The sequence below is a fragment of the Alphaproteobacteria bacterium genome (assembly GCA_016699305.1).
In the GTDB taxonomy this organism is placed as follows: Bacteria; Pseudomonadota; Alphaproteobacteria.
Window position 1 is genome coordinate 575,149 of sequence record CP064970.1, and the last position, 115,343, is coordinate 690,491.

General features: G+C 57.1%; 108 protein-coding genes, 6 tRNA genes and 1 pseudogene (2 of these 115 only partly in view). 62 read left to right on the forward strand and 53 right to left on the reverse strand.

Going from position 1 to position 115,343, the window contains the following annotated elements; all coding sequences use genetic code 11:
* The 7 genes from IPI58_02635 to tadA all read right to left on the reverse strand — a co-directional run.
* Positions 1-571, reverse strand: the 5' portion of a protein-coding gene (locus IPI58_02635) for a flagellar basal body L-ring protein FlgH (GenBank protein QQR69577.1). 179 nt of this gene lie to the left of the window's left edge; the window shows 571 of its 750 coding nt (coding positions 1-571); the start codon lies at positions 569-571; the stop codon falls past the left edge of the window.
* Positions 568-1,305 carry a flagellar basal body P-ring formation protein FlgA gene (gene flgA / locus IPI58_02640; protein QQR69578.1) on the reverse strand — a complete coding sequence of 246 codons (738 nt, stop codon included), beginning with the start codon at positions 1,303-1,305 and terminating at the stop codon, positions 568-570. The genes IPI58_02635 and flgA overlap by 4 nt, the downstream gene beginning before the upstream one ends.
* Before the next feature lie 69 nt (positions 1,306-1,374).
* Positions 1,375-2,160, reverse strand: a complete 786-nt coding sequence (flgG, locus tag IPI58_02645; protein QQR69579.1) for a flagellar basal-body rod protein FlgG — start codon at positions 2,158-2,160, stop codon at positions 1,375-1,377.
* 46 nt (positions 2,161-2,206) lie between these two features.
* Positions 2,207-2,929, reverse strand: a complete 723-nt coding sequence (locus tag IPI58_02650) for a flagellar hook-basal body complex protein (GenBank protein ID QQR69580.1) — start codon at positions 2,927-2,929, stop codon at positions 2,207-2,209.
* An 86-nt stretch (positions 2,930-3,015) separates the two neighbouring features.
* Positions 3,016-3,525 carry an NADH-quinone oxidoreductase subunit NuoI gene (nuoI, locus tag IPI58_02655; GenBank protein QQR69581.1) on the reverse strand — a complete coding sequence of 170 codons (510 nt, stop codon included), beginning with the start codon at positions 3,523-3,525 and terminating at the stop codon, positions 3,016-3,018.
* A 17-nt stretch (positions 3,526-3,542) separates the two neighbouring features.
* A complete protein-coding gene (locus IPI58_02660) occupies positions 3,543-4,637 on the reverse strand; it encodes a type II secretion system F family protein (protein QQR69582.1) in 1,095 nt (364 codons plus the stop codon).
* The gene (tadA, locus tag IPI58_02665) at positions 4,625-6,634 is read right to left on the reverse strand and encodes a Flp pilus assembly complex ATPase component TadA (GenBank protein QQR69583.1); all 2,010 of its coding nucleotides are present in this window, start codon (positions 6,632-6,634) and stop codon (positions 4,625-4,627) included. The genes IPI58_02660 and tadA overlap by 13 nt, the downstream gene beginning before the upstream one ends.
* Before the next feature lie 732 nt (positions 6,635-7,366).
* Between tadA and dnaJ the strand changes: the two genes are divergently transcribed.
* The gene (dnaJ, locus tag IPI58_02670) at positions 7,367-8,494 is read left to right on the forward strand and encodes a molecular chaperone DnaJ (GenBank protein QQR69584.1); all 1,128 of its coding nucleotides are present in this window, start codon (positions 7,367-7,369) and stop codon (positions 8,492-8,494) included.
* Between the two features lie 60 nt (positions 8,495-8,554).
* Positions 8,555-9,358, forward strand: a complete 804-nt coding sequence (gene otsB / locus IPI58_02675; protein QQR69585.1) for a trehalose-phosphatase — start codon at positions 8,555-8,557, stop codon at positions 9,356-9,358.
* A 26-nt stretch (positions 9,359-9,384) separates the two neighbouring features.
* Here the strand turns inward: otsB and IPI58_02680 are convergent, their stop codons facing one another.
* The 5 genes from IPI58_02680 to IPI58_02700 form a co-directional block, all read right to left on the reverse strand.
* Positions 9,385-10,776, reverse strand: coding sequence for a pilus assembly protein (locus tag IPI58_02680; GenBank protein ID QQR69586.1), 1,392 nt, complete (start codon positions 10,774-10,776; stop codon positions 9,385-9,387).
* 26 nt (positions 10,777-10,802) lie between these two features.
* Positions 10,803-11,387 carry a pilus assembly protein gene (locus IPI58_02685; GenBank protein ID QQR69587.1) on the reverse strand — a complete coding sequence of 195 codons (585 nt, stop codon included), beginning with the start codon at positions 11,385-11,387 and terminating at the stop codon, positions 10,803-10,805.
* Positions 11,371-11,922, reverse strand: coding sequence for a pilus assembly protein (locus tag IPI58_02690; protein ID QQR69588.1), 552 nt, complete (start codon positions 11,920-11,922; stop codon positions 11,371-11,373). Before IPI58_02690 ends, IPI58_02685 begins: the two co-directional genes overlap by 17 nt.
* 223 nt (positions 11,923-12,145) lie before the next feature.
* A tRNA-Gln gene (locus tag IPI58_02695) sits at positions 12,146-12,220 on the reverse strand.
* 85 nt (positions 12,221-12,305) lie between these two features.
* Positions 12,306-13,217 carry a DUF1849 family protein gene (locus tag IPI58_02700; GenBank protein QQR69589.1) on the reverse strand — a complete coding sequence of 304 codons (912 nt, stop codon included), beginning with the start codon at positions 13,215-13,217 and terminating at the stop codon, positions 12,306-12,308.
* Positions 13,218-13,399: 182 nt separating this feature from the next.
* Between IPI58_02700 and mazG the strand changes: the two genes are divergently transcribed.
* Positions 13,400-14,761, forward strand: a complete 1,362-nt coding sequence (gene mazG / locus IPI58_02705) for a nucleoside triphosphate pyrophosphohydrolase (protein ID QQR69590.1) — start codon at positions 13,400-13,402, stop codon at positions 14,759-14,761.
* Between the two features lie 77 nt (positions 14,762-14,838).
* Here the strand turns inward: mazG and IPI58_02710 are convergent, their stop codons facing one another.
* Both IPI58_02710 and IPI58_02715 read right to left on the reverse strand, forming a co-directional pair.
* The gene (locus IPI58_02710; GenBank protein ID QQR69591.1) at positions 14,839-15,738 is read right to left on the reverse strand and encodes a proline iminopeptidase-family hydrolase; all 900 of its coding nucleotides are present in this window, start codon (positions 15,736-15,738) and stop codon (positions 14,839-14,841) included.
* Between the two features lie 43 nt (positions 15,739-15,781).
* Positions 15,782-18,349, reverse strand: coding sequence for an Hsp70 family protein (locus IPI58_02715; GenBank protein QQR69592.1), 2,568 nt, complete (start codon positions 18,347-18,349; stop codon positions 15,782-15,784).
* A 226-nt stretch (positions 18,350-18,575) separates the two neighbouring features.
* Between IPI58_02715 and IPI58_02720 the strand changes: the two genes are divergently transcribed.
* On the forward strand, positions 18,576-19,160 hold the full coding sequence (locus tag IPI58_02720) for an adenylate cyclase (protein QQR69593.1): 585 nt from the start codon (positions 18,576-18,578) through the stop codon (positions 19,158-19,160).
* Positions 19,161-19,192: 32 nt separating this feature from the next.
* On the opposite strand, the gene greA is transcribed toward IPI58_02720, so the two are convergent.
* A complete protein-coding gene (greA, locus tag IPI58_02725) occupies positions 19,193-19,696 on the reverse strand; it encodes a transcription elongation factor GreA (protein ID QQR69594.1) in 504 nt (167 codons plus the stop codon).
* A gap of 271 nt (positions 19,697-19,967) precedes the next feature.
* Here greA and IPI58_02730 point away from each other — a divergent pair, with 271 nt between their 5' ends.
* Both IPI58_02730 and IPI58_02735 read left to right on the forward strand, forming a co-directional pair.
* Complete coding sequence (locus tag IPI58_02730; protein QQR69595.1) at positions 19,968-21,344, forward strand: hypothetical protein; 1,377 nt, start codon at positions 19,968-19,970, stop codon at positions 21,342-21,344.
* A 58-nt stretch (positions 21,345-21,402) separates the two neighbouring features.
* Positions 21,403-21,477: transfer RNA gene (locus IPI58_02735), tRNA-Thr, on the forward strand.
* A gap of 9 nt (positions 21,478-21,486) precedes the next feature.
* Here IPI58_02735 and pyrF read toward each other — a convergent pair.
* Positions 21,487-22,383, reverse strand: coding sequence for an orotidine-5'-phosphate decarboxylase (gene pyrF / locus IPI58_02740; protein ID QQR69596.1), 897 nt, complete (start codon positions 22,381-22,383; stop codon positions 21,487-21,489).
* 244 nt (positions 22,384-22,627) lie between these two features.
* Between pyrF and secB the strand changes: the two genes are divergently transcribed.
* From secB to IPI58_02765, 5 genes are all read left to right on the forward strand, one after another.
* A complete protein-coding gene (gene secB, locus IPI58_02745; protein QQR69597.1) occupies positions 22,628-23,140 on the forward strand; it encodes a protein-export chaperone SecB in 513 nt (170 codons plus the stop codon).
* 5 nt (positions 23,141-23,145) lie between these two features.
* Positions 23,146-24,180, forward strand: coding sequence for an NAD(P)/FAD-dependent oxidoreductase (locus tag IPI58_02750; GenBank protein QQR69598.1), 1,035 nt, complete (start codon positions 23,146-23,148; stop codon positions 24,178-24,180).
* Positions 24,177-24,491, forward strand: a complete 315-nt coding sequence (locus tag IPI58_02755) for a 2Fe-2S iron-sulfur cluster binding domain-containing protein (protein ID QQR69599.1) — start codon at positions 24,177-24,179, stop codon at positions 24,489-24,491. Before IPI58_02750 ends, IPI58_02755 begins: the two co-directional genes overlap by 4 nt.
* Positions 24,492-24,867: 376 nt before the next feature.
* Positions 24,868-25,863: a DUF2125 domain-containing protein gene (locus tag IPI58_02760; GenBank protein QQR69600.1), complete on the forward strand. Its 996-nt coding sequence runs from the start codon at positions 24,868-24,870 to the stop codon at positions 25,861-25,863.
* Between the two features lie 162 nt (positions 25,864-26,025).
* Positions 26,026-27,711 (forward strand): cache domain-containing protein, encoded by a 1,686-nt coding sequence (locus IPI58_02765; GenBank protein ID QQR69601.1) that lies wholly within the window; start codon positions 26,026-26,028, stop codon positions 27,709-27,711.
* 5 nt (positions 27,712-27,716) lie between these two features.
* Here the strand turns inward: IPI58_02765 and trxA are convergent, their stop codons facing one another.
* The 4 genes from trxA to aspS all read right to left on the reverse strand — a co-directional run bounded on the left by trxA (position 27,717) and on the right by aspS (position 32,581).
* On the reverse strand, positions 27,717-28,046 hold the full coding sequence (gene trxA / locus IPI58_02770) for a thioredoxin (GenBank protein ID QQR69602.1): 330 nt from the start codon (positions 28,044-28,046) through the stop codon (positions 27,717-27,719).
* Positions 28,047-28,128: 82 nt separating this feature from the next.
* A complete protein-coding gene (locus IPI58_02775; GenBank protein QQR69603.1) occupies positions 28,129-28,899 on the reverse strand; it encodes an NTP transferase domain-containing protein in 771 nt (256 codons plus the stop codon).
* Between the two features lie 72 nt (positions 28,900-28,971).
* Positions 28,972-30,786, reverse strand: coding sequence for an aminopeptidase P family protein (locus IPI58_02780; protein QQR69604.1), 1,815 nt, complete (start codon positions 30,784-30,786; stop codon positions 28,972-28,974).
* Positions 30,770-32,581, reverse strand: coding sequence for an aspartate--tRNA ligase (gene aspS / locus IPI58_02785; protein QQR69605.1), 1,812 nt, complete (start codon positions 32,579-32,581; stop codon positions 30,770-30,772). Before aspS ends, IPI58_02780 begins: the two co-directional genes overlap by 17 nt.
* Positions 32,582-32,719: 138 nt before the next feature.
* Here aspS and IPI58_02790 point away from each other — a divergent pair, with 138 nt between their 5' ends.
* Positions 32,720-33,457, forward strand: a complete 738-nt coding sequence (locus tag IPI58_02790; GenBank protein ID QQR69606.1) for a coenzyme F420-0:L-glutamate ligase — start codon at positions 32,720-32,722, stop codon at positions 33,455-33,457.
* Entirely contained in the window at positions 33,454-34,014 is a 561-nt protein-coding gene (locus IPI58_02795; GenBank protein QQR69607.1) for a dihydrofolate reductase, read from the forward strand. Before IPI58_02790 ends, IPI58_02795 begins: the two co-directional genes overlap by 4 nt.
* On the opposite strand, the gene IPI58_02800 is transcribed toward IPI58_02795, so the two are convergent.
* The 5 genes from IPI58_02800 to IPI58_02820 form a co-directional block, all read right to left on the reverse strand.
* A complete protein-coding gene (locus IPI58_02800; protein ID QQR69608.1) occupies positions 34,015-35,103 on the reverse strand; it encodes an ATP-grasp domain-containing protein in 1,089 nt (362 codons plus the stop codon).
* A gap of 39 nt (positions 35,104-35,142) precedes the next feature.
* The gene (locus IPI58_02805) at positions 35,143-35,529 is read right to left on the reverse strand and encodes a 2-C-methyl-D-erythritol 2,4-cyclodiphosphate synthase (GenBank protein QQR69609.1); all 387 of its coding nucleotides are present in this window, start codon (positions 35,527-35,529) and stop codon (positions 35,143-35,145) included.
* A 149-nt stretch (positions 35,530-35,678) separates the two neighbouring features.
* Positions 35,679-36,140 carry a hypothetical protein gene (locus IPI58_02810; protein ID QQR69610.1) on the reverse strand — a complete coding sequence of 154 codons (462 nt, stop codon included), beginning with the start codon at positions 36,138-36,140 and terminating at the stop codon, positions 35,679-35,681.
* Positions 36,141-36,230: 90 nt separating this feature from the next.
* A complete protein-coding gene (ispF, locus tag IPI58_02815) occupies positions 36,231-36,770 on the reverse strand; it encodes a 2-C-methyl-D-erythritol 2,4-cyclodiphosphate synthase (protein QQR69611.1) in 540 nt (179 codons plus the stop codon).
* A 29-nt stretch (positions 36,771-36,799) separates the two neighbouring features.
* Positions 36,800-37,318, reverse strand: coding sequence for a hypothetical protein (locus IPI58_02820; GenBank protein QQR69612.1), 519 nt, complete (start codon positions 37,316-37,318; stop codon positions 36,800-36,802).
* An 87-nt stretch (positions 37,319-37,405) separates the two neighbouring features.
* Here IPI58_02820 and eno point away from each other — a divergent pair, with 87 nt between their 5' ends.
* Positions 37,406-38,683: a phosphopyruvate hydratase gene (gene eno, locus IPI58_02825; GenBank protein QQR69613.1), complete on the forward strand. Its 1,278-nt coding sequence runs from the start codon at positions 37,406-37,408 to the stop codon at positions 38,681-38,683.
* Between the two features lie 60 nt (positions 38,684-38,743).
* Here eno and IPI58_02830 read toward each other — a convergent pair whose 3' ends face one another.
* From IPI58_02830 to IPI58_02850, 5 genes are all read right to left on the reverse strand, one after another.
* Entirely contained in the window at positions 38,744-40,174 is a 1,431-nt protein-coding gene (locus IPI58_02830) for a hypothetical protein (GenBank protein ID QQR69614.1), read from the reverse strand.
* Between the two features lie 210 nt (positions 40,175-40,384).
* The gene (locus IPI58_02835; GenBank protein ID QQR69615.1) at positions 40,385-40,954 is read right to left on the reverse strand and encodes an AAA family ATPase; all 570 of its coding nucleotides are present in this window, start codon (positions 40,952-40,954) and stop codon (positions 40,385-40,387) included.
* A 329-nt stretch (positions 40,955-41,283) separates the two neighbouring features.
* Positions 41,284-41,748, reverse strand: coding sequence for a hypothetical protein (locus tag IPI58_02840; GenBank protein ID QQR69616.1), 465 nt, complete (start codon positions 41,746-41,748; stop codon positions 41,284-41,286).
* A gap of 64 nt (positions 41,749-41,812) precedes the next feature.
* A complete protein-coding gene (locus IPI58_02845) occupies positions 41,813-43,288 on the reverse strand; it encodes a deoxyribodipyrimidine photo-lyase (GenBank protein ID QQR69617.1) in 1,476 nt (491 codons plus the stop codon).
* Positions 43,289-43,346: 58 nt separating this feature from the next.
* Positions 43,347-43,715, reverse strand: coding sequence for a hypothetical protein (locus IPI58_02850; protein QQR69618.1), 369 nt, complete (start codon positions 43,713-43,715; stop codon positions 43,347-43,349).
* A gap of 264 nt (positions 43,716-43,979) precedes the next feature.
* Here IPI58_02850 and dnaN point away from each other — a divergent pair, with 264 nt between their 5' ends.
* Entirely contained in the window at positions 43,980-45,104 is a 1,125-nt protein-coding gene (gene dnaN / locus IPI58_02855; GenBank protein QQR69619.1) for a DNA polymerase III subunit beta, read from the forward strand.
* A 44-nt stretch (positions 45,105-45,148) separates the two neighbouring features.
* Positions 45,149-46,237, forward strand: a complete 1,089-nt coding sequence (recF, locus tag IPI58_02860; GenBank protein ID QQR70018.1) for a DNA replication/repair protein RecF — start codon at positions 45,149-45,151, stop codon at positions 46,235-46,237.
* A gap of 10 nt (positions 46,238-46,247) precedes the next feature.
* Here recF and IPI58_02865 read toward each other — a convergent pair whose 3' ends face one another.
* The 3 genes from IPI58_02865 to IPI58_02875 are packed head-to-tail and all read right to left on the reverse strand — an operon-like array spanning position 46,248 to position 48,405.
* Positions 46,248-47,186 (reverse strand): sensor domain-containing diguanylate cyclase, encoded by a 939-nt coding sequence (locus tag IPI58_02865; protein ID QQR69620.1) that lies wholly within the window; start codon positions 47,184-47,186, stop codon positions 46,248-46,250.
* Positions 47,183-47,446, reverse strand: coding sequence for a hypothetical protein (locus tag IPI58_02870; protein QQR69621.1), 264 nt, complete (start codon positions 47,444-47,446; stop codon positions 47,183-47,185). The genes IPI58_02865 and IPI58_02870 overlap by 4 nt, the downstream gene beginning before the upstream one ends.
* The gene (locus tag IPI58_02875) at positions 47,446-48,405 is read right to left on the reverse strand and encodes a ribose-phosphate pyrophosphokinase (protein ID QQR69622.1); all 960 of its coding nucleotides are present in this window, start codon (positions 48,403-48,405) and stop codon (positions 47,446-47,448) included. The genes IPI58_02870 and IPI58_02875 overlap by 1 nt, the downstream gene beginning before the upstream one ends.
* Before the next feature lie 88 nt (positions 48,406-48,493).
* On the opposite strand from IPI58_02875, the gene grxC reads away from it, so the two are divergent.
* Positions 48,494-48,748: a glutaredoxin 3 gene (gene grxC / locus IPI58_02880; protein ID QQR69623.1), complete on the forward strand. Its 255-nt coding sequence runs from the start codon at positions 48,494-48,496 to the stop codon at positions 48,746-48,748.
* 12 nt (positions 48,749-48,760) lie between these two features.
* On the forward strand, positions 48,761-49,510 hold the full coding sequence (gene truA, locus IPI58_02885) for a tRNA pseudouridine(38-40) synthase TruA (protein QQR69624.1): 750 nt from the start codon (positions 48,761-48,763) through the stop codon (positions 49,508-49,510).
* Here truA and murD read toward each other — a convergent pair.
* Both murD and IPI58_02895 read right to left on the reverse strand, forming a co-directional pair.
* The gene (gene murD / locus IPI58_02890; GenBank protein ID QQR69625.1) at positions 49,495-50,793 is read right to left on the reverse strand and encodes a UDP-N-acetylmuramoyl-L-alanine--D-glutamate ligase; all 1,299 of its coding nucleotides are present in this window, start codon (positions 50,791-50,793) and stop codon (positions 49,495-49,497) included. The two genes, truA and murD, sit on opposite strands and share 16 nt — an antisense overlap.
* Entirely contained in the window at positions 50,780-52,123 is a 1,344-nt protein-coding gene (locus IPI58_02895) for an endonuclease domain-containing protein (protein QQR69626.1), read from the reverse strand. Before IPI58_02895 ends, murD begins: the two co-directional genes overlap by 14 nt.
* A 115-nt stretch (positions 52,124-52,238) precedes the next feature.
* Here IPI58_02895 and IPI58_02900 point away from each other — a divergent pair, with 115 nt between their 5' ends.
* The 10 genes from IPI58_02900 to rlmB all read left to right on the forward strand — a co-directional run bounded on the left by IPI58_02900 (position 52,239) and on the right by rlmB (position 62,568).
* Positions 52,239-53,969, forward strand: a complete 1,731-nt coding sequence (locus tag IPI58_02900; protein ID QQR69627.1) for a type II and III secretion system protein — start codon at positions 52,239-52,241, stop codon at positions 53,967-53,969.
* A 74-nt stretch (positions 53,970-54,043) separates the two neighbouring features.
* Complete coding sequence (locus IPI58_02905) at positions 54,044-54,823, forward strand: RNA methyltransferase (protein QQR69628.1); 780 nt, start codon at positions 54,044-54,046, stop codon at positions 54,821-54,823.
* A gap of 164 nt (positions 54,824-54,987) precedes the next feature.
* On the forward strand, positions 54,988-56,109 hold the full coding sequence (locus IPI58_02910; protein ID QQR69629.1) for a DUF2336 domain-containing protein: 1,122 nt from the start codon (positions 54,988-54,990) through the stop codon (positions 56,107-56,109).
* 275 nt (positions 56,110-56,384) lie between these two features.
* Positions 56,385-57,254: a UTP--glucose-1-phosphate uridylyltransferase GalU gene (galU, locus tag IPI58_02915; GenBank protein ID QQR70019.1), complete on the forward strand. Its 870-nt coding sequence runs from the start codon at positions 56,385-56,387 to the stop codon at positions 57,252-57,254.
* 25 nt (positions 57,255-57,279) lie between these two features.
* Entirely contained in the window at positions 57,280-58,236 is a 957-nt protein-coding gene (miaA, locus tag IPI58_02920; protein QQR69630.1) for a tRNA (adenosine(37)-N6)-dimethylallyltransferase MiaA, read from the forward strand.
* Between the two features lie 115 nt (positions 58,237-58,351).
* Positions 58,352-59,041 carry a hypothetical protein gene (locus IPI58_02925; protein QQR69631.1) on the forward strand — a complete coding sequence of 230 codons (690 nt, stop codon included), beginning with the start codon at positions 58,352-58,354 and terminating at the stop codon, positions 59,039-59,041.
* 379 nt (positions 59,042-59,420) lie between these two features.
* Entirely contained in the window at positions 59,421-60,842 is a 1,422-nt protein-coding gene (gene glnA, locus IPI58_02930) for a type I glutamate--ammonia ligase (GenBank protein ID QQR69632.1), read from the forward strand.
* Between the two features lie 34 nt (positions 60,843-60,876).
* The gene (gene ssb, locus IPI58_02935; GenBank protein ID QQR69633.1) at positions 60,877-61,341 is read left to right on the forward strand and encodes a single-stranded DNA-binding protein; all 465 of its coding nucleotides are present in this window, start codon (positions 60,877-60,879) and stop codon (positions 61,339-61,341) included.
* A gap of 149 nt (positions 61,342-61,490) precedes the next feature.
* Positions 61,491-61,778: a hypothetical protein gene (locus tag IPI58_02940; protein QQR70020.1), complete on the forward strand. Its 288-nt coding sequence runs from the start codon at positions 61,491-61,493 to the stop codon at positions 61,776-61,778.
* On the forward strand, positions 61,723-62,568 hold the full coding sequence (gene rlmB / locus IPI58_02945) for a 23S rRNA (guanosine(2251)-2'-O)-methyltransferase RlmB (protein QQR69634.1): 846 nt from the start codon (positions 61,723-61,725) through the stop codon (positions 62,566-62,568). Before IPI58_02940 ends, rlmB begins: the two co-directional genes overlap by 56 nt.
* 311 nt (positions 62,569-62,879) lie before the next feature.
* Here the strand turns inward: rlmB and IPI58_02950 are convergent, their stop codons facing one another.
* Positions 62,880-63,563 carry a GNAT family N-acetyltransferase gene (locus IPI58_02950; protein ID QQR69635.1) on the reverse strand — a complete coding sequence of 228 codons (684 nt, stop codon included), beginning with the start codon at positions 63,561-63,563 and terminating at the stop codon, positions 62,880-62,882.
* Positions 63,564-63,923: 360 nt separating this feature from the next.
* Here IPI58_02950 and IPI58_02955 point away from each other — a divergent pair, with 360 nt between their 5' ends.
* Positions 63,924-64,679, forward strand: a complete 756-nt coding sequence (locus tag IPI58_02955) for a substrate-binding domain-containing protein (protein QQR69636.1) — start codon at positions 63,924-63,926, stop codon at positions 64,677-64,679.
* 69 nt (positions 64,680-64,748) lie between these two features.
* A complete protein-coding gene (locus IPI58_02960; protein ID QQR69637.1) occupies positions 64,749-66,437 on the forward strand; it encodes an MCP four helix bundle domain-containing protein in 1,689 nt (562 codons plus the stop codon).
* A gap of 77 nt (positions 66,438-66,514) precedes the next feature.
* Here the strand turns inward: IPI58_02960 and rpsA are convergent, their stop codons facing one another.
* From rpsA to tsaB, 6 genes are all read right to left on the reverse strand, one after another.
* Entirely contained in the window at positions 66,515-68,302 is a 1,788-nt protein-coding gene (gene rpsA / locus IPI58_02965; protein QQR69638.1) for a 30S ribosomal protein S1, read from the reverse strand.
* A gap of 167 nt (positions 68,303-68,469) precedes the next feature.
* Complete coding sequence (locus IPI58_02970; GenBank protein ID QQR70021.1) at positions 68,470-69,135, reverse strand: (d)CMP kinase; 666 nt, start codon at positions 69,133-69,135, stop codon at positions 68,470-68,472.
* 22 nt (positions 69,136-69,157) lie between these two features.
* A complete protein-coding gene (locus IPI58_02975; protein QQR69639.1) occupies positions 69,158-70,069 on the reverse strand; it encodes a DUF1189 family protein in 912 nt (303 codons plus the stop codon).
* A gap of 19 nt (positions 70,070-70,088) precedes the next feature.
* Complete coding sequence (fabF, locus tag IPI58_02980) at positions 70,089-71,357, reverse strand: beta-ketoacyl-ACP synthase II (protein ID QQR70022.1); 1,269 nt, start codon at positions 71,355-71,357, stop codon at positions 70,089-70,091.
* A gap of 219 nt (positions 71,358-71,576) precedes the next feature.
* Positions 71,577-71,819, reverse strand: a complete 243-nt coding sequence (locus IPI58_02985; protein ID QQR69640.1) for an acyl carrier protein — start codon at positions 71,817-71,819, stop codon at positions 71,577-71,579.
* Between the two features lie 145 nt (positions 71,820-71,964).
* Complete coding sequence (tsaB, locus tag IPI58_02990; protein QQR69641.1) at positions 71,965-72,648, reverse strand: tRNA (adenosine(37)-N6)-threonylcarbamoyltransferase complex dimerization subunit type 1 TsaB; 684 nt, start codon at positions 72,646-72,648, stop codon at positions 71,965-71,967.
* A 131-nt stretch (positions 72,649-72,779) separates the two neighbouring features.
* Between tsaB and IPI58_02995 the strand changes: the two genes are divergently transcribed.
* The 3 genes from IPI58_02995 (at position 72,780) to IPI58_03005 (ending at position 75,222) form a co-directional block, all read left to right on the forward strand.
* On the forward strand, positions 72,780-73,343 hold the full coding sequence (locus IPI58_02995) for a LemA family protein (protein QQR69642.1): 564 nt from the start codon (positions 72,780-72,782) through the stop codon (positions 73,341-73,343).
* A 12-nt stretch (positions 73,344-73,355) separates the two neighbouring features.
* A complete protein-coding gene (locus IPI58_03000; GenBank protein QQR69643.1) occupies positions 73,356-74,498 on the forward strand; it encodes a M48 family metallopeptidase in 1,143 nt (380 codons plus the stop codon).
* Between the two features lie 187 nt (positions 74,499-74,685).
* Positions 74,686-75,222, forward strand: a complete 537-nt coding sequence (locus tag IPI58_03005; GenBank protein QQR69644.1) for a phasin family protein — start codon at positions 74,686-74,688, stop codon at positions 75,220-75,222.
* Between the two features lie 84 nt (positions 75,223-75,306).
* On the opposite strand, the gene typA is transcribed toward IPI58_03005, so the two are convergent.
* Positions 75,307-77,130: a translational GTPase TypA gene (gene typA / locus IPI58_03010; protein QQR69645.1), complete on the reverse strand. Its 1,824-nt coding sequence runs from the start codon at positions 77,128-77,130 to the stop codon at positions 75,307-75,309.
* Positions 77,131-77,318: 188 nt separating this feature from the next.
* Between typA and IPI58_03015 the strand changes: the two are divergent.
* Both IPI58_03015 and rsfS read left to right on the forward strand, forming a co-directional pair.
* Positions 77,319-77,720: pseudogene (locus IPI58_03015) on the forward strand (DUF4167 domain-containing protein).
* 690 nt (positions 77,721-78,410) lie between these two features.
* Positions 78,411-78,845 carry a ribosome silencing factor gene (gene rsfS, locus IPI58_03020; GenBank protein ID QQR70023.1) on the forward strand — a complete coding sequence of 145 codons (435 nt, stop codon included), beginning with the start codon at positions 78,411-78,413 and terminating at the stop codon, positions 78,843-78,845.
* A 568-nt stretch (positions 78,846-79,413) separates the two neighbouring features.
* Here rsfS and nuoH read toward each other — a convergent pair.
* Genes nuoH through IPI58_03045 form a run of 5 tightly spaced genes read right to left on the reverse strand, consistent with a single transcriptional unit; the run spans position 79,414 to position 82,149 of the window.
* Positions 79,414-80,451 (reverse strand): NADH-quinone oxidoreductase subunit NuoH, encoded by a 1,038-nt coding sequence (gene nuoH, locus IPI58_03025; GenBank protein QQR69646.1) that lies wholly within the window; start codon positions 80,449-80,451, stop codon positions 79,414-79,416.
* A 38-nt stretch (positions 80,452-80,489) separates the two neighbouring features.
* Positions 80,490-81,245 carry a flagellar type III secretion system pore protein FliP gene (fliP, locus tag IPI58_03030; protein ID QQR69647.1) on the reverse strand — a complete coding sequence of 252 codons (756 nt, stop codon included), beginning with the start codon at positions 81,243-81,245 and terminating at the stop codon, positions 80,490-80,492.
* Complete coding sequence (locus tag IPI58_03035; protein ID QQR69648.1) at positions 81,242-81,538, reverse strand: flagellar biosynthetic protein FliO; 297 nt, start codon at positions 81,536-81,538, stop codon at positions 81,242-81,244. The genes fliP and IPI58_03035 overlap by 4 nt, the downstream gene beginning before the upstream one ends.
* A complete protein-coding gene (locus IPI58_03040; protein ID QQR69649.1) occupies positions 81,538-81,819 on the reverse strand; it encodes a hypothetical protein in 282 nt (93 codons plus the stop codon). Before IPI58_03040 ends, IPI58_03035 begins: the two co-directional genes overlap by 1 nt.
* A gap of 12 nt (positions 81,820-81,831) precedes the next feature.
* Positions 81,832-82,149, reverse strand: coding sequence for an EscU/YscU/HrcU family type III secretion system export apparatus switch protein (locus tag IPI58_03045; protein ID QQR69650.1), 318 nt, complete (start codon positions 82,147-82,149; stop codon positions 81,832-81,834).
* A gap of 198 nt (positions 82,150-82,347) precedes the next feature.
* Between IPI58_03045 and IPI58_03050 the strand changes: the two genes are divergently transcribed.
* From IPI58_03050 to IPI58_03105, 12 genes are all read left to right on the forward strand, one after another.
* A complete protein-coding gene (locus IPI58_03050; GenBank protein QQR69651.1) occupies positions 82,348-82,899 on the forward strand; it encodes a DNA-3-methyladenine glycosylase I in 552 nt (183 codons plus the stop codon).
* 170 nt (positions 82,900-83,069) lie between these two features.
* Positions 83,070-83,144 (forward strand) — tRNA-Thr (locus IPI58_03055).
* 825 nt (positions 83,145-83,969) lie between these two features.
* The gene (locus tag IPI58_03060) at positions 83,970-87,743 is read left to right on the forward strand and encodes an RHS repeat protein (GenBank protein QQR69652.1); all 3,774 of its coding nucleotides are present in this window, start codon (positions 83,970-83,972) and stop codon (positions 87,741-87,743) included.
* Positions 87,744-88,040: 297 nt separating this feature from the next.
* Entirely contained in the window at positions 88,041-89,522 is a 1,482-nt protein-coding gene (locus tag IPI58_03065; GenBank protein ID QQR69653.1) for an RHS repeat-associated core domain-containing protein, read from the forward strand.
* 316 nt (positions 89,523-89,838) lie between these two features.
* Positions 89,839-90,804 carry a hypothetical protein gene (locus tag IPI58_03070; protein QQR69654.1) on the forward strand — a complete coding sequence of 322 codons (966 nt, stop codon included), beginning with the start codon at positions 89,839-89,841 and terminating at the stop codon, positions 90,802-90,804.
* A gap of 53 nt (positions 90,805-90,857) precedes the next feature.
* On the forward strand, positions 90,858-91,154 hold the full coding sequence (locus IPI58_03075) for a hypothetical protein (protein QQR69655.1): 297 nt from the start codon (positions 90,858-90,860) through the stop codon (positions 91,152-91,154).
* Between the two features lie 304 nt (positions 91,155-91,458).
* Positions 91,459-91,534 (forward strand) — tRNA-Glu (locus IPI58_03080).
* Positions 91,535-91,849: 315 nt separating this feature from the next.
* Positions 91,850-93,223, forward strand: a complete 1,374-nt coding sequence (locus tag IPI58_03085; protein QQR69656.1) for a pentapeptide repeat-containing protein — start codon at positions 91,850-91,852, stop codon at positions 93,221-93,223.
* Between the two features lie 261 nt (positions 93,224-93,484).
* A complete protein-coding gene (locus IPI58_03090; GenBank protein ID QQR69657.1) occupies positions 93,485-94,348 on the forward strand; it encodes a nuclear transport factor 2 family protein in 864 nt (287 codons plus the stop codon).
* A gap of 72 nt (positions 94,349-94,420) precedes the next feature.
* On the forward strand, positions 94,421-95,011 hold the full coding sequence (locus tag IPI58_03095; GenBank protein QQR69658.1) for a disulfide bond formation protein B: 591 nt from the start codon (positions 94,421-94,423) through the stop codon (positions 95,009-95,011).
* Positions 95,008-95,574 (forward strand): demethoxyubiquinone hydroxylase family protein, encoded by a 567-nt coding sequence (locus tag IPI58_03100; protein ID QQR69659.1) that lies wholly within the window; start codon positions 95,008-95,010, stop codon positions 95,572-95,574. Before IPI58_03095 ends, IPI58_03100 begins: the two co-directional genes overlap by 4 nt.
* Before the next feature lie 65 nt (positions 95,575-95,639).
* A complete protein-coding gene (locus IPI58_03105) occupies positions 95,640-96,326 on the forward strand; it encodes a phosphatidylserine decarboxylase (GenBank protein ID QQR69660.1) in 687 nt (228 codons plus the stop codon).
* A 627-nt stretch (positions 96,327-96,953) separates the two neighbouring features.
* Here IPI58_03105 and IPI58_03110 read toward each other — a convergent pair.
* Together IPI58_03110 and IPI58_03115 are read right to left on the reverse strand one after the other, a co-directional pair.
* A tRNA-Gly gene (locus IPI58_03110) sits at positions 96,954-97,027 on the reverse strand.
* 41 nt (positions 97,028-97,068) lie between these two features.
* Positions 97,069-97,143: transfer RNA gene (locus IPI58_03115), tRNA-Val, on the reverse strand.
* 151 nt (positions 97,144-97,294) lie between these two features.
* On the opposite strand from IPI58_03115, the gene IPI58_03120 reads away from it, so the two are divergent.
* Both IPI58_03120 and IPI58_03125 read left to right on the forward strand, forming a co-directional pair.
* A complete protein-coding gene (locus tag IPI58_03120; GenBank protein ID QQR69661.1) occupies positions 97,295-97,570 on the forward strand; it encodes a hypothetical protein in 276 nt (91 codons plus the stop codon).
* A gap of 74 nt (positions 97,571-97,644) precedes the next feature.
* On the forward strand, positions 97,645-98,385 hold the full coding sequence (locus IPI58_03125; protein ID QQR69662.1) for a YdcF family protein: 741 nt from the start codon (positions 97,645-97,647) through the stop codon (positions 98,383-98,385).
* A gap of 98 nt (positions 98,386-98,483) precedes the next feature.
* Here the strand turns inward: IPI58_03125 and IPI58_03130 are convergent, their stop codons facing one another.
* Positions 98,484-98,966, reverse strand: a complete 483-nt coding sequence (locus IPI58_03130) for a hypothetical protein (GenBank protein ID QQR69663.1) — start codon at positions 98,964-98,966, stop codon at positions 98,484-98,486.
* A gap of 457 nt (positions 98,967-99,423) precedes the next feature.
* Between IPI58_03130 and IPI58_03135 the strand changes: the two genes are divergently transcribed.
* The 5 genes from IPI58_03135 to IPI58_03155 all read left to right on the forward strand — a co-directional run bounded on the left by IPI58_03135 (position 99,424) and on the right by IPI58_03155 (position 104,038).
* Complete coding sequence (locus IPI58_03135; protein QQR69664.1) at positions 99,424-100,092, forward strand: hypothetical protein; 669 nt, start codon at positions 99,424-99,426, stop codon at positions 100,090-100,092.
* A 281-nt stretch (positions 100,093-100,373) separates the two neighbouring features.
* A complete protein-coding gene (locus tag IPI58_03140; protein ID QQR69665.1) occupies positions 100,374-100,727 on the forward strand; it encodes a hypothetical protein in 354 nt (117 codons plus the stop codon).
* Positions 100,728-100,764: 37 nt separating this feature from the next.
* On the forward strand, positions 100,765-100,986 hold the full coding sequence (locus tag IPI58_03145) for a hypothetical protein (GenBank protein ID QQR69666.1): 222 nt from the start codon (positions 100,765-100,767) through the stop codon (positions 100,984-100,986).
* A gap of 468 nt (positions 100,987-101,454) precedes the next feature.
* Entirely contained in the window at positions 101,455-102,195 is a 741-nt protein-coding gene (recO, locus tag IPI58_03150) for a DNA repair protein RecO (GenBank protein QQR69667.1), read from the forward strand.
* A complete protein-coding gene (locus tag IPI58_03155) occupies positions 102,116-104,038 on the forward strand; it encodes an ATP-binding cassette domain-containing protein (protein ID QQR69668.1) in 1,923 nt (640 codons plus the stop codon). The genes recO and IPI58_03155 overlap by 80 nt, the downstream gene beginning before the upstream one ends.
* 57 nt (positions 104,039-104,095) lie before the next feature.
* Here IPI58_03155 and IPI58_03160 read toward each other — a convergent pair whose 3' ends face one another.
* Positions 104,096-104,722: a GGDEF domain-containing protein gene (locus IPI58_03160; GenBank protein QQR70024.1), complete on the reverse strand. Its 627-nt coding sequence runs from the start codon at positions 104,720-104,722 to the stop codon at positions 104,096-104,098.
* 242 nt (positions 104,723-104,964) lie between these two features.
* Here IPI58_03160 and IPI58_03165 point away from each other — a divergent pair, with 242 nt between their 5' ends.
* The 5 genes from IPI58_03165 (at position 104,965) to IPI58_03185 (ending at position 109,784) form a co-directional block, all read left to right on the forward strand.
* A complete protein-coding gene (locus IPI58_03165) occupies positions 104,965-105,555 on the forward strand; it encodes a riboflavin synthase (GenBank protein ID QQR69669.1) in 591 nt (196 codons plus the stop codon).
* A gap of 44 nt (positions 105,556-105,599) precedes the next feature.
* On the forward strand, positions 105,600-106,103 hold the full coding sequence (gene ribH / locus IPI58_03170; protein ID QQR70025.1) for a 6,7-dimethyl-8-ribityllumazine synthase: 504 nt from the start codon (positions 105,600-105,602) through the stop codon (positions 106,101-106,103).
* Positions 106,104-106,112: 9 nt separating this feature from the next.
* Positions 106,113-106,616 (forward strand): transcription antitermination factor NusB, encoded by a 504-nt coding sequence (gene nusB / locus IPI58_03175; GenBank protein ID QQR69670.1) that lies wholly within the window; start codon positions 106,113-106,115, stop codon positions 106,614-106,616.
* A gap of 314 nt (positions 106,617-106,930) precedes the next feature.
* Entirely contained in the window at positions 106,931-108,196 is a 1,266-nt protein-coding gene (gene clpX, locus IPI58_03180) for an ATP-dependent Clp protease ATP-binding subunit ClpX (GenBank protein ID QQR69671.1), read from the forward strand.
* 130 nt (positions 108,197-108,326) lie between these two features.
* On the forward strand, positions 108,327-109,784 hold the full coding sequence (locus tag IPI58_03185; GenBank protein QQR69672.1) for an amidohydrolase family protein: 1,458 nt from the start codon (positions 108,327-108,329) through the stop codon (positions 109,782-109,784).
* Positions 109,785-109,853: 69 nt separating this feature from the next.
* On the opposite strand, the gene secA is transcribed toward IPI58_03185, so the two are convergent.
* A complete protein-coding gene (gene secA / locus IPI58_03190) occupies positions 109,854-112,544 on the reverse strand; it encodes a preprotein translocase subunit SecA (protein QQR69673.1) in 2,691 nt (896 codons plus the stop codon).
* A 286-nt stretch (positions 112,545-112,830) separates the two neighbouring features.
* Between secA and IPI58_03195 the strand changes: the two genes are divergently transcribed.
* The 3 genes from IPI58_03195 to lptC form a co-directional block, all read left to right on the forward strand.
* A complete protein-coding gene (locus tag IPI58_03195) occupies positions 112,831-113,592 on the forward strand; it encodes a hypothetical protein (GenBank protein ID QQR69674.1) in 762 nt (253 codons plus the stop codon).
* A gap of 244 nt (positions 113,593-113,836) precedes the next feature.
* Positions 113,837-114,817, forward strand: coding sequence for a KpsF/GutQ family sugar-phosphate isomerase (locus tag IPI58_03200; GenBank protein ID QQR70026.1), 981 nt, complete (start codon positions 113,837-113,839; stop codon positions 114,815-114,817).
* Positions 114,789-115,343: the 5' portion of an LPS export ABC transporter periplasmic protein LptC gene (lptC, locus tag IPI58_03205; protein QQR69675.1), read on the forward strand. 132 nt of this gene lie beyond the right edge of the window; 555 of the gene's 687 nt are visible here — the first part of the coding sequence; it begins with the start codon at positions 114,789-114,791; its stop codon lies beyond the right edge, outside the window. The genes IPI58_03200 and lptC overlap by 29 nt, the downstream gene beginning before the upstream one ends.

Sequence of the window (115,343 nt, forward strand, 5' to 3'; positions counted from 1 at the left end):
CGTAGTTCACCACGATTTGTTGTTTCCCTTGTAGGACCAGATTTCCATTCGGGAGGACCTGGGTAATCATCGCGGCCACGCGCAATTGAATCGTCTCGCCGCGATCAATTTCGCCCGAGCCGGAATTGCTGGTTTTGCTGCTCAGATCCACCAGTTTTTCAGGGTCCACCGCATCGGGGAAATATTTGGCCAACTTACTTTCAAAGCCCCATAGGCTGGGCATGCCCGCGCTGTCGCTATTGTCGCGGCCACGCTTGGTCTTATTCGACATCTTGGCCTTTTCATCCAAGTTGATATTGATGGTCAAGATATCCCCCACCCTACTGGCACGCTGGTCACGGAAAAATGCGCGCGAGCCTGCCCGCCACAACGAATTGGGCTGACGATTATCGGGCATCGGCGTGGGCATGGGCAGGCTGACCGTTTGCGCCTGAGCGGGCGGAGGCGCGATCTGCGCCAGCTTTGGCGCGGAGCCGATCTCCTCGAACCGCGAACCGGCATTGCATCCGGGCAAGGCCAGGACGGCAATCAAGGCAGCCGTACCCACGGCGCGGCACGAGAAAGGCTTCATGGAATATCCCCTTGTGTCTGTTGAATCTGGGCAGTTTGACGGCTCTCTTGCGGCAGATTGACCTCGACCAAACCGCTGCCTATCACGACGGCCTCGATGGTGCGGTTGCTTTGCGTATTCAAGATGCGTACGACCTCGCCCTTAGCGCCATCTTGTTGCGCGCGGCCTTGCATCGACATGTGCAAAACGGGGGAGCGCACTTCCACCGTCACCGGCTTGCCGCGCAAGACCAGGCGTTCGGCCTGCACATCAGCGCGGCGCAGAGGTTGACCGACCAACAAGGCACGGCGCGCCTCCTTACCGATCAACGAACCGGCATCCTGGATGGCATCTCCCGACACGCGATCGGCGGGCCATAGCTGGTCTTCAAGGTCCACGGCGCGCACCACCTCGCCCAATTCGATCCGGCGCACAGGAACGGGAAGGCTGATTTGCGTGTTCACGCGACCCGTCACCGTCACCACATCCTCACCCGCCGTCAGGCTGGCAGTGAAGAAATTGCGAGATTTCTCATAAGTGATATCCGCAACGCGCGCCATGCCATGCCCATCGGCAGGCAGCTTTAGACTGATCGTGCTTTGGCCGGGCAAGACGGTCCAGGACGCGCCGTCCACTTTGTCATGCAAGGCTTCCGTCAACAGGCCCACCAACGCGGCGCGATCCAGGCTGACCCGGTTATCAGCGCCCGTTGCGATCTGCGGCGCGCCAAACATGACCAAGGCCAACACAGCCATGATCTCGAATCTAAGTGCTCTTGCTATCTGCCTTCGTGTCATGTCAGCCCCCGAATGCTTTCTTCACGATTAGCGGAGATTGCTTACTTCCTTGGACATTTCGTCGGCCGTCCGTATCACGCGCGAGTTCATCTCATAGGCGCGTTGGGCGGTGATGAGATTGGTGATCTCGCTGACGATGTTGACGTTCGACGTTTCCAAAGAACCTTGCACAACATTGCCAAATCCCACTGCCTGCGGATTGCCCACCACAGGCGAACCCGAAGCCGGGGTTTCGCGCAACAGATTCTCTCCCAAGGATTCGAGACCGGCGGGGTTGGGAAATGTGGCCAATTGCAGTTGCCCGACATTGCTGGGCGTCGTCTGACCATCAATTTTCGCCTGAATTTGTCCGCTGGCATTGATGGTGATGCCGACTGTCCCGGCGGGAATAGTCGCCTGAGGAAGAACGGGATAACCGTCTGCCGAGACGATTGCGCCTTCGGCATTGACCTGGAAGGAACCAGCCCGGCTATAGGCGGTTGTTCCATCGGGCATCTGCACTTGGAAGAATCCCCGACCGTTGATGGCCATGTCCAAGGGATTATCGGTCACGGTGAAATTGCCTTGCTCGTTGATGCGATACACCGAGGCCGTTTTGACACCCGAACCAAGCTGAATGCCCGAAGGCAAAATGGTGCCCGCATCCGATGATGTCGAACCAACGCGACGAACCTGCTGATACAACAGATCTTGAAACTCCGCGCGTTGGCGCTTGAAACCTGTGGTGGACATATTGGCGATATTGTTGGAAATGACTTCCACATTGGTCTGCTGAGCCAGCATGCCGGTGGCGCCGATATTCATCGTCCTCATGGCATCAATCCTTCCCTCATCGTGTTCTTACTCGATCTCTGGTTCATCAGGACACACGGCCCAGCTGCCGCACGGCATTGCGTTGACGTTCGGTCTCTGTCTCCAGCATGCGCTGGGTCTGCTGGTACGAACGCAAGGCCTCGATCATGCGTGTCATTTCCACGACCGGCTGAACGTTCGAGGCCTCGATGACGCCTTGGACAACATGGGAATTTTCGTCTGCCTGCCCGGCCTCGTCGGTCATGAAGTAACCGCTTTGGTCCGGATCCAAGGCTTGCGGGTTCTCGAAACGGGTTAGTTGCAGTTTTCCTACCTGCCCCAATTCCGTCGAGATGGTCCCATCCCCCTTAATCTGTACATTCTGCGCCCCCGTGGGCAGAACGGCGGGGGCATCGCCTTGTAGCAGAACTTTATCGCCCGAAGCCGTGGTCAATTCGCCTTCGCTGTTCAAGGTAAAGGCGCCCGCGCGCGTGTAACGCTTACCCTCTGCCGTCTGAACAGAAAGCCAAGCATCACCCTGCACAGCCACATCCAAGGCGTTGTCCGTATGCTGCAAGGGACCGGCGCGATCATCGCGCCAAGTGGCACGATCCAATACAAATTGTAGCGGACGTGTCTCGCCCGGAGGCAGAATGGGCGCATCTTCAGCAACCAGTTCCTGGCGCTTAAAGCCCGTGGTGTTCATATTGGCCAAATTATTGGCCAGAACATCTATACGCCGCCTTAGGACATCCTGGCGCGACAACGCTATCAGTAATGGCGATTCCATGACGCCTCACATTCCACGCGGTTATTAAACCAAACTCACCGCATGTCGTGATGCAAGGCGCGTGCCAAGTTGGAAGAAAGCAATCTTCAGAATGATCGCTTTCGACGATATTGAGCGTCTTTGAACAAATTAGCCGCCAGGGCCGGCTCCCATCGATCGCCGTTATCCAATAAGCGTGATTTATCAAAAAACAATTCCGGCCTCGTTTCTGTTGAGAATTCAAAATTGGGGCCTTCAACAACCGCATCCACTGGACAAGCCTCTTGGCATAGGCCGCAATAAATACACTTCGTCATGTCTATATCATAACGTGTTGTGCGGCGGCTGCCATCCTCAGCACGAGGGGCGGCTTCGATGGTAATGGCCTGAGCCGGACATACCGCCTCACACAGCTTACATGCGATACACCGCTCTTCCCCACTGGCGTAACGGCGCAACGCATGTTCCCCACGGAATCGGGGGCTGAGCGGTCCCTTTTCATAAGGGTAGTTCAAGGTGACCTTGGGACGCAGGACGTAGCGCAAGGTCAGCCACATGCCGCTTGCGATCTCGGCAAGAAACAAGCGGTTAAAAAACGCCCGCAAGGAAGCAGCCATCAAGCTACCTTTCTCGCTTAGCCGCCCCCGCCCATGCCGCCGCCTTGGCTTTGTGTGGTTGATAGAACCACGGTAGCATGCATGATCGACAACATGGCCCAGACGATCACGCCGGCCACCAATACCATGCCGCCGAACCGCGCGACATTAGCCTGGTTTTGCAGCTCAATGACCTGCTCTTCGATCCATTCATGCGTGATCTGCTCAATCACCGTGCCGACATCGCCCCGTTCCGAGAGGATTTCAAGATCCAAAGCCACCATAGGATCGGGAAAGCCAAAGTTGCCAGCGCGCAGCGCTTCGCCGAGATTGCGACCGCGCAAAACTTCCTGACGCGCTGTGCTTAGACGCTCTTGCAGCCAAGGCGTCGCTTCTTCCTCAAGGATTTCCAGGGCACGTTTCAAAGGAACCTGAGCGCCCAACAGTGACGATATACCCAGCAAGAAGGCACTGCCTTGCCACACGCGATACCACGACCAAGGAGGGAACTTGTCGAGTTTCACACGCAGCGATCCGCGCCAATGCGGCAAGGTACTGGCGATCACGGCCATAATCGCGAAGAGCCCCAACAGGGTCCAGATGCCATAATTGTGGATATAGTCGGACACCATGACCAATCCGCCCATGCTCTCCAACACCGCCTTGGATGCAAGTGTCTTCATCTTGTCGATCAGCACATAGCCGAACATGAACAAGACCGCCGAAAGCAGCAGCAGCATGAAGAACGGATAACTGACGGCGTAAATGATGGCCTCTTTCATCTTTCGGGCCTGTTCGCCGATGCTCATAATGGCACTGAAGGATTTCGAGACGGTGCCCGATTCTTCGCCCGAGCGAATCATGTACAGCTCGGCCACCGGCACCCAGCCCGACATAGCATCCGAAAGCGAATCACCGGCGCGATCGCGGCTAAGCCATTCCTGCAAGGCGATCGCCTCGGCCCGGTCAGGCTTTTTTCCCATTTCGGAGTAGTTGTACCAAAGCCGCTCTAACGAACGAGACAAAGCCTCGTTCATATTCAGCATACCTTGCAGCTTTCGATAAATGCGCCAACGACGGCGACGATTATTGCGCAACGTCCATTGCGCCATACGGCGCCCTAAATCAGCCATTTTTCAATGCCTCCTAGGCGATTCTCGACTTCACGGACCTCTCGGTCACGCGCCAGAAAGCCCACGTCAAACTCCGCATCACGAGCGTCAATCTCACCGCGTCGCAGCTTGTCCAGCGCGTGCCACATCATGGTAATGCCGCCTTTTCCTTCGGGAGCGGGCGCCAACCAATACTGTCTGGCGGACTCCATCTTATTCTTCTGTAACCAATCCATCAACCTATCATCTGCTTCAGCCACTTCCGCGATGATCGTGCGTCCGGAACGACCTTGATAACAGTGTGGGCAGCCCTGGGGATGAGCAAAATAGACCTGCCCCAAATCCGGTTCATGTAAATCCAGCATAGAAGGATCAATGGGCCGCCAATCATCTGGGTTTTCGCTGGGTTTGCGGCGATATTGACGCTGGGCATCCATGACGGACAAGGCCGCGCGCACACGCTGCGCATATATCTTAAGCGTTGAATCTATCTGCACAGCTTCACGCATAGGCATGCGGCAATGACGACACAGGGTGCGCATCAGACGTTGGCAGATCAATCCGCGCAGCAGATTCGGGTCATAGACCAGATAATCGTCGATCCCGAGATCGCGCAGACGCTGTGGAATCGCGATCGCCGAATAGACGTGCAAGGTGGTGTACACCTGGCGTCCTGTCAGCGTCAGACGAAACGCGAAGGTTGCCGTTTGCATGTCGCGCATTTCGCCCAACATCACGATATCGGGATCCAAACGCAGCGCGCAACGCATGACTTCAAGGAATGAGCGTTCGCGCTGTTCGTCTTTGACGGAGGCCGACACACCGACCTGACGTCCGCCAAGGACGCCGCCTTCGGGAGGGTCTTCGATCATCAGACAGTTCAGCTGCATGTTGGTCTCGGCCATACGGCGATTGAGCATCACGCGCAACGTGGTCGTCTTACCTTGGTTCACAGGGCCCGAAAAGACGCGCATGGCGCCCGGGATGGCGCGTAACTGACGCACCAAGTCGGTCTGATCCTGGGAAAAACCCAGCGAATCGACATCCGCCGCCACAAAATCCGGACCGAATATCTTCGCGCTGTCATATTGCAGACGCATATCCAGATAACGCCCACCATCCGCCAAAGGAATCCACTGGCAGCGCACCGCGATGACATTGTCAGGCAGAATCAGCGTATCGGGACCGCTCATTGGAATGAGCATGGCGGCTTGCGGTTCCAGCCAGTTCGCCGTAGAGCCTGACTGTGCCGCCGAATGCGAATAGATGGAGGAAAGGACCTGCTCGCCTTCTTTTTGCGTCCATGTCTCCCACAGACGCAGCTTACCATCGACGCGGAATTCCACTTTGGTGCGATCGGCCGTCGATTCGATGTGAATATCGCTGGCTCCCAGCTCAGATCCTTTTTGTAAAGTCTCGACAATGCGCCGACGCACGGCGTTGTCGTCCAGTCGGATCGACGTGGCATTTTTATCGGCATAATGATAGGCGCGGCGAATAACGTCCGGCGTCACATATCGCGGCGGTTCAACCGTAAAACCCTGACGGATGGCCAATTGGCGAACCGAGGTTACCAAGGGCGAATTTTTGTGGCTTTCACTAACCAGCCACAGCCCCGAGTCAAACAAGGCGCAGACAGTGCGCGATTCGGCCGGAACGCGCAATGGCCCACCCACTGCCGTCAGCACCATGCCGCTAAAGACGATTCTCTGCGAACCGATAACAGCCTTTTCTTCAACGGAAGACTTAATATCCATATCCAAGGGAGGTAGATCGACCTCTGAAATATCCTGACCTTCCTTCTTGGCCTCTGTATTGGAGCCGCGCAGATGCGCTCGAGCGATAGGTGGAGTCACCAAGCCACGCGCCGGACCAGTTCCAGCCAAACTGCCCGGCGCCCCTGAAGGAGAAGCTTTGAGAGGTAAGGACGCAGGCGCGTCCGAGAGGATTCCTGAATACGGCACGGCAGCTTTGGGCGTTTGCGCCTTAGACGGCTGAGCCACAGACGGCTGAGCCACGACCGATGACGGCTTAGAACTGCTAAAGAGAGCCCCACGCTTCGTCCCGGACGAGGGTTTGTCAGCGGCCTTGTTCTGCTCCTGACTAGAAGAAGACGCATTCAGGCGCCCACGCAAGGAATCAAAAAACTCTCCCATCCGCATTAGCCTCCAAGTCCTGACCATCACCCCATAGACGGGACAGCTTAGTCCGGGCGTACGATTCTTGCCATACCTGTCCGCCTCACATTCAAATATAAAATGGCTTGTACAGCCTATAGACAACGTCTTTATAAATTATTGCAATACGGCACATGAACAAGCGAGCCAAGGAGATACCATCCATCACATTGATTAAATGCAATATTTTAGAGTCATAAACGACGTGATTCAGACTTACCGTGCGCCGCCACAGGGGATGGCAGCGGTCGGCCCCGGCTCGGACGCCGTCAACACGGCCATCGACTTTGCGCATAAGGCATGTCCTCGACCGTCGCCAGCCTAACGCCCAGTGAGCAGGAGCTTTTGTTCAATCTCTCGGCGGGAAAATAACTCCTAGAACGCAATCCCCCCTACATTTTTCTTCCTGATCGGCAAGCGAGACACGCTTATCCGCTTTCCTTCTGGCAAGCCCCATATATATATTGGTCGCCATGATCTGCCACGGAGAGGGCCTTCATCTGGTATCCTCATCGACCGGCAAATTCAGCTTATGGAAATAGGCCGACAACATAGGGACATGGTCGTGATCGGATGAAGCAGGATTTCTATGAACTACTGGGTGTGGCGCGTGACGCCGGCACCGAGGACATTAAGACCGCCTATCGCAAATTAGCGATGGCGCATCATCCCGACCGCAACCCGGGCAACAAAGAATCCGAAGAGCATTTCAAGCGGATCAACGAGGCCTATGACGTTCTGCGCGATCCCCAAAAACGGAGCGTGTATGACCGCTATGGCGCGGGTGGTCCCGGCGGCGCGGGGGCCGAGGCGCAGGGCTTCGATTTTGGCAATATCGGCGGGATCTTTGAGGAAGTTTTTAGTGAATTCGTCGGCGCGCGGGCAGGCGGGCGCGGCGGCGCGGGTCCGGCGCGCGGCTCCGATTTGCGCTATGACATGGAAATCTCCTTGGACGAGGCATTTAGCGGCATAGAGCGCGAGATACGTATTGCCAGCGCCGCCGCATGCGATAGCTGCAAAGGCAGCGGATCGAAACCCGGCACACAGCCGCAAACCTGCCCCACCTGTCGTGGCCATGGCCGCGTGCGCGTGCAGCGCGGCTTTTTTACTTTGGAGCAGGCTTGTCATGCATGCCAAGGCGTCGGGCGGATCATTAAGGACCCCTGCCCTTCATGCAAAGGCGCGGGCCGCAAACGTGTCGAACGCCAGCTTTCCATCAGAATTCCCCCCGGGGTCGAAGACGGAACCCGCATCCGCCTGACGGGCGAGGGCGAGGCCGGACCCAACGGCACCCCTTCAGGCGATTTGTATGTTGTGCTGGGAATCCGCGCCCATCCCTTCTTTCAGCGCGAGGGGGCCAGCATCTATTGCCGCGCGCCCATTCCCATGACCATCGCGGCGCTGGGTGGCCAGATCGAGGTGCCGACCATCGACGGATCGCGCATCATGCTCGACATACCGGTAGGAACCCAGACCGGCCAACAATTCCGCCTACGCGCCAAGGGCATGTCCGTCCTACACAGCGAATCGCGCGGCGAGATGTATGTGCAATCCATCGTGGAGACCCCGACAAACCTGACCCGGCGGGAAGAGGAAATCCTGCGCGAATTCGCCCGCGAACGCGGCGAACGCGAACATGAGGATACCGAAGGGGGTTTTCTGTCGAGGATCAAAGAATTCTGGAAAGATATCAGTGAATAGCCATTCTCTTGCATAATTCCATTTAGTCGATATTCATCGTCTTGGGTCATACTGAACGGCATGATGGATATTCCTGTTCCGAACTCTTCCTCATCTCCGATCTGCGCCGGTCGCAAACTGGCCGTATTCTCGGATTTCGATGGTACATTAATCGAGTTCCGCCCCATAGGCATGGTCGCGCTCGCCCCCGTCGATCAAGAGCTGCAAGACCTGCTGACGCTGTTGCTGCGTGCCATGGAAGGTGCCGTGGCGGTGGTCAGCGGGCGGGAAATGAGCAGCCTTGTCCGTCTCTTGCCGCCCGAACGCATCCCCTTGCCCATCTCCGGTTCGCATGGGGCGGAATGGCGTCTGTCCCTCAACCAAGCCATTCAATGTATTCCGCGAGCGGTCGCATTGGACGAGGTGCATCTTCGTCTGAGACAAAGGCTGGAGCATGTAGAGAACGTCTTCCTTGAAAACAAAGATTTTAGCGTAGCGGTTCATGATCTGAAAGCTCCCTTGAATCAGCCCATACTGAACAGCCTGCGCAGCATTGCACAGGATTTGCCGGAGGTGGCCACTCTGGATGCCCAAGGCGTGATCGAATTTCGTATGCGCGGCGTTACCAAAGGAACGGCTGTTCAAGAGATGATGCGCCATGCGCCCTTTACCGATCGCCGACCGATTTTTCTGGGAGACGACACGACCGATCTGGATGGATTCGCCGCATGCCGCGCCATGGGCGGATTGGCGGTGTCGGTAGGAGCTAAGTTGAAAGGCCGGGGCGACCTTGACCTAGCGGGACCGGACGAGGTGCGGACCTGGCTGCGCCTTCTGGCCCATGATCCCGCCCAAGCCCTCGCCACGGCCTCTATCGAGGCCTAGGCCCCGCTTTCGCCCTTCTCTGGCCCTTACTTGCTTACGCGCAGATTCGACAACGAGTCGCCGATGGCTCTGAACGCATCGTTCAGCTCGGTTTCCGTCGGCGAGTTGAAGTAGTAGTCCGACTGCGTGGCACAGCTCTTCAACAGGTTCTTAATGCTGGTGCCAGGGTTACCGAACGCGATGGTATACACTTGGATGTTTTTGCTCTTCATCGCGTTACAAACGGTGGTCAGTCGTTGATTTAACTTCGTCACCGCCGTGGACGAGCTGGTAGTGCCCAGCAAGCCTTGAGACAGCCATCCATAGGCGGTAAAGACACTGCTGCTCATCGTGTTCTCACCGTCCGTCATGATCACGGCGGCTTTGTTCATGTTCGGCGCGTTGTAGTCAAGCGGCAGACCATTGGCATCCATCTCACCGCCCCAGAGACCGCGCCAACGCGGTGACAACATACGCCATCCCCATACCGCGCCATAATTGACATGCGTGTTCCCCGTGGCCTGCATGGTATTGATGGCATTGACGATGGCCGTCTTGCTGGCGGTCAGGGGCTTCATCTCTTGCGAACAGTATTTATTCGGGCCGTTATCTGTGCCCAATGGAGTGTTGTAGCTGCCGTCCCAACCATTAATCCAGTCATTGCCGCTGCTATCCGCCCAATAATACGCGTTGAAGGGCGCAACCGAGGGCGGATCGTCGGTAGTGTCGCGATTGGACGCCGTGCGCGCCATCACACAGCCCATCCATGATGTCGGCCCCCAGTTCAGGCCGGCATAATGCGTGCCGTCGAGCCATGCGGTGCGCGAGGAACCGATATTGACACTCTGCGCGAAAGGCACCAGGCCAATCCACAGATCGTCTACCGATTCCTTCCCACCGTATAGAATATCGACCAGCAGATTGGCGGCATTTTTTAAACTACTAAGCTTCGAGCCTGCCATGGAGCCGGTATTGTCCAGCACCATCACCAATTCCAAGCCGTTGACGGCGCGGGTGATTTCCGATTGCACGCTGACCGTGACGTTGTTGATGTTGAAGATGCGCATGAAGATCGTCGGCACCGTGGCCGAGGCCGTCATGGTCAGCACCGTCTTGTCGCTATTCACGGCGATCGACGAGCTGGTGATGCTGGCGTCCAGGTAATGCGCCGGAAAGTTGGCGCTTAGATATTTGTTGAACTCTGTCTCAACATTGGCCGTACTCACGGTCGATCCAGCCGCCAAGCCCGCCGCGTCCACCGCCGTGGATAGGCGCGATTGCACCAATTGCGTACGGGCGGTATCGATCGACAGGCCCACGAAGCCGCTGAGCGCAACAAAGGACAGAGCCACCAAGATGGCCGCCGATCCCGACTCGTCATTGGCCAGGACACGGAAGTTGCGGCAGATGGTGCTGCCAATTTTCTTTTGTGCGGACATGGTGCTGTTCCTCCTCTTTCCCTTCCCTATGGCGCCGTGATAAGCGCGCCAAGACGCGGTTTGAAGATGGCCGTCTTGTAGATATCTCCCGGTGTAATGATGTCGGACGCAAAGAAGGTCTGATAGTCGTAATAGACTTCGGCCACGATCACATTGTCCTTTTCATTCAACGTCAATCCATTAGGTAGAGCCGCCGTAGCGTTGATGTTGCCCAGCTTGCTGGTGCGGGCCAATGTGCCTCCACCCGTATAACGCCAACGGACCGTCGCATTGGCCTGCCCTTGGGCGCGATAGACAGACGTGATGATGACGACGCCTTTGGCCCCAAACTCGAAAGGATCCATGATTTCAGGCGCGGCGATAAGCGTCTGTCCCAAGCTCGCTGACGTCACTTGATCGGACTGAGCGATGATATCGGCAATGGTATAGGACGTTCGCTCAATCTTCTGGTGCAACAGCAGACAGCGCGCCAATTCAAAGCCGCCCAGCATCAGCGTGACGACGATCGGGACGACCAGGGCGAATTCCACCGCCGCGATGCCCTTCTGGTTTTTCCAAAAGCCGCATCGTGAGGCCGGGCGAGACGCCCTGGTGTTATGGGCCTGCGGCATAGGGTTCATTTTTCACCACGATTCTTGATGACACCGTGAAGGTTCCGTCATGGCCCATAAGATCGCCCATCATCGGCGTAAAGAGTTTCCAGGGATAACTGATCGTATAGACCACAATATCCCCAGCCGAACCGGTGCCTTCGGTGCCCCGGTCCAGGTCGTATTGGTCATTGTGGTTAACATCCGTATAGTTTTCGCCCTCGTCCCACTGGCCATTGCCATCGGCGTCGATGAACGGCTCGGGCTGGCCGATCTGGCTGAATGACGTGTAGGTCTTGGTGTCCATAACGACCTTGCTGATGTCAATGAACGGTCCTGCACGCTGGGTGATGGCGGCCATGATGGTGGCTTCTCGGGTCATGCCCGATTGAACGTAACCCGTCTTACCGGTGCGCGAGGCGCTAAAGGCAGCGCTTTCCATAATATGGGTCACAAAGAAGATCATCGAAACCTCGATGGTGCCGATGATCAGCATCGCCAGAATGGGCAAGATCAACGCAAATTCCACCGCCGCCGTGGCGCGGATATCGCGCATCAAGCGGGACAGAAATCCTTGGCGTTGTCTGCATACTCTTGCCATTGCCGACTCCTATCGAACCTCGCGCACACACACGAGGCGACCGAGACATGTGTTTGACACACTCCGTCATCTTGACTGTATCAAGTCGGCTTTGATGAAAGCTTAAGAGTGGCGCGATATTTCGCTAAATGAGGCGTAAATGCCTGTGTCATTACGTAGCTATATCGTTATGCGACTGTGGTTGGGGCGCCAGGATTCGAACCTGGGGATGGCGGGATCAAAACCCGCTGCCTTACCGCTTGGCTACGCCCCAATACGCCGCACAGAGGCGCAAACCATAGCACAGCCACAGCGCAGAGCAAGATGCTCGCGTGACGGCCCATTCAATGGCTAAGCCTTTATTTTTGCGCTTGTTCTCCCGTACATAGACTTGGGGGGAGACGGTTGATCGACCTCAATGTCGCTGTAATAGTAAAGTCGCCGTAATTGATAGTCGCTTCTCGCATCACGCCGTTTTCCAATAGGACAATATCGCTTTCCTGATTGGGTTTGAGATCATTGTTGTTATCCGAGAAAAAAGCCAGATGGACATTCCAGCCAGGGGCATTGAGAAGATCGGCATCCACTTGTGCATCTTGATTTTGCTCTTCTTTATTACCGTCTCCGTCACGATGATCGGCCAGAGGAATGGGCTGAGAGTCAGGAGCCTTGATCGGGGCGATCTTATCCACCCTGGACAATATAAAGGCTGAAATATCGCTGTAACCTTCCTCGCCATCGCCGTCAAACACCGTGAAAGTCGCAAAATTCTCGTGGTCCATTGCCATTTGCAGCAGTTTCAACACATGCTGCGTCGGGAAAACCGTGCCCGTGGGCAGGACCGCTTTCTTTGCCTTGGGCAGATCGAAATGCGCCTGTCCGCCGGCCAGCCCGCGCTGCACAGCATGGCCGCGATATTCTTCCTGATCCTTGCCGTTTAACTGACGGCGAATCTGAAACCGAAAGCGACTGCCATCCTTGGCCTCCCAGCTTGTCTGACTGGTCGTCATGGCGACGGTGCTGTCATTGACGTTCAACAAATCCACGGCGAAATTCTGCTGGCTGGTCCAGCCATCACAGGCGTCCCCCCATTCCATGACGATCTTGCCCTGCGCGCCGCGCACATCGCTCTTCCCGGCCACGTTACCCAGCTTGAGATCATAAACGGCACGGTGCGGTGCCAATTTACGAACGATCTCTTCCATCGAAGCTGTCGCTGCGGGTGCGGGCGCGCCGCATGCCGTCAAGGCCAATAGGAGGAACGCTCCCATCTTATGACGCCGGATCACTGGCTTGAGCAATGTCGTTCCCTTGACGTTCGATTCACAAAGGCGTGAGTACAGACTATAGGGCGTGCAAGGCCTGGGAACAACATGGAGCATATATTCCGATTGCATGGCGGTGTGCTATACAATCCCCCTGATAGATTTATGCATCCAAGGACACACAGATCATGACCGAGTCGGCTAAGCCCGCTCCCCTACGCGCCACCGATGGCATTTTGCGGGTGATTGAGATCATGGCGCGTTTGCGCGATCCGGAAACGGGCTGCCCGTGGGACCTGAAGCAAGATTTTCGCAGCATGACCAAACATGTCATTGAAGAAGCCTATGAGGTGGCCGAGGCCGCCGATTCAGGCGATACCGACCATTTGCGCGAGGAACTGGGTGATTTACTGTTACAGGTGATATTTTACGCACAACTTGCTGAAGAAAAAGGAATTTTTGATATCAATTCCATCGCCAATGGCTTGGCGGACAAGCTGATTTCTCGCCACCCACATGTTTTTGGGGACGAGCAAGCGGCAACGGCAGATGACGTAATGCGTATCTGGAGCGCCCGCAAAGAGGCAGAAAAAGCGCAAAAACTGACGGCACCAAACGATAAGCCAGACTATATCATCAGCGTCCCCGCATCTTTGCCCGCCATGCTGCGCACGACAAAATTACAGGAAAAGAAGAATAAAACGGGCTGGGATTGGGCAACAGGTCAAGATGCCCTTAACAACATCAAAGATGAGATCGCCGAGGCGAGGGCCGAATTGAACGACGAAAACCCTGGGGCCTTATATCAAGAGCTGGGGGATGTTTTGTTCTCAGTCGTCGCCACGACCCGTTTTTTGGGATTCGACCCCGAAGCCGTACTGCGCGCCTGCAATCATAAATTCGAGGGTCGCATCTGGGGCATAGAAGACATTCTCCATGCCCAGGGACGCCGGATCGAAAACACCTCAGCCCAAGAAATTCAAGACCTGTGGATCGAGATTAAGCAGCACCGAAAAAATGGTGAATTTCTGACGCCCCGATCGCCGCGCGAGGATTATTTCTTGAATATTCCCGCAGCATTGCCCGCCATACGCCGAACAAGCCAGATGGAAGAAAAGAAAAACGCTATGGGATGGGACTGGGTGTCGAGCGATTCGGCCCTGCAAAAGATTCTGGATGAATTGGAGGAGGCCGTTGTTGAACTGGATATCAATAATCGCACCGCCCTTGCCGATGAAATGGGCGATGTGATCTTCGCCAGCATCGCCTGTATCCGGTATATCGGCTACGATCCGGAAGAGGTTCTGAATGCCGCCAATGATAAGTTTGAACGCCGATTCCATGTCATTGAGGACCGCTTGCACCAAGAAGGCCGCAGGCTGCATCAGGCATCTGCGAGTGAAATTCAAGACCTGTGGGTCGCCGCAAAGCGCCAAGAAAAGCTGTCGGCCCCGGTTGATAAGTCTGCCATCACAGCACCACGGACCATGAATGGGACCTTCACACGAGAGAGTCTGGACCTACCAATTTACGCTGTGGCGAACTCCTGACATCGTCAGAGACAGACGACATTCCTGAAAGCTCCCCGCACGTCACGCACGGTGCCAGCAATCATCATGGATAAAGATCAATAACGATTCGCAGCGAAGAAATCCTCAACGGCAGAAACATACGCGCGGTTGTTGTCCAGATACGCCAAATGACCACTCTCGGGAATGATGCTCACCACGGAACCCTTGATCAGCTTCTGTGCTTCCCGCATCGTCTTTGGCGTTACAGTGTCATATTCACCGCAAAGCAATAGCGTTGGAACGACAATTTCAGCCAATCGAGAAAACACGTCGAAGTCTTTCAAAAGACCCTGACAGCTAAATTCGCTCGGCCCCCACATGGCCATGTATATTTGCCTTACTGTTTTGTGCCGGTGTTTAAGCAATATGCTTCGATTTTCATTGGATCGTAGAAGATGAAGAGAAGAAAAAAGATCATCTGCGGCTTGATACGCAGCAGAACTCGTCGTCCCGTTGGCTTCGCAAGAGCGTATCGTTTCTTGAACATCGGACGGCAATTCCGCCATTAATTCATTGCAGTCATCAATCCACTTTTTTGTTGAAAGGAGTGGGCACGATAAGACGAGTCCTGCAACTTTTGTCGGATTGTGTATGGCAAAATAGGCGGCCAGGGCACCACCCCAGGAATGGCCAAAAAGAATAACTTTGTCCTTTCCAAGATGCTTCATAAGGCAAGAAATCTCATCTGCAAAGCGCTCAACCGTCATTAAGTCGGGGGTAAGTTCAGCCGGAGAGTAATACGAGCCAAGCTGGTCGTAAAAAACGACAGGCCTTTCATCAGCAAGACTTTCAAGGCCATCACACATAGCAGAATGAGATCCTCCAGGTCCGCCGTGCACGAAAACGACAGGCGTCCTTGCAGTCTTATCGGGATCATGCGGTTCATAATACCTGCAGTGGATATTTCCACCTATGACAGGAACTGTTCCGGTTTTTTCTAGTGTGTGGTGCATCATGGAATCAGCCTGCGTCCTGCCGTTAAATTTAGCTCATTCACAATCAAGCCGTCGTCGCCATTAATCCGGCTGGCTCCGACGTAGTTGGCGCAACCTCCAGGTCAATGCGCTGATCCAGCATGCGGCTGACCAAATGACGCAGCGCCATGCGATCCGAGCGCGTCAGCATCTCGCCGCCTTCGATGACCAGTTCTGTGAATTCCTCTTGATTGGGGAACAGCCACGGGCGACCCGCTAAACGACGATACCAACCTTCGACATAGGCATCATCGCGCCATGCGGCGTTGAAGAACAATTCACGCATCGTCTCAAGCAAGCTTTCGGCTTCGTCCAGGCTCTGCTTGTCATCCTCGTTCAGGGATTGTTGAACGCGACCGGCGCAACGGTCGAACATCGTCGCTTCCTGAGGCCGTGCAAAACTGCGCGCCAAGCGGTTAAAGGCCGCCTGCATGCGTCCCAAGCGACGCTTGAGGGTGATATCGCGGTGACGATAGGCCAGTCGCGCCAGGTCTTGGCGGATGAACCGGGCTTCCTCGCTAACTTGGCGAATCTGTTCAGGCTCTTGGCTGCCTTCGCGCAACTGGTCGCCTTGATCCTCCAGACGCAAACGCAGCAATTCCAAATCATGCCCACCTTGCGGACCAAGCGCGGCGGATAATTCGCCCCATTCCTCTTCGGCCTGGGCCAGGACGGCTTCGGCGAAACGCAAACCGTTTTCGGGGTCAAAGGACACGCGCCCGGCCTGCGGCGAATAAAAACGCGGTGCGCGCAAGGAAATGGCGGGTTGTCCGTCCATCGAAGGCAGACTGACATTGGCCTGCAAAACGCCGCTATCGCTAAGCCGCCAATGGAAGGTGATAATGTCGCCTTCCTTCAGATGCGTTCCGCTGGGAAGGTCTTCGCCTGCGATACGCAGCGAGCCGATGCACAGATTCAGCTCCACCTTTTCCGGGTATTCCAGCTGATACAGCTCAAACGCCACATGCCCGGCCTCGCCCGCGCGTACAGGCCGCACCAAACGGAAAGACTGATCGCCTTCCGAAGGCAACACCGTATTCTTTTTCACCAAAGGATGCAGGCGGTTTCGTGGCGAGTCGCTTGATTCGCGCACCTTCACGGCAATCGTATGCGTGGCGGGAATGCCTGCCGTCGCGGCCACCACGCGCATGATCTCGATCGGTTCGATGGACGGGCCGTCGATGGAACGCTCGGTCTCGTCCGTCAAATGCGGCTGGAAGACGTAAGAGCCGATTTGCGGCAAGGGTACCGCGATGACCATCTCATCTTCGACGCGCAGACGCGCCGACTGCCAATCACGGGCGCTATCGGTCAGTTGTAGCCAGCAATCGTGCTGTGCCTTGCGACCGCCGGGGATGCGCACGCGAATGGCGGCGCGATCTTCGACCGTGCGGGCTGTATGCTCGAAGCTGACATGGAAAGACTGACTGCCTTGACCGATATCGGCCTCACGCACGGCCTCGCTTTTCTTGGGAGCGGATGTTCCGCTGGATTTCCATTCGCGGCTCTCGCAGAAATAGGCCGCTCCCACGGCAACCGCCGTCATAGGATCGCCGGACAAATCCGCCGCGATTCCCAGTTCATCCGACACGCGCTGGCGAATAAGCGGAGTATGGCTGGGGCCGCCGATAAAGACGACCCGATCAATATCCTCGTGGCTATAGCCATTCTCTTCCAGCAAGGTTCGCGCCACCTCGACCGTGCGGTCGATGGTGTCGCGGATCATGGCCTCGTAAGTCGCGCGTTCGAAGGGAATATCCACAAAGATCGCAGCGCCCGATTCGTCATGCGCGTTGATCTCTTCATCCGAGGAGAAAATCGACACTTTTTCCTGAGTCGAAAGCTCGATCTTGGCCTTTTCCGCCGCCAACTGGGCCAGTCGAATGACCCGGCGGAATTTGGGATCGCGCTGGAAATCCTTAGGCAAGTCGAAGTGCTCGGCCAGCCAGGGACGCACCACCTCGTTGACGATCATGCGGTCGAAATCGCGTCCGCCCAACATGCTGACGCCTTGATGGTCGATGACCGAGACCTCGCCATTAATGCTTTGCGCCAAGGCCAGGTCAAACGTGCCGCCGCCCAGATCATAGATCAAGAACTGCCCCGAACGACTGGAGCCTTCCATCGTGGCCAGCGCGGCGGCGATCGGCTCTTGCAGCAAGGCGACGTTTTGAAGGCCCGCCATATGCGCCGCGCTCAACGTGGCCTCGGCCTGCATCGGATTGAAGGTCGCGGGAATGGTGATCACCGCCCCGCGCACATCCTGGCTGCCCGTGGCCGTGAATGCCTGGGCCAGCAATTGGCGAATGATTTCCGAGCTGCATTCCTCAGGTGTCAGGCTTAGATCCAGCCCTGGCAATTGAATGGGCGTGGAGGTACCCATCAAACGCTTAAAGCCCGAGGCGACATTCTCGGGCGAGATGATGGCCTGGTCATGGGCGCGCCGCCCAAACAGACGATGACCGCGTTTATCCACAAATATCATGGAAGGCAGATAATCCTGCCCGTCGCTGGTTCGAAACACCTTCGCTTTGCCGTCCACGATTCCCGCGACAACGCTGTTCGAGGTGCCCAAGTCTATGCCGATATCCATGAACCGACTTTCCTAATCGATTTTATAGGCAGGTTTGCGCCTTGCCCTTAAGGCAGACATTCTATCGCGCCGTAATAGCTGCAACAAGGGTTTGCATGTGGTTTTTTTCGTAGATTTAGGTCTACCGACACATGCGCACCGAACGATGTTCGATACCACTTAGGTCCCGATTTTTGAGCGAAGAAGAAACTGGAAACGCCCTGCAAAACATGATATTCGTCCCGCCATGCCCATTGAGATTGAAGCCAAATTTCCGGATATCGACCGCGTGGCTTTGCGCCGTCTTCTGACACAGTCCGGCTATGCCTGCGTCCACCCCGAATATCTGATGCGCCGCGTGGTGTTTGATCTTCCCCAAGGAGATAAGCACCGCTGGGCGCGCGTCCGCGACGAAGCCGGCGTCGTCACCATCAGCTATAAACGCACGCATGACATCAACCGCGTGGACGGCACCGAGGAAATTCAAATCATCGCCGACGATTTCGATACGGCATGCCATCTGCTGGAAGCCTTTGGCCTGATCCGTAAATCGTATCAAGAGACACGGCGAGAAATGTGGACTCGCGCCTTGGTCGAAGTAACGCTGGACGAATGGCCCGCTATTCCCCCTTTTGTGGAAATTGAGGCACCCGATGAGGGCTTGGTGCGCGCGGCGGCCCAGGAACTGGGATTCGTGTGGGAAAACGCTTTGTTCGGGGCGGTCGCCACGCTCTATGAGCGAATCGGCATTTCATCACACGCCATTAATGCCGCTCCAATGATCACTTTTGACCATGTGGCCGACATTCACGCTTTGGCACAGCAAGGTTGATGATCAACTGTCTTTGATCTTCGTGGCCGAGATCAGACACCGGTCGAGGGTAGAACTTCGTCCTTATAGGCCACATCGACGATGACATAGCCCTTGTCACCGCCAGGCGCGCGGATCTGCACGCTGTCGTCAATCGACTTGCCAATCAGCGCCCGCGCCAAAGGCGCGCCGACCGACAGCAGCCCCGAATGGATGTCGCTTTCGTCCTGGCCGACGATCTGATAGCGCACACGTTCGCCGCTGTCTTCGTCCTCCAGCACCACCGTCGCGCCAAAACGAACCATGGGACCGGACAGCTTGGAGACGTCGATGACATCGGCCAGGCTGATTTTGCTTTCCAGCTCGGCGATACGGCCTTCGATGAAGCTCTGCTTCTCGCGCGCGGAGTGGTATTCGGCATTTTCCGACAAGTCGCCCTGAGCGCGCGCCTCGGCAATGGCCTTGATAATGTTGGGCCGTTCCGTGCTTTTTAGATGACGCAACTCTTCCGTCAAACGCTGATAACCACCTTTGGTCATCGGAACTTTTTCGACCATATTACAAACTCCCCTTGAGCGCTGCCAGGACCCGGTAACGACACTAAATCGCTGCTTGGTGCCTCGAACTTACGTCAGTTCCCTAGATTTAGGCACAGACGGTCAAATTTACCGAGTCTTAGCATTACAAGCAATGCCCCAGATAGCCAGAAGGCAAAAGATGAGGGACATCATGCAAGATGTTTGACAACGAGCAAGGCATGGTCACAATCAGGAACCTGAGGGAAGGCCGTAGGCACAGGGCTTGGCGGACGTGGAAAGGAACAGGACGATGAATCCAATTGGGATCGCGGCGTTGCGTATGTGCGTCAGCGCCTTAACGGGCTTGGCATTGCTGGCGGCAAGCGCGGTGATGCTGACAGCGTTTGCGGCGCGGGCGGCTGAGTCTGAATCCCCTGCTGCAGTGTCTGCAGACGAATCGCCCTTGCCTTTCTTCATGGCCGGGTTGATAGGCCAGGATCGTCCTGTAGCGCTCCCTATGAATGAAGCCTTCCATGCAGCTTTGCAAACAGCGGCACGCAATCTTGCGCGGCGTTGTCAGGCACCTGAGAGCTACGGCTGGCGTATGTCCCCCAACGAACAGGGACGCGTGGACAGTATTTTCAGCAACGTGGTCAGCCAGACCAAGGCTCAAGGCTATACGGTAGCAGAGACCGAGATCAAGGAATTGGACCCCGAAATTTCTGTTCTGACAGCTGACAAAGCCGGGGAACAGTGGCTTATGGTTTGGTCGGGCGGTGAAATGGGCCTCCTGCTGTTGGCATGCCCCACGACCGCCATGCCCCCTGTCTATACCTCTCAGCCCTTGAACGCACCGGTTGTTGCTGCGATTCCCGCTCAACTGGGCGTGGTAGGCCGTCCGTCTTCGGCCCAGATAGCCGCCATGCCGGGCGTGTTCATGCCTTCCTTTACTCCCGCCGGCACATGGCGGGGCGATTACGCCTGCAATGGCCGCCGTCACGGTGGCACGCTGGAACTGGTTCTGGCAGCTGGAGATCGGCTAAGTGGGACATTCTCGGTTCACGCTCCTTCGCCGCGCGTGGGTGCCCCTTCGCTTGTCCGCTCAAAGAAAGCCAGTTTGGACATTGAGGCCCGCTATCGCGTCAAAGGGTTATATGACGGCGCATCACGTAAGATCGCCTTGGTACCCGATGGCTGGGTCAAGAATGACAATGCCACGGCGCAACTGGGGTTGATGGGCTATGTGGACTCGCAAAACGACCGCGTGAGCTTGATTTTCCAAAACATCGAGGGATGCACCAGCATCGAAGCCAAGCGCGTGGCCAAGGCGGCTATAAGCAAGGGTGCCGACAAGAAGAAAAAGTCGGCCATTCGCAAAAAATCGAGCAAGAAGTCTGTCGTGAAAGCAAAGCAGAGTTCTGCAGCCAAGAAGTCCGCTAAAATCACGGCACCGGTTGCGCCAATTGTAGCGCCTCCCACAGAACCGGCACAGATGGTGCCCGGCCCCACGATTCCTGACAATAAGGAAGTCCCAGCCGCCGCAGCCCTTCCCCCAGAATCCGCCCCGGCTCAGGCGGCAGCAGCACCTGCCGATCCAACCCCTGCAGCCTCCCCTGACGTATCCGCTCCCGCTGCGGCATCCCCAACGGCTGCGACAGTTCCTGACACCAAAACAACAACACCCTAAGTTCTCTCTTGCAACTTGCGTCAAGCGGCGCAACTGCGGAATACTGGGCCCTATGGCCGCCGGGTTAGCTCAGGGGTAGAGCAACCGCCTTGTAAGCGGTAGGTCGTCGGTTCAAATCCGACACTCGGCACCATTTCCTCTCTTATTTGGGTTGGCGGCCCTTCTCGCACGGTGTGGCCACGGTGGTGACAGTGGGGCGTTCGGCGGCGAGGGCGGTGCGCATAGCCTGTTGCGCGGCCTCGATGGCGGTACGGATGGCGGCGGGATCGGGGCCTGCGGCCAGGATGCCCCGGGACGAGGGGGCCACCACGCGAGTCAAAGCGGGACCGAATTCGCGCTGTAGATCGGCAAAGCTTGCGCCTTGAAAGCCGATGCCGGGCGTCAACAGCAGGGCCGAAGGCATGGCCTGGATCAACGGAACCACGCCCTTTTGCGTCGCCCCCACCACGGCACCGACGGGGCCTAGACCATCATCTTGATGCGCTTGGTTAAACGACTCGATCTGGCGGGCCAGATTCATGGCCACGCTGTCGCCATCGGCGCAGACGGCCTCTTGCAGCATCGTCGCCTCAGGGTTGGACGAGCGCACAACGATAAAAACGCCGCAGCTCTGCTCGGCCGCATGTTCCAAAATGGGCTGAATCGCCCCAAACCCCAGATAAGCCGTCAAGGTCATGGCATCGCCGCGAAACGAGCTGTTTCGTCCCAAATAAGCCTGACCATAGGCGGCGCTGGTCGAGCCGATATCGCCGCGCTTGACGTCATAAACCACCACGGCACCTCTATCTTGCAAAGACAGGCTCAGCGCGCGCATCACCTGCATGCCCTCGGGGCCAAAGCGTTCGTAATATGCGGCTTGCGGCTTGATCATCGCCACGGTGCCACGGCATGCCTCCGCCATGATATCCGCGAAGCGACGCAATCCACCGATATCGTCCCCCACCCCCCATTGCCGCAGAATATCGGGCGTCGGATCCAGCCCCACGCAAAAGCCGGTATGTTGATCGGTGGCCTGGCGCACACGTTGCACAAATCCCATATCCTGCCCCCCTTGAACGTGATGTTGTTTTAGTTCCGATATCTTTTAGCGCAATACCCAGGATCGAACAAGATTGTCCGAAAATGTCAATGAAACCACCTTCTCAGCCCTACCATTCCCCGCTCTTGCTCCTTTGGGTGAAACTTGCCATCCTGCCCCCGGCTGAAAGACCCGCACCAAGGGGCTTGTTTTCCCCGGGATGCTTGTCCTACAACAGGCCACCTTCACAAAGGATACGAGATCGATGACCACATCCAACGGCGACGCCGCGCCCGAATCCACCAGCAACGCCAACGGTGCCCAGGCTCCGCAAAACGTGCTGATGATCATGGGGCAGTATGTCAAGGACCTGTCCTTTGAGTGCCCCAATGCGCCGCAAATCTTCACCGAGATGCGCGAGCCGCCGCAGATTGCCCCCCAGCATGGCGTTCAGGTGAATTTGATCGCCCAAAACGTGGTGGAAGTGGTGCTGCATTCGCGCATCGAAGCCAAGATGAACGACAAAGTGGCCTTTATTGTCGAGCTTGACTATGCCGCTTTGGTTAACGTGCCTACCGGCATGAGCCAAGAGCAAAGCCAGCAGGTGTTGTTGATCGAAGTGCCGCGCCTGATCTTCCCCTTTGCCCGTTCGATCATCGCGGATGTCGTGCGCGACGGCGGATTCCCGCCTTTGCTGTTGGCACCGGTGGAATTTGCCATTTCCCAGACGCCTCCCGGCAACCCCGCCGAATCGGCCACCGAACCCGCAAAGGCCTAACGCCTATGACCACGGAGCCGATCGCCGCGCAGGCCATCATCATCGGGGCGGGTCCCGTGGGCCTGTTCACCGTGTTCGAGATGGGGATCAACAACATCCGCTGTCATTTGGTGGATGGGCTGGATCGCATCGGCGGCCAATGCGCCGAGCTGTATCCGGAAAAGCCGATTTATGACATTCCGGCGGTTCCGGTATGCACGGGCCAAGAGCTGACCGACCGCTTGATGGAGCAGATCAAGCCGTTCAACCCCGTTTTCCATATGGGTCAGATGGCCACCGCTCTTGAAAAACTGCCAGATGGCGGCTGGCGCGTGACGACCGATGCCGGGACGATCCTGGAAGCGCCCGTTGTGGTGATTGCCAGCGGCGGCGGCAGCTTTGTGCCCAAGAAACTGCCTTTGCCGAACATCGAATCCTATGAAGGCAACAGCCTGTTTTACGCCGTGCGCCAAAAGGACAAATTCCGTGGCAAGCATGTGGTGATCGCGGGCGGCGGCGATTCCGCCTTGGATTGGCTGCGCGTGCTGCAACCGGATGCGGCCAGCATCGCCCTGGTTCACCGGCGCGACGAATTCCGCGCCGCGCCCGACTCCGTGGGGCATATGCGTCAATTGGTCGCTGCCGGCAAAGCCGCCTTACAGATCGGCCAATTGGTCGAAGTGACCGGAACGGGCACGCAAATCACGGGCGTCACGCTTAAGAGTGAAAGCGGGACTACCTCACAAATTCCTTGCGACTGCCTGTTGGCCTTTTATGGCCTGACGATGAAGCCCGGCCCCGTGGCGGAATTCGGCCTGGTTATGCAAGATCATATGTTAACGGTGGACCAAGCCACATTCGAGACCAGCGCGCCGGGCGTGTTCGCCGTTGGCGATATCTGCACCTATCCGGGCAAGATGAAGCTGATCTTATCGGGCTTTCACGAAGCCGCCTTGGCTGCCAAGCGGGCCTTTGCCCTGGCGCATCCGGGCGAACGCTATCGCTTCCAGTACACGACATCCAGTTCAGACCTACACAGTAAGCTCGGAGTGGAAAAATGAAGATTTTCGTGACCGATACCGACGGGAAGAAGCACGAATTGGAGGCGACCAAGGATTGGAGCCTGATGGAGATCATCCGCGAAGGCGGGCTGCCCATCCAGGCCCAATGCGGCGGGTCTTGCGCCTGCGCCACATGTCACGTCTATGTCGATCCCGCCTGGATCGACAAGCTGCCGGCCTCGACAGAAGAAGAGGAAGGCATGCTCGACGGCGCGCCCGGAGTTGAAGCGCGCTCGCGCCTGTCTTGTCAGATTGTGTTTGACGAGAGCCTTGACGGCATCCATCTGATTCTGGCACCTGGATCAGTCTGATCCGTCCCTGCCCTGTTACATACATTGATATGACAGGGTTTTCGTGGATTAAGGGGTAAAATGTACACAGGGGGCGTGGGTTTCACGCACCGCTGTCAAGGCTTTTTTAACCGCTGACAATAAATTATCTGCAAGTGCTGCAAGCGCGCAAATCTTATATAAATCATTATGTTAAAATAGTGCCTCAAAATAAGGCAAACCGTATTAAAGGGCGGGAACACCATGCCTGCGACCGTATGAAGGTTGTTTTATCAACAGGGTTATCCACAGGTTCGGTGGATGGTCCGCAAAGCCTACAAAATGCACCTCTTGCCCTGACATGGGCAATCTGTCTTATACAAACAAGCCGCTCTTTCCAGACCACAGGATATCCCTGGTGATACGCGACCCCAGACGTGTACGTGTGATGGCCATCTGCCTGGTGGTATTGGCGTTGGCCTATATCCTGCTGTGGCTATTGGTGGCAGTATTCAGCCGCGCGCGGCTGATGAATGTCCTACAGCGGGGAGGAGCCGAACGCCCTGTCCTTACGCTCGGCGGCTTCCCGCATTGGGTTCATCTGCGCATCAAAGACGTTTCGACCGACCTGCCCTTGTTGGGGCCGGCATCCATGGAAAGCTTGGACTGGTGGATACGGCCTTGGGCACCGTGGCGTTTGTATGTCCAAGCCTTGCAATTGCGGGCCGAGCCAGCGCAAGAAAGCTGGACGGCGGAGTCCGCATTGGCGCGCTGCGAGGAATGGGGCACGACCCCCTCTTGCGTGCTGGACATCAAGTCGCCTCACCTGCCCGTGGAACTGGGCCAATTGCGCAGCAAGATGATCACGGCGAGCTGGACCATCCCACGCCCTGCGCCACAAGACCATACCCAGATCGGCGGCAAACTAAGCCTAGATATTGATGACCTCGTGCTGGCGCTGGGCGCGGGACGTTTTTCGTCCGGCCTCCCCGTGCCTTTGGGCCGTGTTGATATGAAGGCACGGATCATGGGCGCGCCGCCTTATCCGAATTCAGCCGAGTCCTTGGCCTTGTGGAGCCAATCTGGCGGCGTCATCGAAATCGACCAATTGAGGCTTGGCCAATCAATCATGCGCATTGACGCGCAAGGAACGCTGACCCTTGACGCCCAATTACGCCCCCAAGGCGCGTTCACCTTGCGCATGGAACAACCCGAATCTTTGCTGATCCTGCTGCCGATATCGCGCGAGACACGACAGGCTCTGGACAAAGCTCTGGTCGAAGGCAAAGAAGAAAGCACTGAAGGAAAAATATCCTTCACCATCCCCCTGACCGTGCAAAACGGCCTCGTTCAAGCCTTTGGCATGGATATAGCTACCGTCCCATCACTCGCCTTGATCTATACACGCAAGTAGCTAATTATTCCGGGTAACATATTTAGCCCATCAACGAGGGATTCTGTCCCCGTTTCAGAAAAATTAACCTTGTCTTGCTAAGTTAGCTCGATGCGCGGCGGGACACTCGCTTGAAGCGCACACTTGGAGCGTACAAGAAAAAGAAAAGAAGGGACTGAAACCATGCTTCATAATCTGCGCATCGGCACACGTCTGGCCATCATTGTCGGCGTCATGGCCCTTGGCATGATCGGTATTTGCGCCTTTGCGCTGCAGACCGAGCGGGCCAGCATGATCAATGAACATAAGGACATGCTGAGAAACCTGGTCGAACAGGCCCATTCGACCGTGGCGGCCTATCAGAAGGCCGCCGAAAAGGGGGAGCTGACCGAAGCCGAGGCCCAAAAGCGCGCTTTGGCCACCATCGCCTCCATGCGCTATGACGGCACCAATTACATCTGGGTCAATGATATGCAGGGCGTGTTTCTATCGCATGTCAAACCGGAACTGGTCGGCAAGAACTATTACGAAGCCAAAGACCCGAATGGCTTTCCCTACATGCAGCACTTTGTTGAAGTCGTGCAAAAGGACAAGAATGGCTATGTGCCCTATCAATGGGAACGCGACAAAGGCAAGCCGCTGGTGGACAAACTCAGCTATGTGCAGTCCTTTGATGCCTGGAACTGGGTGATCGGCACGGGCGTCTATATGGTGGATGACGTGGATCAGAAGTTTCAAGAAACTATGCTGACGCTCGGTGGCGGCGCACTGATCGTGCTGCTGGTCATCGGTCTTGGCGCTTTCTTGATCGGACGTGGGATTGTTGTGCCCCTGCACGATATGTCATCGACCATGACGCGCCTGGCGCATGGCGAGCTGAATGTGGCCGTGGGCTATACCGACCACCGCAGCGAGATCGGCGATATGGCCAAATCCGTTGAGGTGTTCAAGCAGAACGCTCTGGAAGTCGAACAGTTGAAGGCCGAACAAGAAAAGGCGCGTCAGAAGGCCGAGGCCGACCGCAAGGCGTCTTTGAACAAACTGGCCGATGATTTCGAGCGCGATGTGGGCGGTATCGTCCAGATCGTCTCTTCCGCCTCCACCGAGCTTCGCGCCTCGGCCGAGACCATGAACCACGATGCCCATGCAGCAGGCGACAGGGCCAGCATCGTGTCGGCCAATGCGGATCAGGCATCCGCCAATGTCTCGACCGTCGCCGCCGCCAGCGAAGAGCTGAGCAGCTCGGTCAGCGAAATCGGACGCCAAGTCACCGAATCCACCACCGTGGCACGCGGCGCGGTGCAACAGGCCGAACAGACCAACGCCACGGTCGAAAGCCTGGCCGGTGCCGCCCAAAAGATCGGCGAGGTCGTCAGCCTGATCAACGAGATCGCGGGACAAACCAACCTGCTGGCCCTGAACGCCACCATCGAGGCCGCTCGTGCCGGCGAGGCGGGCAAGGGCTTTGCCGTGGTCGCATCCGAGGTCAAGGCCCTGGCCAATCAGACAGCCAAGGCCACCGAGGATATCAGCCGTCAAATCGTGGCCATCCAGACCGAGACCGGCAACGCCGTGGGAGCCATCCGCAACATCGGCGGCACTATCGGCCGTATCAGCGAGATCACCACCACCATCGCCGCCGCCGTCGAAGAGCAGGGCGCGGCCACGCAGGAAATCTCGCGCAACGTGCAGCAGGCCTCCAGCCGGACGCATGAAGTCTCCAACTCGATCACCGGCGTCCTCGAAAGCGTCAACAATACCGGCACGGTGGCCCAGCACGTCTTGACGGCGGCGGACGAACTATCTCAGCAATCCGAGAAGCTCCGTGTCCAAATGGGATCCTTCCTCCAGCGCGTCCGCGCCGGGTAAGGCCATCAATCGCGCAATGCGCTGTTGATCCAGGCCACAAGGGCGGCCTTGTTCGAGCCGCCCACACGCTGATCTACCACGCCACCATCCTTGAAAAGGATGAGCGTGGGGATCGAGCGGATGCCGAATGTGTTGGGCGTGGCCGGATTCTCATCGACATTCATCTTGACGACCAACAAACGCCCAGCCATCTCCGCTGAAATCTCCTCGACAATAGGAGTCAATGCGCGGCACGGACCGCACCACTCCGCCCAAAAATCGACCAAAACAGGCAGGCCGGCCTTTAGGACATGGGCATCGAAATTGGCATCGGTGACCGCTTCGATATGGGACATGATTCTCTCTCCAGACGGTATGCGTTGTCTGTCGATATCCTAAGAACTTTGCGTGGGCCAAGACAAGCACCCTTATGGAGGGTCACAAGGTGCCTTTAAGTACCTTCTTGTTTTCTTTCATGAAATGTTCGGCCCAGACGATGGATTCGGGCGTGGTGATCTCGATAAAAGGGGCATTGGTGGTCATGACGCCAAGCTGCGCGCCATGGCGCAAGGCCCCGCGCAACACGTCGCCGTCCAGGCTGCACCGCTTGGACGGCAAGGATTGAGACAGCCAGTCCGTGCGCATCAAATACCATCCGGCATTCTGGATGCCGATTCCTTCCCGGTGGTCCTGCATACCCGTGATCAAACCATCCTGAATATCAAGGTGGACTCCCTCGGACGTATCGGCTACGGGAACGGCATAGAGCAGGCCGCTCAGCGACTTTTCACTCTCCATGCGATTCAGCCCGGCGGCCAGGTCCGCCAATAGCAACATATCGCCATTCCCGATCAACGTATAAGGGCGGTCACGCAGCAAAGGCATAGCGGCCAGACTCTGCGCCACGGCACCGCCCGTGCCCATGGCCTCTTCCTCGACATAGCAATGCAGCTTTTCGCCCGAGACAGGTTGTCGCCTTCGTGCCCATGCTTCGATCGCTTCGGATTGATAACTGGCAACCAGGACAATATTTCGAATGCCCGAGCGCACCAACCACCGGACCTGCCATTCCAGAAAAGGGCGTCCGGCAATGGGGATTAAAGGTTTGGGCAGATCCGGATAGGCCTCGGCCAACTGCATGCCACGTCCCCCCACCAAAAGCAGGGCGGCGACATGGTCTAGCGCAAGATCGGAGTTTGGCATGGTCACGAGGCGTGCATCTTCTTCCAAGAAATGAAGAGATTCGAGCCTTTAGGCTAACCAGCAAAGATGGAGGCTTGGTTAAGCTTTTTGCTTTTTGAGCCGCAAGGGTCGCGTGACGCGGTTCAACCACCGCCGGGCCGCAGGAGACACGCGCGGCCCGATTTCCGCACGCACTCGGGCGTGATAGACGTCGATCCAGGCGCGTTCTTCGCCGGAAAGCAGGGATATATCGATCAAAGCCGGGTCAAACGGGGCCAAAGTCAGGGTTTCAAGGGAAAAATAGGGCTTTTTCCCCAACCCAACCCCGTCTTTACGCACCAAAACCAGGCTTTCGATCCGAATTCCGAAGGCTTTTTCGATATACACACCCGGTTCATTGGAAATAACCATGCCGGGGCGCAAAGGCACGTCCTCGCGGCCCGAACGGTTCGGGCAGATCATATGCGGACCTTCATGCACCCCTAAATAGGCCCCCACGCCGTGCCCCGTGCCGTGGTCATAGTCCCAACCTTCGCGCCACAAAGCGACGCGCGCCAAGGGATCCAATTGACTGCCCACCGTGCCCTCGGGGAACCGCGCCATGGCCAGGGCGAGGTGGCCTTGCAGCACGCGCGTATAGGCGCGACGCATCTGCGGACTGGGTTGACCGATGGCCACTGTGCGGGTGACATCGGTGGTGCCGCCCAGATATTGCCCACCGCTGTCCAGCAGATACAAATCGCCTGAACGCAGGGACGCATTCGTGGCCTCGGTCGCCCGATAATGGATGATCGCGCCATGTTCGCCCGCGCCGCTGATGCTGGGAAAGCTGAGCGACCGGCACATAGGATCGGCGCGGCGCAAGCTTTCCACCATGTCCGAGGCTTCGATCTCGGTGACCTCGCGCTTGCGGGTTTGCGCGTCCAACCATGCAAAGAACGTGACCAAGGCCACGCCGTCGCGCCGATGCGCGTCACGAAAGCCGCGCTGTTCGGCGGCGTTTTTGATGGCGCGGGGCAAAGCCACCGGATCGGCGGCCATGACGGTCTTGGCCCCCGCTTTATCCAGAGCGGAAACGATGGCGCGAACGGTGGCCGCCGAATCCAGGCGCACGGCGCGCCCCTTCAACTTGGCCATAGCCTCTATAAAATCGGATGGCGGATGCAGGCGTACACCGTGCAGCTCGGCCTTATCCAGTTTCTCTATCTTACGCGGATCGACATACCAATCCAGACGCGAGTCGCTGTGCAGCACGGCAAAGCTGAAAGGCAAGGGCGTGTCGGGCGTGTCGCCGCCGCGCAGATTCAGCAGCCAGGCGATGGAGGACGGATCCACCAGCACCGCCGCGTCCTGACCGTTTTTCTTTAATTCGGCGGCGATCTCGTGCCGCTTATCGGCACTGAGGCGACCCGTATAACGGCGCGGATGCGCCACAATCGGCGCGCAAGGCGGCGCGGGACGATCCGTCCAAATCCGATCCACCGGGTTATGCGCGACCGGCACGATTTTTCCGCACGCCGCCTGTACCATCTCTTGCGCCCGTTTTGCCCAAGCATCCGTGTGGAGCCAGGGATCGAATCCCAGCCGAGCCTTGGCCGGCAGATTTTTCTTGATCCAATCCGTCCACGGAGTTTGCACCATGTGATGCGTGCTGACCAATTTAGAGTCGGTTTGCTTGCGCGCCTGCAATTCATAGATGCCTGACACGAACAACGCCGCTTGGTCCGGCAGCACGATCAACAATCCATGACTGCCGGTAAATCCGGTCAGCCAGGCCAAACGCTTCGCGCTGTCATGCACATAGGAATTTTGATGCTCGTCGGCAATCGGGACAAAAAAGCCGTCCAGCTTGCGCCGCGTTAATTCCGCACGCAGCGCCGCAAGACGCGCGGCATGATCAGGCTTTTTTGTCATGCGCCACCGGCAAGGCCAAGCGAATATGCAGCTCTTTCAGGCGTTCGGGCGTGACTTCCGCCGGGGCCTGCATCATCAGATCCTCGCCGCGCTGGTTCAGCGGGAAAGCGATGACCTCGCGGATATTGGGCTCGTCCGCCAGCAGCATGACCATGCGATCGATGCCCGGCGCCGAGCCGCCATGCGGCGGCGCGCCCAGGCGGAATGCGGAAAGCATGCCGCCAAAATGGCTCTCTACATCGCTGGCCGGATATCCTGCGATCTCGAAGGCCTTGATCATGATCTCGGGCACATGGTTGCGGATGGCGCCCGAGGATATCTCGATGCCGTTGCACACGATGTCATACTGATAGGCCTTGATGGTCAGCGGGTCTTGCTCTTGCAACGCCTTCATGCCGCCTTGGGGCATCGAGAACGGGTTGTGACAAAAATCTATGCGCTTGGTCTCCTCGTTCAGCTCGTACATGGGGAAGTCGGTGATCCAGCAAAAGCGATAGGCGTCTTTTTCAATGACGTCCAAGGCCTCGCCGATGCGGGTGCGCGCTTGCCCCGCCAGCTTTTGAGCGGGTTTGATCATATCCGCCACGAAGAACACCGCGTCGCCATCCACGCAACCCGTCAGGCGGCGCAATTCGGCCTGGGCCGCCTCGGGCAGGAATTTGGCGATAGGGCCTTTGCCCGCCCCGCCTTCGAAGATCACATAGCCAAGACCGGGCGCGCCCTGTTCCTTGGCCCAGCCGTCCAGCGCGTCGAAAAAGCTGCGCGGACGGGCGGTCGCGCCCGGCGCGCGGATGGCCAGCACCACCCCGCCTTTGTCCAATACGCCGCGAAAGGCGCGGAAACTGACATCTTCCCGCGCAAAGACCGCCCCCACATCCTCGATCACCAAGGGGTTGCGCAAATCCGGTTTGTCATTGCCATAACGGCGCATGGACTCGTCATAGGGAATGCGCACAAAGGGCAAATCGCTGACCGTGGCGGGCTGGGTGCGACGAAATCCCGCGAATTCCTTGAACGCACCTTGCAAGACAGGTTCGATCGCCGCGAAGACATCCTCTTGCGTCACGAAGGCCATCTCGAAATCCAGCTGATAGAACTCGCCCGGCGAGCGGTCGGCCCGGCTGTCTTCGTCGCGAAAGCAGGGCGCGACCTGGAAATAGCGGTCAAAGCCCGCCATCATCAGCAATTGTTTGAACTGCTGCGGTGCTTGGGGCAGGGCATAAAACTTGCCCGGATGCAGTCGCGAAGGCACCAGAAAATCGCGCGCGCCTTCGGGACTGGAGGCCGTTAGAATCGGGGTTTGGAACTCGTGGAATCCCTGCTCCAACATCCGCCGCCGCAGCGAAGCGATCAATCGACTGCGCAACAGGATGTTCTCTTGCATCTTGGGACGACGCAGGTCCAAAAAGCGATAACGCAAACGGACTTCCTCGCCCGCGTCGCTGTCGCTGTTGACCTGTAGGGGTACGGGATCGGCCACGCCTTGCACGTCGAACTGCTCGATCTTGACCTCGATCTCGCCCGTGGGAAGATCGGCGTTGAGCGTTTCGGCCGGACGCGCGACCACCTCGCCCGTGATGGTGACCACGGATTCCAGTTTTACATCCTCAACCAAGCCCAAGCACGGATTGCCGGCGGCGGCCACGCATTGGGTGATGCCGTGCAAATCGCGCAGGTCCAAAAACAAAACGCCGCCATGATCGCGCTTGCGGTTCACCCAGCCTGAAATACGGACCTTCTGACCGACCTGAGCGCGGCGCAATTCCGCGCAATGATGCGTGCGATACGGATGCATGTTCGTGTCCCCTGACTTTCCGATTCAATAAATGGAAGCGTAGTTTAGCAAAATTCCGGGCCGTTATTGAAGGGCCATGTGTTTTTGACAGAAAATCCGGGCTTGCCCATAGTAGGGAAGATCATAGGAGGCCCCGTTATGGCCCAGATATCCCTGATTCCGGTTCGCACACGGCCTTTCCTGCCCCCGCAGGATTCGGTGACCGATGAATTGATTAAAGCCCTGCCGCCCTTGCACGAGCAAGACGTGGTGGTCGTCACATCCAAGATCGTGGCCATCGGTCAGGGCCGGTGCGTGCCCGTCGGCTCCATCGACAAAAAGACGTTGATCGAGCGCGAAGCCGATGCGCTGATTCCTGGTCAAACCTCGCGCTATGACGTGACCTTGACGATCAAGGACGGCACGTTGATCGCCTCGGCCGGCATCGACGAAAGCAACAGCCAAGGCTATTACACGCTATGGCCCCAAGACGCCGCCGGATGGGCGCGGAGCTTTTGCGCCCAGTTGCGCCAAGCCAGGAACATATCCGAATTGGCCGTCATCGTGACCGACAGCCATTGCACGCCCATGAGATGGGGCGTGACGGGCATTTCCATCGGGTTCCATGGCTTACAGCCATTGCGGGATTACCGTGGGCAACAGGATATCTTCGGTCGCCCCTTGCGCTTTACCCAGTCTAATATCGTGGACGCCATCGCCGTGGCGGCGGTGTCGGTGATGGGCGAGGGCGACGAATGCACCCCGGTCGTGATCGTGCGCGGCTGGCCCGGCCTTACCCTGACCGACCAAGACCACGGCCAGGACCTGACCATCGCGCGCGAGGACGATATTTTCGCCCCCTTGTTGGTGCCATTTGTGGACAAGACAAAACCATGATGTTCCATGGACTGGCCGTGGTCAGTGCCGATTTCTTTCTGGCCCAGCACAAGAATCACTTGGCATCCGAATGGGCCAGCGCTGAAGATTTTCGACATCTCCAAGAGGCCTTGGATAAGGCGCATGGATGCGTCATGGGGCGCGTGACGCATGATCTGCATCCCAATATCAAGAAAAGGCGGAGGATCGTCCTGACCCGATCTATCGCCGCAGAATGCATAACCAACCATCACACTTTGTTCATCAACCCGTTGGAGCACGACAAGACAGATTTCCTAGAAAAGATCGGCAATCACAGCGGCGGGGATCGCCTATGTATCCTGGGCGGCGCGGATATCTATCGCTTCTGGTTAGAAAACCATGGATACACCGGGTTCGATCTAACCATTGAACACAACATCATGTTCGGCACAGGCATCGCTCTGTTTCAATGCCGCGAAGGTAACGCGACAGATCCTAGAGATGCCTTTGGTTCATGCGGCATGTCCCTCGCCAGCACACGCCCGCTGAATGATCGTGGAACCGTCCTCTACCGATTGGGACAACCCCTTCCGTAACTAACCTTGAGTAGGTCTTGGCAGTACGGGCTTCCCACCCATACCTATGCCTGGCGAAGATGGCCGGTTCGATTTGATATCACCTATTTGATGAATAACCTGGCGATACAGATCTTCTACAATAAGCTGCTGTTTCTGACCCATGGAGGCATAATTATCAAGCCCCGGTGCCGCATTGATCTCGACGATCACATAAGGTCCCAATGGCTTGGTCAAAGACGGCGTCAATACATCGACCCCACATAAAGTTAAGTCCATATCGCGCGCCACTTTGATGCAAAGCCGCGCATAATCGGGATGAATCTCTCCCGTTACGTCCCGCGCTTCACCGCCTGTGGACAGATTGGCGTTGTTAAAGCATGTAATCTTCATTCCCTGTTCAGGAACGCTGGCCCAAGACAACCCCTGGCGCGATAAATTGGCCGTGATGCGGGGGTCCTGGGCGGGGATCACGGTATCCCGTCCGATGCGCTCGAATTCCTCCTGCCTTTGTCGCAGTAATGTCGCCACATCGTCATGCCCGTTACCTTCCAAGACCAGAGGCATTCTTTGATAGGCCGAGATTACTTGATCACCTAAGACGACAACGCGATAGTCCTGACCTTCATGAAATTTTTCAACCAGCACATGCTTGGTGATGCTAAAATTGCTGGAAATGGCTTGCTCCATTTCCTGCATGTCATGCACCACATACACGCCTTGTCCCTGGCTTTTGTCATTGGGTTTCACCACAAGCGGCCAACCCGATTTCTGTGCGAAGTCACGCGCATCCTGAATGGTTTTCATCTTGCCCGCATAATCGGGATTCCTGGCCAGCATCTTGTCGGCCAATTCAGGTTCGACCAACAGGACATGATCGGGAACCGAATAGCCAAACTGCCTCAGGAAATAGGCGGCATAGCCTTTATCGCGTGCGATTTCGGTCGCGCCTTGCGGGTTGATGCCAAAATTGGTGTTGCGGAAAAAACTGCGCGCGCCATCGGCAAACTCCAGATATCCCACCCATTCAAAGGTGCTTTCGAAGACGACCTTCACGCCCATCTCGGGGCAAATCTTGCGCAGCAGATTCACGATGAAGCGGTCAGACATGGCTTTTCCTTATGTTGGACTGATCATGGTATAGTGTTTTTATAACGAAACTATTCGCCTGTCCATGGATCTCCCCCGCCACCACCGCCCCAGCAAAAAGGGGCGACGCGCGGTGACCAGCGCCTTGGCGCGCAGGCCTTCTAGGCGGCCGGTATAACCCATTTCCTCTTCCGTGGTGGCCTGGATGTTCACCCGATCCAGCGCGATTCCCCACAGCTGCGCCACGTTCTTGCGCATCGCTTCCCGGTGCGGCTTGATCTTGGGGACTTGCGCCACGATGGTCAGATTGACATGTTCGATGCGCCAGCCCTGGCTTTGAAAGCTTTCCAAGGCATGGCGCACAAAGATCGCGCTGTCCGCGCCTTTCCAGCGCGGATCGTCGGGCGAGAAATGCACCCCGATATCTCCCGCGCAAATCCTGTGCAATCACGGTATGGCCTGCGAAAGCGAACGGCCAATGAATGGGCGGGGAACGCAGCTGTACCGGTACGCGCGACCCGGTCCAGATACCTTTTCCCCATATGCCGACTGATCTTCCTTTTCGTCCGGACAAAAAGCCTGCCTGCCTACAGTCTTCACCTGGGGGCGGGGTGCCTCTTTTTTGATGGCTGCTGCCCCGTCCCTGATCGCGACGGCATACCTGACATCGGATAAAGACCTTCAGGAATCGCGCCGCCATTATTCATATATATTACCGCCCGACCATGGAATAGTTGATAAATGCCGCCATCATTTGTGCATTGACCATCGGGATCACACTTAATTACGTAGGCATTCTGGTAGCCGTCCTTATCCAGGCCCCCTTTACAAAACACCGTGATATCCCTTTTCTCACGCTCGGCCAGGGCGAGGGCCGCGCTGACGCATTTTGCGATTCCACCACGTTCACTATTGTCAACCACGAGATCTGCGCGCGCCAAATCCTTATTAGCATGATACTGCGCATCGTCTGCACCACCTGTCCTGTAAGGTTCGTGCGCGCATGATGTCAGAAAAGCACATAATGACAGGCCAAGAACACCTGATGTTTTCTTCATATAACTTCTCCTCGTTTGCACTGATCGTGAATGTATCACGCGAAAATGAAAGTAGAGAGTTGATCTTATTTTTGTGACTGGATTTTATGGTTAATTTTTAAACTGGGCCTGAAATAGCGTCCTGCGGGTTTTCCACCACCTCTTGAATGAAAATGGCCTGGCGGCTGTGACCAGCGCCTTGGCACGCAGGCCTTCTAGGCGGCCGGTATAACCCATTTCCTCTTCCGTGGTGGCCTGGATATTCACCCGATCCAGCGCGATTCCCAACAGCTGCGCCACGTTCTTGCGCATCGCTTCCCGGTGCGGCTTGATCTTGGGGACTTGCGCCACGATGGTCAGATTGACATGTTCGATGCGCCAGCCCTGGCTTTGAAAGCTTTCCAAGGCATGGCGCACAAAGATCGCGCTGTCCGCGCCTTTCCAGCGCGGATCGTCGGGCGAGAAATGCACCCCGATATCTCCCGCGCAGATGATGGCCAATAACGCATTGGTCAAAGCATGCAAGGGCGCGTCGCCATCGGAATGGCCGGACAAACGATAGGCGCAAGGTATGGCCACGCCGCACAACAAAATAGCCTCGCCCGGTTCAAAGCGGTGCGTGTCGGTGCTGTCGCCTACTCGATATTCCATGTGTCGCTGCCCTCCCTGGCAGACTCCGATCATAATCTTGGCTGAGGCAGAGGCAAATTCATGTTCTGCATAGGGTGCAAAGCACCCCGGTTCATCTGACTCACTGTGGTCATCAGATTGCGCAAGGCTCTTCTCGACCCAATATCCGACAAGAGACCAGACGCCCCACCAGAATGTTCGAGTTGTATATAGCCTTTATAAGCCAAATGATGGTGTACTCCATAATAACGTTTGGCGATTACACAGCGATCCGCGCCAAAATTCGCAATGAGCGACCAGGTGCTGGAGGAGAACTTATACATATCCGCGCGGTGAAAGCGTCGCGCCCAATGATCGACGCGTCCATAGTAATAAGGTTGGCTATCCGCCATCGCTTCGAAAACGACATGATTATAACATAGGCCGGGATATTCGGAAGGATAACGAGGCGGCAATCCCGCCTGCCCCTCTATCGGTTTATACCGCCACAGATAAACAACATCATTGCGCATGGCGCGACTTTGACGGCCCCCTTCGTTAAAAGCAATGCTTGCGGCATCAAAGATCAAACCCCTTGGCGAAGGAAGACCGGGTGCGCTACAAGAGGCCCAGTCGTATCAACTATTCCTCTTGCCTCAAAAGGGAGACTCAAGACCATGTCCCGCATTGCCCACGTCGCCGCGCGCACGATCCTCGATAGCCGAGGCAACCCCACCGTCGAGGTGGATGTCTTCACCGCCAGCGGCGCGATGGGCCGCGCGGCCGTTCCCTCGGGCGCATCTACCGGCGCGCATGAAGCCGTCGAACTACGCGACGGGGATAAGAGCAAGTACCTGGGCAAGGGCGTGACCAAGGCCGTGGGTGCCGTGAATGACGAGATCGCCAAGAAGGTTGTCGGCTTTGAGGTCAGCGACCAATTGGCGTTGGACCATGTGCTGATCGCCCTGGACGGCACGCCCAACAAGGCGCGCCTGGGCGCCAACGCCATCTTGGGCGTCAGCATCGCCGCCGCCAAGGCGGGCGCGAAAGAGGCGGGCTTGCCTTTGTATCGCTATATCGGCGGCACTTTTGCCTCGCTGTTGCCGGTGCCGATGATGAACTTCATCAATGGCGGCGCGCATGCCGACAACCCCATCGACGTGCAAGAATTCATGATCATGCCCGTGGGTGCGCCGTCCTTTTCCGAGGCGGTGCGCATGGGCGCGGAAATCTTCCACACACTGAAAAAGCTGCTGAAAGACGCCGGACACAACACCGGCGTGGGCGATGAGGGCGGCTTTGCCCCCAATCTGCCCGGCACGCGCTCGGCGTTGGACTATCTGATGAAGGCCATCGAAACGGCAGGGTACAAGCCCGGCAAGCAGGTGATGCTGGCCATGGACGTGGCCGCGACCGAGCTGTTCGAAAACGGCAAATACGAGTTGAAGGGCGAAGGCAAGAGCCTGACTCCCGACCAGATGGTGGAATATTACGCCGAGCTGGCCGCCGCCTATCCCATCCTCTCGATCGAAGACGGCATGTCCGAGGATGATTGGGATGGCTGGAAGGCCCTGACCGACAAACTGGGCAGCAAGGTGCAATTGGTGGGCGACGATCTGTTCGTCACTAACGTCAAGCGCCTGTCTCAGGGCATCGAAAAGGGCGTGGCCAATTCGATCCTGATCAAGCTGAACCAGATCGGCACGCTCAGCGAGACGCTGCAGACCATCGACCTGGCGCATAAGGCTGGCTACACCACCATCTCTTCGCACCGCTCGGGCGAGACGACCGACACCACCATCAGCGACTTGGCCGTGGCCGTGAACGCCGGCCAGATCAAGACCGGCGCGCTGTGCCGTCAGGAACGCCTGGCCAAATACAACCAACTGATCCGCATCGAAGAAGAGCTGGGCAGCTGCGCCCGCTATGCCGGATCGGCGGTGATGGGCCGATAGGGGAACCCCAAGGCTTTAAAAAGAGGGGCGGGCCGCAAGGTCCGCCCTTTTTTGTTCGCGCTACCCATCCGATGCTTTGATGAACGACAGACCTTCTAAACGGTCCAGGACGATGGAGGCTGCTGTATAGCTAGATCTGGGCGGCAAAGCATTATCACCAACATATAATTTTCTATAATTAATAACGTTATCATTATCCAGACATGAAGTGGCTGGGGTTTCTGTGCAGGCTTTCATATAATCAGCGTCATTCATGAAAACTGCACGAAGATATAACTTCGTTCTCTTTATATCAATGCGTTGATTTATTTCTTTGTTGTCTCTAATATTATTACCAATTATATTGATTAAATCATTGTATTTTCCTCCACGGCAGTATGCGCTTATCTCATGCGATGTTAATTTATGGCGCAAGGGCGCTATTATTCCAAGAGCATAGCTAAAAATAAATTCTTCTTGTTTTAGCATGGTTATACACAAATATATATCAGTAAAAACATGAGCCATCTCTCGTAAAGACATATTATATAATTGTGCTATCATACTAAAACTATTAATAAGTGGTTCTTTGTTATTTAAGTAATGTATTCTATCTCCATGTATATTTAAATCTTCCATACCAAAATCTTCGTATAACTTATTTGCAAATTGATATGTGGAAGGTTTGGGCAAATTAAATTGCCAATCGATGAACTTCCTTAGATATCCTTCTCCATCGTCGCATGATCCATAAATTTTGTGAATGGTGGCTTTAAGCTGCTCGATATCGATAGCCAGTACAAATACAACGCCATCGACGTTGAAAAGATGCTTGATGCATTCAAGAATCTCGATGGCATAGGTCGGACGACAACGATCCAATTCATCGACGAATATAATCAACTTTTTTGTTGTGCCTTGGTCCTCTTTCCCATCATTTAGGATTTTGATGTATTTATCCAATGCCACTCTAAACCCTTCAATGGAATCTGCCATTTTCTTTTGCGAGGACAACAAATCCTTGGCTAGGGACTCGACACGATCCGAGACATCGCCCTGACTGATGCTGATAACATCGGATACTGAGTCTAGAGCCTCCTGGCCGATAGCTCTCCTCACCAAACCCTTTAAGATCAATGGCGCTGATTCTTTAACAACGATATCCCATATTTTCTTTCCTTTATCAGTGACCTTTGATCTTATCGTGTCACGTAGCTGTTGGTCGATCGCCGCAATAAAAGCCGCAAAGGCGTTATCCGAATAATCCGTTTCCCATGCATTGAAATACACCGCCTTGTGCCCTTTCGCACATAAGTCTCTTTGCCAGCGACGCAAAAGAAACGTCTTGCCTGTACCGTAGGCGGCATTGAGGGCGATCACGAAGGGCTGATCTATTTTCTCCAACATAGGCGTCAGATGATCAGCGATCCCTCTTGAATCCAACCAATCGTCTTTCCATATGTCTTGGTCGGATTCCGCGATGTTGGACTCGGTTCTTTTCTTTAAGCTCATCACACCCTCTGATATGGCGTTTCGATCCTGCATCCCTTAATCGAAAGTGTGGATGCCGTCCATTTCTTTTGGCTTGTGAATAACGGGGATAACAGGGGTAGCCAAAGACAAAGGGATATCGATGATCTCTATTCTTCCTCATGGAAAGAAAAATGGACCAGTCATTTAGTCTTTGAGATTGTGAAAGGCATGAGACCGCAAGACTCTCACTCACCCTATTTTCTGGGCAGCGGCCTGACACACCCTATCTATCGAAAGACTCGCATCCAGCACATGCCATGCCGAGTCATCCGGTGGATTCAATTCCCCGAATTTATCAATCACGGCCACACAGGCATCCGAGGCATGGCCGTTTTCAAGGCGTAATTCCTGCAGCGTTTCGCGTTCATGTTGACGCTGGCGAATGCGGCACTCCATCACCTGGCGCGGCGCGACAAGCCATAATCCCACGAAGGTCGCCGCGCATTCCGCAGCCCATAGCTTGGCCTGATTGCGCGACTCTAGGGAAAAGAAGCCGGAAGGATTCACAACACTGACCCCGCCAGCCAAGGCGGCGCGCGTTTGCTGGTCGATCATGTCTTTGACGCGCGCCGATATGTCGTTCTCATAGGCCCTTGGCTCCATTGTGACGCCCAAGGCGACGCCCATCACCTGGCGGCGTATCTGGTCGTCCTCCAGGATCACGGCATCACGCAAGAAAGGCACAACCCCGCGCAACCCATAGGCCAAACAGGTCTTGCCCGTTCCCACATGCCCGCCGATGGCGATTAAATACGGCATTCATCATCCCGTTGTTTGCATCAATCAGATGTAACTGAGGCATAACGCCCTTGTAAGACACACGGTATTCATATCCGCCCCGCGATTCAAACTGGCTTTCGTTCTATATCTGCTGTCATGGAGCGATAGGGGAACCCCAAGGTCTTAAAAAGAGGGGCGGGCCGAAAGGTCCGCCTTTTTTGATCATGTTATCAGTCCAATGTTTCCCCAATGACATGCGCTCTGGGATATCAAGAACCATGAGGCTTCATGTATTTTATAGTCCAAGCCGTGGATATAACCGGGGCAGGCCGGTTAACGGCCTGCCCCGCTTTTACGCCACATACCAGCTATTTGCTGGGTGATGAGGGCACAGATGGTGCCATGCTACCCGAGGCAGGCATGCCGGATTGTGGAGTCATTCCACCATGAGCGCCGCCCATCGGCGGCGGCCCCATATGCCCGCCCATGTGAGGTCTCGCCATGGGTCCGGTTATGCGCATCAGTGCCATCTGTTTCTGGTTGTCATCCAGCTTGCCAAATCGATCAAGAACATCACTGAGGGCTTTCTTCTGCTCGGCAGAAAGCTTGCTGAACTGATCCTGCCAGCGCTTTTCCATCTCTACCTTCATGGCCTCATGGCGCTTGGCCATTCCTTCGGGTGTCATGGCATATCCTGGTTCCATCGCACCCGCGGAAGGCGTGGGCATCATCGGCGGCGCGCCAGGAGATCCCTCCTTAGCGGCATAGGAAGTCCCCGCAGACGCCATCATCAGTGCCATAGTGGCGACTGGAGCAATTTTACGGAATGACATGTTTGGCTCCTTTTAGAGGATGATTTAGGGCAGCAGGCATTTCCTCTGCGCCTGCTGGGATAGATCATAATCTTGATTGTGGCGGTTTTCCGGTCTGTACCGAAACCAGACTCAAAGCCGCCAACGCTCTTGCTCGGCTTTGAGCCAAGTCAACCATCGGAAAAGGATAATCCCGCCCCAGAACGATCCCGAATTCGGCCATGCGCAGAGGAGGTGCCTGCCATGGCGCATGGATGGAATCATCGGGAAGCGCGGCAAGTTCGGGAACGAAACGGCGAATATATATGCCTGCGGGATCGAATTTTGTGGATTGCAGGACGGGATTAAAGACGCGGAAATAGGGCGCGGCATCGGCACCGCATCCTGCGATCCATTGCCAGCCCGCCGCATTATTGGCCAGATCCGCATCGACCAAGGTATCCCAGAACCAGGCCTGTCCATCTTGCCAAGGCAACAGCAGATTCTTGACCAGGAACGATCCCACGATCATCCGCACCCGATTATGCATCCAGCCCATTTGCCATAACTGACGCATTCCGGCATCGATGATCGGGATTCCCGTTTGACCGCGCGTCCAGCGATCGAAAGCCTCCTTGTCCTGACGCCAAGGGAAATGCTTAAAGCGCGGCTGAAGTGGCTCTGTGGGCATCAAGGGGTTATGCGCCAACAAATGATGTGCGAATTCCCGCCATAACAATTCGGCCAGAAATTTCTGAACGCCGGACGCGCAGATATGTGCCATGTCCTGGGTCTCATGCCACAAACGACGGGGACTGATCTCTCCCCAGTGCATATGCGGAGATAGACATGACGTGCCGTTTTGCGCCGGAATATCCCGCGCGGCGGCGTAGTCATTCAAGGCGTCAGTCTTAAAGCGCTTCCATGCCTTAAGGGCGCCGGCCTCGCCCGGTTGCCACGAGTCGCGCAATCCTCCCGCCCAATCGGGCGTGCGGGGCAAAAGCTTCCAATCTTCAAGTCGATCCGAGACAATATCCGCGCAGGCCGGGGCCATGACCATCGCATCGGGACAAGGGACGGGTTGGGGAATATCGCAAGAGCCGCAGGCTTTGGCAAAGGGCGTAAAGACACGAAACGGCCCGCCACTGGCCGTGCGCACATGTTGGGGATCGACCAGCAACGCACTTGATGGCACATGAACGGCAATGCCCATCGCTTCTAGGGCCATTTTCGTGGCCTTGTCGCGCGCGACAGCATGGGGCTCATGGCGATTATTCCAGATGACTTGCCGCGCGCCCATAGAGATGGCCAGATCGGGCACAATCTGCTGCGGCGTTCCTCTGCGCAAAAAAAGCTTGATGTCCAAGCTTCTTAACGTCGATTCGAAAGAACATAGGGAATGATGCAACCACCAGCGGGACGCGCCGCCAAGCGGCCAGGGATCGGCTGGGTCTTCCTCGAGAATAAAAAGCAACGCCATCGGGCCTGATTTTGCGGCCAAATCTAGGGCGGGATTGTCGTCAAGACGCAGATCACATCTCAGCCAAACCAGGCTGGGACCGGAAAGCGGTGGGTGGGTCATGGGGCCAAGCATGAGGCAAAGCCCGCATGACGTCCACACGAGCCTTCGCGGATAGCGTCTAGGAAAGGCTTACTTTGCGCGACGAAGTAAAGGGGGGTAAAAGGGCAGCTTCGGGTGTGCCCGGCGTCAAGCGACGAATGATCTCGCCCTGCAACGATCCTTCACGGATCGAAGAGATGCCCGTTACGTCCTGACTGCGAATATGGCGCACGAAGACCGGGGTGCATACCAACATCACTTGCCCCATCGGTGTCACGGAAATATTGGAGATTTGTTCGCCACAACCGGTTTCCCGAACCCATTCTTGCATCATGGACACGAAATCCATCGCCGCCTGCTGACGACGCAATTCCATATCTTTACGCGGCTCCCCTGCCCGCTCATCGCAGTACAACTCAATATAATAGCGGTTATGCTGCGCGTTCATGCGAGATCCCTGGAAACTCGAGGGTTGCAACCAAACGTGATTCGCAGTTCTGGACACGGGCGACACCTTTTCTTTCTCTCTCCACAGTAAATCCGTATCATTAACAAATATCTAACATTTGAAGTAAAATAAGGCGGTTACAAGGCATTTCTGGTGCGTGTAGGGGTGGCGTCCGCCGTCTGGGCATGGTACTGGAAGCCCGGGAAAGCCGATGTTAGGCTTGCCTATCCGCGAGTCGGTTTTCGCACGAAAGGACATCCACTTATGAAGGTCGAGATCGAAAAGGAAAAGCTGCTGCGCGCCTTGGGGCGGGTGCAGAACATCGTCGAGCGACGCACCACGATCCCGATTCTGGGCAATGTGCTGTTGGTGACCGAGGACCAAAAACTGTGTCTGATGACCACGGACATGGAAATGGAAGCTTTCGAGCGGGTGCCCGCGCAAATCGCGCGCGGCGGTCAGGCCACCGTGCCGGCTCATATGATGTTCGATATCGTGCGCAAGCTGCCTGATCGCGCGATGGTAACGATGGAGCTGGACGGCTCTCAGATGCTGTTGGCCGCCGGACGGTCGCGCTTTCGCCTGGGTTCGCTGCCGGTCGAGGATTTTCCGCAGATCTCGCGCGACGAATTCCCCAACCGCTTCTCGATGCCGGTTGCGGATTTACGCTTTTTGATCGACCACACGCGGATGGCGATTGCCGCCGACGATGCGCGTCATTATCTGCAGGGACTGTATCTGCATCTTGAAAACGCCAGCGAAGGCGAAAGCCCTATGCTGCGTGCCGTGGCCGTCGATGGCCATCGTATGGCACGGGCGGAACGCGCCGTTCCTGCCGCCGCGCGCGGCATGCCTGCGGTGATCATCCCGCGCAAAGCCGTCAATGAATTGCGTCGTTTGCTGGACGAAGCCGACGACGGCATGGTTGAACTGGCCGTGACGATGACCAAGGCGCGTTTCGCCATGGGCAGCGTGTCGTTGACCACGCGCTTGGTAGATGGCCAGTTTCCCGATTATCGCCGCGTCGTTCCGGCAGGAAATGACCGCGTGCTGGAGATCGACTCGCGCGCCTTTACCCAAGCCGTGGACCGCGTGGCGATCATGAGCCTGGACTCGGGTCGCCTGATGCATCTGTCTATGGATGATGGGCATCTCAATGTGTCGGCAAGCAGCTCTCAAGACGGCAGCACGGCCTCGGAAGACCTTGAGGCCAGTTATAAGGGACCCAAACTGGATATGGGGTTCAGCAGCCGCTATTTGTTGGATGTGTTGCAGCTGATTCCCGAAGGCACCGTGCGATTCACCTTGGGCGAGGCGATGTCGCCGGCGGTGGTCGAGGATGCCAGCGATCCCAGCACGCTGTATGTGTTGATGCCGATCCGTCTGTGACGGAACAGGGCGCGTCTTTACCAGTAAGCGCACCGTCTTTGGCGGTGCGCACGGTGCGTCTGTCGGAGTTTCGCAGTTATCCGAGCCTGGATATCGATCTGGAATCCTCGCCGGTGGTGCTGATCGGTCCCAACGGCGCGGGCAAGACCAATCTACTGGAGGCTATCAGCCTGTTGGGACCAGGGCGTGGCTTGCGCCGCGCCCGACCCGCCGATTTATGCCGCGAGGGACGCGCAAGCTGGAGCGTGTTTGCCCGGATACAGACGGGAGCAGGCACGCCGGTCGAGATTGGCACGGGGCTGGATGCCGCAAGGCGGCGGATCGTGAAGGTGGATGGTAAGGCCGCACGCAGCCAGGCCGATCTGGCGCGCTTGATGGCGCTAAGCTGGCTGACGCCGGACATGGATGGCCTGCTGGCCGAATCGACCAGCGCGCGGCGGCGTTTTCTGGATCGTCTGGTTTTCGGCCTGGATCCCGATCATGCGCAGCGTGTGCAGCATTATGAACAGAATATGCGCGAACGCCTGCGTTTATTGATTCATGGCACCGCCGATACGGGTTGGTTGGACGCTTTAGAAGATCAAATGGCGGCTTCAGCCGTGGCCATCCACAGCGCCAGGTCGCGGACGGCGACGGCGCTGGACGAGGCATGCGCCCAGACGGGGCCGAGCTTTCCCATCGCGCGACTGACCATGCAAGGCGCAGCGCATGCCATGCCCGAGGATGCGTCCACCTTAGCCACCATCTGGCGCGAGTCCCGCCCCATGGACGCCCAAGCCGGCATGACCTTGCGCGGGCCGCATAAGGTGGATTTGGCCGTGCGTTTTGCCGAAAAGAATCGTCTGGCCCAAGATGGATCGACGGGAGAGCAAAAAGCCCTTTTGGTCGCCGTGCTGCTGGCCCATGCGCGGCTGGTACGCCAGTATTCAGGACGTACGCCCTTGTTGATTCTGGATGAGGTGGCCGCGCATCTGGACGATGCCCGTCGCCAGGCTATGGGCCAAGAAATCCTAAGCCTGGGCGCGCAAGCCTGGCTTTCGGGAACCGACGCCGCCGATTTTTCCACGATGCGGGACCACGCCCAGTTCCTGTCCGTCCTTCCGGGCGATGGCAGCCAGGTTGCGTGGGGATAGGACCCTCCCTCTATGCCTTGCCGTCATCCAGGCACACTTTGTTTCTGCCGCTGTTTTTGGCTTGATAAAGAATGCGGTCGGCGCGTTTAAGAAGATCGTCGATATCGGCATCGCTAGGATTTAAGGAGGTCACGCCGATGCTGACGGTCATGGGAACGTGAAGGCCGCCTTCCAGCTCTATAGGCAGCGTTTCAATACGGCGACGCAGACGTTCGGCGGATTGGGCGGCGGTGGCAAGGTCGGCTTCCAGCAGCACGGCCAAGAATTCCTCACCGCCCAGGCGCCCCAACAGGTCGGTTTGGCGCAAAGTTAACTGACAGCCCGCGACGAAAGCGCGCAAGGCGTCATCACCCGCGCCGTGTCCGTAGCGATCATTGATGGATTTAAAGTGGTCGATATCCAGCATCAACACCGATAGAGGTCTTCCAAAGCGTCGGGCGCGCCGAATTTCCTGATTGGCCTGGGACAGGATATGAGCGCGGTTGCTGATGCCGGTCAGCACGTCCGTGGTGGCCTGATGCAGCAGCTCTTCTTGCAGCTTCTTACGTACGCTGATGTCGCTCAATGCCAGCAAAATACCTCCATGATGGCCATAATCCACGTGGATCATCGCGATCTCAGCGGCAAAACGCCGCCCCGAACGCGAGGTCATTTCGGATTCCAGGTCGTGAACCTCTGGCACCTGCTTCAATACATCCACCAACCTTTCCCATTCTCCCGGTTCTGTGAAGAACGAACTCATGGGATGGTGCAACAAATCGCGCACCGGCGGATCGAATAACAAGGCGGCACGGCGATTGACAAAGATGATGCAGCCGTCATGGTCGTCGACGATGACCACCGGATGAGGCAATATCTCCAGTATGGCGCGCAGTCTTTGTTCGCTGGCAAGAAGCGTGTCGATATCCTCGGGAGCGATGCCGCCGGGTGCGCGATGATGTGTGGTCATATTGCGTATGTCCTTTTCGACACCATGCCGCGCAGCACATAGGCCAGAATGCCGCCATGGCACAGATGATCAACCGCTTGCGACATATCAAGACGAAATAAAAGAGGTATGGATTCTTTTATTCCCCGTCGTGTGAGCAGCTTGGAAAAACCGCTAATAACCAGCAGAGCGACCAGGTTCCACAAGAAGAACGTCTCACGACCCTCTATCTGTAACCTGCGGCGACAGATGCGCGTCAAGCCGGATTCGGGTTCACTCATCACAATGCTCCGTGCGGGAAGGAATCGAACAGAGCGGAAAGCGACTGCTCGTCATGGATGCTCCGAACGGCCTCGGCCAACAATGGCGCGAGGGATAGGCGTTCGATTTTCGAACAAGCGGCAATCTCAGGAGAAGCCTTGATGCTGTCCGTCACCACCAGATTCTCGATAACCGAAGATTCGATATTGCGTGACGCAGGCGGCGAGAACACGCCATGCGAAGCATAGGCCGATACGCTGCATGCGCCGGACTCGCGCAGGGCCGCCGCCGCCTTGACCAATGTGCCGCCGCTATCGACCATATCATCGACCATCAGGCAGTGCCGATCGCGGACCGTGCCGATGACATGCATCACCTCGTTACGGCCCGGACCGTCGCGCCGCTTATCGATGATGGCCAGATCTGCATTGTCCAGCCGCTTGGCCAAGGCGCGCGCGCGGGCCACGCCGCCAATATCGGGCGAGACGACCGTGACGCCCTCTAGGCCGGGATATCGGTCTCGAATATGCCGATCAAAGACCGGCAGGGCATACAGGTTATCCACCGGAATATCAAAAAAGCCCTGGATTTGCGCCGCATGCAGATCGACTGTCAGGACTCGAGAAGCTCCCGCCGCCGTGATCAGATTGGCCACCAGTTTGGCCGAGATAGGCGTGCGCGGACTGGTCTTGCGGTCCTGCCGGGCATAGCCGAAATAGGGCAGCACCGCCGTGATGCGCCGCGCCGAGCCGCGCCGCAGCGCGTCCATCAGGATCAGCAGTTCCATCAGATTGTCATTGGCGGGGCAGGATGTCGGCTGCAGCACGAACACGTCCTTGCCGCGCACATTCTCCAATATCTCGACGAAAATCTCGCCATCGGCAAAGCGCCGGATGGCGGCTTCGGTCAATGTCATGTCCAAATGCCCGGCAATGGCCTGGGCAAGGGGCAGATTACCGGTGCCGGATATCAGTCTCATAGCTTAACTGGTAGCAAGATGCGGGCCTTTCGTCCATCCATGACAAAATCCACCCATGCCGCTATGATCAAGGTCGGAAGGAAAAAACATGCCCAAGATTGAACTCTATACCGGCCAATCCTGCCCCTATTGCGTACGAGCCAAGGCTTTGCTACGCGCCAAGGGCCAGGAATTTCAAGAAGTCGATATCTGGGCCGATCCCACGCGGATGCAGGAAATGATCGAGCGTTCGGGGGGAAAGCGCAGCGTTCCTCAGATTTTCATTAACGGCCAGCATATCGGCGGCTATGACGATCTGCACGCTCTGGATCAAGCGGGCGGTTTGGATCCGTTGTTGGCCTAGGCGTTTGCCGACATGCCCCAGCGTTGGAAACTGACTTTGGAATATGACGGTCGGCCTTTTTGCGGCTGGCAGCGGCAAGAAAACGCGCTTACCGTGCAGCAGGTGGTGGAAGAGGCGCTGACGCGCTTTGACGGCGCGGCTGTGCCGGTGGCCGTGGCGGGGCGTACGGATGCGGGGGTGCATGCGCTGGGACAGGTGATCAGCGCGGATCTATCGCGCGATGCGACGCCCGACCGCGTGCGCGAGGCGGTGAATTTTCATCTAAAGCCGCATCCGGTGGCCGTGGTGGATGTGCAGGCGGTTCCCGCCGATTTCCACGCGCGTTTCTGGGCGCAGGATCGCAGTTATCGCTATGTCATCATCAATCGCCGTCCGCCTCTGACGGTCGATGAGGGATTGGCCTGGCGTGTCGGCGCGCCGCTTGATATCCAGGCCATGCAGACGGCGGCAAATCTGCTGATCGGCCAGCATGATTTCTCGACATTCCGCGCCGCACATTGCCAAGCGTCTTCGCCCGTCAAGACCTTGGATCGTCTGGACATATCCCGCCAGGGCGAGCGGATCGAGATCAAGGCCAGGGCGCGGTCTTTCCTCTATCACCAAGTCCGCAATATGGTGGGCACATTGGCGTTGGTCGGTATGGGACGATGGACGCATGACGCCTTCGCCGCCGCCTTCGCCGCCTGTGATCGCCGCCTGGGCGGCCCTACCGCTCCGCCGGATGGGCTGTATTTCACCAAGGTCCGTTATCCGGCGTCTTGAAACCCGGCTTCCCGGGCAAAACATAATCCGCGCTGTTCGAAATCCTTGAACAGGCCATAACTGGGCGCGGCGGGTGACAGCAGCACCACGCCGCCGGATGGGGTTACGCGCCGGGCCAATTCGACCGCGCTGGCCATCGTCTGAGCCATGCAGATCGAGGGGGCGTTTGGATGCTGGCCGATGGATTGGGCCAGACGTTGGCCGCTGGGTCCCATGACGATCAGGGCATTCAGGCCCTGGGACAGGATGTGCTGAACCAGGGGCGCATCGTCCAACCCCCGGTCGAAGCCGCCCGCGATCAGGGTGATGGGGCGGCCTTGGTAGGATTGCATGGCAGCGATGGTCGATTGCGGCGTGGTGGCGATGCTGTCATTGACATATAAGACGCCGTTCTTCTCGCCCAGCTCTTGCTGACGATGCGGCAGAGGCCGAAAATCGGCCATGGCCCCTAGGGCCTCTTGTCTATCGATTTCCAGACACGCGATGACGCCAAGGACCGCCGCCACGTTCGAACGATTATGAGCGCGTGATAGATAATCATGTCCGGGCACTTCCGGCGCGGTGGTTGTGTCGATGATTTGAATGTCGGAGGGCAGTTCCAGCCCCGCGCTTGTCGCCGCTTCTTGGACCTGCTTGGTAGCCAATGCCAGACGAGCGCAAGTCAGCAGATGCAGTTTATCTTTGTAATAGGTGGCCAGGTCGCCGTGCCAATCCAGATGTTCAGGGTATAGGCAGGTGACAAGGGCGATATCGGCCATGCCGTCGAAATCGGCAGCTTGATAACTTGAAACCTCGATCACACGAAACGCGGCGTTCGCATCTTGCACTTGTGTGACCGGCAGGCCGATATTCCCTGCCAGTATCGTTCGATGTCCCAGAGCGTTCAGCGCATGGGCCAACAGACTCGCCGTGGTGCTTTTGCCCTTGGTGCCGGTGACCAGGATGGTGCGGGCGGATGACGGCTCTTGCGCCCACAAGCTTAGCAAGGATGTGACGACCAGGCCCCGCGCCTTGGCGTCTTGGATCAAGGGGTGATACAGGCTGACGCCGGGGGATTTGATGACATAACGCGCCTTGGCCAGTTCGGCGCGCATTTCCTCGGTCCCTCGCGCCACATGATGCGTCGCTGCCAAGCCTTCGATTTGCGATGGGCCTGACGCCTCGTCTAAGAAGACCAGTGGGTTCGCATGACCCAGCCGCGCCAGCCACTGCGCCGCCGCGCGTCCTTCGCGTCCCGTTCCCCAAATGACCACGGGTTGATGCAATAGGTCATGGATCTTCATGCAGCCAACCCAGGTAAGAGTTTGGCACGCGGTGCGCCATATCTGGCGTGAAGAATGCCTGATATCGCGCATCGATGTCTTGGGAGTCTTGGGGCAGACGCGCGGCCAAGGCCGATGGCACTGCATCATGCTTCCAGGAGTCATCTTGGGCCAGCTTGGCAAGCAGGATGGCGCTTTCCTCCACCTCGCCCACGCATTCGAAGGGCTTAAAGTTCTCCAAACCCGCCAACTCGGCAAAGCCGGAGACTTGCGCCGAATCGTCCAGCAGATTGCGTCCAAAAATATCGATCAGCCGATCCTTCGCCATGAAAGGTGCCAGTGCCAGGAACACAAAGCGGCATTTGGGGCAATCGCCGCACCAGCCGCGCCCGCGCCGGGACTCGTCTTGACGAAAGGCTTTATTGCAACTGGTGAAGATGTCGTGATAGGCGCGGTGACGCGCGAAACGCCTGGCAATCGCCACTTCGCTCAGGGGCCGCAACAGTGAGAAATAGGCGATATCGGGCGACACCAGCCGCGCCAGGGTTTGAGCGAAGCCGCGCTCGAATTCCAAGGATTTGCTGTATTGATGGTTCACCTCGGTCCCGTTCAGGCTTAGATTGGCGACGCTGGCCGAACGCTCGTTAGACAGCAAGATGGCGTCATAGCCGTATAAGATCGCCCCCGCCGCCAGTATGGCGCTAAGGATAGCCGTGACCGGCACATGGCCGTTCAATACGCCGGTCTTGTTCAATTCGATCAATGCCGGGTCGATCCGGCGCACGGCGTGCAAGGCGGGAAAGCCTGCCACCTGAATCGTTTGGGCAATAGGCCGCGCAGGACCGCCCACTCCGCCCATGGCGAATAAAAAGGGTGTTTGTCCAGCCTGACGCGCGGCCTCGATCGTGACGATGGAATCCTTGCCCCCGCCCACGGCCACACAGTCGCGGCGCGGCAGATGTAAGCGCGTGGGTGGCGGCGCGTTTTGGGTTTGCGCTTCGCATTGCGCGCGCTGTGACATATCCAGCTTGTTGCGATAGGCAAATTCGCCAAGGCCCATGCGGTAAACTTGCGTCACCCAGCTGGCCGTTTCGGCATCCAAGGCAAAAGCCGGACACAGCATCCGCGCGGGCGCATAAGCCTTATAGTAACTGACCCCCGCCATCAGCAGGATCACCCGAAAGGCGGCGTCCAGGGCCTGGCGTTCATGGGGTTCAAACTCTGTCCGCGCGTTCGGAAACTGCAGTGTTTCGGTAAAAGAAGGCCCGTCCCGGAACGCATAGTCCAGGCGCAGCAGGCTTTGCGCGCTATCAAAATGATAGCCTTGAAAGAGAAAGTCAGAGGGTGCCATAGGCAAACTTTATGCCGATCACCGCTCTTGGAGCAAGCCATGCGCCCATACCCCCTGGGACAAAAGCGCACATGGGGCTGACGGCCATGCCCGGAGAAAGCTATTCCTTGGCCCCATGATGAGGAAGTCTTTGGAATTAGGGCTATCGATGGTGGCCTTGGCGCTGTGCCTAATCGCTTGTACGGGATCGCGCCCGGGCGGCGAAGCGGTGGACCCTTCCTTGGGCCTGACGCGCGAGGATTATCGCGGCCTACGCGCACGCGCACCGGCCATTCCGGCCAAGGCAGAGCCGCCGATCCCATCTTTGCGCGGCGGGGAAGTGACGGCCTCAAAGACGCAAGACAAGCCTTTGCCTAAGAGCTTGGACATGCGGGTTTCGGTGACGGTGGATGAAACCGTTCCCTTGCGTGCCGTGTTTTTAGAGCTGGGCCGCAAAGCGGCGTTGAATATGGAATTGGATTCCCAGATCAAGGCCAGCGGCGTGATCTTTTCCGCACATGAACAACCGGTGCGGCGGGTGATAGAGCGTCTGTGCCGCATGGCGGGGTTGCGCGTGTCTTTTGACGAAGACGCGGTGCGCATCGGGCGCGACGTTCCGCGCACACAGACCTATCGCCTGGATTACCTTAGTCTTGCCCGCGCCACGCGCGGCGAGGTCGGCATTGCCACCAATGTCTTCGCTCAGGTCGCGCGCGGCGGCGGGGCCGATGCGGCGGGCAATAATTCGACCACCAAGATCGAGGCGCATGGCGAGGCCGATTTCTGGGCGGAGATCGACCGCAATCTGAAAGAGATCGTCTCGCAAAGCGAGACCGAGGAAGACGCGGGGACAAGCAAGAATGCGGGCCGCATGGGATATACGCTGAATCGTCAGGCGGGTTTGGTGACCGTCACCGCGCCCGATAGAGTGCAAGAGCGCGTGGCGACGTATCTGGATCGTCTGCGCCGCCATGCTCTGGCTCAAGTGCTGATCGAGGCGCGCATCATCGAGGTGAGTCTGAGTGAAAATTATCGCGCCGGCATCAATTGGCGCAGTCTGAACGACGATATCGTCGGCGGGGCCTTGCGTTTTGGTCCTTTCGCTCCCGCTGGCCCCTTTATCGCGCCGACCACCGCCGCCGATGGCGTCATGACTCTGACTTATAGCGGCGGCGACATGGCCGGAATCGCCAATCTGGTGCGCCGCTTTGGCACGGTGCGCACCTTGTCCAGTCCGCGCCTGACCGTCTTGAATAACCAGACCGCCATCTTAAAGGTCGCGGAAAACGACGTGTATTTCACTTCGACGGTCGAGGCAACGCCCGTGGTCGGGGCCGGCGGCGCGGTCAGCGTCACGCGCACCATCACCAGCACGCCCAATACCGTGCCCGTGGGCTTGGTGATGACCGTGCAGCCCGCCATTGATCCGTCAAGCGGCGAGATCACATTAAGCCTGCGGCCCACCATCTCGCGCATCGTGCGGCGTGTCAGCGATCCTTCGGTCAGCATCACCGCCGCCGAGGCCGGCGTTCCCGTCTCGTCCGAGGTTCCCGTGGTGGAAGTGCGTGAGATGGATTCCGTGCTGCGCCTGCATTCGGGGGATGTCGCCGTCCTGGGCGGCCTGATGCAAGACCATACCAAGAATGACGAGGAAGGCCCGCCTGTGCTGGACGAATTGCCGGTGCTGGGCGCCTTGGTCAAAAGCCGCGACGAATCCAGCAATGTCAGCGAGCTTGTGATCCTTTTACGCGCCACCTTGGCCGAGCTGCCCGCGCCCGATGCCGCCGACCGCGATCTGTACACCCGCTATCATGCGGATCCGAGGCCGCTGTTGCAGTCCCAATCACAGCCGCCTGCCGCGCCCTGACACCATCGGGAAAAAGACTTTTCTTGCGCGGCAATGGTGTATTCTTGGCGCGGCTTTATGAAGGAGTGGGACGCATGAATGCGCCAGTCGTGATCCTGGTGCGGCCGCAAATGGCCGAGAATATTGGCTCCACCGCGCGCGCCATGCTCAATTGCGGACTGCATGAATTACGTCTGGTGGCTCCACGAGAGCCTTGGCCGTTGACCGATCCGTGGCGAGGGCGTTGTTGGGCCTTGGCCTCGGGAGCCGAGGCCGTCTTGGAACAGGTGCAGGTTTTTCCCGATACCTCTTCAGCCCTGGCCGATCTGCATCATGTCTATGCCACCACCGCCCGTGGCCGCGATATGGTCAAGCCTGTTCTAACGGCCCGCGCGGCGGCGACCCATATGCGTTGCCAGACCCTGACGGGCACACGTTGCGGCATGATGTTTGGTCCTGAACGGACGGGCTTGATCAATGATGACCTGGCCTTGGCGCAGGTCCTTGTCACCATCCCGCTCAACCCCGACTATACGTCGCTGAATTTGGCTCAGGCTGTGTTGATCCAGGCTTATGAATGGTGGCAGGCGGGGTTGGATAATCCCGTGGCCGAGACGGTGACTTTGGGCGATTCTCGTCCAGCCAGTTCGGGCGAGTTCGAAGCCTTGATGGATCGGCTGGAAGGCGCGTTGGATCGCTCGGGTTTTTTTACGACGCCGGAAATCCGCCCCCGCATGGCGCGCAATATCCGCAACGGCCTGAAACGTGCCGAACTGACTGAACAGGAAGTCAGAACCTGGCACGGGATCATCACAGCCTTATGCCTGCCCCAACCAACCGCAGGACAAAAGTCTCCACATAGCGATGATAATTAAACATATATAACAATATGTTAAAATGACGCGCGGGGATTTTTGTTCGCTGCCACACCTTATTTTCCAATCAAAAGAACACGATGTTAGGCATCTGTTAAGCAGAATAGGATGAAAATAAAGGAGAGCTAGCCTCTTTCGGGCGGCGGTTGAAGAAAGCAATCCTGATGGTCACCGGCCTTACACGCGAAGATGTCGAGCGTCTCGTAACCGACGACTCACCCGAGGCACGCGCCAAAGTGGCGCAGAAATTGGGTGGACAGTTCCAGGAACAGACTCTCACCCGAGAAGAATTGGCCATCGCGCAGGATATTGTTCGCGTCATGGCGCATGACGTGGCGGTCAAGGTACGTCAGTCCTTGGCCGAGAATATCAAACGGGCACCCGGGCTGCCGCATGATGTGGCGTTGACTTTGGCGGAGGATATCGAATCAATATCTCTCCCCATCTTGGAATATTCGAATGTTCTGACCGATGAAGACTTGGTGGGGCTTGTCCGTACCGGCAACGAGGCTAAACATCAAGCAATCGCTCGACGCACGGAAGTGCATGAGATGGTCTCGAACGCCCTGATCGAACTGGCGGGGGCCGAGGCGGTGACGACGCTGATCAATAATCGCGGTGCGCAGATCGCCGAAGCCGGCTATCAAAAAGCCGTGGATCGCTTTGGAACCGTGACGGCGATCCAAGAATCTCTGGTGCGGCGCGATAAACTGCCCGTCAGCGTAGCCGAACGATTGGTGACAATGGTTTCTGAAACCTTGCGGGATTATCTGGTCGAACACCATGAATTGTCCGCAGCCATGGCGTCGGATCTGGTGCTGCAAGGTCGTGAACGCGCTGTGATCAATATGGTATCCAGTGGTTCGTCCGAACAGGAAGTTATGACGTTGGTGGAGCAGCTTAAGCGCAACGACCGCTTAACTCCCAGCTTGATCCTGCGTGCCTTGTGTGTGGGAGATATCGCCTTTTTTGAGGCCAGCATGTCCTTGCTGTCCGAAGTACCGATGCTGAACACACGCAAGCTGATCCACGACACCGGCCCACTTGGCCTTAAAACGCTGTACGACCGATCAGGACTGCCGATGAGCTTCCTGCCTGCCGTGCGCGTGGCTATCGAAGTTCTGCATGACACACCGCTTGGTGAAGACCGCTCCTTGTTCCAACGCCAGGTGATTGAACGAATCTTGACCCAATTTGAATCCATGCAGCCTGAGGATATTAACTATCTGCTTAGCAAGCTCAGCGACATCATTATGGCCGAATATGGCAACAAGGATGTGGCCTAGGCCTGCGTTCGGTGCCTTTGTCTGTAGCTTATCTAGGCATGCCTAAGACATCGGGGTTCTTGACAAACTGGCTCGTTCTGTCCGAAACACTTTGTGTCACATAAGATGCACAAGGATAGGCCAGTCGTGACGGATGCTACGCAGACTTCATTGCACAAGACGGCCCCGTTGCGAGCGGATCTGCTGGCCGAACAGGCCATGTTCTTGCTGCGGCCTAAAGAGCAGTGACCTTTTCTTGCCATCCTTCCTCAGTGGAGACAGACCTCATGCCGTCCATTCATCGTCCTATCCGTAAGGCTATTTTCCCCGTGGCTGGTCTTGGTACCCGCTTTCTTCCGGCCACCAAAGCGATGCCCAAGGAAATGTTGACCTTGGTGGACAAACCGCTGATCCAGCACGCGGTGGACGAGGCGCGAGCGGCGGGCATTCAGGAGTTCATCTTCGTCACTCGCAGCGGCAAGGGCGCGTTGGAGGATCACTTCGACTTCAATTTCGAATTGGAAGAAACGCTGAAGGCGCGCGGCAAAAAACGTGAGTTGGATATCCTGAAGACCACCGAGATCGACTCGGGTCAGTTGTTCTTTACCCGCCAGCGCCAGGCACTGGGACTGGGTCACGCCGTGTGGTGCGCCCGCGAATTGATTGGTAATGAGCCGTTTGCCGTGATGCTGGCAGATGACGTGTTCCTATCCGGCTCGCCTTGCCTAAAGCAGATGGTCGAGTCGTATCACGATGTCGGCGGCAATATGGTGGCCGTGACGGAAGTGCCGCGCGAACACACAAGCCGCTACGGTATCTTGGATATCGCGCATGAAGATGGTCCTCTTGTGCGCATCAAAGGCCTGGTGGAAAAGCCGCAACCAGACCAGGCACCATCCACGCTTTCGATCGTCGGGCGGTATATCTTGCAGCCGGCCATTTTCACCTTTCTGGATCGCCAATTGACCGGCGCGGGGGGCGAGATTCAGTTGACGGACAGCTTGGCTGCCTTGATCGACCTGCAGCCCTGTCATGGATTCCGCTATGAGGGACGCCGCTTTGACTGTGGCGATCGCATCGGTTTTATCGAAGCCAATGTCGCCTTCGCCCTGGCCGATCCCGATATGGGCGACCGGGTGCGCGAAGCCTTGCAGCGCATGGTCTGATCCAGGCCCTCAGGCGCATCCCCTGATGGAGTCTCATTCGGTCATTGTCCTGACAGGTCCCACGGCCAGCGGCAAATCGGGCCTGGCGGTGGAATTGGCACGTCAGATGCGCGGCGTCATCATCAATGCCGATGCGCTGCAAGTCTATGACGGCCTGCCTATTCTGACGGCACAGCCCGACGCGCAGGTTCAAGCCGATGTGCCGCATCGTCTGTACAGTGTGTTGCCGATGACGCAGCGCTGTTCGGCGGGAGTCTGGCGTGCGATGGCGGTCGAGGCCATCGGTCAGGTATTGGCGCAAGGCCAAAGACCTATTTTGGTGGGCGGCACGGGGCTGTACCTGAAAGCGCTGATGGTTGGTATCGCTGATATCCCGCCTATATCCGATGCGGTGCGTCAGCAAGCGCGTGACCGTTTGCAACAGATGGGCCTGGAAGCCTTTCGGGACGATCTGGCCCGTCATGATCCTGCCGCCTCACGCGCGCATGACGCGCAGCGTTTGGTGCGTCGTTATGAGGTGTGGACGGCCACGGGCCAGAGTTTATCCGATTGGCAGTCTCGGCCTGTCGTTGTCACGGAAGACTGGCGCTATCATTCTCTGATTTTGATGCCGCCGCGCGAGCCGCTTTATCAACGTATCAATGAACGATTTCAAGACATGATCCAAGCAGGCGCGTTGAACGAAGCCGCGCGTGTGGAGTCGTACGATCCTGACCTGCCCGGGATGAAGGCCCTGGGCCTTGCTCCCCTATTGGCCTTTCGACGTGGCGAGACCAGTTTGGAACGCGCCACGGAGATGGCTCAACAGGCTTCGCGCCATTACGCCAAACGTCAGATCACATGGCTGCGTCACCAGGTGATCGGTCACATGGATTCAGCCGACAGGCCCGATCTTTTGGTTTTGGAGAGTCTGGATCAAGCTGCATCCCGTGCCCAAGAATGGCTGGCGGGTATTCCTGACAGGGCAATGGGGGATTGCTGATGACGGGGTGGGATGGAATTGCTAGGTTCGGATGCGCGGTACAGGCTGGAAGCCGATGATCGCTCAGGGAAACGGGGGCGCGTTTCGGTAGAACATGTCAAAGGCCACAAACAGCATGAGGCAAACCAATCAGCGCGGCATAGCCATCGGGCCGATCCTGGCCGTGGTCGCGATCTTGGCTGTCTTGGCCTCTGCCATTGCGGCGGGAAGTGGGAGCTTCAATAGTGATACCTCCGCCGTCAAAGCCAAAGCACAGGCAACGGCCATTCTCGAACAGGCCCATGAAGTAAAACTTGGCGTGGATAGAGTGATTGCTAAGGGCTGCACAAATACGGAAATCAGCTTTGAAAACCCTATGGTCAGCGGCTATACAAATTCAAATGCGCCATCCGATAAATCCTGCCATGTCTTTGATGTCAATGGTGGCGGGATTGTTTGGAAATCATCTCCACCCAATATAGGCGGCAGGTATAATAATGAGGGATATTTTTATACTGGGCATTATAATATTACAGGAACAGCTGGGGGCCATTCACATCAGGATTTAATAATGTTTCTTATAAATATTCCTGCCGATGTTTGTGGAGAGATTAACAAAATTCTTTTTTCGAGTTCATCCATAGCCCCATTTCCATGGGGATATACAAGCTTTCTTGAAATTAGGAAATTTGGTTTATACTGGTTAGGTTTTGGTGGATCGTCTAAATACCCATTTTTGCAATGCCTCCTCTCGCCCAGCGTTACATACGAGTCTTCAACGGAAATAAATCAGTATCATTTCTATAATGTTCTAATTAGTAATTAGCTTTATGGCGCCATCTCACGGGCAGAACCCTTTCCTATGGCATCGCTGTTTGTCGCGTCTGCCAGCCACTCGTTGTCCTGCCGAACTGTCTTTTGACTTTCCCGTTTCAACGGGGCGTGGATGGCCTGAAAGGGTCTGAATCGCAGAATCTTTTCTGGAATCCCGCACCTTCGGCCAGGACAGGTGATGAACTCCCGCCTGCGCGGGAGTGACGCATGAAGAGAGGGATGCTCACAACAGCGCATGCCGCATTCATATAAAAACCGCCATCTCAACTTAGTCATGCTCGCGCAGCGATATTAACTGCAGGCCATTGAACTGCAAAGTGGGCTGTGGGATAACGGCGGCTGGTTATCACATCCAGCGTCAGGAGTGCCCTATGCCTCATGCCAAGGCCGATCTTGCTAAAGTTCGGGAATGGATTAAGGAATATGACGTGCGCGGGATCGATTTGCGCTTTGCCGATCTGCGCGGCAAGGAACAGCATACGACCCAGCATATCAGCACCATGACGGATGAGGCCTTTGCCGAGGGCATAGGCTTTGATGGCTCGTCCATCGCCGGATGGAAATGCATCAGCGAGTCCGACATGCTGCTGATCCCCGACCCGTCCACGGCGGCGCTCGACCCCTTTACGGCCGAGCCGACCTTGATGATGTATTGCACGGTGCATGACCCGCAAACCGGCAAACCCTATCACCGTGATCCGCGTTCGGTGGCTCAGGCGGCCCAGGCTTATATGATGGCCAGCGGCATTGCGGATACCGCCTATTTCGGGCCGGAGGCCGAGTTTTTCGTCTTTGACGATGTGCGCTTTGAGACCGACATGAATCGGGCCTTTTACGCGGTGGACTCCCAAGAAGGCCCCTATGTCACCGCCAAGGACTACCCGGAAGGCAATATGGGGCATCGTCCGCGCTTGAAGGGCGGCTATTTTCCCGTGCCGCCGGTGGATTCGGGCCAGGATTTGCGCGCCGAGATGCTCTCGACCATGGAGGCCATGGGCATCGAGGTGGAAAAGCATCATCACGAGGTCGCGCCCTCTCAGCATGAATTGGGCGTGCGCTTTGCGCCCTTATGCCAGATTGCCGATGTGGTGCAGCGGTATAAATATGTCGTTCATAACGTCGCGCATTCCTATGGCAAAACGGCGACCTTCATGCCCAAGCCGATCTTTGGCGATAACGGCTCGGGCATGCATTGCCATCAATCCTTGTGGAAGGACGGCAAACCGCTTTTCGCGGGCGATAGCTATGCCGGATTGTCCGAGACGGCGTTGTTTTATATCGGTGGCATCATCCATCACGCGCGCGCCCTCAATGCCCTGACCAACCCCACCACCAACAGCTACAAGCGGTTGGTGCCCGGGTTCGAGGCCCCGGTTCTATTGGCCTATTCGGCGCGCAACCGTTCGGCCTCTTGCCGCATTCCTCATGCCAACAGTCCCGGCGGGCGGCGTGTGGAAGTGCGCTTTCCCGATCCTGCAGCCAATCCTTATTTGGCGTTCTCGGCCATGCTGATGGCAGGTCTGGACGGCATCCAAAGGCGGTTGCATCCGGGCGCGGCGATGGATCGCAACCTCTATGAATTGCCGCCCGAGGAATTGCGCAAGGTGCCCACGGTGTGCGGTTCGCTGCGTCAAGCCCTTGAGGCGCTGGAGGCGGACCATGAATTCCTGCTGAAGGGCGACGTGTTCAGCCACGACATGCTGGACGCCTATATGGAACTGAAGTACGAGGAAGTGACGGCTTTGGAGATGGCGCCGCATCCGATCGAATACAAGATGTATTACAGCGTGTGACAAACGGCCCGGCACGGGCAAAGGGGAAGAAAACATGGCAGGTAGCGTCAACAAGGTGATCCTGGTCGGCAATCTGGGCGCGGATCCCGAGATCAAGTCGTTCCAAAACGGGGGTCGGGTGGCCAATTTGCGCCTGGCGACAGGCGAATCCTGGAAGGACAAGACCACGGGCGAGCGCAAGGAGCGTACCGAATGGCACCGCGTGGTGATCTCGAACGAGGCCTTGATCGGCGTGGTGGAAAAATACGCCCGCAAGGGATCGAAACTGTATCTGGAAGGCCAGATCGAAACCCGAAAATGGACGGACAAAGACGGTCAAGAACGCTATGCGACCGAGGTCGTGCTGCGTCCTTTCCGTGGCGAGCTGACCTTGCTTGATCGCGCCGAAGGCGGTGGTGGCGCGGGGGCGTCGCGTGGTAGTTATGAGGATGCCGGGCGTCCGGGACCGGCCGCACCCAGCGCCCCATCTGCCGATATGGACGACGAAATTCCCTTTTGAAACGTCTTTTTTCGGCAACATGCATCTATTGCGTCAACAAGTCTCGTTGACCGGACGGTGCAAAGGGGTGTAGGTCTGCGGTGACCCCGCTGTGGGGGAGTGCCCTGCTCTGTACGACAGGGGAATTCACTTTTATTGGAGAGTCGATGATGGCCAAGAATGAGGAAAGCGGATCCGAAGCCCTGTTCGATAAGGCTTTGGCTCTTGCCGAGTCCACCCTGGACAAGGCGGCGAGCGACGCCGGCGAGATCGGTGATTATCTGACCCTGGCCATGATCGAAGCGGCGGTTAATCGCGCCGTGGATATTGCTGGCCCTGAGGATATTGCCGATATGCTGCGCGATCTGGCCGAGCAGATCGAAAACGGCGAAATGGACGAAGATGAAGAAGACGACGACTCGGACGAAGAAGACGAAGACGAACCGGGCAACAACTAGGCCATCGGTTGATTCTTCGGGCGAGCGTGAAAACCATTCGCGCTCGCCCGTTTCTTCATATTGGCTGTATGGACGGCACGCCGTCGCGGCGGCTTGGGCCAATCCGGCGCGGCTTTGTTTGCGCTTGGTGGGCAGCGAAGAGGCTTTGCGTGACTTTACGCAAGGCGCGAAGCGCGGCAAGGATGTATCCGTTTCGCGTCCTGTGCCCCAAACGATGCAGCGGGCCGATTTGGATCGCCTGTTGCCGCCCGGCTCGGTGCATCAGGGCCTAGCCGTTCAAGTCAAGCCGTTGGAAATCGACACGGACGAAGACGCGCCCGAAGGTGCGCGGTTGATTCTGGTCTTGGACCAGATCACCGATCCCCACAATGTGGGGGCCATCTTGCGTTCGGCGGCGGCCTTTGGCGTGGATGTGGTGATGATGACCGCGCACCATATGCCCCATGAAACCGGCGTCATGGCCAAAACGGCTTGCGGCGCGATGGACATCGTGCGCCTGCAGCGCGTGGTGAATCTGGCCCGCACTTTGGATAAGCTGCGCGACCAAGGTTATTATTGCGTTGGTCTGTCCGAACATGCCGAAAAAAATCTGGGCCAAATGGATTTAAGCGGCCAGAAGATCGCCTTGGTCCTGGGCGCGGAAGGTCAGGGCCTGCGTCGCCTGACCATGGAAAGATGCGATGCCTTGGCGCGCCTGCCAACCGGCGGCGCTCTCGGATCCCTCAACGTTTCGAACGCCGCCGCCATCGCGCTGTACGAGGTGGCACGGCAGCGTGTGGTCCCGGCTTAGGGCTTTTCTTGTGCCGCTTGACCGCGCCACCCATCTCCCTACGCCGAACCTTCTTTCCCCCACGCCCACCAAAATCCGCGTTGTTAAAATTTTCCCTAACTGGCGGTGTCCACGGCGACTTGGCCCTTACGCAATCCCAGACTGGAGCCACCTGATATTTATAACCAGTTATCAACCATCAACGTTTTAAACGCACTCGGCCGAACTCACCAGGCCGGCACTCTGTCCCTGTGAGGGTGATTGAATCAGATAGCGGCTTAGATATCCCCGGGTCAGCAACTACAAACGTTTTTACGGGCAAGAGGCCGGTCTCATACGCCTAGATCCATCTGATTCCTGAGGTCAAGCCTCATAGCCACACGAGGCTGTATCTCCACCCCGCTCGTCTGCTCATGGGCACGAATGTTCTGCAGTGTCGGCCAGTTATGATCCGGTATAAATTCATGAAAACCAAGTTTCGTATAGAAAGCCGCGTTGAACGGCAAATCACGAAACGTCGTCAAGGCGAGATACCGGAAACTGGCGGATTGCGCCCATGTCATAACGCACTCTACGAGTCTTCGGCCCACACCTTGCCCGGCGAACAAGCGCTTGACTGAGACTTCTTTAAGATAGCCCTGCCCATCCATGGCGATGCCAACCGCAAAACCAATATGCTCTGAACCACGGAGGGCGACGAAAACAGCAGATTTCTGTGGCAAGTTCCGATAATAATCGGCAGGCATCGGCTCCATGGAGGCAATCGACGGCAATCCGAACTCATGGAACAATCTCCCGGCATCGGCTTCGATAGCCGGCAGGCAATCATAGTCGCGATCCGAAGCAAGGCGAATGGATATCATCCGGTGTGGTCTCTGGCAGAATGTCCCATCTTGTAGGAAATGACTTGTACTCTTATCACGCCATACCTGAAAGAACATCCACGTTAAGCGCAACATGATAACCGAAAAATAGCTTCCTACACCGCTGGATCCTGAGCTTTTGTACGCCAGCATCAAGGTCCGTCTGCCTTTCTACACGGAAGTTCTCGGTTTCTGCATTCAGTACCAACGTAAGAAACGGGGTCGCGCGTGGCGAACAAGAAGATGGGGCTGCGGATGAGGCACTACGTCAAATTCTGAACGCTACCGCCATCGCGCTGTACGAGGTGGCACGGCAGCGTTAGAACTTTCCCTAACTGCGGTGTCCACGGCGATCTGTCCCTTACACAATCCTAGACTGTAACCACCTGACATTTAACCAGTTATCAACCATCAACGTTTTAAACTCACTCGGCTGAACTCACCAGGCCGCCGTTTAGTCCGGGAACCTGGAGATAACCTCACGCTCAGCAATACAGAACGAAAGGGAAACCCATGTCTATCTTCACTCGATCCCTACCATTGGCCGCGGCATTGTTGTTAGCGACCAGCTTTCCCGCGTTTGCCGAGACCGTATCCCTGCACGGCTCGACGACCGTGGCAGCGACTGTCATCACGCCGCAGAAAGCCGAGATCGAAAAAGCCGCCGGAGTTACTCTGGAGGTGATTGCCAATGGTTCGGGCCGTGGGGTCGCCGACCTTCTGGACAAGAAGGCCGACATGGCCATGATTTCAGCCCCTTTGAACGAAGTGGTGGACTCCCTTAAGGCCAAGACTCCGTCCCTCGACACGACGGCGCTGCAAGCGCATCAGATTGGAGAGGCACGCGTGGCCTTCGTCGTGCATCCGTCCAATGCCGTAAAGAAACTGACCCGCGCCCAACTGACACAAGTTCTAAGCGGCAAGGCCAAAAACTGGAAAGAATTAGGCGGTGCCGATCAACCTATCACCGTTGTCGTTGAATCCAAGGGTGGCGGGCTACGCACCGTGGTCGAACATGCCCTGCTCGACAAGCAAGACATCGCTGGCGATAAGCGCGAAGTTCCTAACTCGCCACAAGTCGTCAAGGTCGTCGCCCAGCTGGCTGGCGGCCTGGGCATTGCGCCCAGCTCGGCCATCGGGGACGCTTCCATGAAGGTAGAGATCGACTCGCCCGTCGTTCAACCGCTGATTCTGGTTACCAACGGCGCGCCAACGCCGGTGGCAGTCAAAATACTCGCCGCCGCCACAGAGGCCGCCAAGAGCAAGTAACGCTCTCTCGGACAAGCGCGGGAAATGTATTAGATACATCCCGCGCTTGTTCCGTCATCAAGGAAGACCATGCTTTTTCTCAATCGCTTCAAAATAGCTACAAAGCTTTATACTGTCGTCGCCTTAGCCTGCGTGGCCTTGTTTGCCGTGGCTGGCGCGGTGCGTTTGGGCGCAAGCCATATGGCAGAAGGAGCCGCCGTTTTATACGGGGTGGCCGTGCCCGGACTTGACCAAGTCGCGCGGCTTAGTCTTCTTTTCGAGCGCCAACGCGGCTTAGCAACCCGTGTTCCTGCCGAAATGGACCTGAAGATCCAAGAGCAATTCCGTCATGAATTCAAGGAAAAGATCGCCGATATTCGCGCCTTGATCCAAGAAATGGCCGGTACGACACATGAATCCGGGAAAAAAGCGATCCTCGATGATGTCACGACTCAGATTAGGGCGCTTGAAGGAGGAGGGGAAAAAGTATTCAACCTGGCGGCCAATTTCGCTCAGGATCAGGCAGCGGCAGCCCTGAAAGAAGATTTCTTGCCCGTCATGAGCCGCATCGACAAGGACGTGCAAGACCTATTTCAGGCAGACCGCGACCTAGTCCAGCACACGACACACAATCTGCAGCAGACCCATGCCTTCTTGAACAAGCTTGTCGTGTGGGTCACGGGTGCCGCGATGATCCTGCTGGCTGCTGCCGCTGCGGTCCTAGTCGCCAACGTCACAAGACGCCTCCGCACCCTTACGGCAACGATGACGGCCATAGCTGGCGGAAATCTGGAGATTTCAGTGCCCTCCCAAAAGGATGGAGATGAGATTGGGGCCATGGCGCGCGCCCTTGACATCTTCAAAACCAATGCCCTTGAAACCCGATGCCTAAACGAAGAACGTGCAGCCGCCCAAAAGGCCGAACTCGCACGAGCTAACCTCGTGCAAAACGCCAGCAGTGCGTTCGAAGCATCGGCGACGGGAATCGTGGAATCGGTCAAAGCTGCTGCGACGCAAACAAAAAGCACGGCTCACGATCTGGCCGGAATGTCGTCTTCGGTAACACAACGCGCCGAGGCCACCGCCCGGGCAGCCGATGAGGCCGCGCATAACGTGGATGCGGTGGCGGCTTCGGTCGAAGAATTGACGGCTTCGCTGGGAGAGATCAAGAACTATGTAGGCAGGTCGTCTCTAATCGTTGAACGCGCAGCGGAACAGTCGCGACAGGGACAGCAAAAAGTCAAGAATCTAACTGAAACCGCCACACATATTGGCGATGTGATCAATATCATCAGTGCCATCGCCGAACAGACCAATCTTTTGGCCCTTAACGCCACGATCGAAGCGGCGCGTGCGGGAGAGGCCGGCAAAGGGTTTGCCGTAGTCGCGACAGAAGTCAAATCTCTGGCCGCCCAGACCTCGCAGGCTACCGAAGACATCGCCAGGCAGATCGGCGCGATGCAGGTCGTAGCCAACGACACCGCCGAAGTCATCGCTGTCATCGGCACCGTCATCGGGGAGATCGAAAAGGTCGCCCAATCCATCAGTGGTGCCGTCGAACAGCAACAGACCGCCACAATCGAGATTGGCCGCAACGCCTGCTCGGCGGCCTCGGAAACCAAACGCGCCGCTCAGAACGTAGCAGGCGTTCTTCAGGAGTCTCTTTCCAGCTCCAAAGCAGCCGAACACTTGCTTGGAGTTTCTGAGGCTCTATCGAAAGAATCGGGCGTCATGTACGACACCATCGGTGGATTTCTTACCCAACTACGTGCGCAATAGCCCAAAAAGCAACCGCCCGGCCCTGTTTCCAGGTGCCGGGCGGCTTTTTATGACGCAAAGGTCAATTGTCGAGGCTTTTATTCCTCGTCCTTGTCTTCCTTTTCTGAACGATTGCGGATGGCCTTGCCCAGAATGTCGCCCAGGCTGGCTCCGCTGTCGGACGAGCCGTATTCGGCCATCGCCTTCTTGTCCTCGTCCATTTCGCGGGCCTTGATCGACAGGGTCACGCGCCGTGCGGAGCGTTCAACCTGCGTGACCTTGGCATCGACCTTTTCCCCAACGGCGAAACGGTCCGGACGCTGCTCGGAACGCTCCTTGGACAAATCGGCGCGGCGGATAAAGCCGGTGAAACCGCCCTCTCCCGCCTCGTTCGCGCCCAGCGGCTTGCCCTGAGCATCCAAGATCACGACCTCGAGGCCGTTTTCCGTGACGCTGGATATCTGGCACGTGACGATCTCGTTCTTGCGGACGCCATCGGCGACGGCAGAGAACGGATCGGCCGAGAGCTGCTTGATGCCAAGGCTGATGCGCTCTTTCTCCACGTCCACATCCAGGATCTTGACCTTGACGGTCTCGCCCTTGGTGTAGCCGGCAATGGCCTCTTCGCCCGATTTGTCCCAAGACAGATCCGACAAATGCACCATACCGTCGATCTCGCCCGGCATGCCCACGAACAGACCGAATTCGGTGATGTTGCGGATTTCGCCTTCCAGCTCGGTGCCGATGGTGTGGTTGTCGCGGAACGCGATCCACGGATTGTCCAAGCACTGCTTGAAGCCCAAGCTGATACGGCGCTTAGTGGGATCGACATCCAGCACCATCACATCCACTTCCTGGCTGGTCGAGACGATCTTGCCGGGATGGATGTTCTTCTTGGTCCAAGACATTTCCGAGACATGCACCAGGCCTTCGATGCCCGGCTCCAATTCGACGAACGCGCCGTAATCGGTGATGTTGGTCACGCGGCCCTTCAGGCGCGTATTCAGCGCATAACGCGCCTGCACGCCTTCCCACGGATCCGCCTGCAACTGCTTCATGCCTAGGCTGATGCGCTGACGCTCGGCGTCAAAGCGAATGACCTGCACTGTGACCTGCTGGCCAATCTGCAACGCTTCCGACGGGTGATTGACGCGACGCCATGCAATGTCGGTGACATGCAGCAAGCCGTCCACGCCGCCCAAATCGACGAACGCGCCATAATCGGTGATGTTCTTGACCACGCCTTGCAGAATCTGACCTTCGCGCATGGTCGAGACCAATTCCGTGCGGGCCTCGGCGCGGCTTTCCTCCAACACGGCGCGGCGCGAGACGACGATATTGCCGCGCGCGCGGTCCATCTTGAGAATCTGGAAGGGCTGCGGCGTGCCCAGCAAGGGCGAGACGTCCTTGACGGGGCGGATATCGACCTGGCTGCCCGGCAAGAACGCGATGGCGCCGGAAATGTCCACGGTAAAGCCGCCCTTGACGCGGCCCGAGATGATGCCGCTGACGCGCTTTTGTTCGCGGTAGGCGACATCAAGCTGAACCCAGGCTTCTTCGCGCTTGGCCTTTTCGCGCGAGAGCATGGCCTCGCCATTCTTATTTTCCATGCGCTCTAGAAAAACTTCGACCGTATCGCCGACCTTCAATTCGGCTGGCTGGTTGCCGACGGCGAATTCACGCAGCGGCACGCGGCCTTCGGATTTCAGGCCGACATCAATCACGGCGCAATCATCGGTGATAGATGTAATGATCCCCTTGATGACGCTGCCTTCCAGGCCTTTTTCCCCGCCGGGCGCGTTTTCAAGCAGCGCAGCGAAGCTTTCCATGGAAGATGACGGGGGAGCGGAAGAACGAGCGGCAGTCACCGCAGTGGCACGAGTCATGGATGATTTCTCTCAAAAAGGCCGTTTAGCGGGAATCCACATGCGGCCTTGATTGTGCTGTCCTCTCCCACCTGCCGGGCGGGGACATGGATGAAAGGGACGATGGCAAGTATCGTCTTTTGGTCATGCCGGATACGAGAAAGCGCATAAGGCGGCAAGTGGCATCGTTACACACCCATATCCGGAAGTTTTTTACGGATGACGGCCAAGGCCGCGTCCAAAACCTCAGGAACGGACATATCGCTGGTGTCCAACATCACCGCATCATCCGCCGGACGCAAACGACCGATTGGCGACGTGCTGTCGCGCAAATCGCGTGCGTTCAAATCCCGCATGACATCGCTTTCTATAGCCTCAATCCCGCGTTGCCGCAACGCTTGTAACACGCGCGCCGTGCGTATCTCGATACGGGCGGTCACGAATAACTTAACGGGGGCTTCCGGGCACACTTCAGTGCCGATATCCCGTCCGTCCAGCGTCGCGCCCGGGAAACCCGCCGGCGGATGCAGGGCGAATTGCCGCTGAAAGCTACGCAGGATCGAGCGAACCTCTTCAAAACGCGCGACTTTCGACGCACCATCGGATACGGGCGGCGTGCGCAAATCGCCTTCGCTTTCGCGCATCAAGGCAAAATAGGATTCAGGCGTAAACCCCTTCGCGGCGGCGGCGGCGGCAAGCCGGTCATCCGGGGTTTGGCCTGCCTTTAGCACCGCCAGTGCCACGGCGCGATAGGTGCTTCCCGTATCCAAATAGGCCCAGCCCATGGCCTGGCCCAAATTCTTACCCAAAGTGCCCTTACCGGCAGCGGCAAAGCCGTCAATGGCGACGACCAAGGGAAACGAAGCGGCCACGCGGTTAACCCTGCCCAGGCGCTTGCCGCAGCTGGCGCAGCATGCCGTATAGGTACAAGCCTGTCACCAGGGCAAAGATAGGAAAGCTTCCGAATTGCGCGGCTTGGGCGGGATCCAAGGTGAAAGCGGCAACCGATTGGACCACCGCTTCAAGAATAGTGGCGGGAGCCAAGGCCACCACGGCCAGACGCCACAGGGCTTGATTGCCCAATTCCATCCGCATCATACGGATCATCACAACACCCACCAACATGAACAGCAAGGCCAGAATGGGCAGCTTGATCGCACCGCCCAGGAACAGGAACAACGGCAAGATCGCCGCCAATATCCAGAAAATAACGACGTTGATAAACGCATCAATCTGATCGCGGGTCAGGGTGTAGGTGGTCGGCTGCAACCCCTCGCTTTGATCGGCGGACTTCACCTTGTCTTGCTTGAGCATTTCATTGAAACGTATCACGCGATCAGTGGCATTATTGGTCTGACGCGCATAGATGCCGTCGCGCACCACATAGATCATCGCTTTGCGTTCTCGAAGCTTCTCTTGGATGCTTTGCAGCGTCTCGCCCACATCCATCAGGATCACAGTCTCGCCCTTCGAATCCAATGGAGTGGAAGATCTTATATCTCCATCAGGAACCTTGATCTCCGTCGGTTGCGGCAGAGAGCTGCTGAGATTCCCATCAGGGTCCAATGTCATGGTGAATTGCGAAGGTAGCTGATCGAGAATCAGGCTGGTAGCCTGCCGACCAACGCCCTGCCACATGGCAAAGCCCGAAGCGGTCGAAATCGCCGTCGCCAGCAGGCACAGCAACACCATGAAGCCAATGGCCGCGCCGCGCCAACGCAACGCCACATCGCTCCATAGTTCCTTATCATAAAAGCAACGGTACAGGGCGGTGATGGCGGTCAGCATGGCGAACCTCTGTGTGGGGTTAATCCTGAAGTTTGCGGAAGATCAGGCAGGCATTGGTGCCGCCAAAGCCGAAGGAATTCGACAAGGCAATCTGAACCGGATGCGCGCGGGCCTTGTGCGGAACCAGATCAAACGTCTCGCACACGGGCGAGGGGCGATCCAAGTTCAAGGTAGGCGGCACGACGCCCGTGACGATCGACATGATGCCAAAAATCGACTCCACAGCCCCCGCCGCGCCCAACAAATGGCCGATGGCGGATTTGGTAGAGGAAATGGGAATGCGCCGCGCGTCTTGGCCAAAGACTTTGCCGATGGCGTTCAGCTCAATCTCATCCCCCATGGGGGTGGAGGTGCCGTGCGCATTGATATAGTCCACCTGGCCCGGCTCGATCCGCGCACGTTTGAGAGCGGCGGTCAAAGCGCGCCGCGCGCCTTCGCCGTTTTCCTCGGGCGCCGTCATATGATACGCATCGCCGGACATGCCATAGCCGATCAACTCGGCATATATACGCGCCCCGCGCGCGCGGGCATGTTCCAACTCTTCCAGCACCAAGACGCCCGCGCCCTCGCCCATGACAAAGCCGTCACGGTCTTCGTCCCATGGGCGCGAGGCTTTTTGCGGCGCATCGTTAAAATGCGTGGACAAAGCGCGCAAGGCGCAAAAACCCGCGATCCCGATCCGACAGATGGCCGCTTCCGCGCCGCCTGCCAACATCATCTCGGCATCGCCAAGGGCAATGATCCGCGCGGCGTCGCCGATGGCATGCGCGCCCGTGGCGCAGGCGGTGACGACCGAGTGATTGGGGCCGCGCAATTGGTGCCGAATGGAGACCTGCCCCGAAGCCAAATTGATAAGGCATGACGGAATAAAGAACGGCGAGACCTTCTTCACCCCGCGCTCGGCAAGCAGGACCGAAGTTTGATAAATATTATCAAGGCCGCCGATGCCCGAACCGATCATGACACCGATGCGTTCCCGTTCCTCCTCGGAAGAGGGAGTCCAGCCGCAATCACGCAAGGCCTCATCGGAAGCGGCCAGCGCAAAATGGATAAAGCGCGCCATCTTGCGCTGATCCTTGGGCGGCAAGACGGAATCGAGGTCCAACAGACCCGGTCCCTGGCCTTCGGGCACCTGGCCCGCGACCTTATTGGGCATGTCCTCGTCCAACGGGAACAGAGTGATAGGACCGATACCCGACTCAGACGCCGTCAAACGCCGCCAGTTCTCGGCCACGCTATCACCCAAAGGTGCCACCATGCCCATGCCGGTGATCACCACACGCCGCAGTTCTGTCATGATTCACCGCCCCTCGCGCCAAGCTTTTGCGCAAGATAAACGCCCCATAAGTTCTGTTTCATCGAAGTTCGCATCTTCCGCCCGATCACCGATAAAATCGGCCTGATCGCGGTGCAGCCTCTTTGCCACCCCACAGCCATAAGGCATAAGGGCAACAAGTGGACAGGCAGGCGATTGGCCTTACCTGTCCCTTGGAAAAGGCCAAGCGCCTTAGAGCGACTCTTTCTTGGAGCTGATATAATCAACGGCATCCTTGATGGTGGCGATCTTTTCGGCGGCATCGTCGGGGATTTCGATTCCGAATTCCTCTTCGAATGCCATGACCAGCTCGACAGTGTCCAGGCTGTCCGCCCCCAGATCATCGATAAAGCTGGCATTTTCAGCCACTTTAGACTCTTCGACGCCCAGGTGTTCGATGACGATCTGTTTGACGCGCTCGCTGATATCGCTCATGACAAGGCCAACCTTCCTTATTGGTGACACAACTCCCGTTCTCCGGGACGTTTCCCGTTCGCCGGGATGTTCCCGCTTTTTGGGGCACGGGCGGGGACAGTACACCATCCCGGCCCCGCCGCTCAAGCGGGGAAAGCACCCCTTCTTAGGCGAACTGGCCGCACAAGTCCAGAGGCTCGTTGCCGCCGTTATTTACCACGTTGCGGGGGCGGGATATGTCGGGCGGGCGCATATACACAGGTAAAGGTTTGGCCGCAGCATCCTCCGGATCTGCCATATCCCAGGCCAAACGCGCGGCGGCGACCACGATCGGCTCGGAAGGCGCGGGACAAAGGCGCTCGTCAACCAGGCCTGTCAAACGCTCACTGGCATCTCCTGCCACACGATGCGCAGTGCCTTGAAGGCGCAAGACAAGCTCTTCGGGCGCGGACAGGAACGGTTCATCCTGATGATTTATCTGAACAAAAAGCTCATCCCGGCGGGAATCAAGAACCACGACCAAGGACGGAACATCCGGCAAGGCCGCGCGCCAAGCCGCGAAACTGCAAATACCCAGAACAGGGCAGCCAAAGGGCAAGGCCAAACCACGCGCCAGGGCGATCCCCACGCGCAACCCCGTAAAGCTGCCCGGCCCCACGGTGACGGCCACGCGCCCGATATCGGCCATCGACAAGCCCTGCTGGGCCAATAAATCGGCCACCATAGGCACCAGGATGCGGGCTTGATCGTGCCGGGCTTCCCGCACGCATGCCGACACTTGCCCCGGCGATCGCATCACCGCCACGCCACAAGTCGCACCCGCGCTATCCACAGCCAAAAGAGGTCTCATGCCCCGCAGACAAGCAAGTCCATACCGTTCACGCAAGCTTTTCGTAAAATGATCGGTTTAGATTGACGAAAGATTGCCGCGCACATAGCCTTATGAATCACGGCACAAACCCTGATCAAGGAGTTCGGCGCATGGATATTTCCGTCATTCTGTTGGGCGTCGTTGTCGCCATTCTTCTGATCGGCGTGGTGATCTATAATCGCCTTGTCGCGCTGCGCCAGAACACGCGCAACGCCTTGGCCGATATCGACGTGCAGCTTAAGCTGCGTTTGGACCTGGTGCCCAATCTGGTGGAAACGGTCAAAGGCTATGCCGCGCATGAAAGCGACGTGCTGGGCAAAGTGACCGAGGCGCGCGCCAGCGCGATGCGCGGCGGCAGTCTGGCCGAGCGGACCACGGCGGAGAACGCCTTGTCCGGCGCGCTGATGAATCTGATGGCCGTGGCCGAGAATTATCCGCAATTGCGCGCGAACGAGAATTTCATGTCCTTGCAAACCGAGCTGGCCGATATCGAAAACAAGATCGCGGCGGCAAGGCGCTTCTACAACGGCGCAGTGAACGAATACAATACAGGGATCGAGCAATTCCCCGCCGTCTTGTTGGCGCATAAATTCGGCTTTGACGCCACCACCATGTGGGAAGTGCCCGAAGGCGAAAAGCAAGCCGTGCAGCAAGCGCCCAAAGTCTCCTTCTAGGATCCGTGGCCCATGGCCCTTGGCTCTTCCGGTCTTGCCACTTGGCAGTGGAATAATAATTTTAAATCTGTCCTGCTGTTGGCGCTGTTGCCGGTGATCTTGGTGGGCGTCGTGTGGGTGGGCAGCCTTGCCGTCGGACTGACCATGCAGGCAGAGAACGGTCAAGAAACCCCCATACGTCCCGGTGTTTACCGTTACAGCCCAGCTTCACCAAGCATAGCGCGACAGATGGCCCCGACATGGAGCCAGCAAGCCAATGTCTCGGATCCCATGGAATTCGCGGCGCATACCACGACTATCCTGCTGCCTTGGGTGTTGGGCGCGGCGGGGATATGGATGTTGATCGGATTTCTTTTCCACCAATTCCTGATTGATAGGGCATCGGGCGCGCGCCCCTTACAACGACGGGACGCGCCGGAACTATACAATCTTCTCGAAAATCTGTGCATCTCATGCGGCCAGAAGATGCCCGTTTTGCATCTGATCGACACGCCGCAGATGAACGCCTTCGCCAGCGGACTTTCCGATTCCTCCTATACCGTCACCGTCACCCGTGGCCTGGTTGAAAGCTTGGACGCCAAAGAAATGGAAGCCGTCTTGGCGCATGAGCTGAGCCATATCCGCCACCGAGATGTGCGCCTTTTGGTCATTTGCGTGGTGTTCAGCGGCTTGCTGGCCCTGGCCGGGCGCGTGGCCTGGGAGAGCATGCGCACCTCGTCTTGGAGCAGCGGCAGCCGCCGCGATGGACGCGGCACGGTGGTGTTGATGTTGATGATGGCTTTGGTCATCGGCCTTGGATATATGATGGCCAATCTGGTGCGTTTTGCCCTTTCGCGGCGGCGCGAATTCATGGCCGATGCCGGGGCCGTTGCGCTGACCAAGAATCCGGACGCCTTGGCCAGCGCCTTGATACGGATATCCTCTCGCGCCGAATTGCCCGGCGTGCCGGCAGGCGTCATGGATATGTGTATCGAGAATCCTGCCAGTCAATTCTTTGGCCTCTTTTCCACGCATCCTTCCATTCCCGACCGGATCGCCGCTTTGCGTATGCTGGGAGCCTCGATCGTTCCGCCATCAAATCGCATTACACCGGAACAAGCGCCCCCCACAGCACAAAAACGCGGTCCTTGGTCCAGACGCGGCCCTTGGGGTTGACCCAAAAAACCGCGAATGCATGCCCGAATAGGACGCTTCGTAAAGGTTTAGTAAGACTCTCAGGCTTTAATACGCAGCGCATGCTTGACAAGCAGAATGACCCGGGTTACATTCGGTCATGCTGCAGTGCAGCAAAGCGATCACCGACACCCCCGTCGTCCCCTAGCGTCATCACATGGAGGTTCCTATGGTAGCTCGTACCCGCAAGTCCCCCGCCAAGAAGGCCCGTGCCTCGGCCACCATCATCCCGGCCAATTTCGGCGGCAAGGTCGCCATCGAGAAAATGCAAAAGGCCGCATCCGAGCAGGTCGAATCGACCCTGGCCGGCGCCACCAAGCAGATTGAGCAGGCTTCGGCGCAGATGCGCAAAGCCACGGATGAATTCACCTGCGTGGGCCGCGAAAACATCAACGCCGCCATCGCCAGCAGCAACACCATGGCCAAGGGCTATGAAGAGATCGCCAAGATCTGGATGGAATCGACCCAGAGCTTGATCGAATCCGTTCTGTCCACCAGCAAGGCCGTGTTGGCTGCCAAGACGATGCGCGATGTCGTCGAGCTGCAAAGCGACCTGCTCAAGGGCGTGTTCGACTCGGCAGTGGCCGACAGCACCAAGATCTCCGAGATCTCGGCCCGCATGAGCAGCAAGGCGGTCGAACCGATCAGCCGCCGCATGAATGCCACGGTCGAGAAGCTGTCTTCACACATGAAGAAAGCTTCCTAATATCTTGTAGATATTAGCTAAAAAGATAGCGCCGCCGGGTCACCCCGACGGCGCTTTTCTTTTGTCTAGCAGGATAGAACCGCCTTAACCCTCGATCATCTTTGCATGACGCTTGCGTTCATTGGGATCCAAATAACGCTTACGCAGGCGGATTGACGTGGGGGTCACCTCGACCAATTCATCATCGGCGATCCAGGCGACGGCCTTTTCCAAGCTCATCACGATGGGCGGGGTTAGGCGCACGGCCTCGTCCTTGCCGGCGGCGCGGATATTGGTCAGCTGCTTACCCTTGGTCACATTGATTTCCAGGTCGTTGCCACGGGTATGCTCACCCACCACCATGCCACGAAAGACGCGGGTGCCGGGGGTGATCATCATCGGACCGCGCTCTTCCAGCTTCCACAAGGCATAGGCTGCCGCCTCGCCGTCCTCGCTGCTGACCAACGCCCCCGTGCGCCGAGCCGAGATCACGCCGCGATACGGCGCGTAATCATGAAATAAACGATTCATGATGCCGGTGCCGCGCGTATCGGTCAGGAATTCGCCGTGATAGCCGATCAGGCCGCGAGTCGGGACCAAGAACACCAAGCGTTGCTTACCGCCGCCCGAGGGGCGCATATCGGTCATCTCGCCTTTGCGCTCGTTCAGCTTATTGACCACGATGCCCGAATAAGCCTCATCCACATCGATGATTACTTCCTCAATCGGCTCCAGCCTTTGGCCGCCGATGGGATCGTCGCGGAACAAGACGCGCGGACGACTGATGGACAGCTCAAAGCCCTCGCGTCGCATCGTCTCGATCAAGATGCCCAGCTGCAATTCGCCGCGTCCTGCGACCTCGAAGGATTCTTTTTGCTCGGACTGGGTGACACGGATGGCCACATTACCTTCGGCCTCGCGCATCAGGCGGTCGCCGATCACGCGACTGGTGACCTTGCTGCCCTCTTGTCCGGCCAGCGGGGAATCGTTGACGGAAAAGGTCATGGCCAAAGTAGGCGGATCAATGGCCTGGGCGTGCAAAGCCTCTGTCACTTCCATGGCGCATAAAGTATCGGCCACGGTGGCGCGGGAAAGTCCGGCAATCGCCACGATATCGCCCGTCTCGGCCTGATCGACCGCGATGCGCTCTAGCCCTCTAAAGGCCAGAACCTTGGTGGCGCGTCCCTGCTCGATCACGCCGCCATCTCGCGCCAAAGCCTTGATGTTCATATTGGTCTGCAAGCGACCAGCCTGGATACGACCGGTCAGGATGCGGCCCAGATACGGGTCGGAGTCCAAAATCGTCACCAGCAGACGGAAGTGGTCCTCGGGCGAACCAACGCCCGGCGGCGGCACATGATTAAAGATCAACTCAAACAGCGGGGTCAGGCTTTCGCGCGGCCCTTCCGGCTTATCGGCAGCCCAACCGTCGCGGCCCGAGGCGAACAACGTGGGGAAGTCCAATTGGTCTTCGCTGGCGTCCAAGGTGGCGAACAGATCGAAAACCTCGTCATGCACCTGATGCGGCCGCGCGTCGGGACGGTCCACTTTATTGATAATCACAATCGGACGCAGTCCCAAGGCCAAGGCCTTGGCGGTCACGAATTTCGTCTGCGGCAGCGGCCCTTCGGCGGCATCCACCAACAGCACCACGCCATCGACCATCGACAAGATACGCTCGACCTCGCCGCCGAAATCGGCGTGGCCGGGTGTGTCCACGATGTTCAGTCGTTTATCTTGCCAGCTTAGAGAGGTCACCTTGGACAAGATCGTGATGCCGCGCTCGCGTTCCAGATCATTACGATCCATGGCGCGCTCGGCAACCCGTTGGTTGTCTCGAAAAGTGCCGCTTTGGCGCAGCAGGGCATCCACCAAGGTCGTTTTGCCGTGGTCAACGTGGGCGATAATCGCAATGTTACGCAGATTCATGGGGTTCCGTAAGCTGCCTGGTTGTGAGCGGAAGGGTGCCTGACCACCCCCTTGCAAAGAAGGCTTGGCAGAACAGGCGGATCAGTCTAGCATAAGGATGCGTTTTCGCACGAGATATGATTGACCTTGCGTCAAGCGCCCCCCACGAGAGTGTGAACCATCCGAATTGACCATCCCAGAGAGGTCCCATGCAACCGACACGCCGCCCCTATAACAGCCAAAATAACCGCCCCCGCAACAACGGGCCGAGCGGTGGGTCGAGCTATGGCAACAACACCGGCGGCGGTTATGGCGGCGGTGGTTACGGTGGGGGCGGCGGTGGCTATGGCGGTGGACGTGGTGGCAGCGGAGGGAGCAGCGGCGGCGGAAGCGGCAATGGAAGCGGACGCGGCGGCGTGCCCTTGCGGCATCAGACCTTTGACAGCAACGGGCCGGATGTGCGCGTACGCGGCAACGCCTTTCAGATTTACGAGAAATATCAGGGGCTGGCGCGCGACGCCACGGCCTCGGGCGACCGCATTGCCGCCGAGAGCTATCTGCAACATGCCGAGCACTACTACCGCATCATGGAGGCCATTAACGAGGCCGAGCAGCAGCGGCAGCCACCACAACAGCCACAACAGCCGCAGCAGCCTCAAATGCCGCCTCAGGCACAACAAGTTCAGCCGCAACAGCAGCCAATTCAACAACCTCAGCCGCAGCTTCAACAACCTCAGCCGCAGCTTCAACAGCCGCAGCCGCAGCGACTTCCGGCGGCCATACCCGCTGCCTCTCCCCTGCCCGAGGTCATAGAGCAGCCCTCTATGATGACCACCGGAGATACCAAGATCACGGCAGAAGCGGCGGCAGAAGCGGCCTTACCGACTGTAGGCATGTCCACCCTGGAAGAACCGGTGACCGTCACGGTCACGCGGCCCAGGGCCAAGGCCAAGCCTGCCCCCGAAGAAACCCAGTCGTAAACCTATCCTGAAAGGTGCACCCTAACCGTGCCTCCCAAGAAATCGGTCACAGGAAAGAAGCCAGCTTCTTCCGCCGCCAAGGCCCCGCAATCCGCTTCCGTCAAACGCGTGGCTTCCTCTGCCAAAGCAACGCCTAAGAAGACGGGGACTAAGATAGCGACGAGCAAAAAGTCGGCACCTGTTAAGAAAGCCACACCGATAAAAAAAGCCGTTCGGACTCCGACCAAGGCATCGACCGGCGGCGCTAAAAAAACCGCCCCCGCCGTGAAGACCAAGGCCGTGACAGTGACGGCCAAAAAGGCCGTTCCCAGCAAAGTGACGATGGCCACGGCAGCGATCAAGAAACCTGCGGTCAAAAAGCCTCCCGCCCCTAAGAAGGCACCGGCCAAGAAAAAAACCGTCGTGTCTGCATCCGCCAAGTCGCTGGGATTTGCCCAAAAGCTACGCGATATCGCCATGCTGACGCTGAATGAGCATCAAGCCGAAGAAGTCCTGGTCACCGATCTTGCCGGACGCAGCCCCTTGATGGATTACATCATCTTAGCCTCTGGCCGCTCGGCGCGGCATGTGGCGGCCTTGGCCGGCCATTTGGGCCGCGCCCTCAGCAAAGCCGGTGCCAAGCGCATCCGCATCGAAGGCCTGCCCCAAGCCGACTGGGCCTTGATCGACGCCGGTGACATCATCATCCACGTCTTCCGCCCCGATGTGCGGCGCTTTTATGGGCTGGATGAGTTTCTGAAAGAGCCTGTGGCCTAAGCACTGTTCACTAAGCTTGGAATACCCGGCTGTTGCTAGGCTAGGGCAGCGATATTCTGAATCAACGCCTCTCACGCTGACGCTGAATTGCAGACTCATTTCTGAACCCCGGCGCCTTCGGCCAGGGCGGGAGTGACGCATGGGGAGAGCTGTTATCTACCCGTTCATCCCCGGCACCGGCAATTTATCGAAGACCAGTAGGAGGCCGAGGCTCTTTACCCCCATATGAGCCATCCTAGAATCAAACCCATGATTCCTCCGCTCAAGGCAACCACGCCATAGGCGATAATGTAAGCTGATTTCCCTTCGTCCATTTCTACCCCCCCTGGTGACTGGGGGTTAGAAAACCTGCTCATAGAGAGGTCGCGTTAGCCTTTAGCCCGAAGGCTTGGACATACGCCAACGCCCCCCAGCCATAGGCTGAGGGTGCATCACGGCCGCACAAGCCGCTATGAGCAGAGGTTTCTACGCCCCATAGACGACACAGGCCGCCCACACAGAGCAGGCTATATTGAAACGTGTGGTGCCTCAAGGCATCATTGCATGGTGACATCTGCCCTGCACCGATTTACCCGTTCATCCCCGCCACCGGCAATTTATCGAAGACCAGCAGAACGCCCGAGGTCAGGACCAGCCAGAATAGGGAAAAGGGCAAAAAGACCTTCCAGCCCAGGCGCATCAACTGGTCATAGCGAAAGCGCGGCAAGGTCGCCCTTACCCAGATAAAGACAAACAGCACAGCGGCGATCTTGCCCAGGAACCAAACGGGGCCGGGGATCCAGTTCAGCGGTTCGACATCCCATATCGGCAGCCAGCCGCCCAGGAACAGCAACGCGGCCATGGCGCTCATCAATATCATATTGGCGTATTCACCCAGGAAAAACAGGGCAAAGGCCATCGAGGAATATTCGGTGTTAAATCCGCCTACCAGCTCGGACTCGCCTTCGGGCAGGTCAAAGGGGGCGCGGTTGGTTTCGGCCAAGGCCGAGATGAAAAACACGATGAATAACGGAAAATGCGGCACGATGAACCACATATCGCTTTGCGCCTCGACGATGCGCGTCAGATTCAACGACCCCGAGGTCAACAGCACGCTGATAAACACCAGCCCAATCGACACCTCGTAAGAGATCATCTGCGCCGCCGAGCGCATGGCCCCCAGCAACGGATATTTCGAATTCGAAGCCCAGCCCGCGATGATGATGCAGTACACGCCCAGCGAAGACAGGGCGAACAGGTACAACAGGCCCAGATTGACATCGGCCAGCACCAAACGCTCGCCGAACGGCACCACCGCCCAAGCAGCCAAACTGAGGGTGAAGATAACGACCGGAGCCAGTAGGAAGAGGAACTTATCGGCACCCGCCGGAATGATAGTTTCCTTACCCATCAGCTTTAGCCCATCGGCCACTGGCTGCAACAGGCCAAAAGGTCCCACCACATTGGGACCTTTGCGTAACTGCATCGCGCCCAGCAAACGCCGCTCGGCATAGGTCAAATAGGCAATCGCAGCCAGCAGCGGGACGATGATCATCCCTATGCGCGCCAGCAGCCACAGGGCATCGGGCACGAACGCCCATAGGTCTCGTAACCAGTATTCAGTCATGTCGGCTTGCTTAGCACGATTAGGCCGCGCGTGCCAAATTACCCCGCCCCGCCATAGCTTTTCACCAGGCTTCCGGCGATCAAGTACCAGCCGTCCACCAGGACAAAGAAAATAATCTTGAACGGCAACGAGATCACCACCGGAGGCAGCATCATCATGCCCATCGCCATCAGCACCGAGGCGATCACCATATCAATCACCAGAAAGGGTAGGAAAAGCAAAAATCCAATTTCAAAGGCGCGGCGTAGTTCCGAAATCATAAAGGCGGGTATCAGGATTTGCAGCGGCGTTTCCTCGGCCTTCGTGGGAGCCTTGGTCTTGCCCAGTTCGAAAAACAGGGCCAAGTCTTTTTCCCGAGTGTGTTTGAGCATGAAGTTCCGAAACGGCACCACGCCGCGCTCAAGCGCCACTTCCTCGGTAATCTCGTTCTGGCTCAGGGGGCGCAGGCTTTGATCATAGGCCTGTTGAAAAGTCGGAGCCATGATGAATCCGGTTAGAAACAAGGCCAGGCTCAACAACACCATATTGGGCGGGGTCTGCTGCAAACCGATGGCGCTACGCAAAAAGCTTAATACCACCACCACGCGCGTGAACGAGGTCACCATCATCAACAAGGACGGTGCCAAAGCCAGCACCGTGACCAATAGCAGAATTTGAATGATCCGCGCCGTGGCGGTTTCCTGACCGCCGCCGCCCAGGTCCAAGGTCAGGCTTTGGGCCATGGCCGTATCGGCTATCAGCCCAACCGCCAGAGCGGTTCCCACAAAGGCGAAGCGGCGCAGCCAGGGATTCATGACGGCAGGTCCTCCTTGGCGGCATGGCTTTCCAGAACCACGGGACGATCACCGCCCAGGACCAACAGATGTTCGGTCCCGTCGCAGCGCACCAAGGCCAAGCGGTGGCGCACATCGATCGGCACGGATTGCACGACCCGCAAACGGCTGACTCCGGAACCCTTCAGCAAGGGCAACCCCGTATCCAGTCCGCGCACACGCTTGTACAGCAGCGTCAACGCGCCCATCAGCCCCAAGACGAAGAGCAGGGCCAGTACACTGCGCACGGCCATGAAGGCGGTATCGGATTCCATCACGTCTCCTTGGATTTTCCGCGCAGGGCCTTGGCCAGCGCATCCAGGCGATGGTGCAGAGCCTCTAAGCCGTCGAGGCTGCGAATCTGCGTATCGCGGTCGGTGTGGCGCAACGCTTCGCAAATCGCGGCGACATCCTCGCCCAGCAAGGTCAGATCGACGCGCTTGCCCGCGCGCGCGCCGCGCTCGGCGCGGCCTATGGCTTGCGCCAAATCATGCAAGGCCTGTTCGATGACTTGCGGTTCAGGCTGAGCGGAGGATGGCGAGGCGGCACGAGGCATATAAAGACACTCCTAACTTGTCGGCAAAGGATGACCCAGACGAGAAACCGCCAGGTCGCGATTGGCGCGATACACATGCACCAGGATTTCCGCGACGGCCACCAGGGCTTCGGGCGGAATCTCACATGCATCGTCCAGCACCGACAGCATCGTGGCCAGGTCCGCGTCTTCGCGCAAGGGCACGCCATGTTCTAAGGCCGCCGCCACGATGCGCTCGGCCAGGCTCCCCTGCCCCGACGCCACCACGCGCGGAACCGCCGCTTTACTGCGGTCATATTCCAACGCGACAGCCACCTTGGGACTGGCGTTCGATGCGTTATCCTCACCCATACCGTCAGCCTTATCCGGGGTCAGGTTAACTCTTCGTTAAGCCCAGCCAGTGAGGCAACACAGGATCAAAGCAACGCCGTTTTGGAATGGCGGACTTCTTTCTCACGCACCAGGAGGGGAACGGATACTATGGCTTTACAAGCCCCGCTCTCATACGCTCTCCTTTATCGGATCAAACGTAAGCGAGGTCGCCCCAAAATGGGTTTTTATTGTGATATGGCCATCGGCCATGCCGTGCATGGGCCGTATCATGACGGGGAATATGGCGTTCCGGTCGATGACGAAGCTACACTTTTCGAACGCTTTTGCCTGGAGATATTCCAAGCCGGTCTATCTTGGGAGATCGTGCTGCGTAAGCGGGCGGCCTTATATGATGCTTTTGATGGCTTCGTGGTGGACAAGGTGGCCGCTTTCGACCAAGTGCGGCAGATGCGCTTGTTGGACAATCCCCAGATCATTCGCAACCGCCTTAAGACTCGCGCCATTATTGAAAACGCTCGGAGATTCCAAGCGCTGCGCGCCACGCATCAGGGCTTTTCCGGGTGGCTGGCGCAACATCACCCGATGCCTTTGAACGCTTGGGTCGTCTGCTTCAAGAAGACCTTTGTCTTTACCGGCCCCGAAATCGTGCATGAGTTGTTGATGAGCATCGGTTACCTTCCTGGCGCACATCGGTCGGACTGCCCATGTTATGCCGCGATTGCGGCATTGGATCCGCCATGGATGCGCAAGTCACCTGCAACGAAATAGCCGCTGGGAGTGCATTGACTTACGGCAACATCAGCACATCGCGGAATTGCATGCCTAGACAAGACGGGGAGAGATAGGATAAGTCGGATTCACAAAAAGCACGGCCCCTTAAAACCCCCCTTGCATCCGAACCACAAAAGCCGGTATCCATGTGGGGTCAGAAACGGCGCGCCGTTGTAGCTCAGGGGTAGAGCAGCGCTTTCGTAAAGCGAAGGTCGGGGGTTCAATTCCCTCCAACGGCACCATTTTTCTGTTCGGCCCAATTTTGCTTGCATCTGTGGATGCGACTTTTTCCTTATTGACACCGTTCTTGTTGCGGGTTAGATATCTCGAAATTGGCACGGAAAAGAAACATACCGACGTATTCAACCGCCGGCATTCCAATAACCCAAGACACCCCAAGGGGAGCATTGACCATGGCCCAGACTTTACGCCCGGATTCACACTCGGATTCCTTCCTTCACACCGCCTGGCAAGACAACAAAAAACTGGCTGTTTGCTCCGCCGCTTTGGCCGCTGTGCTGGCGGTGGGGAGTGCGAGGGCGGATGTGACTTTTAACTATGTGGGCCAGGAGTTTGATACGACAGACTGCCAGAAATCGTACAGTACAAGTTCTATCTACGAGTGCGTCAGCGGTCATGTCACGGCACAAGTGACTTTTGATGATACTGTCAAAGGGTTCACAGGTACTGTTATGGCAATCGATCAGATTGGCGGACAAAGCCACATTCTGGGAATAGCTGCTCAATCTGGAGGGATCAATCTTTCAGTTCAGGGCGGAACACCTGATTCAATAGCCCCCACTACTTTTAACTTTGAGAATGGCTCCATTAAAAGCTGGGCGTTCACGCTTTATAACGCGAACACGATTGATCTTATTCACTCGGAAAATGGCATAGCGAACATAGGAGGACTTTATGCTTCAGATGAAATACAAGGCCCTATAGCCAGCCCCAAGATTCTGAAGGGATATAATTTCAATAAGCCAGGATATTGGTCTTCGGGAGAACCAGCCCAACCTTCTCCATATAAGGGGCTTGATAAAGGGCTTGGATGCTATGGCGGTCCAATGGCCTTTTGCGGCAACCCAATCAATGCCGGAACAGGAAATAAGTTTGAAACGGCGGTGGATATTGCTTTGCCGGGGCATACGGGGCTGTCATTGGCGCGGTTTTATAACAGCCAGGATTCGCGTCAGGGGCTGGGCGATGGCGGGGGATCGTTTGGGGCGGGGTGGCGCAGCAGCTTTGACGTGTCGGTGGTGGCTTCGGGCAGTTCGGCTCAGGTGGCGCGGGCGGACGGTATGTCGGTTATCTTCACCAAGAACGGCTCGGGCGCGTGGGTTTCAGAGGCGGATGTGCATTCCACCCTGGCGCAAAACGCCGACGGCACATGGCAATGGCAGGGCGAAGACGACAACACCTATCGCTTCGACGCCAAGGGCCGTCTGACATCGATCGCCACGCGCGGCGGGTTGACCACCAGCATCGCCCGTACGGCTTCGGGCGCGTTGGCCTCGGTCACGGGTCCGTTTAACCATAAGCTGACCTTCGCCACCGACGCGCAAGGGCGCGTTACCTCGGTCACTGGTCCGGATGGGGCGGTGACCGGTTATGGCTATGACGCCAATAACAATCTGGCCTCGGTGTCTTATCCGGGCGGCGCGTCGCGGCGCTATGTGTATGAGAATGCCAGCTTCCCCCACGCTTTGACCGGGATCATGGACGAAAACGGCGCGCGCTTTGCGACGTGGAGCTATGATTCGAAGGGCAAGGCGATCTCGTCCGAACATGCGGGCGGGGCCGAGAAGGTCACCGTGGCCTATGGCGCGAACGCCGCCACGATCACGACTCCCAAGGGCAGCTATAGCTATGGCCTGACCACGCAGTTCAACGTCACCAAACCCACGGCGGTGACGGGCACGCCTTCGGCGCAGGTGGCGGCCAAGAACGCCACCTATGACTCGAAGGGGCATGTGGCCAGCACCACGGACTTTAACGGCAACACCACCACCTACGCGCATAACGATCGCGGCCTCGAGACCTCGCGCACCGAAGCCTCGGGCACGGCCTTGGCGCGCACCGTGACCACGCAGTGGCACCCCACGCTTCGCCTGCCCACGCAGATTGACGAGCCGGGGCGCAGCACGCGCATGGTCTATGACGGCAAGGGCAATATGACCAAGCGCACGGTCTCGGCGGGTGGGCAGAATTGGACATCGACGGCCACCTACACGGCCAAGAACCAATTGGCCAGCATGACCAGCCCGGGCGGGCGCACCACGCGCTATGAATATGACGCGGCGGGCGGCTTGGCCAAGATCATCAATGCGATGAATCATGTGACGCAGATCACCAATGATGCGGCGGGGCGTCCGATACGCATCACCGATCCCAACGGCCTGGTGACCACTTTGGAATATGACGCGCGGGGCCGTTTGATCTCACGCAGCGAAGGCACGGCCAAGACGCGCTATGAATACGACGCCGCCGGTCAGATGGTGCGCACCTCTCTCCCCACGGGGGCCAGCTTTACCCATAGCTATGACGCGGCGCATCGTCTGGTCCGCACCACCGATGCTTTGGGCAACAGCGTCAATCTGGGCTATGACGCGGCCAGCAACATCACGTCACGCGAGGTGCGCGACGCCAGCGGGGCGGTGGTCACGAAACGCGGGTTCGAACATGACTCGCGCGGCCTGATGACGCGCGAGATCGGGGCCTATGGCTGGGCGACGCGGTATGACCGGGACGCCAACGGCAATATAGAGCTGATCACCGATTCGGCGGGCGCGCTGTCGGATTTTGTCATTGATGCGCTGAACCGCAGGATCGGCAAAGTGGACGCGCTGGGCTATCGCACCGACACGGCGTTTGATACCAACGACCTGCCGGTGCATCAGATGGATCCGCGCGGCCTGGTCACGGAAATCCAGCGCGACGGCATGGGCCGAGTGATCGCAGTGCACAGCCCGGATTCGGGCACGACCACCTATACCCGCGATCCGGACGGCAACATCCTGACCAAGACCGATGCGCGGAACGTGACGGCGACATTTGAATACGACGCCCTTAGCCGCGTGACCCGCGCGGATTACGGCAATGGCGAGGTGTTTACCTATCTCTATGACCAAACGGCGGGCGGCGTGGGGCGTTTATCCAGCGTGACGGGTCCGAACGGCTATGGCCTCACTCAGGGCTATGACGGCCAAGGCTATGTATCGGCGCAGTCGCAGCAGGTGGGCGGGGTGACGTTGCAGACCTCCTATACCCGCAACGCGGCGGGTCAGGTGGTGCGGTCGGTGTTACCCTCGGGCAAGGTGCTGGATTACAGTTATCAGAATGGCCAAGTGGCGCAGATCAACGCCGATGGCGCGGCCTTGGTGACGGGGATCACCTATCAGCCTTTCGGGGCGGCCTCGGGGTGGAAGACATTGGGACTTGTGCATCAGAAACATATTGATCTGGACGGGCGGGTGGATTCCATTCAGATGCATGATGCGGTGATGGGTTTGGGCTATCTGCCCGGCGGCGCGAATGGTCGGCTGGGGACGATCAACGAGACGGGCTTTGCCTCGCAGAATATCGGCTATTACCCCAATGGCTGGGTGCGCAGTTATCAAGGCCCCGACGGCAAGGTGGAGAATTACGATTACGACCCCTCGGGCAACCGCACGGCGCAGCGCGGCGGGGTAAAGGGCGAGGTGCGCTATACCGTCGTGGGCAACAGCAATCAGATACAAAGCATCAATAAGGGCACGACGAGCATGCCGCAGCCCCATGATCTGGCGGGGAATCTGACGCATAACGGCGCGGGTCTGGCCTTGGTTTATAACGGCATGAATCGTGTGGCGAGCGCCAATGGCGTGCCGCGCGCCTATGACCATGCCGGCCAGCGCGTGCAGAAGGGCGCGACCGTGTATGTGCGCGGCGAAGACGGCCTTCCCATGGGCGAATACGACGCAGGCGGCAAGGCGTTGCAAGAAACCGTACGTCTGGACGGCGCGCCGGTGGCCGTGCTGTACCGCGACAACAAGCCCTATGCCGTGCATCCCGATTACCGCGACGCGCCGTTCCTGGTGCGCAAAGCCGATGGCGGCATGGTCTGGGGCTGGCAAGGCAACGGCGCTTGGAGCGACATCGCCCCCGCGCATTACCAAACGGGCCTGCGCGGCATGTTTGACTACACCCACGCCCTGCCCGGCCAGATCGTGGACTCCGACACGCCCAGCCTCAACCCCGAATCCCCTGTGCGCGACAACGGCGCACGATTGATGGATCCGAATACCGGAAGGTTTTTGCAGGTTGATCCCGTGCTGCAGCGGGATGGGGTGAGTCCGTATGCCTTCAACGATCCCGTCAATTTTGTGGATGTGGATGGACGCACCGCCGACCCCATCGGCTATGCGGGCGGGATGACGGCATCGCAATTGCAAGATGCGTATGGTCAGGCTCAAAGAGACTACACAAGATACCAGGCAGATATGCAGCGCCAAGCTGCCATAGACGCTATCCCATTTAATCCGGCCAAAGGTGCCAGTGCAGTTGGAAATTATGTGCAGTGGGCAGCAAATATGGGGCTAGCTTCTTTCAATACATCAATAGGAAATATTCCAACAGCATTGTGGAATACTCAGTCTGGTGTTGCCGCATGGAGGAGAGGAGCACAGCAATGGGATGAATCTATCTGTGAAAGCTGGGGCCAGGCACGGCTCAAGAACCTTAATGGGATGCTTCCTTGGGGAACCGAATACGATGACCCCAATGAACCATCGCCGGTGGGATGGGTCGCTCAAAAAGGCAATGCAATAGGGAAATTTGTTGTGAACCATCTGATTCCATAGGAGGATTTCATAATGAATAAGAGCAAAATTAATACGCTAATTACTATTTCGTTATTAACGATAGTTGTAGCGACGATTTCATCGTATTATAAAATAAATGACGATTTATTCCAAATGTTTTATGCTTTGGGTTTTGTAACTATCATACTCTCCCCGATAGTCGGCTTCTGCTATTTTCTAATCAGGAATCTTATTTCTGGAATGGGGTTGATTGAGAGTGTTGTAGATGCTTTTAAAAGAGGCATAGCCGTTCTGGATAAATGGCTATGCCCAAAATAAAAGCGTGGCGCGGCCTTGGTGACGGGGATCACCTATCAGCCTTTCGGGGCGGCCTCGGGGTGGAGCGCGTTGGGGCAGGCGCATCGGCGCAGTTTTAACCTGGACGGGCATGTCACGGGGATCACGACTCCCGATTTGAATATCACCATGGGCTATGACCAGGCCGAGCGGTTATCCACTTTGCAAGAAGGCAAATTGGGTCTGCAGCGTTTTGGTTATGCGGGGAATGGGTGGTTGGACCGCTACACCTTTACCGACGGCATCACGGGGCGCTATGATTTCGACCCATCGGGCAATCGCACCGCGCAGCGCGACGGTGTGAAGGGCACGGTGACATCGGTGATTGCGGGAAACAGCAACCAAGTGACCAGCGTGACGAAGAACAACGGCAAGACCGTGCCGATGCGCCATGACTTGGCGGGGAACCTGACCTTTGACGGCGTGCAGGACGTGGAGCTTTCTTATGACGGCGCGAACCGCGCCTCGGGCGTGAAGAATAAAGGCACACAGTATCGCTATAACCACGCGGATCAGCGGGTGGAGAAACTGGGCCCCGGCACGCGCGGCGTGGGCAAGGAGATCTACGCCTATGACCTGTCCGGCTTGATGGGCGGCGTGTATGGCCCCGACGCCAAGCCTTTATGGGAAACGGTGCGTCTGGACGGTGCGCCGGTGGCGGTGCTGGGCGGCGATAACAAAGCCTATGCCGCGCACCCCGATTATCGCGGCGCGCCCATCCGCCTGAACGGCGCGAACGGCGCGATGGTCTGGGACTGGCAAGCCTCCGGCCCCTGGGCCGACGTGTCGCCCCTGCACTACACGCCCGGCCTCAGCGCCGCCTTTCCCTTCCACTATCGCGAACGCCTGCCCGGCCAGTTCTATGACGACGAAACCGACATGAACTATAACGGCGCGCGCATCTATAACATGCATCTGGGCCGCTTTAACCAACCCGACCCCGTGCTGCAGCTGGATGGGTTGAGCCCTTATGCCTATGCCAATAACAATCCGGTGGGGTTTGTGGATGTGGATGGAAAAAATTGGGTAGTTGTCCAGTATAGTCCGCAAAGTGCCGCAAATCCATTCGGTCATACTGGAATAGGTTCTGCCACCCCTTCTTCTTCTGTGAAGACAATGGGTTTTTATCCCGCTTACACTGCTTCAACATGGGATAAAGTTACTGGCGCTCCTGTCCCAGGAATAATGAAATGGGATACAGATGAACGTTCTCGTTTAGCTGAAACCGAATTGCAAACTAATTCATCTCAGGATGCGCTTATAGAAATTTATTTACAGAGCATTATCGATAATAAACCTAAATACGAAACATATAACAACAATTGTGCGCAAGTAGTCGGCAATGCTTTGAGAGAAGGAGGTGTGCCTGTTCCAAATAATATATTAACGCCTTCTGATCTAACAAAGTGGCTGGCTGGTTACCAACGGTTTACTCCAAGGCCACGGTCTTCTACGGCTTATACATACGCACCGCAGCCATAAGGAGTTGGTCGATGAAAAAGTGGATGCTATTAGGTGGAGTATTTGCCTTAATTGGAGCAATTGTTCCAATCATACTGGCAACGCTTGCATATTATGAACCTAAATCCTGGATCATAATGGACAGATGGGCTATAATTCTGTGGCCAACTTCACTTTTTACCATTGCCAACACGTCAGGTCAAGACAATGATCGCATCATGTTACTTGTATATTCTATTATCTGTAACTCATTACTATACACGATGCTTGGTGGGCTGTTATGTATAGTTGCATCTTGCATAAAAAAGATTGTATGCAAATAATTCCATTAGGTTATATGAAAAATGTGCAAGGTGTGTACGGCCCCAACGCCAAGCCTTTGTGGGAGACGGTGCGCATCGACGGCGCGCCAGCGGCGGTGTTGGGCGGGAACGGCGCGCCCTATGCCGTGCATCCGGATTACCGCAACGCGCCCTTCCTGGTGCGCAAAGCCGATGGCGGCATGGTCTGGGGCTGGCAAGGCAACGGCGCTTGGAGCGACATCGCCCCCGCGCATTACCAAACGGGCCTGCGCGGCATGTTTGACTACACCCACGCCCTGCCCGGCCAGATCGTGGACTCCGACACGCCCAGCCTAAACCCCGAATCCCCTGTGCGCGACAACGGCGCACGATTGATGGATCCGAATACGGGGAGGTTTTTGCAGGTTGATCCCGTGCTGCAGCAGGATGGGGTGAGTCCGTATGCCTTCAACGATCCCGTCAATTTTGTGGATGTGGATGGACGCACCGCCGACCCCATCGGCTATGCGGGCGGGATGACGGCATCGCAGACCGAGCAGGCTTATAGACAAGCGGCAAAGGCATATGGTCAGTATCAAGCGGGTATCTATGCCGCGCAACATCCTGGTGCCATGGTGGATGCGATCCCGTTTAATCCCGTGAAGGGAGCTGTGGCGGCGGGGAATGCTGGAGTAGCCACATTCAATTATGCTAAATCAGCCGCGGCCTTTGGCGGAGCTGCCATAGTGTCATTCAGTCCGGCAGCTCCTTCTGGATTGCAAATCGGTCTTGCTACTGCATGCGTGTATCATGCTTATGCTGGTAATGCTGCCTGGGAACGCAGCCGTCAGACGTGGGGGGAAGCCCTAACTCAAACATGGGGAGATTCGCGTTGGCAGAATCTCTATGGCTTAGTGCCTCTTGGTGGGACCCAGTATGACGACCCATCTGAACCCCATGGACCGATTGAATGGGCTAAAACAAAACCGTGGGGGAATTTTTTAAATAAGCTTGGTTTATAACATTGTTCAGTGAATGCTGTTCCTAAGCCTTCCAAAAAATCAAGGGGATCGCCATGAGCAAAGGTATGAAAGAAAAAATAAATATATTTTTTCGATCACCCTATACGGGGTTAGCTATATTTATGGTGGCCGCATCATTATTTGTTTCATTGTTCTATTTTTTTGGTAATGAAGCTATTGGTGCAATTCAAATTATATTTCTTTTATTATTAATATTAACTGTACCCATAATATTGATATACTTAGTTATAAGAAATATAAATAATGGAATATCATTATTTGATAGCATCAAATTAGGGTTTTTGCATAGTATTAAAATTTTCTTCAAATGGTTTCTTAAGATTATATGATGCCAGATCAACGCATCGGCGCAGTTTTAACCTGGACGGGCATATCACGGGGATCACGACTCCCGATTTGAATATCACCATGGGCTATGACCAGGCCGAGCGGTTATCCACTTTGCAAGAAGGCAAATTGGGTCTGCAGCGTTTTGGTTATGTGCGAACCGCCCCTCGCGCACACAGCAATTTTGTGGATTGCAAAAGGGCACCAAAACCTGCCATAGTGCCCCCCGCGCAGATCCGGGTAAGAGGTTTAGCCTTTAGCTCGAATGCGTCCGTTCATGGCTGGTGCTTGTCACGGCATTGCTATGTCCCCATCGTCTAGAGGCCTAGGACACCACCCTTTCACGGTGGTAACACGGGTTCGAATCCCGTTGGGGACACCAAACATTTTTAGAAGAATGCTTTCAGCACACCGGCAAGGCCGGGGGGTGACCATAATCCGCCACGGTTGCTCCATCTTCTAACGCATAGAACGAGAACGACTTATGTGGTGCTTGTTCCACAGATTGAGCCTCGCCTCTGCGCGGCATCGACCATTTCTGCCTCGAGATCACAGCATGATTGATGCATTTCAGTAATGAAGTTCAAATAATAACCGCATACGGAAATATCTTTCTTCCCATTAACGTTAATAGGATTTAAAGCCGAATGGAGCAAAAGAAATATTGGAGGATTAGCATCCCCGGACTGAGAGAAGCATGCCCAAAAACGTCAAACAAGAAGAAATTGACGAACTCATCCGCCACCACGAGGATTTCCTGAGTGGTCGCATGGGTGGGCAGCGCATGATATTGCGTATGGTGCAGGCCGTCGATTTGGATTTGTCGGGACACAATTTATCGCATGCCGAACTGACGGGCGTGAATTTCAGCGGCAGCAATTTTCGTGGTACGAAGATGGCATCCGCCATTTTGTTTGGCGCCGATTTGCATAATTGCGATTTACGCGAAGCGGATTTAACCAACGCCGATCTACGCGGCGCAATCTTACGCAACGCCAATTTTGAGAATGCCGTACTGCTGAATGTCGATCTGAGGCAAGGGCATTTGATGCGCCAACAGCCGACGGCGGGGCAAGGCAGCAGCAGCACTGCCTCCGGTTCTAAGCGGGGCGGCATGGTTGCGGTGAACGGCACGGAAGGCAAGGCATCCTTCTCTGAAGCGAATTTCAGCCACGCCAATCTGGAGAATGCCAAAATCGGCAAAGGCTTTGGCTATAACGCCGATCTATCTTATGCCAATTTTAAAAACGCGAAGCTTAGCCAGGCAGATTTGCATAATTGCAATATGAAGGGCGCGAATTTCCATGGCGCGGATCTAAGTAAGGCCAATCTCAATAACAGCAACCTTCAAGGCGCAAATCTGATCGGCGCGCAGATTTCCGGTGTGACACTGGAGAACACCGATCTTGTCTCTGCACAAATCAATAAAGAGCAAACTATTGGCTTGGATATGTCCAAGGCTCGCATGACTCGCGCCGTCGAAAGTCTGGGGCGGCCGATTAAAGATGTGATGAAAGACCACGCAAAGTGGATCGAGTCGATGGGAGATATAGGCAAGCAAGCGGATTTCTCGGCGCTGGATCTAACCGATATGGATTTCGCCAATAGCGACCTTTCGGTGATCAAGATGACGTTGACCATCCTAACGCGAACCAATTTCGCGGCATCTAAGCTGACCATGGCCAATCTTGTGGACTGTAGCGGAGAAAGAACCAGATTCGTCTGGAGCGACCTTCGTGGGGCCAACCTAAGTGGAGCCAATTTACAGCGCGCTGACTTCACCAACGTCGATTCTTCTCCCATGCCTTTACGACGCGATGGCGTGCAAGGCGGCAAGGCGGAATGGTCCAGCAAATTCTGTCGCGTCAATATGACCGGTTCACAATGCACGCGCGGTAATTTTCGAGGGGCGAATTTCAGGGGAGCCGTATTACGCGATGTCGATTTCAGCGGCGCGAATTTGCAAAATGCTGATTTTCGAGAAGCCGATTTGACAGGCGCACAACTATCAGGATCATCCATCACAGGTGCCGACTTTACCGATGCCATAGGCACCCGCAACGCCAAATAGTTCCTTATGGGCATCATTACACCGTGCCACAATCATTACCTGAAGCAAATATCAATTCGGCAGTAGGATTAATTCTTCTATCCCAAATTAGTGCCATATATTAAAAGTTTCATTGCTTTCTCGGTGCATTTTTGGGATTACTCTGTTGTTCCACGCAAAATTGCCCTATTTATATGCGCTGTCTGGTTGGAAAGAATCTTGTCTGGCCGTATCTTACGGATAAAGCGGGATCACATCGAACATCAGGTAGGGAGCAGGCGGATGGCAACGGGCAAAACGAAAGACGACAAGAAAAAAGCGGCTGATAAAAAAGCCAAGCCTTCATCGTCAACGAAGGCGGGGGCGAAATCGACCGCCAAGCCCGCCGCAAAAGACAAAAAGGCACCGCCGCCAGCTAAAGCCGCGCCTAAGGCGGCCAGCTTGTCCAAGAACGATCCGATCAAGCAAGCCAAGGCGCTGATCGGTCCCTTGCGCGGCATGGGCGGCGGATTGACCAGTCTGGCACCGAGCTTGGCAGGATCAAGCGGGAAGCTGCCGCCACGTCTTCAGGCGCTGATCGACCGGCAGGAAATCGGCGATTTATTCACCACATGGTGCCGCGCCAGTGATCGGTTGGATGAGAGCCTGTTGCGTTCCGTCTATCACCATGACGGCAGCGAGGATCATGGTCCCGGCGTCTTTCAAGGACCGAGCGCGGGGTTTATCTCTTGGTGGATTGGGGTGTTGGGCGGGTTGAAATCGTCTTGGCATATGCTGGGGCCGACACGCTTTGACCTTCGTGGCGATGTGACCATGACCGAGACGCCGTTTTTGGCGCAATATCGTTTAGAAAAAGCCACCGGCAAGGAAGACTTGATCATCGGGGGGCGTTTCCTGGACCGCTGCGAACGTCGCCCGGGAGGGGCGTCAGGCGTATGGAAGATCGCGCATCGCAAGATGGTGAATGATTGGGTGCGGACCTCTCCGACATCGGATATCTTCTATCTGCAAAATCCCGATGCGCTGTGGCAGACTCGGGGCCGTACGGATTTGTCCTATAACATGGACTCCTTCCCCACGGGCCAGGGCAGCCGGACCTTCTCGCTCTTTGGTCGTCGTTATGACAGCAAGAGCCTGAAGTTCTAGTCTCCATCGGCTTACCAGTATGGACCAGAGGCAGGCCAGTTGGCCTGTGTCTTGAGATAGGCGTGAGGAACCATGACCGCAAAACATCACTCTCCCGTTTCGCCCTCCTCCAAGCAGGAAAACGGCCTGGCTTGCAAACTGATTTACCAGCTATGGCAGTGGGTGTTTTCCTATCCTGTCCTCTTATTGCTGTCGGCTTGCGTGGGCGCGTTGGGCTTTGCTTTGATCGCTCAATATGGTTTGGGCTTGTCGCCTTGTCCTTTATGCCTGATGCAGCGCGCGCCCTATGCGTTGGGGATACTGGCCATGATCGCGGCGTTTCTGGGACGTGCCCGTCCCGGCTGGGTGATGGCCATGCTGGGTGTGACGGCGGTGGCCTTGCTGGCCAACGCCGTCTTGGCCGGATATCACGCGGGCGTCGAGGTTCATTGGTGGGGCCAGACGGATGCAGGTTGTCCGATCAGCAATGCATCAGCCGAGCTGGGAAGCTGGAAAGCCATGCTAGAGAAATGGGCGCCGGGTCGCTGCGATGAGGTGGCATGGGTGATCTTTGGCATCTCGGCGGTGATTTGGAACACGCTGCTTTCCCTGTCTTTGAGCATGTATGCGGGTATCGCCCTATTTCGTTTGCGCCGTCTGACAGATAAAGAGGAATCGCTGTGACGGCTGCCTCGCGTCGTCATAAGACAGCTGACCGTGTTGCAGGAGAACGGGGCGAGACAGCGCGATTGCATCGTCTGTTACGTGTGGACCAAGCGGGAGAGTTCGGTGCCACGCGCATTTATGCAGGACAGCTGGCCGTATTGCGACGCAAGTCTTGCGCACCGGTCATTCAGGAGATGGCCCAGCAGGAAGACGAGCATCTCAGCCGCTTTGACGACCTAATGCGCCGCCACCATGTGCGTCCCACGGCCTTGCGTCCTTTGTGGCATGTGGCCGGTTTCGCTCTGGGTGCCGCCACGGCTTTGCTGGGCGAACGCGCGGCCATGGCCTGCACGGCGGCGGTCGAAGAAGAAATCGATCAGCACTATGCGCGGCAGATTCGCTCGCTTGAGAACCCAAAATCCGATCTAGGGCGTCTGTTAGAAAAGTTTCGCCAGGACGAAAGCCAGCATCGCGCCACCGCGCTGGCCCATGGAGCCGAGCAAGCCCCCGCTTGGCCGTTGCTGCGACGGGCGATCCGCGCGGGCACGCGCGCGGCGATTGCCTTATCCGAGCGAGTCTGACATCAAGAAGACAAGGCTGGGGAAACGATTCCTTCGCCGCGATCCGGTTGATCAGGAGAACAACAATGAGCATACAAGATTCATGGCCCACAATTCCACCCGTCCATCCGGCCGGATGGCCCTTTATGGCCGTGTTGTTTGTGATCGCCTTGGTGCTGGGGTTGTTCTATCAGCCTTTGATGTGGCTGGGGCTTATCCTGACCGGCTTATGCGCCATCTTCTTTCGTGACCCCGAACGTGTGCCGCCCGAAGGGACCGGTCTTGTTCTTGCCCCCGCCGATGGACGTTTGGCGGCCATTGTCGAGGAAAATGCGCCCGAGGATTTGGGCAAGCCCGAAGGCACGCGCATGACACGCCTTAGCATCGTGCTTGCCCCCACGGATGTGCATGTCAACCGCATCCCCTGTGACGCCGTGGTGGAATCCAAGATATACCATCCTGGCGCGTTCATCAGCGCCACGCTGGATAAATCCAGCCACGAGAACGAGCGCATGACGTTGCGTCTGCGTCTGACCGATGGCCGCGCCTTGGGCTTGGTGCAGATTGCCGGTTGGTTGGCTCGTCGCATCGTGTGCGATGTGGAAGAGGGTAAGAACGTCAAGAGCGGCGAGCGTTATGGCATGATCCGCTTTGGCAGCCGCGTGGATGTGTGGTTGCCGCTGGGGATCGCGCCTCATGTCCGAATAGGGCAAACCATGGTTGCGGGTGAAACCATTATGGCTCAGTTGAAGGAGTCGTTGCAAAAAGAATAATATCTCTCCGTTATCTATCGGTAGAGGTATGCGAAGTGTCGCAAGAAAAACAAGTTCATAACAAGCCATTCGACAAAGACGAGGAGACCCCGCATTTGTTGTATGCGCATTTCCGTATCAATGCTCAAAATTTGATGCGGAATCTTCAAGATGAATATCCTACATCCCGGTTTGAAGTCGTGGTTAGGCGTAAGCACAACAGCCCCGATAGACTTATCTTCGTCACGCAGCGCCGTCGGCTTGACAAAAATTTGCCGGTCTTCACGCAACTGGTATTCGCGCATAGCGATGCGGTGTCCCCTAGAAGACCTGGAGCGCCTGTGTATATCGCGGCGGGACGTCGAATGGTGTGTCTGCCAAGGGGATTTACGCCAGGTGGCGCAAGCTATGGCGGCCACAACATGAAGCAATTGGTTTTGTGCGAACCTCATCGTAGCCATTCAGCCCATATGCAAGGAATCTTGAACGGGCATATCGCGCCACACTGATGCATAGCGAGGGGGGTGCGCGTATCGGTGTATCCGAATTCGCTTTCCTGTTCAGCATGGTCCGGAACAACGGCACCGTTAAGTCGGTGGGTTACCATGGCGTTGGCTGGTCGAATCCGCGCGTTTATAAATCGGAAAATGGAGCGGGTGAAGGGAATCGAACCCTCGTCGTAAGCTTGGGAAGCTTCTGCTCTACCATTGAGCTACACCCGCTGATGAGCTACACCCGCTGAGCCATTTGGCCAAAAAAGGAATGGTGGGTGCGACAGGGATTGAACCTGTGACCCCTGCCGTGTGAAGGCAGTGCTCTCCCGCTGAGCTACGCACCCATTCCATAACAACGCATGGCGCCCGAAACTTTTCGGCCAGCAGGGGGCGAAAGTCAATTCTTTTCATGGCGCATGCCATGCATGAAAACAAAGCCATCTTGATATCGGAATGCTATAAGACCAATTCCGATCCACCCATTAGGGATAGTGTATGTCACGCCAAACCGCCGGGGCCGCTTGCCTCTTTGCGCTCACCACCTTCTTTGCAAGCCCGATCATCACGACAGTCTGCTTCGCCGACGATGCACAAGACAAAGAGATCAGGCACCAGCAGCTGCAAAAACTGATTGAAAAACTGGAAGCTCAACAGCCGCCAGCGATGGAGAAACCCATGACGACGCCCCCAGAAAGACCGCAGTCTGAAAAAAAGCCCGGCAATGGTGAGAAAATCCCTGGGGTAAAATACCGTTACACCATTCCCGCTTAACATCCTCGCCTTACTTCTTGCCAATATCTGCGACACCATGCAGGATTCGCGCAGGAATACCTCGGGAGCCGCGCATGGTGTATTGGCTAGACCCTTTCTTTTTCTTCACGGCGGCGGCCTTGCTGGCGTTGATGCTGCGCCGCGGACGTTTGGCGGGCTGGATTCTGGCCGTTCTGATGGTCTTGATGCTGGCTCCGGTTGGCAACGCGCTGACTTGGGAACTTGAAAACAGGATGTCCGCCCCCGACTGGCTATCGGGTGAACATCGGGTTGATGGCATTATTCTTCTGGGCGGGGACGAGAGGGTCGAAATCGCACGCCTGCGCGGCCAGGCTTCCATGATCACAGGCGCGCGCGCGCAGGGCTTTGCGGCTTTGGCTCGGCATTACCCTGGGGCGCGACTGTTCATCACGGGCGGCGGCAAACGCAGCCCCATTCCCGGCACCGCCACCGAATCCAGCATCAGTCGCCAAGCTGTTATTGGCTATGGCATTGATCCGGCACGTCTGGAAATGGAGGAGGACTCGCTCAATACCTGGGACAACGCCATGCACAGTTATGCGCAGACCAAGCCCGAGGCGGGGCAGACCTGGATTCTGGTGACCACGGCCGCGCATATGCCGCGCGCCCTGGCCGCGTTTAAGGCGGCGGGATGGGGGGATATGATTCAGCCCGCACCGGTGGATTTTCGCGCCGTACCGCCGCAGCACTCATGGAAATTCGTGGTACCGGCCAGCAATCTTTCCCGTTTGCACTATGCCTTGCGCGAATATCTGGCGGGCATCTGGTACCGCCTGAATGGCCGCGCGGCTTGATGGATCCTATAAGGAAAGCCCCCGTACCCGAATGAAGGGCACGGGGGCTTTGGCTTTTCCTGTCCTATCCGTTGTGACGGATGGGACAGGGGATGTTTTTAGTAACGCGACTCGCCGATCACTTCACCCCAAGTGACCACGGGCGAACCCATGATCATGCGGGCGGGAGCGACCGGAGCGACATAAGAAACCGCAGTCGCCGTCGTTGAGGGCACGACATAGGAAACCGGGGTCGCAACCGTCGTGGGAGCCACATAGCTGACCGACGGAGCCGTGTACGCGATGGGGCGGGTGTAGTTGGCCACCGGTAAGCCCGCGGCCGTCAGGATGGGCGAGCCGGACACGTTGAACACGGGCACGGTGGCCGAACCGGACCAGCTGACCGCGTTATAGCCATAGCCGGCATAGTTGCTGTAGGCCACGGGAGATGCATAGGCCACAGGCGCCGAGTAGGCGATGGGCGATGCATAGTAGGACGAGTAATAGCCCGTGCCCGAGTAGTAGGGCACGACTGTCGCCGCATGCGAGGCCATCGGGGCCATGAACGCGACGGCGGCAACCAAGGGAAGTAGATTTTTCATAAGGTGTATCCTCCTGCCAGGGTGGTCGTTGGTAACGACGAGTGAAATGAACTGTGCCATATTTATGTTTCGCATTAGTAAATATACCTATTTCAAATTTATTGATACGGCAGTGATTGGCTCAATAATGCATGATAATTTATTTATATATCAGTTATTTATATGGATAATCCTCATGTGATAGTTTTTGTCATATCGATATATAATCCGCCATATTGTTGCATATATGAAATATAATTGAGGCACTTTATTGGGAGGCGCCAGCCTCTGTGGTTTGGAATGTGCCGAAAGTTAACCCGCATGAAAGCGGGGCGACGAATCCCGAGCATCCACAGCGGTTGACGCCGCTTCATAACACAGGGGGGCCGCGCTTTCGCATTTTAAGAGGTTTTTAAGATGTGAAAGATAGAGCTATGGTCAATTGACCTGCTTCCTCTCGCAATAAGGAATGGACGCCATGCTGAAAAAGACGATCATCGGTTTTATGCTGGCCCTGTTCGCTGGGCCTCTCTCCGCTCATGCAGAACTGCCGGGGCAACCCTGTCAGAAAGAGCAAATCGGCACGACTAAAATGGCCGATGACAAGCAAAACATCATTGCTTGCCTCGTAACGGGTAACGTCGCGCCAGAAAACGTCCAGGAATGGAAGTCTATGACTGCGGGTAGCCGTACCCGTTACTCTCTTACTTGTGATGACTGGAAGAAAATAGGGTGGGGCAGCAAGGACGAATGTATTAAGGATGGGCGTTGGCATCTCGTGTATGTCAACAATAACTCTGGTGGCTCTGCATATGGAAATATTAGTAATTTAGTGGATTATGCGAATTCAGGAGCTGACGTAAAAAGTAATACTTCAGGTTCAGTAGGAGGTTCTCACCTTTGTTCCTCTATTGCATGGAAGGATGGAGTATTAGCTTGCATGGATACTATCAGTGCGGATGCTAGTGATCTGTTTGTAACCAGTGCAGGCCCGAATGATGGAACTGTTTTCGCTGGTTCAGCATTGAGGCGAACAGATGGTATGAGGATGAATACGAATATTGTGCCAAACAATAGTGGCAACATGCAAATGACAGGATCATTAAATAATAATCGGAAAGCTATGGAATGGTATGTGAGATTCTAGTGCCAAGACCGCTGCTCCTTAGGGCTTCCTCATTGCTCCGCCGAACTATCTTTGACTTTTGGCTGGCGCGGCGGATACTGAGGGAATAGGGTTTGGAGAGTGTTAATTTGAGATAGATTGCTCGAAAAATTCCGCAATGAAATCAATAGCTAAAGGCGAACAAAACAAGCTCATATCTATCTCAAATTAACACTCTCAGGGTTTGCGGGGGGTACAGGCTGGAAAGCCAATGATCGAACGGGGTAAGACTGTAAGGAATGAGGCTGCTGATGAGGAATGCCATGATTGCTCTTGCGACGCTGCTGGTCGGTGTCAGTCTTGGCCTGCCTAGCTTTGCCGCAGCATGGGCCACACCGGGGGCGGCGTGTACCCAAGAAGGCGCGAACGCCAACAGCGATGGCTTTCTCACTTGTACCGGCGGGGTCTGGGTATCCAATGCCGTCCTGATGGGTTCGACATCCGCCACATGCGATTCTACAAAAGCCGGATATATCCGCTATACCGGCGGCAAGTTTGAGGGCTGCAATGGAACGGGTTGGATTCAGTTGGCGGGGGGGGGGGGGGAAACCTTCGTCTTATGCTGGAGCAACGCCGACAACCTACAACGGGAACGCGGGCGCGTTAACTGGGATTAACGCAAAATGCAATGCGGCATTTCCGGGAAGTCGCGTAATGAGAGCAGATGAAGTGCTTTGGTTTGCTTCAAGTATGTCTGTTAGTGGTTGGGTTTTTGATGACTCTGGTATGAACGACCACACCTACCATCGTAATGGCGGGTGTCAGGGCTTTGCATCCAATAACAGTGGTCATTCCGGTGCAGTAGCAGGTCCTGGTGGTGGCGACGGATTAGAAACTTGCGACAAAGTATATCGATTTCACTGCGTTATAGATTGAATTGGGGCACTTTCTTTTCCCCACGTCTTGATTGTCAGATAGCGGCGGGTTGTTTGTCGCGTCTATCGCTACTGGCCTCCTCGTTGTCCTGCCGAACCATCTTTTGATTTTTCCGTTTTAACGGGCCGTGGATGGCCTGAAAGGGGCTGAATCGCAGAATCTTTTCTGGAATCCCGCACCATCGGCCAGGTCAGGAGATGGACTCCCGCCTTCGCGGGAGTGACTCACGAGGAGAGAAAGGCGCACAACAGGTCATGCCCTATTCATATGAAAACCACCCTCTCAACTTGGTCACGCGCATGCGAGCATCCATCACCCGTCATTTACGCTGGCGCTGAATCGCAGAATCCTTCATCTCAATCACAGCGGGCCGCTTCATAGGCCTTTGTGAACCGCGCCTAAGAGATAGCCCCCCAGGCGTTTCCACAGTATGAACAGGGAACGATCCAACCGGCAAAGGCCTAGGGCATGGAATGGCAAGATGATGGGGTGGTGCTGGATGCGCGGCCCCATGGTGAGAATGGATTGATCGTCAGCGTGCTGACCCGCGCGCATGGACGCTGCGCGGGGTATGCGCGCGGTGGACGCGGGAAAAAGCTGCGCGGGGTGTTGATGCCGGGCAATCGCATCCACCTATCTTGGCGCGCGCGCACCTCCACGCAGCTGGGGCAGATTCACGCCGAACTGGTCTGCAGCCATGCGGGACGCAGTTTTTCCAGCGCGACGGCCTTGGGAGTCCTGAGCGCCGCTTGCGCCTTATGCCATAGCAGCCTGCCCGACTCGATGCCTTTGCCGCGCGTGCATGACGGCTTGGTCGAGATGATGGATCGCCTGACCCTGCCCGCCGCAGACCTGATGCGCGCCTATGGTCATTGGGAATGGCATGTGCTGGAAGCCCTTGGCTATGGCGTGGAGATCGAAGGTGGGGACGGCGCATCGGCTCTGCGCAACGACTCCCCCGCTTTCGTGGATATCGAAACCGGCCGGGCCGTTCGCCTGTCGCAGATTGACACGAAGCATCCCCAAAGTCTGGTGGCTATCCCCGCTTTTTTGCGGGGCGACACGCTGCCCCCGAATACCCAAGACATCGCCGCCGCCTTGGCCCTTAGCGGAGCCTTGCTGGCGCATCATGTCTTGGGCGGTCGCGCTTTGCCGCCCGCAAGGCGGCGTCTGGCCGAATCCTGGCCTATCGGGCCGGTGGCCGCCTAAAAACGAGATATGTGCTAAAACCCAAGACATCATCGCGCGGATTTCGCACCACGGAGACATCATGCCCCCCGAATCCTCAGGTCTTTATGCAAGGCTGTTGCGCGGTCAAGGCTGGCGTTTGGCGGCTTTGGTGGTGGTTAGTTTAGTCGCGGCGGGAAGCGTTTTGGCCTTTGGCTCGACCTTACGCACGGCGATTGACGAAGGACTGACGGCGCGCGATCCAGCGGCGTTGGATCGGGCCTTGATGGCCCTGGGCGCCGTGGCCGGCGCGATGGCGATAGCGGTGTATCTGCGCGTGGTGCTGGCGCATCATTTGGCCGAAAGCCTGACGGCGCATCTGCGCCGCCTGGTGATCGGGCATTTATTGAATCTGGACCCTCACAGCCTGGCCCACGAAGGCGGCAGCGCGGGTCTGATGGCGCGCATCTCCACCGACACCGCCGTGATCCAATCGGTGGTCGCCGTCAGCCTGCCCCAAGCCGTGCGGAATCTGGTGCTGCTGGTGGGCGGCATGGCGATGTTGCTGCATGCCAATGCCTTTCTGGCCTTAATGACCGTGGCCATGGTGCCGGTGGTGGTGGTGCCTGTGGGCTTTCTGGCGCGTAAAGTCAGGCGCGGCGCGCGCGCCAGCCAAGACCGTCAGGCCGAGGCCGACACCGCCGCCGCCGGTTATCTATCCACCTTGTCCACCGTTCAGGCCTTCGGGGGCGAAGCGGCAGCGGCGGATGATTTTTCGGCCCGCGACGATATCGCCATGATCGCCGCCTTGCAGCGAGGACATATCCGCGCCGTGCTGGCCGCCGCCGCGCTGGGCCTGACCATGGGCACAACGAGCATCATCCTCGGGGTGGGAGGACACCGGGTGCTGGCAGGAGAAATCAGCCCCGGCGCGCTGACCGCCTTTTTGTTCTTTGCCGTTCTGGTGGCCGGTGCCGTGGGCGGTCTGGCCGATCTGGCCGGGGAAGGACAAAGAGTCCGCGCCAGTATGGACCGCCTGGGCGCATTGCTGGCCTTACGTTCGCGCATCACGCCGCCCTCTGCGGACGAGGCCGCCCCCCTACCCGTCCCTGTCCTGGGAGCCTTGGAACTGGACGATCTGCGCTATGCCTATCCCGACCGGCCCGAAACCGATGTCCTGCACGGCGTCACCCTGTCCGTTCGTCCGGGTGAGCGTGTGGCTTTGGTCGGGCCAAGCGGCGCGGGCAAAAGCACGTTGTTTCATTTGCTGTTGCGCTTTGACGACCCCACGCATGGCCAAATCCGCCTGGATGGAACCGATCTGCGCCGACTGGACCCCGCCGCCTTGCGCGGATGCATGGCCGTGGTGACGCAAGAGCCTGTCCTGCCCAATGCCCGCACGGCTTATGACGCCATCGCCTATGGCCGCCCCGATGCCAGCGAAGAAGAGGTTTTGGCGGCGGCCAAGGCGGCCCATGCGCTGGACTTTCTGAACCGTTTGCCGCAAGGCCCGCACACGCCGCTTTCATTGAGTTCTGCGGGATCGGGCGTGGCCCTATCCGTGGGCGAACGCCAACGCCTGGCCATCGCCCGCGCCATGTTGCGCAATCCGGCGGTTCTGTTGCTGGACGAGGCGACCTCGGCCCTAGACGCCGAAAGCGAATCCCTGGTTCAAGACGCCATGGCGCATCTGATGAAGGACCGCACCACCTTGATCATCGCGCATCGCCTGTCCACCGTCCGCGCCGCCGACCGCATCGTGGTGCTGGACCAAGGCCGCATCCTTGCTCAAGGAACGCACGACACCCTCCTGGCCGAAGGCGGCCTCTATGCCCGGCTGGTCCGATTATCGGGAATGGAGGGGAGCAAACCGCTGGAATCATAGTGCGGCGCAGATTGCCCGATGGGCGTTTGCGGATGATAAGCCACCTCCAAGAACCCCTCACCCGCCTTTGCGTTTTTGCTTGTTGCTGTAAAGCTTCAGATCGGCCGAGGCCAGAACGGCATCGACCAGATCGCCCTTGCGGTAACTGGTGGTGCCAAAGCTGGCGCGCAAGGGTAGACAGGAGCGGCGCCAGGACATGCTTTTGCTGTTCAAGGATTCCGTCAGCAGCTTGGCACGGGCCTGACCGATGCGGGCTGGGGTGCGGGTGAGGATGACGGCGAATTCGTCTCCGCCCAGTCGGGCCACGATATCCGATGGACGCACCTCGGCCAGCAGAACCGATGCGAAAGCCTGCAAATAGGCATCCCCGGCCTGGTGGCCATAGCGGTCATTGATGCGCTTGAAGCCATCCAGATCATACAAGATCAGCACGCCGCCGCCGCATTGGTCGCGCATCGCCGCCGCCAATTCGCGCTGCAAAGCCCGGGTCAAGCCCCGGCGATTGAACACGCCGGTCAGCTCGTCGGTCAGCGCCAGGCTTTCCAGATACGTGATGCGCCGTTGCTGCGCCGCGATCAATGCCAAGGCGTCGCCCAGATCCGCCACACGGTTTTGTCCCGCGCCTTGCGGCCAGGCTTGCGCCAATATGCTGCTGTTCAAAGCTTGTACTTTATCGCCCGCCATCCGGCCTTGGCCGCTCGCGGGTATCTCCATTGTGGTCTCAACTCTGGTCATGGTGGCGTCCCCCCTTTTGTCTCCGGCCCAAAACTGGATCATTAACGACCCGAATTTATGACCTGCAAACACCGTGCCATTTCATACCGAGCCCGTATCAAGATGTTCTTTTTGTTGATCTTGAATTACCGGCGCGAAACCGGCAGAGTCACTTCTTGACGTAACCCATAATGGTTGACAAATCGTAAGCTATGTTTACTGGCATCATCTCTGACATCGGCGAGGTCGTCTCGACCGAGCCTAATGCAGGCGGCAAGCGCATCGTGATGCGCGTTCCGTGGAAGGATCTTCCCGCCGGGGCCTCGGTGGCCTGCAACGGTGTATGCATGACGGCGGCCGAGGTCAAAGACGGCACCATGATGGTGCAGGCCTCCTCGGAAACCTTAACCTGCACCACGTTGGGCGAATGGCGATCGGGCTTCCGCGTCAATTTGGAACGTCCCATGAAGATCGGCGACGAATTGGGCGGGCATTTGGTCTATGGTCATGTGGACGCCACGGTCAAAGTGGTCGAACGCTGGGACCAGAACGAGGAAACCCGGCTGTTCTTTGAAACCACGCCCATGTATTCGCGCTTCATCTCGTCCAAAGGCTCCGTGTCTATCGACGGCGTGTCCTTGACTGTGAATAAGGTCCAGGGCCCTTATTTCTGGATCACGGTGATCCCCTATACACGCGATCACACCACGCTACACCAGTTGGATGTGGGCGGGCGCGCCAATATGGAAGTGGATCGCCTGGCGCGTATGTTGGCGCGTCTGATGACAGATCGCACCCTGTAGAAACACATATCGTCTTCGCTCGTCAAAGGAGCCGTTCAATCATGATGCTGCACGAAGGACGCCGCGACGAAGCGGTGCCCCATTTCGCCCCGGGCACGGGCCCCCATATCCTGTTGCTGGAAGCCCGATTCTACGCGGATATCGCCGATGAAATCATGGCCGCCGCGATCCATGAGATTGAAAAAGTCGGCGGCAGTTACGAACGCATCAGCGTACCGGGCTGCTTGGAAATCCCCTGCGCGTTGTCCTTAGCCTTAGAAAGCAACACGCTACGTCCCTTCGAAGGCTGCGTGGCGTTGGGCTGCGTTATTCGCGGCAAGACCAGCCATTATGAGATTGTGTGCGAGCAAAGCGCCGCTGGCCTTCAGTCTTTAGCCCTGGCGCATCTGCTGCCCGTGGGCAATGGCATCTTGACGGTAGAGAACATGGACCAAGCGCGCGAACGCGCGGCGGTGACCGGTGAAAACCGAGGCGGCATGGCCGCGCGGGCCTGCCTTGGCATGATCGACCTCAAGCGCCGCTTGCTGTCCGGCGCGACAGGAGTATAAAGACAGGGCATGGCCTCCTCCGACCGATCACCTTTTGCCGCCCGCACCGCCGCACGACTAGCCGCCACGCAACTTCTGTATCAAGAAATCATCTCGGGCGCGATGCCGCAGGGCGCCGAAAGTCCCGCCGCCGCCATCGCGCATTGGGGCAAGCGCCGCCTGAGCGAAGACGAATCCGCATCCGAACCCGTTACTCCGGACCCCGCTCTACTGGCCCGCATTCTGGGGGGTGTGAGTCGTCAACAAGCGGATATCGACTCTTTGCTGCGCGGTGCCTTGGACCCGGCTTGGCCGCCCGAACGGATCGAAGCCGCCTTGCTGGCTATCTTGCAAGCGGGGGGATATGAACTGCTTGCCGAGACCGAGACCCCGGCTGGCGTCATCATCAATGATTATATCGAAATCGCCCGCGCCTTCTTTTCCGGAAGCGAGCCGGCCTTAGTCAATGGCGTGCTGGACAAGCTGGCAAAGACTGTGAGAGCGACTCCCTCGAAACCCAGAGAGCCTGCGTAATCCGGGCTTAACTCAACGGTCACTATGCCGCACAACGCGCACAGCGCGAGCCCGTGGGAATCGGTCATCGGCAACAGTGTCGCCTTTTTAGCCTTAGAGCTTCACTTCAGCCACAATGCATATGAAAAAAATCTTATCCCCTTGCTCTAGTTTTATAAAAGCGTACTTGATATGAGTATGTTAGATCGTTTTTTCGCCTCTCAATGTCCATCATCCATAAAAAAGTCAGTCCCATTTTAGCCTTTTTTTAATGCCCTCTTCCTAGAGGGTAGTGTAGTAAGTTAGACAAGCGACCTTCGGAGGCCAGAAGATCCATGAGCCGGAACAGCGACAGCGGCAGCAGCAAGAACACCCTGTATTGCTCCTTCTGCGGAAAGAGCCAACACGAGGTCCGCAAGCTGATTGCAGGACCGACGGTGTTCATCTGCGATGAATGCGTCGAATTGTGCATGGATATCATCCGGGAAGAGAACAAGGCCACCCTTGTGAAGTCCCGCGATGGCGTGCCCAGCCCCAAGGACATCTTTGCGGTTCTGGATGATTATGTGATCGGCCAGGGCCATGCCAAGAAGGTTCTGTCTGTCGCCGTCCACAATCACTACAAACGCTTGGCCAATGGCGCGAAAAGCGGCGATGTGGAATTGGCCAAATCCAATATTCTGCTGGTTGGCCCCACCGGCTGCGGCAAGACTTTGTTGGCCCAAACCCTGGCCCGCATCATCGACGTGCCTTTCACCATGGCCGATGCCACCACGCTGACCGAGGCGGGCTATGTGGGCGAGGATGTGGAAAACATCATCCTCAAGCTTCTGCAGGCCGCCGATTACAATGTCGAACGCGCTCAGCGCGGCATCGTCTATATCGACGAAGTGGACAAGATCAGCCGCAAATCCGACAACCCGTCCATCACCCGCGACGTGTCGGGCGAAGGTGTGCAGCAGGCCTTGCTTAAGATCATGGAAGGCACGGTGGCCTCGGTTCCGCCTCAGGGCGGACGCAAGCATCCGCAGCAAGAATTCCTGCAGGTGGACACCACCAATATCCTGTTCATCTGCGGCGGTGCCTTTGCCGGCCTTGAAAAGATCATCTCGGCGCGCGGACGGGGCACTTCGATCGGCTTTGGTGCCGATGTGCGCTCCCCCGAAGATCGCCGCACCGGCGAGGTACTGCGCGAAGTGGAGCCCGAAGATTTGCTGAAATTCGGCCTTATCCCCGAATTCGTCGGCCGTCTGCCCGTGGTGGCCACCTTGCACGATCTGGACGAATCCGCCCTGGTGGACATCCTGACCAAGCCCAAGAACGCCCTGGTCAAGCAATATGCCCGTCTATTCGAAATGGAAGATGTGGGGCTGACCTTCACCGATGATGCTTTGCGTTCGATCTCTAGCAAAGCCATCCAACGCAAGACCGGCGCGCGCGGACTGCGCTCGATCATGGAAACCTTGCTGCTGGACATGATGTTTGAATTGCCCGGGATGAAGGGCGTGGAGCGTGTCAGCATCAATGGCGAAGCCGTCGAGGGCAAGGCCAAGCCTCTGATGACCTACAGCAAGCAAAGCGCCGCCAAGGAAGCCTCATAGACATATAAGCTGAAAAAGCTGTAAGTTTTTGACTTTCCTGGATGATATCTATAAACGCAGGGACGGAAACGAACGGATCGTCACGTTTGTGATATCACGAATGCGTCCTTGCGCATAAAGGGGGAACGTCATGACATTTGATCTTGAACACAATGATGCGATTGCCATGTTGGCATTCAATCTGAAGCTGGTCGGCACAAAATCTCGCCGCAACATCCTGGTCAGCGCGGGACGCGAAAGCAACAAAGAGCGTCTGCTGAACGCGATACGGAGCCTGTCTGAGCTCAAGGTCAATTTATTCGCCACCCCCGGCACCAGCACCTTTCTGACCAGCCATGGCGTGCCCAATCATGAGCTTTTCAAAATCGCCGAGCGCAAGGAGCCCAATATCCGTTCCTTCCTCAGCCAGGATCGCTTTGACATGGTCATCAATATCCTGACGGGCGACAACGACTATGACGAATCCTCGGATTGCCGCCTGATCCGCACATTATGCATCGAAAACGGCATTCCCCTGATCACCGATGCCGATGTGGCCATCGAGGCCATCGCCGACATCATGCGCAAGCATGAACGGCAAAGCTTCCGCTATAAGATCGCCGATCAAGCGCGGCCTTGGGATATGCGGCGGCATTTTCTGGACTTGGTCAGCGAACGCGGAGGCATGGCCTGTTACCATGCGCATTTCGACAAGGCCTATCTGATTTCCTTAGACAATCTGCGCCTATCCTTGGTCGATATGCAAAAGAAGTGGGAGCTTTACCGCTATCTACAGGAAAACTACACGCATGAAGACCTTGTCGAGCGCATATCGCGCGGCGTAGAGGCCATGATCGCCCAAGGCGTCACCTATTGCCGTACTCATGTCGATGCGGGGGCCATCGCCAAGATGCTTCCTATGGAAGCGGCGCTGGAAGTGCGTGAGAAATACAAAGGACGCATCACGCTGGAAATTGGCGTACAGCCTTTGCAAGGCGTGTTGGACAGCGAGTCGCGGTCCTATGTGATCGCGGCGTGCGAGAAGGCGGATATCATCGGCGGCCTTCCCTCACGCGACCGTCCGACCCCTGAAAAGCATGTGGATTTCATGATGAGCCTGGCCAAGGATCTGGGCAAACCTGTCGAGATGCATGTGGATCAGGAAAACAACCCGGACGAGGACGAGACGGAGTTGCTGGCCCTTAAGGCCATTGAACACGGCCTTGAAGGCAAGGTCACGGCCATTCATGCGATTTCCCTGGGCGCTAAGCCCGCTCACGAGCAAGACCGCGTGATCGCCCTGATGAAAGACGCGGGCATGGGCGTGACAGTATGTCCATCGGCGGCGCTGAGCATGAAGATGCACGACAAAATGGCCCCTTTGCACAATTCCATCGCCCCGGTGCCCAAACTGCTGGCGGCGGGCGTGCCGGTTTATCTGGGCGCAGACAACATCCACGACCTGTTCATGCCGATGGTCGATGGCGATATGTGGTTCGAAGCCCGCATGATGATGGAAGCCTGCCGCTATTACGACATTGATCGTATGGCAGATATCGCCTGCGATAAGTCCGGCTTTTCTAGAAAGGCGTTGAAGTCGGCGGCGTAAAAACGCCGCTGAAGGCAGAGGTGGCCATAAAAAGGGCGACAGACTGGTTCTGCCGCCCTTTTTTTTCGTTCAGTCTACCTTCCCATGGCAGGACTTGTAACGCTTGCCCGACCCGCACGGGCATGGCGCGTTGCGCGAAACGCCGGTCCAGGTGCTGGGGTCTTTGGGATCAAAGGCGACGGGCGGCGCACCGAGGGCGCCGCCAAAGGCACCCACGCTGCCGGGATCGGGATGCTCGAAACGCATCTGCGCGTGCATGCGGGCCAACATCTCCTCGGGCGAGGGCATGCGGAACTCGCGCGTCAGCAGCAGGCGCGTCACGTCCCAGCGCAGACGATCAAGCATGTCGTTGAACAGCTCGAACGCCTCGCGCCCATACTCGTTAAAGGGATCGCGCTGGGCATAGCCGCGCAGATGAATGCCCATGCGCATATGATCCAGCGCCAACAGATGCTCTTTCCACACCTGATCGAGGATGTTCAGCAAGAACGCCTTCTCCGCCAGACGCATGGATTCCTCGCCAAGACCTGCGGCCTTGACCGCCATCTTTTCGTCGGCGGCGCGATCAAGGCGTTCCAGAATTTCTGCGCCCGTCATGCCATCCTTGGCGCACCAATCCTTGATCGGCGCATCCAGGCCCAGATCGCCATGCACTTTCTCGGTCAGACCGGCCACATCCCATTGCTCGGCATAGGAATGCGAGGGGATCGCCTTATTCACGGCGGCTTCCAGAATGTCGTGACGCATATCGCGGATGATCTCCGAGATATCGTTGGCTTCCATGATCTCGCGGCGTTGTTCGTAGATCACTTTGCGCTGATCGTTCACGACATTGTCGTATTTCAGCAGATTCTTGCGGATATCAAAGTTGCGCGCCTCCACCTTTTCCTGGGCGCGCTGTAATGCTTTGGTGATCCATGGATGGATGATGGCCTCGCCCGCCTGCAGGCCCAGACGGCCCAGCATGTCGCTCATCCGCTCCGAGCCGAAGATGCGCATCAGATCGTCTTGCATCGACAGATAAAAGCGCGACGCGCCCGGATCGCCCTGACGGCCCGAACGACCACGCAGCTGATTGTCGATGCGGCGCGATTCATGGCGTTCCGTGCCGATGACGAATAGACCGCCGGCGGCGCGCACCACCTCGCGGGCCTGTTCGACCTCGCGGCGTATTTCTTGAATGCGTCGCTGACGTTCGGGACCTTCCTCGATATCCGCAAGCTCTTGCAGAATGCGCATATCGGCATTGCCGCCCAGCTGAATATCGGTGCCGCGACCGGCCATGTTGGTGGCGATGGTTACCGCGCCCACGCGCCCGGCCTGGGCGATGATATAGGCTTCATGCTCGTGATAGCGGGCATTCAGCACATTGTGCGGAATCTTGCGCTTTTTCAGCATATCGGCCAGCAATTCCGATTTTTCGATCGACACGGTGCCAACCAGCACCGGCTGTTGCCGCTCGCGGCATTCGATGACCTGCTTGATGATCGCCTCGTGCTTTTCCTCGGCACTGCGATACACCTCGTCATCCATATCCAAACGTAACACCTGGACATTGGTGGGAATGTCCACGACTTCCAGATGATAGATTTCCGAGAACTCGGCGGCCTCGGTCATGGCGGTGCCGGTCATGCCGGCAAGCTTGGGATAGAGGCGGAAATAGTTTTGGAAAGTGATGGATGCCAGAGTCTGGTTTTCCGGCTGGATGGTCACTTTTTCCTTGGCCTCCAGCGCCTGATGCAGACCTTCCGCATAGCGGCGGCCTTCCATCATGCGGCCCGTGAACTCATCGATGATGATCACCTTGTCCTGCTTGACGATATAATCCACGTCGCGCGTGAACAGCTTGTGCGCCCGCAGAGCCTGATTCACATGATGCACCACCTGCACATTGACGGCGGCATACATACCTCCCGGCTGCAACAGGCCTTCTTCGGCCAGTATCGTCTCTAGCCGCTCATTGCCGCTTTCCGTCAGGCTGACGGATTTTTGCTTTTCGTCCTTGTCGTAATCGCCATCTTCCAAGCGCGGGATCAGGGCGTCGATTCGAACATAGAGTTCGGACGAATCGTCGGACGGGCCAGAGATGATCAACGGCGTGCGCGCCTCGTCGATCAAGATCGAGTCCACCTCGTCCACGATGGCGAAGTTGAAAGGACGCTGCACCATGTCGGATAGCGCGAATTTCATATTGTCGCGCAGATAATCGAAACCGAATTCGTTATTGGTGCCATAGGTAATATCGCAAGCATAGGCGTCGCGGCGTTCCTCGTCCGACAGCTCGTGCAAGATGCAGCCCACAGACAGGCCCAGAAACCGGTAAATCTGCCCCATCCAGGCGCTATCGCGCCGGGCCAGATAGTCATTGACCGTGACCACATGCACGCCCTTGCCCGTCAGGGCGTTCAGATAGACGGGCAACGTGGCGACCAGAGTTTTGCCTTCACCGGTGCGCATCTCGGCGATCCGGCCTTGATGCAGCACCATGCCGCCCATCAGCTGCACGTCGAACGGACGTTGGCCCAATGTACGCTTGGCCGCCTCGCGCACGGTGGCGAAGGCCTCGGGCAACAGATCGTCCAAAAGCTCGCCATCGGTCAGGCGCTGACGGAACTTCACCGTCTGCTGACGCAAGGCATCGTCGCTCAAAGCCGCGAATTCAGCCTCGAGCGCGTTGATCCGGGCCAGATGGGAAGCAAGCGAACGCACGACTCGTTGGTTCGACGAGCCAAACAACTTTCGCGCAAGAGCGGACAGCATGAAGGAATCCTTGGGATAGTCGTGAACGCTTTACGTTTATGGCTTTCTGGCCTTGGGGACAAGAAAAACCGCAAACTGGTCATGGAAAAACTTACCACCCCATGATTTCAGCGGGGAGACGCAAAGAATGGACAACACAATCCCCGAGAGATAGAGTCGGTGCTTAAGGATACTGCACAACTGTTACAGAGATAAAAAGTGTGTGCGCTGAAACCGCCCCCCCCCACGCTGGGTATCTGAGCATGGCCCTGAATCAGGCATAGCCATTGGGCCGATCCTGTTCGTGGTGGCGATTCTGGCTGTCATCGCCTCTGCCATTGCCGCGGGGTCGGGTGGATTTAATAGCGATACTTCGGCAATCAGCGCCAAGGCATATGCCACAGCCATTCTTGAATATGCAGCTAGCGTTAAGATGGGCGTGGATAGGGTATTGGGAAAGGGTTGCACCGATACGCAGGTCAGCTTTGAAAACCCTTTTGTCAGTGGCTATGAAAATCCAAATGCCCCATCCGATAAATCCTGTCATGTCTTTGATGTGAATGGCGGCGGGATGAATTGGGTGACGCCTCCGGCAGGAGCATTAAATCAGGCAAATTTCGATGCCTCAAATTCGTCTATCAAGTCCCCTTTTGGAAATAACCTTTTTACAACGATTTGTGTTGCTAATACAGGTACTGGTGGATACGGCACTAATGGCGCAACTAATCCGTGTTATTACATTGATTCAGCAACAAGCTCGGACCTAACAATGATTTTGCCATGGGTTTCAAAAGATATTTGTTTACAGATTAATGGCCTTGTTGGATTCAAAAATATCGACGCAACAACACCACCAAAACACGGTAGTTATAAACTATACTTCACTTTCTTTTCAGGTAGTTACTCAGGCAATTACGGATCTATTGGTGGTTTGCCAATAGATACGACTTGGGGAAACCCAGATAATAATGGAATGGTACAGGGGTGTATGTCTGCTACCACTCAGTGGCAGGATGGCACAGTACCAGGCGGAGGCTATTTCTATTTCCGCGTCTTGATTGCCAGATAGGGTGTTCGTCGCCTCTGCCAGCTTCCTCGTTATCCTTCCGGACCGTCTTTTGACTTTTCCGTTTCACGGGGCATGGATGCCACCAGCCTATTGAAGATACGGTTCATGTTGGCTTCTGCCTTCTGACATATACAGAAGCAGGGTTTCTATATCTTCTTCGCTCCCTTCCCTTTCTGCTCGGCTGCGCCTAGAGTCCTTGCCGGTGACTCACTTTTGGGTAGGCGCGCAAAACATGATCGGGGTTATGACAGCCGTGAACGTCTTGGAAACGGAAGATGAAGGCCTCGCGGCGGGTGTGCGGGCTTTGGAGCAGGAAGCTCTGGCGCTGAAGGCTTTGGCCGAAAGCTTGGATGAAAACTTCGTGCAAGCGGTGGCAATATTGGGCGCGGCCAAAGGGCGCGTCGTGGTCACCGGCATGGGCAAGAACGGGCATATCGGCAATAAGATCGCCGCGACTCTGGCTTCGACCGGCACACCTTCCTATTTCGTGCATCCGGGCGAGGCCAGCCACGGCGATCTGGGCATGGTGACGCGGGACGACGTGGTTCTGGCGTTGTCCAATTCCGGCGAGACGGTCGAGCTTACAGACTTTGTGACCTATTGCCGCCGTTTTTCCATTCCTTTGGTGGCGATCACCGCCCGGCGGGAGTCCATGCTGGCGCGGGCCGCCGACGTGCTTTTGTTGCTGCCGCCCGTGGCCGAGGCATGCCCCTTGGGCCTGGCCCCCACCACTTCGACCACCATGACTTTGGCTCTGGGCGACGCCTTGGCCATCGCCTTGATCGAAAAGCGACACTTCACCGCCACCGATTTTCGCAAATTCCATCCCGGCGGAGCCTTGGGCAAGCGGTTGATGACCGTGCGCGACCTGATGCATGGCGAACCCAGCATCCCGCTGGCCACCCCCGAAACCCCGATGAGCGAAGCCCTGTTGACCATGAGCGCCAAGGGCTTTGGCTGCGTGGGCGTGGTGGATGCCGATGGCAAGCTGATCGGCATCATCACCGATGGCGATTTACGTCGCCACATGAACGACTCCTTACTGACGCGCCATGTGGGCGAGGTAATGACCCCCCATCCGCGCAGCGTCTTGCCGTCCCTGCTGGCGGCCGAGGCTGTGGGGCGCATGAATGACTGGCGCGTGACCAACTTATTCGTGGTCGAAGAGGATCGCCCCGTGGGCGTGCTGCATCTGCATGACTGTCTTCGCGCCGGAATCGTCTGACCTGCGGGCACGAGCCAACGGCTCGGCCTCCCCCGAACAGGACCAGGACGACCTGGATCTTGATGTCGGTCCGCGCGAACTGGGCCGACACAGCCTTGGCTATAGCCGCTTTGTGGGAATGGCCAAGATTCTTCTGGCGGCGGCGGCGGCAGGGTTGATGATCGCCCTGTTTCTATGGCCGGCGGATGAACCGCCTCCGCCCATGCCCAGCGGCGTGACGGTGCAACAAGGCCAAATGGTGCGTCCCCGTTATAGCGGGGTGGACGAAAAGAACCGCGACTACTACATCTCGGCCGACGCCGCCTTGCAGCCCAAGGCCGATGCCGAGGCTATCCAGCTAAATCGTCCCGAAGGCGATATCGCCATTGATGGCGGTTGGCTGTCGCTGCGCGCCAAGAATGGCCGCTATGAGCGTACCGGCAACATGGTCAGCTTGAATGAAGGCTTCGAGATTTTCCACGATGCGGGCTATCGCCTGACGGGACAAGATATCCGCGTGGACCTGACCAAGGCCGAAGCGTCCAGC

Coding starts and splice junctions, on each gene's coding strand:
- IPI58_03125 (QQR69662.1), top strand. CDS start 97,645: ATGGTGTATTGGCTAGACCCTTTCTTTTTCTTCACGGCGGCGGCCTTG.
- IPI58_02910 (QQR69629.1), top strand. CDS start 54,988: ATGGTCACCGGCCTTACACGCGAAGATGTCGAGCGTCTCGTAACCGAC.
- IPI58_02650 (QQR69580.1), bottom strand. CDS start 2,929: ATGGAATCGCCATTACTGATAGCGTTGTCGCGCCAGGATGTCCTAAGG.
- IPI58_03200 (QQR70026.1), top strand. CDS start 113,837: ATGACAGCCGTGAACGTCTTGGAAACGGAAGATGAAGGCCTCGCGGCG.
- IPI58_03005 (QQR69644.1), top strand. CDS start 74,686: ATGGTAGCTCGTACCCGCAAGTCCCCCGCCAAGAAGGCCCGTGCCTCG.
- IPI58_03185 (QQR69672.1), top strand. CDS start 108,327: ATGACATTTGATCTTGAACACAATGATGCGATTGCCATGTTGGCATTC.
- IPI58_03165 (QQR69669.1), top strand. CDS start 104,965: ATGTTTACTGGCATCATCTCTGACATCGGCGAGGTCGTCTCGACCGAG.
- IPI58_02750 (QQR69598.1), top strand. CDS start 23,146: ATGACCACGGAGCCGATCGCCGCGCAGGCCATCATCATCGGGGCGGGT.
- secB (QQR69597.1), top strand. CDS start 22,628: ATGACCACATCCAACGGCGACGCCGCGCCCGAATCCACCAGCAACGCC.
- fliP (QQR69647.1), bottom strand. CDS start 81,245: ATGAATCCCTGGCTGCGCCGCTTCGCCTTTGTGGGAACCGCTCTGGCG.
- IPI58_02765 (QQR69601.1), top strand. CDS start 26,026: ATGCTTCATAATCTGCGCATCGGCACACGTCTGGCCATCATTGTCGGC.
- mazG (QQR69590.1), top strand. CDS start 13,400: ATGACCGAGTCGGCTAAGCCCGCTCCCCTACGCGCCACCGATGGCATT.
- IPI58_03000 (QQR69643.1), top strand. CDS start 73,356: ATGGCCCTTGGCTCTTCCGGTCTTGCCACTTGGCAGTGGAATAATAAT.
- recO (QQR69667.1), top strand. CDS start 101,455: ATGGAATGGCAAGATGATGGGGTGGTGCTGGATGCGCGGCCCCATGGT.
- IPI58_02875 (QQR69622.1), bottom strand. CDS start 48,405: ATGAGACTGATATCCGGCACCGGTAATCTGCCCCTTGCCCAGGCCATT.
- murD (QQR69625.1), bottom strand. CDS start 50,793: ATGAAGATCCATGACCTATTGCATCAACCCGTGGTCATTTGGGGAACG.
- IPI58_02755 (QQR69599.1), top strand. CDS start 24,177: ATGAAGATTTTCGTGACCGATACCGACGGGAAGAAGCACGAATTGGAG.
- IPI58_02730 (QQR69595.1), top strand. CDS start 19,968: ATGAATCCAATTGGGATCGCGGCGTTGCGTATGTGCGTCAGCGCCTTA.
- miaA (QQR69630.1), top strand. CDS start 57,280: ATGGAGTCTCATTCGGTCATTGTCCTGACAGGTCCCACGGCCAGCGGC.
- tsaB (QQR69641.1), bottom strand. CDS start 72,648: ATGAGACCTCTTTTGGCTGTGGATAGCGCGGGTGCGACTTGTGGCGTG.
- IPI58_03140 (QQR69665.1), top strand. CDS start 100,374: ATGATTGCTCTTGCGACGCTGCTGGTCGGTGTCAGTCTTGGCCTGCCT.
- clpX (QQR69671.1), top strand. CDS start 106,931: ATGAGCCGGAACAGCGACAGCGGCAGCAGCAAGAACACCCTGTATTGC.
- IPI58_02680 (QQR69586.1), bottom strand. CDS start 10,776: ATGTCCGCACAAAAGAAAATTGGCAGCACCATCTGCCGCAACTTCCGT.
- IPI58_02985 (QQR69640.1), bottom strand. CDS start 71,819: ATGAGCGATATCAGCGAGCGCGTCAAACAGATCGTCATCGAACACCTG.
- otsB (QQR69585.1), top strand. CDS start 8,555: ATGATGGATATTCCTGTTCCGAACTCTTCCTCATCTCCGATCTGCGCC.
- IPI58_02710 (QQR69591.1), bottom strand. CDS start 15,738: ATGATGCACCACACACTAGAAAAAACCGGAACAGTTCCTGTCATAGGT.
- nusB (QQR69670.1), top strand. CDS start 106,113: ATGGCCTCCTCCGACCGATCACCTTTTGCCGCCCGCACCGCCGCACGA.
- IPI58_02850 (QQR69618.1), bottom strand. CDS start 43,715: ATGAACGCGCAGCATAACCGCTATTATATTGAGTTGTACTGCGATGAG.
- IPI58_03145 (QQR69666.1), top strand. CDS start 100,765: ATGAGAGCAGATGAAGTGCTTTGGTTTGCTTCAAGTATGTCTGTTAGT.
- trxA (QQR69602.1), bottom strand. CDS start 28,046: ATGTCCCATATCGAAGCGGTCACCGATGCCAATTTCGATGCCCATGTC.
- IPI58_03120 (QQR69661.1), top strand. CDS start 97,295: ATGTCACGCCAAACCGCCGGGGCCGCTTGCCTCTTTGCGCTCACCACC.
- truA (QQR69624.1), top strand. CDS start 48,761: ATGCCCCAGCGTTGGAAACTGACTTTGGAATATGACGGTCGGCCTTTT.
- IPI58_03155 (QQR69668.1), top strand. CDS start 102,116: ATGTCTTGGGCGGTCGCGCTTTGCCGCCCGCAAGGCGGCGTCTGGCCG.
- IPI58_02810 (QQR69610.1), bottom strand. CDS start 36,140: ATGAAGAAAACATCAGGTGTTCTTGGCCTGTCATTATGTGCTTTTCTG.
- IPI58_02905 (QQR69628.1), top strand. CDS start 54,044: ATGAATGCGCCAGTCGTGATCCTGGTGCGGCCGCAAATGGCCGAGAAT.
- nuoI (QQR69581.1), bottom strand. CDS start 3,525: ATGGCTGCTTCCTTGCGGGCGTTTTTTAACCGCTTGTTTCTTGCCGAG.
- IPI58_02715 (QQR69592.1), bottom strand. CDS start 18,349: ATGGATATCGGCATAGACTTGGGCACCTCGAACAGCGTTGTCGCGGGA.
- grxC (QQR69623.1), top strand. CDS start 48,494: ATGCCCAAGATTGAACTCTATACCGGCCAATCCTGCCCCTATTGCGTA.
- greA (QQR69594.1), bottom strand. CDS start 19,696: ATGGTCGAAAAAGTTCCGATGACCAAAGGTGGTTATCAGCGTTTGACG.
- IPI58_02795 (QQR69607.1), top strand. CDS start 33,454: ATGATGTTCCATGGACTGGCCGTGGTCAGTGCCGATTTCTTTCTGGCC.
- ispF (QQR69611.1), bottom strand. CDS start 36,770: ATGGAATATCGAGTAGGCGACAGCACCGACACGCACCGCTTTGAACCG.
- IPI58_02790 (QQR69606.1), top strand. CDS start 32,720: ATGGCCCAGATATCCCTGATTCCGGTTCGCACACGGCCTTTCCTGCCC.
- IPI58_02940 (QQR70020.1), top strand. CDS start 61,491: ATGGCCAAGAATGAGGAAAGCGGATCCGAAGCCCTGTTCGATAAGGCT.
- ssb (QQR69633.1), top strand. CDS start 60,877: ATGGCAGGTAGCGTCAACAAGGTGATCCTGGTCGGCAATCTGGGCGCG.
- IPI58_02950 (QQR69635.1), bottom strand. CDS start 63,563: ATGCTGGCGTACAAAAGCTCAGGATCCAGCGGTGTAGGAAGCTATTTT.
- IPI58_03105 (QQR69660.1), top strand. CDS start 95,640: ATGAGCATACAAGATTCATGGCCCACAATTCCACCCGTCCATCCGGCC.
- rpsA (QQR69638.1), bottom strand. CDS start 68,302: ATGACTCGTGCCACTGCGGTGACTGCCGCTCGTTCTTCCGCTCCCCCG.
- typA (QQR69645.1), bottom strand. CDS start 77,130: ATGAATCTGCGTAACATTGCGATTATCGCCCACGTTGACCACGGCAAA.
- IPI58_03095 (QQR69658.1), top strand. CDS start 94,421: ATGACCGCAAAACATCACTCTCCCGTTTCGCCCTCCTCCAAGCAGGAA.
- IPI58_02845 (QQR69617.1), bottom strand. CDS start 43,288: ATGACCCACCCACCGCTTTCCGGTCCCAGCCTGGTTTGGCTGAGATGT.
- aspS (QQR69605.1), bottom strand. CDS start 32,581: ATGCATCCGTATCGCACGCATCATTGCGCGGAATTGCGCCGCGCTCAG.
- IPI58_03050 (QQR69651.1), top strand. CDS start 82,348: ATGGGTTTTTATTGTGATATGGCCATCGGCCATGCCGTGCATGGGCCG.
- IPI58_02840 (QQR69616.1), bottom strand. CDS start 41,748: ATGTCATTCCGTAAAATTGCTCCAGTCGCCACTATGGCACTGATGATG.
- IPI58_02975 (QQR69639.1), bottom strand. CDS start 70,069: ATGCTGACCGCCATCACCGCCCTGTACCGTTGCTTTTATGATAAGGAA.
- flgG (QQR69579.1), bottom strand. CDS start 2,160: ATGAGGACGATGAATATCGGCGCCACCGGCATGCTGGCTCAGCAGACC.
- IPI58_02690 (QQR69588.1), bottom strand. CDS start 11,922: ATGCGCGATATCCGCGCCACGGCGGCGGTGGAATTTGCGTTGATCTTG.
- IPI58_02895 (QQR69626.1), bottom strand. CDS start 52,123: ATGGCACCCTCTGACTTTCTCTTTCAAGGCTATCATTTTGATAGCGCG.
- IPI58_02995 (QQR69642.1), top strand. CDS start 72,780: ATGGATATTTCCGTCATTCTGTTGGGCGTCGTTGTCGCCATTCTTCTG.
- IPI58_02780 (QQR69604.1), bottom strand. CDS start 30,786: ATGACAAAAAAGCCTGATCATGCCGCGCGTCTTGCGGCGCTGCGTGCG.
- dnaJ (QQR69584.1), top strand. CDS start 7,367: ATGAAGCAGGATTTCTATGAACTACTGGGTGTGGCGCGTGACGCCGGC.
- IPI58_02685 (QQR69587.1), bottom strand. CDS start 11,387: ATGCCGCAGGCCCATAACACCAGGGCGTCTCGCCCGGCCTCACGATGC.
- pyrF (QQR69596.1), bottom strand. CDS start 22,383: ATGGGATTTGTGCAACGTGTGCGCCAGGCCACCGATCAACATACCGGC.
- IPI58_02720 (QQR69593.1), top strand. CDS start 18,576: ATGCCCATTGAGATTGAAGCCAAATTTCCGGATATCGACCGCGTGGCT.
- glnA (QQR69632.1), top strand. CDS start 59,421: ATGCCTCATGCCAAGGCCGATCTTGCTAAAGTTCGGGAATGGATTAAG.
- IPI58_03035 (QQR69648.1), bottom strand. CDS start 81,538: ATGGAATCCGATACCGCCTTCATGGCCGTGCGCAGTGTACTGGCCCTG.
- IPI58_03085 (QQR69656.1), top strand. CDS start 91,850: ATGCCCAAAAACGTCAAACAAGAAGAAATTGACGAACTCATCCGCCAC.
- IPI58_02870 (QQR69621.1), bottom strand. CDS start 47,446: ATGAGTGAACCCGAATCCGGCTTGACGCGCATCTGTCGCCGCAGGTTA.
- IPI58_03130 (QQR69663.1), bottom strand. CDS start 98,966: ATGAAAAATCTACTTCCCTTGGTTGCCGCCGTCGCGTTCATGGCCCCG.
- IPI58_02800 (QQR69608.1), bottom strand. CDS start 35,103: ATGTCTGACCGCTTCATCGTGAATCTGCTGCGCAAGATTTGCCCCGAG.
- IPI58_03045 (QQR69650.1), bottom strand. CDS start 82,149: ATGGGTGAGGATAACGCATCGAACGCCAGTCCCAAGGTGGCTGTCGCG.
- IPI58_02835 (QQR69615.1), bottom strand. CDS start 40,954: ATGCCGTATTTAATCGCCATCGGCGGGCATGTGGGAACGGGCAAGACC.
- IPI58_02900 (QQR69627.1), top strand. CDS start 52,239: ATGATGAGGAAGTCTTTGGAATTAGGGCTATCGATGGTGGCCTTGGCG.
- IPI58_02955 (QQR69636.1), top strand. CDS start 63,924: ATGTCTATCTTCACTCGATCCCTACCATTGGCCGCGGCATTGTTGTTA.
- IPI58_03075 (QQR69655.1), top strand. CDS start 90,858: ATGAGCAAAGGTATGAAAGAAAAAATAAATATATTTTTTCGATCACCC.
- rlmB (QQR69634.1), top strand. CDS start 61,723: ATGAAGAAGACGACGACTCGGACGAAGAAGACGAAGACGAACCGGGCA.
- IPI58_03060 (QQR69652.1), top strand. CDS start 83,970: ATGGCCTTTTGCGGCAACCCAATCAATGCCGGAACAGGAAATAAGTTT.
- IPI58_03070 (QQR69654.1), top strand. CDS start 89,839: ATGAAAAATGTGCAAGGTGTGTACGGCCCCAACGCCAAGCCTTTGTGG.
- ribH (QQR70025.1), top strand. CDS start 105,600: ATGCTGCACGAAGGACGCCGCGACGAAGCGGTGCCCCATTTCGCCCCG.
- IPI58_03040 (QQR69649.1), bottom strand. CDS start 81,819: ATGCCTCGTGCCGCCTCGCCATCCTCCGCTCAGCCTGAACCGCAAGTC.
- IPI58_03160 (QQR70024.1), bottom strand. CDS start 104,722: ATGGCGGGCGATAAAGTACAAGCTTTGAACAGCAGCATATTGGCGCAA.
- eno (QQR69613.1), top strand. CDS start 37,406: ATGTCCCGCATTGCCCACGTCGCCGCGCGCACGATCCTCGATAGCCGA.
- IPI58_02830 (QQR69614.1), bottom strand. CDS start 40,174: ATGAGCTTAAAGAAAAGAACCGAGTCCAACATCGCGGAATCCGACCAA.
- IPI58_02700 (QQR69589.1), bottom strand. CDS start 13,217: ATGGGAGCGTTCCTCCTATTGGCCTTGACGGCATGCGGCGCGCCCGCA.
- IPI58_03135 (QQR69664.1), top strand. CDS start 99,424: ATGCTGAAAAAGACGATCATCGGTTTTATGCTGGCCCTGTTCGCTGGG.
- IPI58_02660 (QQR69582.1), bottom strand. CDS start 4,637: ATGGCTGATTTAGGGCGCCGTATGGCGCAATGGACGTTGCGCAATAAT.
- flgA (QQR69578.1), bottom strand. CDS start 1,305: ATGGCTGTGTTGGCCTTGGTCATGTTTGGCGCGCCGCAGATCGCAACG.
- secA (QQR69673.1), bottom strand. CDS start 112,544: ATGCTGTCCGCTCTTGCGCGAAAGTTGTTTGGCTCGTCGAACCAACGA.
- nuoH (QQR69646.1), bottom strand. CDS start 80,451: ATGACTGAATACTGGTTACGAGACCTATGGGCGTTCGTGCCCGATGCC.
- IPI58_03090 (QQR69657.1), top strand. CDS start 93,485: ATGGCAACGGGCAAAACGAAAGACGACAAGAAAAAAGCGGCTGATAAA.
- rsfS (QQR70023.1), top strand. CDS start 78,411: ATGGCCACGGCAGCGATCAAGAAACCTGCGGTCAAAAAGCCTCCCGCC.
- dnaN (QQR69619.1), top strand. CDS start 43,980: ATGAAGGTCGAGATCGAAAAGGAAAAGCTGCTGCGCGCCTTGGGGCGG.
- IPI58_02925 (QQR69631.1), top strand. CDS start 58,352: ATGAGGCAAACCAATCAGCGCGGCATAGCCATCGGGCCGATCCTGGCC.
- IPI58_02865 (QQR69620.1), bottom strand. CDS start 47,186: ATGACCACACATCATCGCGCACCCGGCGGCATCGCTCCCGAGGATATC.
- IPI58_02960 (QQR69637.1), top strand. CDS start 64,749: ATGCTTTTTCTCAATCGCTTCAAAATAGCTACAAAGCTTTATACTGTC.